We start from the raw sequence: 112,252 nt of genomic DNA on the forward strand, positions 1-112,252 counted from the left end.
ACTGGCCATCGCGCAGGCAAGACGGGAGGTTGTGCTGAGCGCCGGCTCCATCGCTTCTCCACAACTGCTCCAGCTCTCCGGCATCGGACCCGGCGAGTTGCTGAGGGGATTGGGTGTTCCCGTCGTCGCGGACAACCGGCACGTCGGTGCCAATCTCCAGGACCATCAAAGCGTCAACTACGCCTGGCGGGCAAACGTGCCGACCCTCAACCGCCTGCTCCGCTCCTGGTGGGGCAAGGCCTTCATCGGCGGCCGCTACGTTCTGACCCGCACCGGGCCGCTGGCGATGAGCGTCAACCAGGGCGGCGGATTTCTGCGCAGCGATCCGGCCCTTTCGCGGCCGAACCTGCAGATCTATTTCCAGGCAAATTCGGCGGTTCCGCCGCGTCCGGGCGGCAGTGCGATACGCGAGATCGATCCCTGGCCCGGCTTCGCAATGGGTGTCTCCAACTGCCGGCCGAGAAGCACCGGGGAGATCGTCATCGCTTCGCCTGACCCAGGCCAACCACCGCGCATCACCGTCAATGCGCTGTCGGATCCGCATGATCAGATGGAGCTGGTGGCCGGCGTGCGCTTCCTGCGCCGCATGGCCGCGACGCAGGCACTGTCGCCTTTTATCGTCGAGGAGATGCGCCCCGGCGCTTCCGTCCAGACAGACGAGCAGCTACTGGCCGACATCCGCGCCCGCGCCGGTACGGTCTTCCATCCGGTCTCGACCTGCCGCATGTCGCCCGACCAGGACAATGGTGTGGTCTCGCCGCGCCTTGCCGTCCACGGCATAGCGGGGCTGCGTGTCGCCGACGCCTCGGTCTTTCCGTCGATCATCTCGGGCAATACCAACGCTGCGACGATGATGATCGGCTGGAAGGCGGCCGAGATGATCGTCGAAGACAATCGCTGACGGCGCAGCGGCGGTGCCGCTTTCCGCGCGGCGCTACCGTGCGTCCGGTTCGCAATAGATGCCGTATAGCGTTTCGAGGACCTTGCTCACCTCCGGCGAAGCGAGGCGGTAATAGATCTGCCTTGCATCACGGCGTGTGTCGACCAGCCTCAATGCACGCAGCTTGCCGAGCTGCTGCGACAGCGCCGACTGGTTCATTCCCACCTGCTCGGCGAGCTCGTTCACGCTCACCTCGCCTTCCAGCAGTCGGCACAGAATGCGCAGCCGGTTCTCGTTCGCCATCGCCGTGAGCAGGCCGGCGGCCTCGCGCGCGTTCGCATCCAGTTTCTCGGCGTTTATCGTCATCGTCTGCGCCAACATCATCTGACAGCCTTTCTTTGAAGTCGGCCGTACCGCCGATTTCGTCAATATGCGATGGCGTATCCGGCGGCCTGTTTTGATCCAGGGCAACGCCAGCCAGCCTTCACCGCAATATCAAAACCCAATGGCCTTCATTGGCCCTTGCGTTCTGCCGGATATGTTTATACATGCACACATCATCATATGAAAGGATGTTGTGATGAGCCTCGACAGGACTGTTCTCGCATTCGCCGGCGTCATGGTGCTGCTCTCCGTCGTGTTGACGGTTTGGGTGTCGCCGCTCTTCGTCTGGTTCACCGTCTTCATCGGCCTGAACCTGCTCCAGTCGGCCTTCACCGGCCTCTGTCCGGCCGCCTTCGTGTTCAGAAAGCTCGGCATCAAGCCGGGCTGCGCCTTCTGAAAAGGAATCGCCATGCGCGCCCCGCTTGCTCTCGTCGCAGTCCTTGCCGCCACGTCCGCCTTCGCCGGCACTTTCGAAGTGCAGCCCGTTCCGACAACGGAATGGAAAGCCGTCTATGGCCGCATAGAGGCACGGGATCTCGCCGCGGCGCGGGCGCGCATCGGCGGCACCGTGGTCGAAATGCTTGTGACCGAGGGCGACCCGGTGGTTCAGGGCCAGAAGATCGCGGTGATCCGCGACGACAAGCTCGCCTTCCAGGTCGCAGCGGTCGACGCCCAGCTCGCTGCCCTGACTGCCCAGCTCGAGCGCGCCCAGGCCGAACTGACCCGGGGGCAGACCCTGATCGACAAGGGCGTCGTCACCGCCCAGCGTCTCGACCAGTTGAGGACGGATGTCGACGTCGCGCGCAACCAGATTGTGGCGGCTGAGGCGCAGAAGTCCGTCATCGTCCAGCAGGAGGCCGAAGGCACGGTGCTCGCGCCGCTCGACGGGCGGGTGCTGACAACGCCGGTGACGCGCAACGGCGTCGTGATGGCGGGCGAGGCCGTCGCCACGGTGGGCGGCGGCGGCTTCTACCTGCGGCTTGCCGTGCCCGAACGGCATGCCGCCGGTCTCGAACAGGGCGCCGAAATCCGCGTCACCACCGAACATGGCGAGATGTCGGGACGGCTGGCGAAGATCTATCCGCAGATCGAGAACGGCCGCGTGGTCGCCGATGTCGACGCTGCCGGTCTCGACACCGCCTTCGTCGACGCCCGCGTTCTCGTCGAGCTCCCGGTCGGCAGGCGCGAGGCGCTTCTTGTCCCGGCCAGCGCCGTCAGCAACCGCTTCGGCATCGACTTCATCCGTGTCGACACCAGCCAGGGCCCGGTCGAGCGGGCGGTCGTCACGGGCGGGCAGGTCGAAAGGGACGGGGCCGCGATGGTCGAGGTCGTGACCGGCCTCACCGCGGGAGAACAGGTGGTCGTACCATGAGCAACCCCAACCTGGGTGATGCGCCTTCTTCCGACGGCATCGCGGGTGCGCTGACGCGCGCCTTCATCGCCTCGCCGCTCACGCCGCTCTTCCTCATCGCAGCCTTCGCGTTCGGCCTCGTGGCCCTCATGTCGCTGCCCCGCGAGGAAGAGCCGCAGATTTCCGTGCCGATGGTCGACATCCGCGTGAATGCCGAAGGCCTGCGCGCCGAGGACGCCGTCAAGCTCATCGCCGAACCGCTCGAGACGATCGTCAAAGGCATCGACAGCGTCGAACACGTCTATTCGCAGACGCAGGATGACGGCGTTCTGGTCACGGCGCGTTTCCTGGTCGGCACATCGGCTGACGCCGCGGTGCTGCGCATTCACGACAAGGTCCGCGCCAATCTCGACCGTATCCCTGTCGGGATAGCCGAGCCGCTCATCGTTGGCCGCGGCATCGACGACGTGGCGATCGTCTCGCTGACCCTCACGCCGAAGCCCGACGCACCGCAGGACATGGACGCGAATGCGCTTACCCGGATCGCGCGCGAGCTCAGGACCGAGCTTTCCAAGGTCGATGATGTCGGCCTCACCTATCTCGTCGGCGACGCCAGCGAGCGTATCCGCATCGCGCCGGACCCGAGCAGGCTCGCGCTTTACGGCGTGACGCTGCAGCAGCTCGCCGGCAAAGTGCAGGGCGCGAACAGGGCCTTTCCGACGGGTCGCGTCCGTGACGGCGGGGAACAGGTCATGCTCGTCGCCGGCGAGACGCTGAAGACACCCACGGAGATCGGCAATCTGCTGCTCACGACGCGCGACGGCCGGCCGGTCTATGTCCGGGACGTCGCAACCGTCGGCTTCGTCACGGATCAGGAAAACATGCTCGTGTCGACCGTGACACGCGGAACGGACGGCACGGTCCGCCTACCTGCCGTCACGCTCGCCATCGCCAAGCGCGCGGGCTCGAACGCCGTGACCGTCGCCGAGGCGGTCCTCCATCGCGTGCACGAACTCGAAGGCTCGCTGATCCCCGAGCAGGTGTCGGTCGAGATCACTCGCGACTATGGCGAGACGGCCAACGAAAAGGCCAACGAGCTGCTCTATCATCTGGGTCTGGCGACCGTTTCGATCATCGCACTGGTCTGGCTGGCGATCGGCCGCCGCGAGGCGCTCGTCGTCGCCGTCGTCATTCCGGTGACGATCCTGCTCACCCTCTTCGCTTCCTGGATCATGGGCTACACGCTCAACCGCGTCTCGCTGTTCGCGCTGATCTTCTCGATCGGCATCCTCGTGGACGACGCGATCGTCGTCATCGAGAACATCGCGCGGCATTGGGGCATGGCCGATGGCCGCAGCCGCAAGGAGGCTGCGATCGCCGCCGTCGCCGAGGTCGGCAATCCGACCATCGTCGCGACGCTGACCGTGGTTGCCGCACTGCTGCCGATGCTTTTCGTGTCCGGCATGATGGGCCCCTATATGAGCCCGATCCCGGCCAACGCCTCGGCGGCGATGATCTTCTCCTTCTTCGTCGCCGTCACCGTGACGCCCTGGCTGATGCTGAAGGCTGCCGGCAAGGCGCCGGTCGCGCATCACGACAGCCACAGCCATGGCGGCGTTCTTGGCCGCGCCTATGCCGCCGTCGCCCGCCCGATCCTGGCCTCGAAGGCGACGAGCTGGACCTTTCTGCTCGCCATCGGCGTGCTGACGCTCGGCTCCCTGGCGCTGTTCTACACCAAGGACGTGACGGTGAAGCTGCTGCCCTTCGACAACAAGTCGGAGCTGTCGGTGACGATCGACCTGCCGGAAGGCTCGTCCGTCGAAGCGACCGACGCCGTGGCGCAGGCGGTCGCAAGGAACGTCCTGGACCTGGACGAGGTTCGCTCGGTCCAGACCCATGCCGGCACGGCGGCGCCATTCAACTTCAACGGCCTCGTCCGGCACTCCTACTACCGCGCCGACCCGAACATGGGCGATGTCGCCCTGAACCTCCTGCCGAAGGGCGAGCGCCAGCGGTCCAGCCATGAGATCGCGCTCGACATTCGCCAGCGGATCAAGGCCGTCCCCGTTCCCGAAGGCACCAGCCTGAAGGTGGTCGAGCCGCCGCCGGGACCGCCGGTGATGGCGACGCTCCTTGCCGAGATCTACGGTCCCGACGCCGCGACCCGGCGCGCCGTCGCGGCGAAGGTCGAGGCTGCCTTCCGCTCAGTGCCGTATATCGTCGATGTCGACAATTCCTACGGCGTCGCCGCCCGGCGGCTGCGGGCGAGGATTTCCCCTGACGATCTCGACTTCTTCAAGGTGAGCGAGAGCGACGTCTTCGACACGCTGGCGATCCTCAACGGCGGCCAGATCGTCGGCTACTCGCATCGCGGGGAAGGCCGGCAGCCGACGCCGATCCGGCTGGAGCGGCCGGTCAGCGAGCGTCGCGTCACCGAGGATTTCCTCACCACGCCGATCCCGGCCGACCTGCTGCCGGGCGACCGGGGCGTCGTCGAGCTGGGCGACGTGGTGCGGATAGAGGACGAGAAGGCCTCCTATCCGGTCTTCCGGCACAATGGCAGGCCGGCGGAGATGGTGACCGCCGAACTCGCCGGCGACTTCGAGGCGCCGCTCTACGGCATGCTGGCCGTGCAGCAGGCGCTCGACGCGCAGGACTGGACAGGCCTGCCGCGCCCCGAAATCTCCTTGCATGGCCAGCCGCAGAACGACCGGGCCTCGACCCTGCTGTGGGACGGGGAATGGGAAGTCACCTGGGTGACCTTCCGCGACATGGGTGCTGCCTTCATGGTGGCGCTGCTCGGCGTCTACATCCTTGTCGTCGCGCAGTTCGGCTCGTTCAAGGTGCCGCTGGTCATCCTGACGCCGATCCCGCTGACCTTCATCGGCATTCTCGGCGGCCACTGGCTGTTCGGCGCCCCCTTCTCGGCGACTTCTATGATCGGCTTCATCGCACTTGCGGGCATCATCGTGCGCAACTCGATCCTGCTGGTGGATTTCATCCGGCACGCCCCGCGCGAAGTGCCTTTCGAAGGCGAAGACGACCTCGTCGAGACCCAGATGTCGATCGTCGCGCCCGAGACAGGAATGCACGAGGCAGCACCGGGAGCGCGCATGCGCACGCGGGGCTTGACCGAGATCCTGATCGAGGCCGGTGCGATCCGCTTCAAGCCCATCCTGCTCACCGCGCTGGCGGCGATGATCGGCGCTGCGGTGATCCTGACGGATCCGATCTTCCAGGGCCTCGCGATCTCGCTGCTCTTCGGCCTGGCCTCGTCGACCTTGCTGACAGTGCTCGTCATCCCGGCGATCTACCGGGTGCTGCGGACCTGATTCGGAACGATAGATCCCAAAGACTAGACGCGTCGCGAGGACTTCCCTCGCGACGCGCCGGCGGCGCGCACCTTGCCCAGGTTGATGGGCCGGTTGTCGATGATCGTCTCCATCGCGAAGAAGCCGGTCACCGTGGCGAGATCCTGGCCGTCGACCAGCTTCTGGTAGAAGTCGTCATATCCGCCTATGCCGCGCGTGACGACCTTGATGAGATAGTCCCAATCGCCGCCGATGCGGTAGAAGTCGACGACTTCGGGAATTCGCTCGACATGACGGCGGAACGCTTCGAGCCATTCCTTCGAGTGATGCCGGGTGCGCACCATCACGAATACGGTGAGGTCCAGGCCGATTGCCGCGAGGTCGACCCGCGTCTGCGTGCCCTTGATCAGCCCCTCCGACGTCAATCGCTGCAGCCGTCGCCAGCAGGCATTCTGCGACAGGCCGACACGCTCGGCGAGCTCGCGCTGGGACAGATCGGATGACGACTGAAGAAGAGTGAGGATCTTCAGATCAAACTCATCGATTTCAGTCATTTTTGTTGTCATGTGATCGGAAAATTGCGGCAACGGCGAGAAATTAGGTGAAACCGATCCGACTGTAAATCGATAGGCTCGACGCGTTCCCTCAAAGACGGATCGCCACCGATGTCGACGCATACCCCGGCAGAACTGTTCGAGAAATTCCGTGTCAGCCTTGGCGGGCCTGAGGGCATCGCTGCACAGCTCGTCGGCGAAGGCGCCACGATCGACGGGCCTTTCGGCCCGAAGCCGCTGGTCTATGCCGACTACGTCGCCTCGGGCCGCGCTTTGTTTCCGGTCGAGCGCTTCATTCTCGAAGACGTGCTGCCCTATTACGCCAACAGCCACACCGAGGCATCGTACTGCGGCGGGTTCATGACCAGGCTGCGCAACGCCGCCCGCGCCGTCGTCGCCGGATCCTGCGGCGCGGATGAACGGCACGCGGTCGTCTTTTCGGGCTCGGGCGCGACATCCGGACTCAATCGCCTCATCAATCTCTTCGGCCTGGCCGCGCGGGCGGCGAGCGGACGACGGCCTTGTGTCATCCTCGGCCCTTACGAGCACCATTCCAACATCCTGCCCTGGCGGGAGAGTGGCGCCGAGGTCATCGAGATCGGCGAAGGGCCAGAGGGTGGCCCGGATGTCGAGGCCCTGCGGCACGCTCTGCGGCGCTATGCCGGCCGGCCGACCGTCTGTGCGTTCTCGGCGGCGTCCAACATCACCGGCATCGTCGCGGACGTCGCCGGCATAACAGGCCTCGTCAAACAGGCCGGCGCGCTGATGGTCTGGGATTATGCCGGCGGTGGCCCCTACCTTCCGGTCTCGATGTGCCCCGGGAAGGGCGTCGAGATCGATGCCATTGTCCTGTCGCCGCACAAGTTCATTGGCGGTCCCGGCGCGTCGGGCATCCTGATCGTCCGGCGCGATGCCGTCTCGACCGGCCGGCCGACATGGCCCGGTGGCGGCACGGTGCGGTTCGTCTCGCCGGAATCGCACGATTACTCCGAAAGTCTGGTGGCGCGCGAGGAAGCCGGCACGCCGAACGTGATCGGCGACATCCGCGCCGCGCTCGCCTTCATCGTCAAGGAGACGATCGGCATGGAGCTGATGGCCGCACGCAATTCCGCGCTCACAAGCCGGGCGCTCGCGGCCTTGTGCAATATCGAGAACCTCGAACTTCTCGGCAAGCTCGACGCACCGCGGCTGCCGATCTTTTCCTTCCGGATCCGCGGCGGCGACAGCCAATACGTCCACCAGCAACTGGTGACGCGGCTGCTCAGCGATCGCTACGGCATCCAGGCACGTGGCGGCTGCGCCTGCGCCGGCCCCTATGCGCTGCGGCTTCTCGACATCGAAGCGGATGAATGGCGGCGATTGCGGCGGGACATCCTCGACGGCAACGAAATGGCGAAGCCCGGCTTCACGCGGCTGAACCTCAGCGTGCTGCTTCCGGAGGAGAAGATCCGCTACATCCTCGACTCGGTGGCCGAACTTGCCGGCGACGCCGGGCGGCATGTGGCGCGTTACCAAGCCGACACGGGCCGCGCCATCTTCAGCCCGCTTTCGCTGGTTGCATAGCCTCGCGCGGAACGACGGTCGCCTTTTCGGTTGCGTCGCCCGAAGGCGCTCGCTAACCCGGAGCCATGTCGCAGAAAAAGGCACACGAGGTCGAAGGCTGGATCGCGCGTCCGGATCCGTCGGTCCGCGTCGTGCTGATCTATGGGCCAGACCGCGGGCTCGTCTCGGAACGCGCCTCGGCCTTCGCGAAGAAGACCGGCCTGCCGCTCGACGACGCCTTTTCCGTGATCCGCTACGATGCCTCGGACCTCGAGCAGGATCCCGGCCGCCTGATCGACGAGGCGCGGATGGTGTCGATGTTCGGCGGAGAGCGGCTGATCTGGATACGTAACGCCGGCGCGCACAAAGGCTTTTCCGATGCGCTGAAGGACCTGCTGGAAAAGCCGTCCCGCGACGCGATCACGCTGATCGAGGCCGGAGACCTGAAGAAGGCCGCGCCGCTGCGCGACATGGTCGAACGGGCGGACGCGGGCATGGCGCTGCCCTGCTATGTCGACGAAGAGCGCGCGATCGACGCTGTCATCGACGCCGAACTGGCGCGCGCCGGCAAGACGATCGCCGGCGATGCGCGCCAGGCTCTGCGCCGGCGTCTCGGCGGCGACCGTCTGGCGACCCGGGGCGAGATCGAGAAGCTGATCCTCTATTGCGGCGAGAAGCCGGTGATCGACATCGAGGATGTCGCCGCTTCGTCCGGCGACGTGTCCGCCTCGTCCGTCGACCAGGCGATCGACGCGGCACTTGCCGGCGCGCTGCCGGAGCTGGACCTCGCCCTGCGCCGCTCGCAGGAAAGCGGCACGCATGCGCAGGCGATTCTCGGCGCGGCGATGCGGCAGTTCCAGAGCCTCGAAGTTCTCCGCCGCAATGTCGATATCGGTGGCGCGCAGCCGTCGGCGGCCGTCGCCGGCGCGAGACCGCCGATCTTCTTCTCCCGCCGCAAGCTGGTGGAGACCGCGCTCGGCACATGGAGCGGCGCCTCCATTGCCCGCGCCCTGACGCGGCTGCAGGACAGCATTCTCGCCACGCGCCACCGGCCGGAACTGGCCGGCGCGATCGTGCGCGAGACCATGATGGCCATCGCGGTCGAGAGCATACGCTCTCGCCGTCGTGGCAGATAATCGTTGAAGATCAGATAGTTGACAGACGTCAGCGCTGCAGCCGGCGGCAGAGATCGTCGAGCTGTTCCAGCGTCTTGTAGGAGATCCGGACTTCGCCGCCCTTCTCGCGGTGATTGACCGTGACGTTGAGCCCGATCACGTTCGACAGCAGCTGTTCGAGCGCGCGCGTGTCCGCGTCCTTCTCGTCCGGAACATGCTTCGTCGACGCAGATGCCGGCTTGTCGGCCCCTTTCTGCGCCAAGGCTTCTGCCTGGCGAACGGAAAGCCCATCCCGGATGATCTTCTGCGCCAGCGTGGTGGGGTCCTCCGCCGTCACCAGCGTGCGCGCATGGCCGGCGGACAGCGAGCCGTCGACCAGCATGTCGCGAATGTTCTGCGGCAGCTTGAGCAGGCGCAGCGTGTTTGCGACATGGCTGCGGCTCTTGCCGATGATCTGCGCCAGATCGGACTGGACGTATTCATGCTCGTCGATGAGCTGCTGATAGCCCAGCGCCTCCTCGACCGGGTTAAGGTCGGCGCGCTGCACGTTCTCGACGATGGCGAGTTCCAGCGCCATGCGGTCGTCGACGTCGCGGATGATGACCGGGATGTTCGTCAGGCCGGCGCGCTGGGCCGCCCGCCAGCGCCGCTCGCCGGCAATGATCTCATAGCGGCCCGGCGCCGCCTTCGATGGCCGCACGACGACGGGCTGCACGATTCCATGCTGCTTGAGCGAAGCGGAAAGATCCTCGAGCTCCGCATCCGCGAAGGTCCGGCGCGGATTGCGCGGATTGGGCGAGATGAACTCGACCGGAACAGTGCGGTCGGCGGTCGGGACAGGCGCCTGGGTCGGCGCGGGCCGGTCGATGTCGCCGATCAAGGCCGCGAGGCCGCGTCCGAGGCGGTTCCGCGAGGTATCTTCACTCATCGACTGTCTTCCGCTCCCTGAGATTTCGGCCGCGAACCGTCACGCAGCCCTGAGCCGCCGCTCGCGCCGGATGACCTCCGAGGCGAGCTGGAGATAGGCCTGGCTGCCGGTGCATTTGAGATCGTAGAGGATCGCCGGCTTGCCGTAGGAAGGCGCTTCGGAAACCCGCACGTTCCGCGGGATCACCGTCTCGTAGACCTTCTCGCCCATATGGGCGCGAACGTCGGCAACCACTTGATTCGCAAGGTTGTTTCGGCCGTCGTACATCGTCAGAACGATGCCCTGGATCGACAGCGCCGGGTTGATCGACCCGCGCACCTGTTCGACGGTGGCGAGCAGCTGGCTCAGGCCTTCGAGCGCAAAGAACTCGCACTGGAGCGGCACCAGCACCGAGTCGGCAGCGGCCATCGAGTTCAGCGTCAACAGGTTGAGCGACGGCGGGCAGTCGATCAGCACATAGGTGAAGCGGGCGCTTTCCGCCGCGTGCCGGCGCAGCGCATTGCGGAGCTTGAGGACGCGATCGGCCGAGGCCGCGATCTCCATCTCGATGCCGAGCAGGTCGAGCGTCGAGGGAACGATCCACAGTCCGGGAACCGCGGTCTGCATCGCCGCCTCGTCGACGGAGGCCTCGCCGGTCAGCACGTCATAGGACGAGACGCTGCGGTCGCGCCGGTCGATGCCGAGGCCGGTGCTGGCATTGCCTTGCGGATCGAGATCAACCAGCAGCACGCGCTCGCCGATCGCAGCGAGTGCGGTCGCGAGATTGATTGCCGTCGTCGTCTTGCCGACGCCGCCCTTCTGGTTTGCTACCGTGATTATGCGCATGGTGCCGACGCTTTGCTCGCTCCGACCGATCTCGGGGTCAACCGATCGCCTGGACGTTGGATATGTCGAGAACGACACTCTCCGCGTCGATGACGCTTCGATGTTCTACCAGATCGATGCGCCAATCGTGAGCGGAATTAACGATTTCGGCCTTGTAGCCCCGCCCTTTGTGGAAAAGTGCTCGCGCGCCGCGCGAAAGCCACGGATAGCTGAGGCCAAGCAAGGCCGGCAAAGGGGCGAGCGCCCGTGCCGTGACGATCTCGGCCTCAAGTTTCTTGTCCCAGGCGTCTTCGATCCTTACCGCGAGAACCTCGGCAGGCGCCTTCAGGCGGCCCAGGATGGTGCTGAGGAACGCTGCCTTCTTCCTGTTGCTCTCGACAAGCGTCACCCGTGCCCCCGGACGATCCTTCATCATGATCGCTATCACCGCGCCAGGAAATCCGCCGCCGGAACCAAGGTCGAGCCAGCGCAGAGCGCCGTTTGAAAGCGGAATGAGCTGGGCGCTGTCGAGGATATGACGGTTCCACAGCTCCGGAAGCGTCGATGGCGCCGAAAGATTTATCTTCGACGACCAGCGGCGAAACTCGGATTCAAAGGCTTGCAGGTCGCCGAATGTTTCACGTGAAACGGGTCCGGCTATGCTGCACAACTCACGATATGCCGCTTCGGTCATGCCGCCCCGCGCAGCGACTCGCCCGCACGCAGGCGGGAAATGATGATCGCCATCGCCGCAGGCGTCATCCCTTCGATGCGCTGCGCTTCTGCCACGCTGCGCGGTCGGCGCACGGCAAGCTTTTGCTTCAGTTCGTTGGAAAGTCCCGGAACGTCCGCAAACTCCAGGTCAGCCGGAATCGCTCGACCCTCCTCGAATCGTATCGCCTCCGACTCGATTCTCTGCCGCTCCAGATACACCGAATATCGCGCCTCGGTCTCGATGGCCTCGCCCGCCGGCCGATCGATCTCCCTAAGCTCCGGCCAGACGGCCGTCAGGCGTTCCAGACCGATCCCTTCCATGGCGAGGAGGTCGCACGCACTTCGCCGCACGCCATCGAGATTCAGCTGCAGACCATGATGCCGCGCCTCATTCGGCGTGATCGTCCGTTCCTTGAGAAGCGCCCGAGTCCGGCTCAGCCGGCCCTCATAAGCGCCGAAGCGCTCTGCGCGTTCATTGGACGCTATACCCAGCTCAATCGCGCGCGGCGTCAGCCGTTCGTCTGCATTGTCGGCGCGCAGCGACAGGCGGAACTCGGCACGCGACGTGAACATGCGGTACGGTTCCGAAACGCCCCTGCTCGTCAAATCGTCCGCCATCACGCCAATATAGGCCTCGGTGCGGCTGAAGCTCACCGGCTCCCGGTCGCCCGCGCGTCGCGCTGCATTGATGCCGGCCAGGATCCCTTGCGCGGCCGCTTCCTCATACCCGGTGGTGCCGTTGATTTGGCCGGCGAGGAACAGACCGCGTATCCGCTGGGTCTCGAAGGTTGGATCGAGCTCCCGCGGATCGACGTGGTCATATTCGATCGCATAACCCGGCTGCGTGATGACCGCATTCTCCAACCCCGGAATGCTGTGCACCACGAGATGCTGCACATCCTCCGGCAGCGAGGTGGAGATTCCGTTCGGGTAGACCGTGTCGTCGTCCAGTCCCTCAGGCTCGAGAAAGATCTGGTGCCCTTCGCGATCGCCGAACTTGACGATCTTGTCCTCGATGGACGGGCAATAGCGCGGACCGACCCCCTCGATCGAGCCGGAATACATCGCCGACCGATGAAGATTGTCCCGGATGATCCGGTGGGTCTCCAGGGTCGTGCGCGTGATCCCGCATTCGATCTGCGGCGTCGTGATCCTGTCGGTCATCAGCGAAAACGGCGTCGGATCCTCGTCTGCAGCCTGCATTTCCAGCGACGCCCAGTCGATCGACTTGCCGTCGAGTCGCGGCGGGGTGCCCGTCTTCAGCCGGCCGAGCCCGAATCCGGCCCTGAGCAGCGCGCCCGAGAGTCGCTCCGCAGCCTTTTCGTTCATCCGCCCAGCCGGAAAGCGCCGTTCTCCAATGTGAATGAGGCCACGCAGGAACGTTCCTGTCGTCAGCACCAACGCACCGCATCCAATGACCGAGCCGTCGGCCAAGGTAATGGAACTGTCTCGATCATCTGAGAAATCCAGATCGACGACCTCGCCGTCCAGGATATCAAGGTTCTGCTGCTCTTGTAGCAGCGTCTGCACGGCCTGTCGGTAGAGCTTGCGGTCCGCCTGCGTGCGCGGGCCGCGCACTGCAGGACCCTTGCGGCGGTTAAGGAGACGAAACTGAATGCCCGCCAGATCGGCCGCACGGCCCATGATGCCGTCGAGCGCATCGATTTCCCGAACAAGATGCCCCTTGCCAAGGCCGCCGATCGCCGGATTGCAGGACATCACGCCGATTTTCGATGCGTCGATCGTCAGCAGCGCCGTTCGGGCGCCCATGCGTGCGGACGCCGCGGCCGCTTCCACGCCCGCATGCCCGCCACCTATGACAATGACATCATACAACTTCATCTGTCGGAACCTCGGAGCGTGCATCTGTTCCGAGTACGGCCGCTTGTCAAGCCAGCGTCGGTTGTTTCACGTGAAACACATCCGAAACGATTCTCCCGACAGGTGTTTCACGTGAATCACTTGCCGATGCAGAACCGCGAAAAGATCTCTCCCAGAAGATCCTCCGTATCGCCGATACCGACGATCCGCCCGACCTCGACAGCCGCGATGCGCAGCTCCTCGGCTACAAGCTCGGGCAGATCCGCTCTCGACGCCTGCTGCAGCGCAGTGCGAGCCCGGCTCAGATGCCCAACATGCCGCTCACGCAAGGCCAGCAACCCGTCGCCGTCCGAGACTGCAAGTCTGACCTGTGCGGCGACTCTCGACAGAAGTTCTGCGATACCCTCACCCGTCAATGACGAGACCAACATGTCATAGCTTCCGGGCCCCGATCCCGCGAGATCGCTCTTGGCGCCCACACGCAACAGCGCCCCGGAGGGCTTCACCGTGATCGGGACCGGATTGGTCACGTCCTCGAGAAGGATAACCAAATCGGCAAGCCGCGCCGCCCCTAGAGCCCGCTCTATCCCGATCGCTTCAACGACGCCTTCCGTCTCTCGGATCCCGGCGGTATCCGTCAGGATCACCTTGAACCCGTCGACCTCCAGAACAACTTCAACCAGATCGCGTGTCGTGCCAGCCTCGTCGCTGACGATCGCCACGTCGCGCATGGCCAAGGCATTGAGCAGGCTCGACTTTCCGGCGTTCGGCGCGCCAAGGATCGCGACGCGATACCCATCCCGCACCAGCTCCGCCTGGCCCAGGCGCCCGACGAACTGATTAATGCGCATGGTTAACGAGTTGATCTCCCTGCCGATCGCCGCATTGAGATCCGGTGAGACGTCATCCTGGTCGGAAAAATCCAGCTCGGCCTCGATCCGCGCGCGCAACGATTGCAGTTCGGCTCGCCATTCGAGGAATGTGTCGCGTAGTTTGCCGCCCATGCCGGCCAAGGCCAGCTTGCGCTGCTGGTCGGTCTCGGCTGCGATCAAATCGGACAGGGATTCGACCGCGGTCAGGTCCATCCGTCCGTTCAGGAAGCCGCGGCGCGAAAACTCGCCAGGTTCGGCCAGCCGAAAGCCGTCGAGGCTGGACAGGGCGGCGATCAGCCCCTTCACCACCGCCACGCTGCCATGCACATGGAATTCGCCGCAATCCTCGCCAGTCACCGAAGTGGGCCCCGGAAAGAACAGGCTCAAACCATGGTCGAGCAGCTCGCCTCGGAACGAAAGCGGTCCGTATCGTGCCACACGCGGCCTCGGAACGGCGCCGGCGAGCACCTCCAGGGCAGTTCGCACGCCCGGGCCGGACATGCGGACAATTGCGATTCCCGAGGGAAGCCGCCCGGTGGACAGGGCGAAAATCGTGTCGGTCGATCTCATCGGGATCTTCCGAATTGATCCGTTCCGGCGTTCCGGAACCGAATCGATCTCAGGTGTTCATCGAATCGAAGAAGTCGGAATTCGTCTTGGTCTGCTTCAGCTTGTCGATGAGGAACTCGATCGCGTCGGTCGTGCCCATCGGTGCCAGAATGCGGCGCAGCACGAAGATCTTCTGCAGGTCGGCCCGTGGCACCAGCAGGTCTTCCTTACGCGTTCCGGACTTCAGGATGTCCATGGCCGGATAGATACGCTTGTCGGCGACCTTGCGGTCGAGCACGATTTCCGAATTGCCGGTGCCCTTGAACTCCTCGAAGATCACTTCGTCCATGCGGCTGCCGGTATCGATCAGCGCCGTCGCGATGATGGTCAGCGATCCGCCCTCCTCGATGTTGCGGGCCGCACCGAAGAAGCGCTTCGGCCGCTGCAGGGCATTGGCGTCGACACCACCGGTCAGAACCTTACCGGACGACGGCACGACTGTGTTGTAGGCACGGCCGAGGCGGGTGATCGAATCGAGCAGGATGACCACGTCGCGGCCGTGTTCGACCAGGCGCTTCGCCTTTTCGATCACCATCTCGGCCACCTGCACGTGCCGCACCGCCGGTTCGTCGAAGGTGGAGGACACTACCTCGCCCTTCACCGAACGCTGCATGTCGGTGACTTCCTCGGGCCGCTCGTCGATGAGCAGCACGATCAGGTAGCACTCGGGATGATTCGCCGTGATCGAATGTGCGATGTTCTGCAGGAGGACCGTCTTACCCGTGCGCGGCTGTGCGACGATGAGCGCGCGCTGGCCCTTGCCCAGCGGTGCAACGAGATCGATCACCCGCGGCGAGATATCCTTCGACGTCGGATTCTCCAGCTCCATCTTCAGGCGCGAGGTCGGATAGAGCGGCGTGAGGTTGTCGAAGTGAATCTTATGCCGGATCTTCTCCGGATCGTCGAAATTGATCGTGTTGACCTTCAGCAGCGCAAAGTAGCGCTCCCCTTCCTTCGGGCTGCGGATCGGCCCTTCGACTGTGTCGCCGGTCTTCAGCGAGAAACGGCGGATCTGCGAGGGCGAGATGTAGATGTCGTCCGGGCCGGGCAGATAGTTCGCATTTGCCGAACGCAGGAAGCCGAATCCGTCCTGCAGAACTTCGACCACGCCGTCGCCGATGATCTCGATATCCTGCGCCGCAAGCTTCTTGAGGATCGCGAACATCAGCTCCTGCTTGCGCATGACGCTGGCGTTCTCGACCTCGAGCGATTCGGCGTAAGCGATCAGCTCCGGCGGCTTCTTGTTCTTGAAGTCTGCGAGTTTCATTTCCTGCATGGGGCGGCTCTGGATGGAGTCTGGGTCCGGATTGAAGACGCGGACCGAAGATAAAATGCCTGGGAACGCCGTTCGTGCGTCCGAATGCTTGAGACGGCACGAATACTAGGCGAGAAGGGAAGGACCTTTTCATACAATCCGGGCGGCGAAAGCGCAAGCGATCAATTCGAAGCCTGGTCAGAACGGCTTCACGATCACCAGGATCACGATGCCGATCATGAGCAGGGTCGGCACCTCGTTGACGATCCGCCAATGCCGCGCAGGCTTCTCGTTCCTGTCCTCGGCGAAGCGGCGCACTGCACCCCCCAGATAGCCATGCATGCCGGACATCGCAACCACGAGCGCGATCTTGGCGTGCAGCCATCCGCCCTGGAACGCGAAGCCTTTCCAGGCAAGCCACAGCCCGGCCGCCCAGGCGATCACCATCGCCGGGTTGATGATCGCCCTGTAGAGCCGCCGCTCCATCACCTTGAAGGTCTCGGACTGCACCGAGCCACGCTCCGCGTCGGCGTGATAGACGAAGAGCCGCGGCAGATAGAGCATGCCCGCCATCCAGGCGATCACCGCGATGACGTGCACCGCCTTGATCCAAAGGTAGAGATCGTCCGGCGCGAGATAGACAAGCGAAAGCGTCAGCGCGACGAATACGACGAGTGCAATGATGGCCCGCCGCGTCGCGACCGCCCCCGAGGATGCAGCACTGTCCGCCATCAACGCGCTCCCCTGATCCGCCGCAGCATCGCCTCGACATGGGCGATCGGAGCCTCGGGCGTGATTCCATGGCCGAGATTGAAGATCAGCGGGCCATCGCCCAGCCCCTCTAGGATCGCATCGACGCCTTCGTCCAAGGCGCGTCCGCCGGCGACGAGCCGCATCGGATCGAGATTGCCCTGCACGGCGCCCGCCGCCTGCAACCGCTTCGCCTGCGACAGCGGCACGGACCAGTCGAGCCCCAGCCCGTTCACCCCGGTCAGCTGGCGATAATCGTCGTAGAGACTGCCGGCGCCTTTCGGAAAGCCGATGATCAGTGCATCGGGCCTCGCTGAGCGCACCTTCGAAACGATCCGTTGCACGGGCTCGACGCAGAAGGCCGAGAACGAAGGCTCGTCGAGCACGCCCGACCAGGAATCGAAGATCTGCACCGCATCCGCGCCGGCATCCAACTGCCGGATCAGATATTCGGCGGAAACATCGGCAATCGTGCCCGAGCAGCTTCCGGAAGGCCTCCGGATGCCGATAGGAAAACAGCCGGGCAGGCGCCTGGTCCGGCGTGCCGTGCCCGGCGATCATGTAGGTCGCGATCGTCCAGGGCGCGCCGCAGAAGCCGAGCAGCGTCGTCTCCGCCGGCAGTTCGGCGCGCAGCCGGCGCACCGTTTCGTAGACGGGCGCGAGCGTCTCGTGAAACCGGCTCCTGTCGAGCCGCTCGATGTCGTCGACACCCATCGGGGTCATCAGCGGCCCGCGTCCCTCCTCGAAGCGCAGATCCCGGCCCAACGCATGCGGCACCACAAGAATGTCCGAGAACAGGATCGATGCGTCGAAACCGAAACGCCTGATGGGCTGAAGCGTCACCTCGACCGCGAAATCGGGATTGTAGCAGAGATCGAGAAAGCTCCCGGCTCTCTTTCGCGTCTCGCGATACTCGGGAAGATACCTGCCAGCCTGGCGCATCAACCAGACCGGAGGCGGGAAGACGCTCTCTCCTCTCAGCACATCGGCGACGACGCGTTTCGGAGTGCTCGGCGCAGCCATCCTGCCTCCTTCCCAATAAAGAAATGAATCTTTGAATCTTCTTATGATTCTAAGAGTCTGTCAGTCGTGGGGATTATCACCTGTCCCCAATCCGTCCACGGATAGGATGTCACACCGGCGAATGTCCAGCCTTGTCCAACTGTGGAAGATAGTGGGAGTGGCCGGATAATTGGAAAGATATCAGCTATTTAAGCGGAAATCGGATTCTCGCGACCTGTGGATCTTTCCTCGGTAACCGTTCCGGATCCGATTCATCCACAGGGCCGGGACTGCCGATCCGCAGTCGCTCGGATTGTGGACAAGAGGGCTTCTGATACAGTCCTCGCCGCCATGGAGGGTCGCTTGTCCGACTTGTCCACACTCCTCAACAAGGGCCGACCCGGGCTGTGAGCAAACCCCAAAGCTTCTTCCACCTGCATCTGATTTCGGACGCGACCGGCGAAACGCTGCTCGCCGCGGGCCGCGCGGCGTCGGCCCAGTACAAGGACACCCGCGCGATCGAGCACATCTATCCGCTGATCCGCACCGAAAAGCAGCTGGCCAAGGTGCTCGAGGAGATCGATGCCGAACCTGGCATCGTCCTCTACACGGTCGTCGACAAGGATCTGGCGGCGAGCATCGATCAGCGCTGCGCAGCAATGGGTCTGCCCTGCGTGTCCGTATTGGAGCCGGTGCTGACCGTCTTCCAGTCCTATCTCGGTGCACCGGCCGGCCGCCGTGTCGGCGCACAGCATGTTCTCGACGCCGAATACTTCCGGCGGATCGATGCGCTCAACTTCACGATGGATCATGACGACGGCCAGTTGCCGGCCGACATCGAAGAGGCGGATGTCGTGCTGATCGGGATTTCGCGCACCTCGAAGACACCGACCAGCATCTATCTCGCCAATCGTGGCATCAAGACCGCCAACATCCCGATCGTCCTCGGCGTGCCGGTGCCCGACAGTCTGCTCACCGCCAAGCGGCCGCTGATCGTGGGCCTCGTCGCGACGGCCGAGCGCATTTCCCATGTCCGGCAGAACCGCCTGCTGGGCACGACCACCACCTTCGACGCGCAGAACTACATCGACCGGGCAGCGATTTCGGACGAGCTGTCCTATGCGCGCCAGATCTGCACCCGGCACAACTGGCCGATGATCGACGTCAGCCGCAGATCGATCGAAGAGACCGCCGCCGCGATCGTTGCGCTGCGGGGCCGGACGCGCTAACCGGTGCGCCCATGACGACCCGGATCATCCTCGCCTCGGCAAGCCCGTTCCGTCTTGCGATGTTACGCAATGCCGGCATCGAAACGGAAGCGAATCCATCGCGGATCGATGAACGCGCTGTGGAGGAGGCGATCGGTGACGCCGCGATTTCACCCGAGAACCTGGCGTGGATCCTCGCCGAGGCCAAGGCGGAGGAGGTAAGCGAACGCTTCCCGGGCGCGCTGGTGATCGGTTCCGACCAGACGCTGTCGCTCGGCGACGAGGTGCTCCACAAGGCATCCGATATGGAGGAGGCGAGGCGACGCCTTCTCAAGCTCTCCGGCAAGACCCATCACCTGAACAGCGCCGTCGTCCTCGCGCGCGACGGCAAGGCACTGTGGGGCCATGTCTCGGTGGCGCGGATGACGATGCGCAAGCTCGATCCGGCCTACGTCGGGCGCTATCTGTCGCGCGTCGGCGACCAGGTGCTGCGCAGCGTCGGCGTCTACCAGATCGAAGGCGAGGGAATTCAGCTCTTCGATGCGATCGAAGGCGATCATTTCACCATCGTCGGCATGCCCTTGCTTCAGCTGGTCGCGGAACTGCGCCGGCTTGGAGCGATCGATGGCTGAAATCCGCACCTTCGTCTGCGGCCATCCGGTCGCACATTCCCGCTCGCCCCTGATCCACGGACACTGGCTGAAAGAGCTCGGCATTGACGGCAGCTACGAGCGGATCGACATCGCGCCCGCCGACATCCGGGCCTTCATCGCGGGCCTTCCCGGCAGCGGCTTTGCCGGCGGCAACGTTACGATTCCGCACAAGGAGGCCGCTTTCGAGACGGTTTCGCACCGCGACGGTGAGGCCGAGGCGATCGGCGCGGTCAACACGCTTTGGATCGAGAACGGCAAGGTGTGTGGCGGCAACACCGACGCGATCGGCTTCGCGGCCAACCTGGATGACCGCGCTCCGGGCTGGCGCGGGCGAGACAGGGCGCTGGTGCTTGGCGCGGGTGGCGCTGCGCGGGCGGTGGTGCACGCGATCCTCAGCGCTGGCTATGCGCGGGTCGACATCACCAATCGCACGCCCGCCCGCGCGCTGGAACTCGCCGATCTCTTCGGAGACAGGGTTCGCGGGCACGGCAACGATGCCATCGATGCTCTGCTTCCGGCCGCGGATCTCGTGGTCAATACGACATCGCTCGGGATGGACGGCGACTCGTCACTTCCCGCCGATGTCGCGGCACTGCCGGACCATGCCCTCGTCACCGACATCGTCTATGTGCCGCTCGAGACGCCGTTTCTCAGGGCAGCGTCTGCGCGGGGTCTGAAAACCGTCGATGGTCTCGGCATGCTGCTCCACCAGGCCGCCCCCGGTTTCGAACGCTGGTTCGGCACGCGCCCGGCCGTCACGCAGCAGCTGCGCGATCTGGTGATCGCCGACCTGGAGGCCCATTGATGATCGTCATCGGCCTCACCGGATCCATCGGCATGGGCAAGTCGACCACGGCGAAGATGTTCGCCGAGGAAGGCGTGCCGGTCCATGATTCCGACGAGGCGGTGCATCGCCTCTATTCCGGCGCCGCCGTGCCGCTGGTCGAGGCGGCGTTTCCGGGCGTGACAGTCGACGGCAGGATCGACCGGACGTTGCTTGGCCAGCGCGTCATCGGCAATACCGAGGCGATCCGGAAGCTCGAGCAGATCGTGCACCCGTTGGTGCGGGCGGATGCCGATGCCTTCCTCGCGCGCAGCCGGGCAGCGGGCGCGAAGCTCGCTGTCCTCGACATTCCCCTTCTGTTCGAGACCGGCGGGCGCGATCGCGTCGACAAGGTGGTCGTGGTCTCCGCGCCCGCCGCGGTTCAGCGTGAGCGGGTTCTCGCTCGCCCGGGCATGACCGCCGAGAAGTTCGAGGCGATCCTTGCCCGGCAGGTGCCCGATGCCGAGAAACGGCGTCTTGCCGATTTCGTCGTCGATACCGGCGCGGGCATGGAGGCCGCGCGCGAGGCGGTACGCAGGATCGTCGCGGACCTGTCAGCATGATGTGTTGACGCCGCGCTGCCGGACTTGCGGGGTGGTGCTGCGTCCAGCATCGTCGGGCCAGGAGTGATTCGATGCGTGAGATCGTCTTCGATACGGAAACCACCGGCCTCGACCATCGTGTCGAGCGCGTGATCGAGATCGGCGCGATCGAACTGGTCAACCGGTTCCCGACAGGTCGCACCTTCCACGTCTATATCAATCCGGACGGTCGTGCGATCGATCCGGAGGCGCAGGCGGTCCATGGCATCACGATGGAACAGCTTGCCGACAAGCCGACCTTCGCTGGCGTCATCGACGACTTCCAAGCCTTCATCGACGGCGCGACGCTGGTCGCCCACAATGCCGGCTTCGACATGAACTTCATCAACGCGGAGTTTGCCCGTTTCGCCCGTCCGCCCGTCGATCCGGCGCGCGTCGTCGATACGCTCGCCATCGCGCGGCGCAAGCACCCGATGGGGCCGAATTCGCTCGATGCGCTGTGCAAACGCTACGGCATCGACAACAGCCACCGAACCCGCCACGGCGCGCTGCTCGACTCGGGGCTGTTGGCGGAGGTCTATATCGAGCTGCTCGGCGGCAAACAGGCCACCTTTGGCCTCTCGGTGGCCGAGCAGGCCACAAGCCGGGCCGAGACCGTCGAGGTCAGCATCACGCTTACGGCGCGCGCCGAACCCTTGCCGACGCGTCTGACCGAGATGGAGCGCCAAGCGCATGCGAAGCTCGTGGCGTCGCTTGGCGAAAAGGCGATCTGGCTGAAGCCCGAACTTCAGGCCCAGCCAGCCGCGGAAGCCTGATCAGCTCGACATCTGCACCTTGGCGCGGGCCTGCTCCTCGGCCATGCGGGCCTGGAACATCTGCGCGAAGTCGATCGGGTCGATCATCAGCGGCGGGAAGCCGCCGTTGCGGGTCGCCTCGGCGATGATCTGGCGGGCGAAGGGGAACAGCAGCCGCGGGCACTCGATGAAGAGGATCGGCAGCGTGTGCTCCTTCGGGAAGCCGCTGACGCGGAAGACGCCGCCATAGACGAGCTCGACGTTGAAGAGCACGTCCTTGTCCGCGCCCGCCTTGGCCGAGATGGTCAGGTTCACGTCGAACTCGGTATCCGAGATCGGATTCGCGTTGACGTTGACATTGATGTTGATGCCGGGAGCGTTCTCGCGGGCACGCAGCGAGTTCGGGGCGTTCGGGCTTTCGAAGGACAGATCCTTGACGTATTGCGCAAGCACATTGAGCGAAGGCTGCGCGCCGTTGCCGGCCGTTGCGCCGCCGTTTTCGTTCTCTGCCATTGATCCCGTTCCTTGGTCGGTGGCCCTGTTTCGGCCCGTTTCAAATCGGCGCGTTCGCTAGCATGCCCGACCCTTCATAGCAAGTTTGGCGGCCGGACTCCCGAGACTTACTCGGAATCCGGACGTTTCCAGGGTGAGGAGCCGCCGCCCTCGACCTCCCGGTAATCACGCTCGTCGAGATCAATCACCTTTGCCTCCCGTCGCGCCTGCCCGCCGCGGGCGCCGAAGCCGCTGCCCATGACCACGATCCGCGAGCGAAGCGCGTTCCAGGCGAGGTCCCGCACCGGCGGCAGGAAAAGCAGCAGGCCGATGATGTCGGTGATGAAGCCCGGAATGATCAGCAGCAGCCCCGCCAGCACGATCATCGCGCCGTGCACGATCTCGCGGTCCGGCGCGCCGCCGGCCTGCGCCTGGATCTGGGCGCGCTGCAGCGCCCCCATGCCCTGGACCTTGAGAAGCACGGCGCCGAGGATCGCGGAGGCGATGACCAGCCCGACGGTTGCCAGCGCACCGATCCGGCTGCCGACGACCACGAATCCGGCAATCTCCAGCAGCGGCAGGAGAAGCACGAAAAGGCCAAGGATCGATCTGCTCATGGAGGTCCAAACAACAAAGGGGCGAAATGCGGCTTTTCCCAGAGATAGGAACGCAGCCATAGGATTTGAATGATCGCCCGCACCACTCTATATGCAATCGTCGAGCATTGTATCAGCGGCGCAAGCGGTCGATAATGTTCGTCGTGATCGTGGCCACGGTTCAGGCGTCTGGCGGAAGCACATGGAATTTTTCGATTTGGGTGCGATCATCTTCCTGGTCGCGGCAGTGGTGATCTTCATCCAGCTCCGCAACGTTCTCGGACGCCGGACCGGAAACGAACGTCCGCCATTCGACCCTTACACGGCCGGACGCGCCAAGCGTGAGCCTGCCCCAGCGTCGCAGGACAACGTCGTCTCGCTGCCGCGCCGGAAATCGTCCGAAACCGCTGAGGAAAGCTATGCCGCGATCGACAAGGTCGCCGCACCCGGCACCGACGTGAACAAGGGCCTGCGTGCGATCAGGGACGCCGACCCGTCCTTTGAGCCCGTCGGCTTCGTCGACGGCGCCAAGATGGCCTACGAGATGATCGTCATGGCCTATGCCGACGGCGACCGGAAGACGCTCAAGAACCTGCTTTCCCGCGAGGTCTATGACGGCTTCGTGCAGGCGATCTCCGAGCGCGAACAGCGCAACGAGAAAATCCAGTCCTCTTTCGTCGGCATCGACAAGGCCGAGATCGTCGGCGCCGAGATGAAGGGAAGCGAGGCGCATGTCACGCTTCGCATCGTCAGCGAGCTCATTTCCGCCACCCGCAACAATGCCGGCGAGGTGATCGACGGCGATCCGGAGACGGTCGCCGAGGTCAAGGACGTCTGGACCTTCGCCCGCGACACGAAGTCCAAGGATCCGAACTGGAAGCTGGTCGCGACGGAAGCCGAAGACTGACGGGCGTGGTGGAGTTCGCCGATGCCCCTGTCCTCGGCGTTCCGCCCGGTCTCCTTCACCGACCTGCCCGGCTGGCTTGAGGACGACTGCGGTCCGGCTTTCGAGGCATTCCGCCGGTCGGCGTTCCGCGTCCTTGAGAAATCATACCGAACCGGCAGCCTGGGAATCGATTGCGCCGCCTTCGGGTCCGCTTATGCCGAAGCACGCCTCTCGCCCCGGCTCGACAAAGCGGCCGCCCACGCCTTCTTCGAGCGCCACTTCACTCCTTGCCTCGTCGAGCCGGGAAACGGAGCCGAACGCGGCTTCGTGACCGGCTTCTACGAGCCGGAGGCCGCCGCCTCTCCCGCCCGCACCGATCGCTTCCGCTTCCCGCTCTATGCGCGCCCCGACGATCTGGTCGACATAGACGACACCAACCGGCCCGACGGCCTCGATCCCTATCTCGCCTTCGCCCGGCAGACCGTCGACGGCATCGTCGAATATTATGACCGCGGCGAGATCGAGCGCGGCGCGCTGGCGGGGTGCGGGCTCGAATTCGCCTGGCTGGAAGACCCGGTCGACGTGTTCTTCATCCATGTGCAGGGCGCGGCAAGGCTACGCATGCCGGACGGACAGATGCGCCGCGTGACCTACGCCGCCAAGAGCGGCCAGCGCTTCAGCGGACCTGGACGCATCCTGGCCGATCTCGGCGAAATCCCGCTGGCCGCCGTGACGATGCAGTCGATTCGCGCCTGGTTCCGGGCACATCCCGGGCGGGTCGACGAGATCCTCTGGCAGAACCGGTCCTTCATCTTCTTCCGCGAGGCGCCGGTGGACGATCAGTCGCTCGGGCCGGTGGCTGCCGCCAAGGTGCCGCTGACCCCCGGCAGGTCGATGGCCGTGGACAGGCTGCTGCACACGTTCGGAACACCTTTCTTCATCGACGCTCCGGAGCTGACGGGCTTCGAGGGGCGCCCGTTCCGCCGTCTGATGATCGCGCAGGACACCGGCTCCGCGATCGTCGGCGCCGCGCGCGGCGACCTCTTCGCCGGCTCCGGCGATGCTGCCGGCGAGATCGCAGGCGTGGTGAAGAGTGCAGCCGATTTCTATGCGCTCGTCCCCAACGCGCTGCTGGCCGGACGGACGCCATGAGCCGCTCCCGTGCCCGCGACCTGACCGACGAGGAGCGGGTTCTCTGGAACCTGGTCGCGCGCACCACCCAGCCGCTCAAGGGCAAGGCGGCACCGGAGCCGGCATTCGTGCCGGAGGCCGAACCGCCTTCGAAACCGCCGGCAGTCCAGGCTGCCGCCCCGCAACTACAGCCGGCGCAGCAGCATCGGCTCCAGGTGCACCACCTCGACCGGCTGACGCAGAAGAAGATCTCGAAGGGCCGGCTGCCGCTCGAAGCCCGCATCGACCTGCACGGAATGCGCCAGGACGAGGCCTACGGGTTGCTGTTGTCCTTCCTCCGGCGTGCGCATGCATCGGGCATCCGCTACGTCCTCGTCATCACCGGCAAGGGGCGCTCGCTGGCGAGCGAGGGCGTGCTGAAGCGCTCCGTTCCTGGCTGGTTCGCCACGCCGCCCTTCAGGGACCTGGTGAGCGGCTTCGAGGACGCCGCCCGCAACCATGGCGGCGAAGGCGCGCTCTATGTCAGGCTCCGCCGCCTGCCGCACGAGACGGGGCCATGACCCCCTTCGGCGCGAAGGTGCGCGATCTGAGGCGCGCTCGCGGCGTCTCGCAGAAGGACATGGCCGCGGCCATCGGCGTCAGCCCTGCCTATCTCTCCGCGCTGGAGCATGGCCGCCGCGGTCGCCCGACCTGGGCGATGCTGCAGAAGATCATCGGCTACTTCAACATCATCTGGGACGAGGCCGAGGAACTGCTCCGTCTCGCCGAGACCTCCGATCCGCGCGCGGTGATCGACACGTCCGGCCTCTCGCCCCGCGCGACGGAATTGGCCAACCTCCTGTCGGAGCGCATCGCGCAGCTCACGGATGCAGAATTGGAGCAGATGATCGCCATCGTCCACCGGCCGCGGCGCCGGTCGCGCTGATCAGAACAGCGCTTCGATGTCGGCGATGCGGTCGTTGACCAGCCAGCCGTAATAGTTCTCTTCGGGAAGCTTCGGTTCCTCCCCCGCCGCCGCCCGCCGCTGGTTCTCCGCCTTCAGCGCGTAGGCTCGCGCCTCGGGACCGCCGACATTGTAAAGCGTCGCGGTCAGGCCCGGATTCTGCGAGATGTCGAAGCCGGCGATGGTCCTGTAGGCATCGATCGCCTTGCGCAGGGTCGCGGCGACGTAGGGCAGTGTCTGGTCCGGGTCCATGATTGTGGCATAGACCGCCTGCGGGTCGCGGTAGTCGAGCGTCGGCGCGCCGGTCACCTTGGCCACGGTGTCCGTCATCTGCAGGGCGGTCAGCGGATTGAGCTGGCCGATGCCGAAGGTCTGGCCCGCATAGAAAGGCTGGAAGAACACCGCGCTGAAGCGATTGTTCGGGAATTGCCTGCCGTCGACGGATCTGCCCTTGAAGGAAGCGTTCCAGACGTCCTCCCGGCAGGTCCAGATCGCATAGCTGCCGGGCAGGCTCTCGCAGCGGGCAAACTGCGGCCGCTGAATGAACGTGCCGATGTCCTCGCCCTCATAGGAGAACGAGAAGCTGGAACTGAGATAGGAGACCGCCTTGACGTAGTAGGTCTGGAGCCGGTCGTAGGCGTCCACATTGTAGGTATGCTCGCCGACGATGGCGCCGGCGATGTGCAGCGGGCTGATGTCGAACTGGCGTGCAACGGCCGCGATCTTCTGCCGAAGCGCCTTGTCGTTGCGTAGCAGCGCGATCACCTTGCGGTATTTCGCGTCGTAGCTGGTCTTGAGCGCCTTGGTGCGGGAGGCGGATCCGCCGGGGCACCTGCGGCTGCTCGATGCTGCGGTTTCCGCTCGGAACGACGGTCGCGGCTGCGGCAGGGACGGCCGCCAGCACCGAAAGTCCCAACAGCACGACGGCCAGCTTCTTCATTCTTCGCCCGGATTTGCGACTTCGCCTAAGCCCCTGCCCCCGTCTAAGGACTGCCTTTCGGGAAGTCGAGTGCGAAGACACAAGCAATCGACTGGTCCAATCCGAAGAAGATCGGGGGTGGCCCGAAGGCCACACCCCAGCCTTTACAGGATGAAACGCGACAAATCTGTGTTCCTGGCGATATCGCCGACGTTCTTTGCCACGAATTCCGCATCCACGGTGATCGAAGACCCGGACTTGTCGGGCGCCTCGTAGGAGGCTTCATCGAGTACGCGCTCCATCACTGTCTGGAGGCGCCGCGCGCCGATGTTTTCGACTGTCGCATTCAGTTCGACAGCTATCCCGGCCAGCCGGTCGATCGCGTCGTCGGTAAAGGCGAGTTCCACGCCTTCGGTCGCCATCAGCGCGATATACTGCTTGATCAGGCTCGCCTCCGGCTCGGTCAGGATGCGCTTGAAGTCGTCCTTCTCCAGCGCCCTGAGCTCGACACGGATCGGCAGGCGACCCTGCAGCTCGGGCAACAGGTCCGACGGCTTGGCGACGTGGAACGCGCCCGAGGCGATGAAGAGAATGTGGTCCGTCTTCACTGGCCCGTATTTGGTCGCGACCGTCGTGCCCTCGACCAGCGGCAGCAGGTCGCGCTGTACGCCCTCACGGGAAACGCCGGCGCCGACACCTCCGTCACGCGCGGCGATCTTGTCGATCTCGTCGAGGAAGACGATGCCGTCGTCCTGCGCCGACTGGAGCGCAGCCGCGATCACCTGGTCCTGGTCGAGCAGCTTGTCCGACTCGTCGTCGATCAGCAGCCCGTAGGACTCCTTCACCGTCGTCTTGCGCGTCTTGGTGCGCTTCTGGCCCATCGCCTTGGACAGCATGTCGTTTATGTTCAGCACACCGATATTGGCGCCCGGCATGCCGGGGATCTCGAAGCCGGGCATGCCGCCGGTGCCGGTGTCGGCAACCTCGATCTCGATCTCCTTGTCGTCCAGCTCGCCGTTGCGCAGCTTCTTGCGGAACGAGTCGCGCGTCGCCGGGCTTGCCGTCTTGCCGACCAGCGCTTCGAGCACGCGTTCCTCGGCGTTGAGATGCGCGCGCGCCTTCACGTCCTCGCGCATCTTTTCGCGCACCAGCACGATGGCGACCTCGACCAGGTCGCGAACGATCTGTTCCACGTCGCGGCCGACATAGCCGACCTCGGTGAACTTGGTGGCCTCGACCTTGATGAAGGGCGCGCCGGCGAGCTTGGCGAGGCGGCGGGCGATCTCGGTCTTGCCGACGCCCGTCGGTCCGATCATCAGGATGTTCTTCGGCATCACCTCTTCGCGCATCTGGCCGGTGAGCTGCTGGCGCCGCCAGCGGTTGCGCAGCGCGATCGCGACCGCGCGCTTGGCGTCCTTCTGGCCGACGATGTAGCGGTCGAGCTCGGAAACGATCTCGCGGGGGGAAAAGTTGGTCATCTTCATTCTTCCTCGGCATCCCGCGCCATCATCAGGGCGGTGCCATAGATTGTCGTTCTCGTGTCGAAGGCCCTGAAACCGGCCTTCTCATAGGCGCGGATCGCCCTGGCGTTGGTCGGTTCCGGATCGATGATCAGCCGTGGCGCCCCTTCCTCGAACAGCTGTTCGGCGAACTGGGCGACGATGGCGCTGCCATGGCCCTTGCCGAGCAGATCCGCTTCGCCGATCGAGATGTCGATGCCGAGCGTTCCGAACGGCTGATCCTGATAGGGATGGTCGTCCTCCATATGCGGATCGTAGCTCTGGAGATAGGCGACCGGCCTGCCGTTCAGCTCGACGATCAGCGGCTCGACCGACACCTCCTCCATCGCCTGGCGGATTTCGGCGATGCCCTTGTCGGGATCGCCCCACCATTCGACGACGTGCGGCTGTCTCAGCCAGGTTCCGAGCAGCGGAAGATCGGCTTCCTCCACCGCCCGGAAGTCGTAGAGCGGCTCACGCGGCATCGATCGATTCGAGCGTGACGGACTGATTGGTGTAGATGCAGATGTCGGCCGCGATCTCCATCGCCTTGCGAGCGATCTCCTCGGCGTCCTTGTCCGTATCGATCAGCGCGCGCGCGGCGGCGAGCGCATAGTTGCCGCCTGAACCGATCGCCATCACGCCATGCTCGGGTTCGAGCACGTCGCCCGTGCCGGTCAGCGCCAACGTCACCGATTTGTCCGCCACCAGCATCATCGCCTCGAGGCGACGGAGATAGCGGTCGGTGCGCCAGTCCTTGGCCAGTTCCACGCAGGCGCGGGTCAGTTGGTCGGGATACTGTTCGAGCTTGGATTCGAGGCGTTCGAGAAGGGTAAAGGCATCCGCGGTGGCGCCGGCGAAGCCGGCGATGACATTGCCCTTGCCGATGCGACGCACCTTCTTGGCATTGCCCTTCATCACGGTGTTGCCGAGGCTCACCTGGCCGTCGCCGGCGATCACAACCTTCCCGCCCTTGCGCACGGTCACGATCGTGGTGCCGTGCATGATGATTTCTTCAGACATGAGATACTCCGATAGCGAAACGGCCCGGCCCGAAGCGCCTTGGTCGTTCCCGATGCCGGACTATGTATGCACGCCGACCGCGATTGCAATCTGCATGGAACCCTCGCCCTTTGGGCAGGTTCGGTGCCTCGCCTTAACTGGAAATGAAGTCGTCATGCTGTTATGAGGCGGTCACCTTCGGGACCCAGGAATACGCAAGATGTCCAGCACCACCCCGCGCCGCGCCGAAATCAGCCGGGCGACCAAGGAAACGGAGATTTCCGTCTCGGTCGATCTCGACGGTTCGGGCAAGTTCGACGTCTCCACCGGCGTCGGCTTCTTCGATCACATGCTGGAGCAATTGTCGCGGCATTCGCTGATCGACATGACGGTGCGTGCCAAGGGCGACCTGCACATCGACGACCACCACACGGTGGAGGATGTCGGCATCGCGCTTGGACAGGCGATCTCCAGGGCGCTGGGAGAACGCCGCGGCATCTGCCGCTACGCCTCGCTCGACCTTGCCATGGACGAGACGCTGACGCGCGCGGCGATCGACGTGTCGGGCCGGCCGTTCCTCGTCTGGAACGTCGCCTTCACCTCGCCGAAGATCGGCACGTTCGACACCGAACTGGTGCGCGAGTTCTTTCAGGCGCTGTCGCAGAACGCCGGCGTGACGCTGCACGTGAAGAACCACTACGGCGCCAACAGCCACCACATCGCCGAGACCTGCTTCAAGGCGGTGGCGCGGGTGCTGCGGACGGCGATCGAGGCCGATCCGCGCCAGGCCGGCGCCATTCCCTCGACCAAGGGAACGCTGAAAGGATAGTCCATGGCGAGTTTCGTGGTCATGGAGGCCCCGGAAGGCCGCGATGAGGCGGCCTATATCCGGGACGGCTTCCACTTTCTGGCTTTCCTGCTTCCGCCGATCTGGCTGGCCTGGCATCGGCTCTGGATCGAGGCGCTGGTGGCGTTCGCCGTGATGGCCGTGCTCGGATCGCTCGGCAGCGTCTCCGGCTTCAGCGAGGCTGCTCCGCTGCTTTCGCTGCTTGTCTCGCTCTATGTCGGGCTGGAAGCCCCGGCGCTGCGCATCGCAGCGCTTCGTCGCCGTGGCTGGCGCGAATGGGGCGTTGTCGACGCCTACAATCGCGACGACGCCGAGACGAAGCACCTGTTCGGCGACGGTGCCGTCCGCTGGAGGAAACGAGGGCGCCGGCGCCGATGCCCGAGCCTCAGCCTCTGGCTCCGCGCAACGGCCCGTCCGGCCCTGCGCTCGGGCTCTTCTCCTATCCGGGGGCGCGCTGATGCGGGTCGCGATCATCGACTACGGCTCGGGCAATCTTCGCTCGGCCACGAAGGCATTCGAGCGCGCCGCCCGCGAAGCCGGCATCTCGGCCGAGATCGACCTGACGGCCGACGCCGGACGTGTGCGCACGGCAGACCGCATCGTCCTGCCCGGCGTCGGCGCCTATGCCGACTGCGCCGCCGGCCTGCACGCGGTCGAAGGCATGTGGGAGGCGGTCGAGGACGTCGCCATCCGCAAGGCCCGCCCCTTTCTCGGCATCTGCGTCGGCATGCAGCTCATGTCCGACCGGGGACTGGAAAAGACGATCACCAAGGGCTTCGGCTGGATCTCCGGCGACGTGAAGGAAATCGAGCCCCGCGATCCGTCGCTGAAGATCCCGCAGATTGGCTGGAACACGATTCACGTGAAACACCCACACCCGCTGTTCGATGGAATAGCGACCGGCGAGGGTGGGCTGCACGCCTATTTCGTGCATTCCTACCATCTGGATGCGACGAATCCGGACCAGGTTCTGGCGGTCACCGACTACGGCGGCCCGGTCACGGCTGCCGTCGGCCGAGACAACCTCGCCGGCACGCAGTTCCATCCCGAGAAGAGCCAGGCGCTCGGCCTCGCCCTGATCGCCAACTTCCTGAAATGGAAACCTTAGAAACCAGGCAACATTGGCGCGTTATCTCTTATACGAGTTCGGCGATATTGTTGGCTGTGGGGTTCGAAGCGATCGGCGATCGGCGTGGAGGGGAACATCCTCTGAAAGAGCTTCATTCCCCTCTGGCGCGACCCCCTGTGTTCGACCTCCTCCCACACCTCATATAGACGACGTGGATCGACATCGAACCGATTACTAATATCGCGAACTTTCCAACCACACTCACGCAATACCCATGACTTGGCGGCTTCGACAATATTCATACGCGCATGCGACATTGCTCTTCTCCTTGGGAGGAAAAAAACGACGCCGGCCAACCTGGAAAGTTGACGGCGTCCAAAGCGTGTGCTTGATGCCGTCTTGCGTAGGAACTTTCCTATTCACCCCCGGCGTCGCTGACGTTGAGGGCCAAAAGGCCGGGCCGTGAACCCGGCCTTTTGCGTTGGTGATTCGAGTCCTAGTGATTCAACCTCGGCGAGTCCATAGGGCTGGGGTATCGCTTCACGGGATTCTGTTCGGCATCTGTTCTTCAGATCCGTTTGCAAACAAGGAGATCGACGCCGTGACGACCAAGAAGGGTTACTGGATGGCGATGGTCGACATCACCGACCCGGAGAACTATCCGCGCTACATGGCGGCGAACAAGGCAGCGTTCGACAAATACGGCGCGAAATTCCTCGTCCGCGGCGGCCAGCACCAGATGTTCGAGGGGTCGGCTGCGACGCGCATGGTCGTCATCGAGTTCAAGGACTACCAGACCGCGCTCGACTGCCACAATTCGCCCGAATACCAGGCCGCGCTGAAGCTGCGGCAGCAATATGCGGTGTCGCACATGGCAGTGGTCGAGGGCGTCTGACGGATGATCCTGTTTCCCGCGATCGACCTCAAGGACGGCAAGTGCGTCCGCCTCAAGCTCGGCGACATGGCGACGGCGACCGTCTACAACGAGGACCCCGGCGCGCAGGCGAAAGCCTTTGAAGACCAGGGTTTCTCCTGGCTGCACGTGGTCGACCTCAACGGCGCCTTCAAGGGCCAGAGCGTCAACAGCGCGGCCGTCGGCGCCATCCTCAAGGCGACGAAGAACCCGGTGCAGCTCGGCGGCGGCATCCGCGCCATTCCCCAGATCGAGGATTGGCTCGACCGGGGCCTCGCGCGCGTGATCCTGGGCACCGTTGCCGTGCGCGATCCGGATCTGGTGAAGGAGGCCTGCCGTCTGTTTCCGGGCCGGATCGCCGTCGGTATCGACGCCAAGGGCGGCAAGGTTGCGGTCGAGGGCTGGGCTGAGGCGTCGGAACTCGGTGTCATCGAGCTCGCCCGCAAGTTCGAGGGCGCCGGCGTCGCCGCGATCATCTACACCGACATCGACCGCGACGGCGTGCTGACCGGCATCAACTGGGAATCGACCATCGAGCTGGCGAACGCGGTTTCCATTCCAGTCATCGCCTCAGGAGGCCTCGCCTCGGTCGCCGACATCGTGCGCATGACGATGCCGGACGCACGCAAGCTCGAAGGCGCCATCTCCGGCCGCGCGCTCTATGATGGCCGCATCGACCCGGCCATGGCGCTGGCGATCCTGCGAGGGGATCACAAGCCGGGCCGGGGTATGCTAGACTGATCTTATGAACATTCAGTCGAGACTGCCGACCACACCGGATGAATTCCTGCGCTGGAACGAGGGGCGCGAGGGAAAGTGGGATTTTGTTGAGGGAAAGATCGTCGACATGATGGTCAAGGTGTCACGAAACCATGCCATCATCGCCGCTCGGTTGACGACGATCCTGGGACAGTCCCTGCCCTATCCTCCGTTCACTGTTTCGACAGCCGATTTTGGGGTCAAGACGGAGAAGAGTGTCCGATATCCGGACGTCATGGTGGACCAGGAGCGCGGCTCCAGTGAAGATTTGGCCGCAGCGTCGCCGATATTCATAGCTGAGGTGCTGTCGCGTTCGACGATGGCGATCGATTTCCATCAAAAGGCTCAAGAATATCAGACCTTGGCCTCGCTCAGAAACTATCTGGTCCTCGCGCAGGACGAGCCTCGGGTATGGCTGTGGACGCAAGACAGCGGGTGGTCTGGACCATCCATGACGGAAGGTCTGGAAGGTGAAATCTCTCTTCCCGCCCTCGGCCTGACCATTCGACTGATGTCGATCTATTCTGGACTGTTCGACTGAACGCATGACCCTCAAATCCCGCGTCATCCCCTGCCTGGACGTCAAGGACGGCCGTGTCGTCAAAGGCGTCAACTTCGTCGACCTGATCGACGCCGGCGATCCGGTCGAGGCCGCGCGCGCCTATGATGCCGCCGGTGCCGACGAGCTGTGCTTCCTCGACATCACCGCCTCGTCGGACAACCGCGAGACGATCTTCGACGTCGTCGCCCGCACCGCCGAACAGTGCTTCATGCCGCTCACCGTCGGCGGCGGGGTGCGGCAGGTTGCCGATATCCGCAGGCTGCTGCTCGCCGGCGCCGACAAGGTGTCGATCAATACGGCCGCGGTGAAGAACCCGGATTTCGTCGCCGAGGCCGCCGACAAGTTCGGCAACCAGTGCATCGTGGTCGCGATCGACGCCAAGAAGGTGTCGGGGGTCGGGGAACCCCTTCGCTGGGAGATCTTCACCCATGGCGGCCGCCAGCCGACCGGCATCGACGCGATCGAGTTCGCCCGCAAGGTCGTGGATCTCGGCGCCGGCGAGATCCTGCTCACCTCGATGGACCGCGACGGCACCAAGGCGGGTTACGACATTCCGCTTACCCGCGCGGTCGCGGACGCGGTGCGCGCACCGGTCATCGCCTCCGGCGGCGTCGGAAATCTCGAGCACATGGTGGAAGGAATCCGCGATGGCCATGCCACCGCGGTTCTCGCCGCCTCCATCTTCCACTTCGGCACCTATTCGATCGCCGAGGCGAAGGAATATATGGCAAAGGCAGGCCTCGCGATGAGACTCGACTCCGCGCCGCTCGCGGCGTAAACGCGCCTGCGATGGCCGGCTTTTCCCTGTCCGATCTCGAACGCATCATTGGCGAGCGCGCGCTTTCCGAGGACGGCAGCTCGTGGACCGCGAAACTCTACCGCTCCGGCATGGAGCGCGCCGCCAAGAAGATGGGCGAAGAAGCGGTGGAAACCGTGATCGCCGCCGTGAAGGGCGACGACGCGGCGCTGGTTTCGGAGAGTGCGGACCTTCTCTATCATTGGCTGGTGGTCATGAAGGTTGCCGGACTGCCGCTCGCGGATGTCATGGCGGAACTCGAGCGGCGCACGGCACAGTCGGGCATCGCCGAAAAGGCGTCGCGCAAGCAGGACTGACGGCAAAGGATCGGCCGATGGATCAACTTGCTCCCACCGAGAAATACTCGCCCTACCGCGTCTTCACGGCGCAGCAATGGGCCGGTTTCCGGGCCGACACCCCGCTGACGCTTAGGGCCGACGAAGTGCAGCGGCTTCGCTCCATGAACGACCCGATCGATCTGGAGGAAGTGCGGCGCATCTATCTGTCGATGTCGCGTCTTCTGTCGGCCCATGTCGAGGCGAGCCAGCTTCTCTTCCGCCAGCGCCAGGTCTTCTTCAACACTGACGATGCGGTGAAGACGCCGTTCATCATCGGCATCGCCGGCTCGGTCGCGGTCGGCAAGTCGACCACCGCGCGCGTCCTGAAGGAGCTGCTGCAGCGCTGGCCGTCGAGCCCGAAGGTCGACCTAGTCACGACAGACGGCTTCCTCTTGCCGAACGAAGTGCTGCGCCGCGAGAGCCTGATGGAGCGCAAGGGCTTTCCTGAAAGCTATGATGTCGGCGCCCTGCTCCGCTTCCTGTCCGCGATCAAGTCGGGCCAGCGCAATGTCCACGCGCCGCTCTATTCGCACCTGACCTACGACGTGCTGACTGGCCAGTTCGTCACCATCGACCGGCCGGACATCCTCATCTTCGAGGGCATCAACGTGCTCCAGACGCGCGACTTGCCGAAGGACGGCAAGGTTGTCCCGTTCGTGTCCGATTTCTTCGACTTCTCGATCTATATCGACGCCGAGGAGCATCTGATCCACAAGTGGTATATCGACCGCTTCATGCGGCTGCGCGAGACCGCGTTCCGCGATCCGAATTCGTTCTTCCACCGCTATGCCAGCCTGTCGAAGGATGCGGCACTCGCCATCGCCGAAGGCCTGTGGGCGAACATCAACCTCAAGAACCTGCACGAGAACATCCTGCCGACGCGCCCCCGCGCCGACCTGATCCTCAAGAAGGGCGCCGACCACCTCATCCAGGAAGTGGCGCTCAGGAAGCTCTGAGAAAGACCTTCTTTACCGCGACATACACGACGACCGTGACGGCGATGGCGACATAGCCGTCGATCGCGTAGTGCCAGGCGAGGTAGACCGAACTTGCCAGCACCAGCGCGACATAGGCGAAGGCCAGCAACCCCCACCGCCGGCTGAACTCCGCGATGAAGAGCGCGTTGAGCGTCACGAGGCCGACATGCATGCTCGGAAAGGCCGAGATGCCCGAACCCAGGCCGGATTGCCCGCTGGAATAGAAGTGCCAGAGATAGTCCTGCACCTTGGTGGCCGAATGCGCGCCGTCGCCGGAAGCGGCGAGGAAGGCAAGCTGCTCGCCGAAGCGCGCGGCGTCTCCCGTGACGAAGCCGTAGAAGGCCGGCCCGGCCGACAGGAACAGGCCGGCGAGCAGATTGCCGACGATGGCCCAGGTGATCATGTAGCTAACGAGATAGCGCGTGCGCACCGCGCCTGTGCTTGCCGACACCGCCATGAAGAAGAGCGTCGCGTAGCAGACGATGAACCAGCCCTGGTTGTAGTTCCACTCCGCGAAGGCGCGCACCCATGGGTCGGCGCCGATCGCATAGAGATAGCGCCAGGGATCGACGCCGAAATGCAGCGCGCGGTCGATATCGGCCTGCGCGACATCGTAGGGGAATCCGCCCTGCCAGAGCGGCAGCGCTGTCTTCAGCGAGGTGAACGCGCCCTGGAAGACCATCATCGCCAGGAGCAGGCCGACGCCCGTCGCGAATTGCTGCACATGCCTCGCGGCGAGCGCCTTGCGCAGCGCCAGCCGCCGGCCGCGCCGGGTCTCCAGCCGGTGGACGATCCGCAGGGCGAGCAGCAGCGCATAAATGGCCGGGAAGACCACGAAGAAGGCGGCCGGCCAGACGACGAGATAGGAGCCGAAGGCGAAGGCCTGCGTCGCGCCCGTCGAAAGGATCGCGACGCAGGCGCCGATCGTGTAGACGGCGACAAGCAGATAGACCGGCAGCCCGATCGCGGACGCCGACAGTCCCAATGGCCGCGGATGGCTCGTGGAAAGCGCCACCGAGCTCATCGGATCGCCTTTTCCGGTCGGCTTCGGCTGGCGAGACCGGCGATGTGCCACACGGCGACGGCCGCGATGGCGCCCACTATGCCGTCGACGGCATAGTGCCAGGCGAGATGGATCGAGCCGAGGAAGATCAGCATCGCATAGAGGCTCAGCACCACTCCAAGACGCCGGCTTACCCGGAAGCCCGCGAGGGCGAACAGAACCGCCTGGGCGTTGTGCATGCTCGGCATCGCCGAGATGCCGCCCGGTTCGGCGACCACGTCGGTATAGGAGTTCCAGAGGAACGCCTTCGACATCGTCGAACTGAGAGGGAAGCTCTCGGTGACCCCGGCGAGATAGGCGTTGAGCCCGGAATAGGGGGCCGCGAGATCGGGAAACAGCTCCGGGAGGAAGCACGGCCCCGCCGAGGAGAAAACCACGGCCATGCCGATCCCGATACCCGTCCAGGCAAGGAGGACGGCGAGCCAGCATTGCCGGCGCAGGTCCGGCGCGACGGCGGGGCTTACCGCCACCCAGGCCCAGACGATGAAGACCAGCGGCACCCACGCCGAATAGAGGTAGTCGAGCACGATCGTGACGGCTGGATAGCCGAGGATCGGGTGCAGCCATTCCCAGGGCTGATATCCGCCGAACAGCGCCCTGTCCCAGGCGACGAAGGTCTCGTCCCAATCGAACGGCCTGATCACCGGAATGAGCGTCTTGTTATAGAGGAACGAGCCCATGAACAGGGCGAGGACGAGAAACGAGAACATGAGACGGGTCAGGCGGCCGTTGGACGCGATCTCCAGCAAAGTCCTGCCGATCTCGTAGGTCGGTCGATTCGAGCCGCGGATGAGCACGCGAATGCCAACGAACGCAATGACCGCGCTGCAGACGACAGCGAAGGCGCGCAGTGTTCGTTCCAGGTAGACGACGATCACCGGAAGGAACTCGTCGCCGCGCAGCGCGGAGACGAGAAGCGACGAAGCCAGGAACACGCAGAGGAAAATGTAGATGACGCGGTTTTCCCGCATCTCCGCAAGGAGCCAGCCCGAAAAGACCTGCGGCTGCTCCGCCGCGGCGGAGCGTTCGAACGCTGCTTCGCTCATGCCCTGTCGGACCTGCCAAACCCTTGGCGGACTCCTATCCCAGTGCGCTTAAGGAAGCGTTTCGGCCTCTGCCGGTCGGCTCACTCGCCGCAGCGTGAGATTGATGCGGCCGCCATTCTTCAGCAGCGGCGAGATTCCGGGGAAGATCCGGTCCACGCCATGGAAACCGAGACGTGAGCGTCCGCCGAGCACCACCACGTCGCCGCTGTGCAGGCGAAACGACTGCGTCGGATCGTTCCGTGCCGTCCCGCCGATCCTGAACAGGCAGGTGTCGCCGAGCGAGACGGACACGACCGGCGCTGAGAGATCCTGCTCGTCCTTGTCCTGATGCAGTCCCATGCGGGCGGTGTCGTTGTAGAAATTGACCAGGCAGGCCTCGGGCTCGACGTCGGCATCTGTCACCGCGCGCCAGACTGCCATCAGCCGTTGCGGGATCGGCGGCCACGGCCTGCCCGTCACCGGGTGTGTGGGCTGGTAGCGATATCCCCGCTCGCGGTCGGTCACCCAGCCGAGCGTGCCGCAATTCGTCATGCGCACGCTCATCGGCTTCCCGGTCCGGGGCATTTCCGGGATGTAGAGCGGTGCGGCCTGCACCACCGCCCTGACATCCTCCACGAGGGCGCGCTGCTCCTCCATGTCGAGATAGGCGGGCAGGTGCCTGAAACCGTCGGGAAACGCCTTCATGGTTCGTCGCGCTCGTCCGGCCGGGATCATCCGGCCGGACAGGCTGTCAGGCCGCTCAGGCGGTCTCGAGGTCCGGAATCCGGAGCACCTGGCCCGGATAGATCTTGTCCGGATGGCTCAGCATCGGGCGGTTCGCCTCGAAGATCACCGTATACTTGGAAGCCTTGCCCTTGCCGTAGTGCTTCTCGGCGATCTTGGAGAGGTTGTCGCCCTTCTTTACCGTATAGAACACCGGCTCCTTTGCCGGGGTCGCCGCCTTCACGATCGAGGTCATGTCGACGTTTCCGTCGAGCTTGAGACCGGAATCGGGGGCCACGACCTTGAGCTCGCCGGCCTCGACCTTGGAGATACCCAGCGTGTTGCCGACGGCGATCACGGCCTTCTCGAAGATCGACTGGTCGGCGACGACGCCCTTGAGCACCGCCTTGTCGCCCTGCACTTCGACTTCGACCTTGTCGGTTCCGATATTGTAGGAATCGAGGTCCTTCTTGAGCTTGTCGGCCGCCGGCGGCTCGTCGTCGCCGATGCCGAGCTTCTTGCCGACGGATTTGACGAAATCGAAAATACCCATTGGTTCATGGTCTCCAGATGTTGAACCCGCGCGGACCTTGCCACCGCAGGACGAAGATGGAAAGGCATTAAAGGCTTCAGTCGAGTCCGACCCGCCCACGCATCTTCTTCACGCCGGCGCGGCCCGACTTCTCCTTCAGCCGCCGTTCGACTGCGCCTTTGCTCGGCTTGGTCTTCTTCCGCGGCTTCGGCGGAGGCTCCGACGCCTTGGCGACCAGGTCGGCGAGCCGCTGGCGTGCATCCTCGCGGTTGCGCTCCTGCAGGCGATAGCGGCTGGCCTCGATGACGATGACGCCGTCCTTGGTCGCGCGCTGGCCGGCGATCCTGATCAGCGTGTCGCGGACATGCTCGGGCAGATCGCGTGCATTGGCGGCGTCGAAGCGCAGCTGCACCGCGGTCGCCACCTTGTTGACGTTCTGCCCGCCCGGTCCGGACGCGCGGATGAACGTCTCCTCGATCTCGTCGTCATGGACGACGATGCCGGGACGGATGATGATGTCCTCGCCGATGGGCATGGCCCCTTGTCGCCTGCGGCGGGACAAAGAAAAGGCCCGGCGCGAGGCCGGGCCTATTTCGCAAGAAGCCGTCGGAATTATTCGGCTGCTTCCTGGACGCGAGGCGCAGCACCCCGCACGGCCTGGTCGACATGGCTTTCGAACTTGCCGAAATTGTCGATGAACATGCCAACGAGTTTCCTCGCCTGGCGGTCATATGCCGCCTTGTCCGCCCAGGTCGAACGCGGATCGAGGATCGAGCCGTCGACCTCGGGAACCGACACCGGAACCTCGAAGCCGAAGTTCGGATCGGTGCGGAACTCGGCGCTCTTCAGCGAAGCGTTGAGCGCGGCGGTCAGCAGTGCGCGCGTCGCCTTGATCGGCATGCGCCGGCCCGTGCCGTAGGCGCCGCCGGTCCAGCCGGTGTTCACCAGCCAGCAGTCCACCTTGTGCTCGGCGATCAGCTCGCGCAGCAGGTTGCCGTATTCGGATGGATGCCGCGGCATGAAGGGTGCGCCGAAGCAGGTCGAGAATGTCGCTTCCGGCTCCGTCACGCCCCGTTCGGTGCCCGCGACCTTGGCGGTGTAGCCGGACAGGAAGTGGTACATCGCCTGCGCCGGCGTTAGCTTGGCGATCGGCGGCATCACGCCGAAAGCATCCGCCGTCAGCATGATGATGTTCTTCGGATGGCCGGCGCGGCCGGTCTCGCTGGCGTTCGGAATGAAATCGAGCGGATAGGCGCAGCGGGTGTTCTCGGTCAGCGAGCCGTCGTCGAAGTCGGGGACGCGCTTCTCGTCGAGCACCACGTTCTCGAGCACGGTGCCGAACCGGCGCGTGGTCGCGAAGATCTCGGGCTCTGCCTCCGCCGAGAGGCGGATCGTCTTGGCATAGCAGCCGCCTTCGAAGTTGAAGATGCCGTCCTTGCCCCAGCCGTGCTCGTCGTCGCCGATCAGCGTGCGGGTCGGGTCGGCGGACAGCGTGGTCTTGCCGGTGCCGGACAGGCCGAAGAACACGGCCGCATCGCCCTTCGGCCCGACATTGGCCGAGCAGTGCATCGGCATCACGCCGCGCTCCGGCAGCAGGTAGTTGAGCATGGTGAAGACGGACTTCTTCATCTCGCCCGCATAGGCGGAGCCGCCGATCAGCACGATCATGCGGGTGAGGTCGACCGCGATGACCGTCTCGGAACGCGTGCCGTGGCGCGCGGGATCGGCGCGGAAGGAGGGCAGGTCGATGATCGTCATCTTCGGGACGAAGGTCGCGAGCTTGGCGCGGTCCGGACGGATGAGCAGGTTGCGGATGAACAGCGAGTGCCAGGCGAATTCGGTGATGACGCGCACCGGCAGGACGTTGGCCGGATCGGCGCCGCCTTCGAGGTCCTGCACGTAGAGGTCCTTGCCCTTTGCCAGCGCCTTGAAATCGGCGAACAGCGTCTCGAACTGCTCAGGCGAGATCGCCTTGTTGTTGTCCCACCAGACCTTGCCTTCCGTATTGCCGTCCCGGACGACGAACTTGTCCTTCGGCGAGCGGCCGGTGTGCTGCCCCGTATAGACGACCAGCGCGCCTTCGGCGCTCAAATGCGCTTCGCCGAGACGAATCGCCGCCTCGTAGAGTTCGGCCGCGCCGAGATTGTAGCGGACCTCTCCGAGCCCCTCCAATCCGATCGTTCCGATTGCCTGATCCGGATTGAAGACGCCGGACTCTTTCTTCGGCATACCTGCTCTCCCTAAATTCACGATTGGGTGTGTCACGGCACGGCAATATCGGGCGGTCGAGGGCGGCTCACCGCACCACCGCCTCGCTGGAATCGGTCAGAAACAGAAAAGGCGAACGATATCAAATCATTAATCGATTTAAAGATTTTGAAGAATTTCTAAATCGTTTATATCGGACTAACATGTCGTCGTTCCACAAGCGTCGCCGGGTTGGACCGTGGAACGATCCGGCCGCCATCGCACGGAAACCCGCGGGTGGCAGCCTGTCGTGCACTGGCGATCCGTGCCACATTTTGTGCCTAGTTTGTCCGCAACAAGCCCTTCCAATAAGAGAAGGGACATCAGCTCATGAGGGAGCCGTTCGATATGGCAACAATTGCGCTCGTCGATGACGACCGAAACATCCTGACGTCGGTCTCGATCGCGCTGGAATCCGAGGGCTATCGGGTCGAGACATATACCGACGGCGCATCCGCGCTGGAGGGACTGACCGCCCGTCCGCCGAACCTCGCGATTTTCGACATCAAGATGCCGCGTATGGACGGAATGGAGCTCCTGCGCCGGTTGCGGCAGAAATCCGACCTGCCGGTGATCTTCCTGACATCGAAGGACGACGAGATCGACGAGCTGTTCGGCCTCAAGATGGGCGCCGACGATTTCATCCGCAAACCCTTCTCGCAGCGCCTGCTCGTGGAGCGCGTCAAGGCCGTGCTGCGGCGCGGCGCGGCCAAGGACGCCGCCGTCAAGACGCCCAGCCAGCAGGCCCGCTCGCTCGAACGCGGCCAGCTCGTCATGGACCAGGAGCGCCACACCTGCACCTGGAAGGGCGAGCCGGTGACGCTCACCGTGACCGAGTTCCTGATCCTGCATTCGCTCGCCCAGCGGCCCGGCGTCGTGAAGAGCCGTGACGCGCTGATGGATTCGGCCTATGATGAGCAAGTCTATGTCGACGACCGCACGATCGACAGCCACATCAAGCGCCTGCGCAAGAAGTTCAAGGCTGTCGACGACGACTTCGACATGATCGAGACGCTTTACGGCGTCGGCTACCGGTTTCGCGAGGCGTGAGCCGGCAGGGCCGGACGCCGTCCGGCAGGGTAATGCCGGAACATGGGTTGCGGACCGCGGGCTGAATGACGGCGGATACGGAGATCGACAGGGCCGCGGCGCCGCCGCGGAGTACCACGCGGGCCAGGTCCTGGCTGCTCGCGCGGGCTGCCACGTCGCTGCGCCGCTTTCTCGGCCACTACGTCTTCTCGAGCCTGACGCGTCGCATCCTCGTCCTCAACCTCGCCGGTCTGGCGGTGCTGGTCTCGGGCATCCTCTACATGAACCAGTTCCGCGAGGGGCTGATCGAGGCGCGCGTCGAGAGCCTGATGACGCAGGGCGAGATCATCGCGGCCGCGATCGCGGCCTCGGCGACGGTCGACACCGATGCGATCACGCTCGATCCGGAGAAGCTGCTCGAGCTCCAGGCGGGCGAGAGCGTGAACCCGACGAATGATCAGCTCGACAGCCTCGACTTCCCGATCAACCCGGAACTGGTCGCACCTGTCCTGCGGCGGCTGATCTCGCCCACCCGCACCCGCGCGCGCATCTTCGACCGCGACGCCAACCTGCTGCTTGATTCCAAGCACATTTATTCGCGCGGCCAGATCCTGCGCTACCAGCTGCCCCCGGTCGACCAGGAACAGCAGGGCATGTTCGACCGTATCGGCAAGTTCGTCGGCAACCTCTTCCGCAGGACCGACCTGCCCGTCTACCGCGAGCAGCCCGGCGGCAGCGGCGCGATCTATCCCGAGGTGATCAAGGCGCTGACGGGCAACCGGGCGACCGTGGTGCGCGTCAACGAGCAGGGCGAGCAGATGGTGTCCGTCGCCGTGCCGGTGCAGCGCTTCCGGGCGGTGCTCGGCGTCCTGATGCTCTCCACCGAGGGCGGCGACATCGACAACATCATCGCCGCCGAGCGCCAGGCCATTCTCAGCGTCTTCGGGGTGGCCGCGTTCGTGATGGCGCTTCTGTCGCTGCTCACGGCGTCGACCATCGCCAATCCGCTGCGGCGGTTGGCTGCGGCGGCGGTCAGGGTGCGGCGCGGCACCAAGCACCGCGAGGAAATTCCCGATTTCTCCGACCGCGAGGACGAGATCGGCAATCTGTCGACGGCCCTGCGCGACATGACCAACGCGCTCTACGCCCGCATCGAGGCGATCGAGAGCTTCGCGGCCGATGTGAGCCACGAGCTCAAGAACCCGCTCACGTCGCTGCGCAGCGCGGTCGAAACGCTGCCGCTGGCCAGGAACGAGGATTCGCGCCAGCGGCTGATGGACGTGATCCAGCACGATGTGCGCCGCCTCGACCGGCTGATCACAGATATCTCCGACGCTTCCCGCCTCGACGCCGAGCTTGCGCGCCAGGACGCGTCGACCGTCGATCTCAAGAAGCTGGTGTCCGACCTCGTCTCCTTCTCGCGCGAGGGCGGCCGGCATAAGAAGGCGGTCGACATCGATCTCAAGGTCGGCAAGCTGCCGCAGGGGGTCAAGGGCTGGACGGTGGTCGGACACGACCTGCGGCTGGGCCAGGTACTTACCAACCTCATCGAGAACGCCCGCTCCTTCGTGCCGGACGAAGGCGGGCGCATCGTCATCTCCATGACCCGGTCCGGACGCCGCGTCGTCGTGTCGGTGGACGACAATGGCCCGGGCATCCGCGCCGAGAACATCGACCGCATCTTCGAGCGGTTCTACACCGACCGCCCGGGCAGCGAGTCCTTCGGCCAGAACTCGGGCCTCGGCCTGTCGATCAGCCGCCAGATCGTCGAGGCGCATGGCGGCACGCTGACGGCCGAGAACATCCCCGGCATCAAGCCGGGCGACATCCGCGGCGCCCGCTTCGTCATCTCGCTGCCGGCCGAATGATCCGGTCCGCCCGCGAAGGCATTCCCGACGACGCCGTGAACCTCCATGCCTCGGTGGTCGTGTTGGACGCCGGCGCGGTGATGGTCAGGGGTGCGGCAGGGGCCGGCAAGACGCATCTGGCGCTTGCGCTGATCGAGAAATGGCAAGAGCAGGGCCGCTTCGCGCGGCTTCTGGCCGACGACCAGGTCTTCGTCATGTGTCGCGACGGCCGGCTGGTGGCGCGCACGCCGCTTGCGACCGCCGGGCTGGCGGAGATCCGCGGCGTCGGCATCGTCGAGATGCCCTATGAGCCGGCGGCGCGGGTTGATCTCGTCGTCGATCTGGCCGAAGAAGAGGGCCCGGACGCGCCGCTGTCGACGGTGCGGATCGAGGCCGTCGACCTGCCGCTTTTGACCCTGCGCCATCGCGACACGGCAGCATCCTGTGTCTCCGTTGCATGGGCGCTCGCGACAATTCGCGCCGTCCCGGACGGTCAAAACGGTGAAATTATGCTTGCCTTGGATAACGATTTGGGCTTGCCAAGCAGGCGCGGGCGGACAACATAGCCCACTCCGCCGACCGGCACGGCCGGGTCGCGTCCATCAGAGTATGCACCTGAGCGGTGTGTCGGGAGTCTGCACAGTATGATCGGTCTCGTGCTCGTCACGCACGGTCGTTTGGCTGAAGAGTTCCGCAATGCAGTGGAACATGTCGTCGGGCCCCAGAAGAATCTCGAAACCGTCTGCATCGGACCCGACGACGACATGGAGCAGCGCCGGCTCGACATCATCGCGGCCGTGCGCAAGGCCGACAGCGGCTCGGGCGTGATCATGCTCACCGACATGTTCGGCGGCACGCCCTCCAACCTCGCGATCTCGGTGATGAACCCGGGTCGGGTCGAGGTGATCGCCGGCATGAACCTGCCGATGCTGATCAAGCTGTCGAGCGTGCGCGCGGGCGACAACATGCAGGCGGCGATCGACGAGGCTCAGGCCGCCGGACGCAAATACATCAACGTCGCGAGCCAGGTGTTGACCGGGAAATGAAGGCCGACGTCGAGAAGATCACCCGCGAACTGCCGATCATCAACCAGCGAGGCCTGCATGCGCGCGCCTCCGCGAAGTTCGTCCAGACGGTGAACCGGTTCAACGCCGCGGTCACCGTCGAGAAGGACGGTGTCTCCGTCGGCGGCAATTCGATCATGGGCCTGATGATGCTTGCTGCGAGCCCCGGATGCTGCATCCGGGTCTCGGCGAGCGGGCCGGACGCCCCCGACGTCATCGCAGCGCTCGAGGTCTTGATCGCCGATCGCTTCGGCGAGGAGATGTGATCGGCGCGACGCGGTCACATGCAGGGATAAAGATTTCTTTATGTCCCATTGAGATCGGGGCGTCTGTCTGCTAGGGAAACCGCCGAAACGGGCCGCCCCGCGACTGGCGGCGTGCCTGGTCCAAAGCCTTTCATACGGAGCAGACCATGGCCAACGACTATGTGATTGCCGACATCAAGCTTGCGGACTGGGGCCGCAAGGAGATCGAGATCGCCGAGACTGAGATGCCCGGCCTCATGGCGGCGCGCAAGGAATTCGGATCGTCCAAGCCGCTCAAGGGCGCGCGCATCTCCGGCTCGCTTCACATGACCATCCAGACGGCGGTGCTGATCGAGACGCTGAAGGCGCTCGGCGCCGACGTGCGCTGGGCTTCCTGCAACATCTTCTCGACGCAGGACCATGCCGCTGCGGCGATCGCCGCAGCTGGCACGCCGGTCTTCGCGGTCAAGGGCGAGAACCTGACCGAATACTGGGAATACACCGACAAGATCTTCCAGTGGGCCGACGGCGGCACCACCAACATGATCCTGGACGACGGCGGCGACGCCACCATGGCCATCCTGATCGGCGCCCGCGCCGAAGCCGGCGAGGACGTGCTCTCCAAGCCGGGCAACGAGGAGGAGGAGATCCTCTTCGCGCAGATCAAGAAACGCATGGCCGCCACCCCTGGCTTCTTCACCAAGAACCGTGACGCCATCCGCGGCGTCACCGAGGAAACGACCACCGGCGTCAACCGCCTTTACCAGCTGCAGAAGAAGGGCCTGCTGCCCTTCCCGGCGATCAACGTCAACGACTCGGTCACCAAGTCGAAGTTCGACAACAAATACGGCTGCAAGGAATCGCTGGTGGACGGCATCCGCCGCGGCACCGACGTGATGATGGCCGGCAAGGTCGCGGTCGTCTGCGGCTACGGCGACGTCGGCAAGGGCTCGGCCGCCTCGCTGAAGGGCGCCGGCGCTCGCGTCAAGGTCACCGAGGTCGACCCGATCTGCGCGCTGCAGGCTGCAATGGACGGGTTCGAGGTCGTGACGCTTGAGGACGCGGCCCCGACGGCCGACATCGTCATCACGACGACCGGCAACAAGGACGTCATCACCATCGAGCATATGCGCCAGTTCAAGGACATGGCGATCGTCGGAAACATCGGCCACTTCGACAACGAGATCCAGGTCGCCGCGCTGCGCAACCTGAAGTGGACCAACGTCAAGCCGCAGGTCGACATGATCGAGTTCCCGGGCGGCAAGCGCATTATCCTTCTGTCGGAAGGCCGCCTGCTCAATCTCGGCAATGCCACCGGCCATCCGAGCTTTGTCATGTCGGCATCGTTCACCAACCAGGTGCTGGCCCAGATTGAGCTCTGGACCAAGCCCGGCGTCTATAAGAACGAGGTCTATGTGCTCCCCAAGCATCTGGATGAAAAGGTCGCCCGCCTGCACCTCGAGAAGCTTGGCGCCAAGCTCACCGAGCTTTCGGGAGAACAGGCTGCCTATATCGGTGTGCCGCAGAGTGGTCCGTTCAAGGCCGAACACTACCGCTATTGATCTGACAGTCTGCAAATACAGTATCTAGATGCCGGTTGCGCATATGCGCGGCCGGCATCATTTTTTGCCTCGACGCTGCTTCCCGCAGATTCCCCTTGAGGCTATGTTGAGCTGATTCGCGGCGTTTTCCGCCCGCAAGATTGCCTTCCGGCGATTTGTTTCTGGTTCTCCGGCAAAGATCGGTCTCGTGTCCAGTGCGCGGGAACGAAAGGGGATTCCGGTGTTGCGGCCACCGGGGGCGGAGCGACGGCGCGGCAGACGGCATGAAAAGGCCGGAGAGGACGAGGCATGCCCGGGGACATCCGGACGGACGCGGCGCGCGGGGGCAGCCGTGACACGACCGATTCAATCGGTAGCGCCGCACGGCGCGACAGGAAGGCCATCTTTGGCCTGCGCAATCCTTTGAAAGCGGGGGTGAGCCTCGCCGCCGTCTCGCTTTTTGCCGGTGCGGCGCCCGTCGCGGCGCTCGACCTGACGACGATGCAGGCGGAAATGAGCGTCGCCACCTCCGACGTCATCCAGGTCGCGGTCTTCGCCGGCATAATGGGAGCCGCGCTCCTTTCGGCCATCTGGCTCATCCGCGAGCGCGGACGCATCGCGGCGGACAATCTCGAGCTGCGAGGGCGGCTCGCGGAACAGAACACGGCGCTGCAGCGAGCGGAATCGCTGCTGAACTTGAATGACCAGCGGCTGGTCGTGTGGATGAAGGACAGAGCAAAGCCCGACGTGGTGGGCTCGCTCGGACTCGCGGCGGGCGTGCCGGAAGAGCGCGCGACCTTCCTCGCCTTCGGCCGCTGGCTGATGGCGCGTTCGGCCTCGCAGCTCGAACGTGCGATCGCAGACCTCCGCGAGAAGGGCCGGACCTTCGAACTGGTTGTCGAGACGCAGCGCGGCTCGCTGCTTGAGGCGCACGGGCGCAACTCGGCGTCCAACGCCATCGTCCGCTTCGTATCGCTCTCCGACGCGCAGACCGAGCATGCCAGGCTCCGCGCCGAGCATATGTCGCTGCAATCGGAATACGAGACCATTCGCGGCCTGATCGACGCCCTGCCGATGCCGTTCTGGCTGCGCGAGCTGGAGGGACGCCTGCGCTGGGTAAACCCGGCCTACGCCGCCGCGGTCGAGACCAATGAGACGGCGGACGTCGTCCGCGACGGCAAGGAGCTATTGCCGACATCGGTGCGCGACGCCATCGCCGCGCGCCATCGTGACGGAAAGCTGTTCGAGCAGACCGTCTCGACCGTGATCCGTGGCGACCGCCGGCTGTTCTCCGTCGTCGACTATGCCGGCCACGAAGGCATCGCCGGCATCGCGACGGACCGCACGGAGATCGAGACGGTGCGCGAGGAACTCCGCAAGGTCCAGCGTAGCCATTCCGAGACGCTGGACCAGCTCACCACCGCCGTCGCCATCTTCGACGCGCAAGAGAAGCTGCGCTTCTACAACCAGGCCTTCCAGAAACTGTGGGATCTCGACGTGGCCTTCCTCGACAGCGCGCCGGCCAATGCGCTGCTGCTCGACCGGCTGCGCACCGACGGCCGCATCCCCGAGCAGCCGGAATGGCGGCGCTGGAAGGAAGGCGTGCTGTCCGCCTACCGCGCCGTGCAGTCGCAGGAAGACTGGTGGCACCTGCCCGACGGCCGCGTACCATCCGCGTCGTCGCCAATCCGCATCCGGCCGGCGGCGTCACCTGGGTGTTCGAGAACCTCACGGAACGGATGGATCTCGAAAGCCGCTACAATGCCGCCGTGCGCGTGCAGGGTGAGACGCTGGACAATCTGGCGGAAGGTGTCGCCGTGTTCGGCCCAGACGGCCGGCTGCGCCTGTCCAACCCGTCCTTCGCCAAGCTCTGGGGCCTGCCGGAAGAACTCGCGCGCCCCGACACGCACATCAAGGCGATCCGCGCGGCCTGCGAGCTCACCGCCAAGGACAGCCCTTGGGCCGGCTTCGCGGCCGACGTGACCGGCTTCGCCGACGAACGCCGCGACCGCCGCGGCCAGGTCGAGATGAACGACGGCGCGGTGCTGCGCTACGCCCTGATCAATCTGCCCAACGGCCAGGTGATGATCACCTTCGTCGACGTGACCGACACGGTGAACGTCGAGCGCGCGCTGAAGGACAAGAACGAAGCGCTTCAGATGGCCGACCAGCTGAAGAACGACTTCGTCCAGCACGTCTCCTACGAGCTGCGCTCGCCACTTACCAACATCATCGGATTCACCGAACTTCTGGCGCTGCCCGACACCGGCCCGCTGCTGCAGCGGCAGCGCGAGTATCTCGACCATATCGGCTCGTCCTCGTCGGTGCTTCTCACCATCGTCAACGACATCCTCGACCTCGCGACCGTGGATGCCGGCATCATGGAGCTCGACATCGGCGAGGTGGACGTCGACCGCATCGTCAAGCAGTCGGCCGAGCTGATCGCCGAACGGCTGCGCGAGCACGGCATCGAGCTCGACGTCGACCTGTCGGCCGCGCCGCAGCGCTTCCGCGCCGACGAGAACCGTGTGCGGCAGGTCCTGTTCAACCTGCTCTCCAACGCCGTCAATTACGCGCCGGACGGCAGCCGCATCACGCTCGCCTGCCGCGGCAAGGGCGGCCTGATCGAGTTCTCGGTGACGGACGAAGGACCCGGCATCCCGGCCGAGGTGCTCGACACGGTCTACCGCCGCTTCGAATCCCGCGCCAATGGCGGCCGCCGCCGCGGCGCCGGGCTCGGGCTGTCGATCGTCAAGAGCTTCGTCGAGCTGCATGGCGGCCAGGTCGAGATCTCGACCGGAAAGGGCCGCGGCACCACCGTGACCTGCCGCTTCCCCAGCGAACCGGACGCGATGCGCCCCGCGGCGGAATGACATGCCTCCTGAAACGCTGACGATCGAGCTCGCAGACGAAGCCGCAACGACACGCCTCGGCGCGGACATCGCCGCCGTGGCGCGCATCGGCGACGTCTTCGCCCTGTCCGGCGATCTCGGCGCCGGCAAGACGACGCTTGCGCGCGGCTTCGTGCGGGCGCTTGCCGGCGATCCGGCGATGGATGTGCCGAGCCCCACCTTCACGCTCGTCCAGTCCTATGCGGGGCGTCTCCCCGTCCATCATTTCGACCTCTACCGCCTCGCATCGGGCTCCGATCTCGACGAGCTCGGCTTCGACGAGGCGGTAAGCGACGGCGTCGCGCTGGTCGAATGGCCCGAGCGTGCCGACGACCTGCTGCCGGCGAGCCGCATCCGCATCGTGCTCGCGCATCTCGGCAGCGGCCGCCTCGCGACCATCGAAGGTCCGGAAGAGGCGCTCCGCCGCCTGCGCCGCACGCTCGCGATCCGCCGGTTCCTCGCCGGGGCCGGCGCGCCGGAGGCGACGCGCACCTTCCTGCTCGGCGATGCCTCGACGCGCACCTACGAAACGGTGACGGAGCCCACCCGGCCGAAGCGTATCCTGATGAATGCGGCGCGCCAGCCCGACGGCCCTCCGATCCGCGACGGCAAGCCCTACAGCCAGATCGCCCATCTCGCCGAATCCGTGACGCCCTTCGTCGCCATCGCCAAAGCGCTCGCCGCTCGCGGCTTCTGCGCCCCGAAGATCTTCGCGCAGGATCTGGACCAGGGCCTGCTGCTGATCGAGCATCTCGGCGATGCCGGCTTCCTCGACGCCTCCGGCGCCCCGGTGCGCGAGCGGTATCTCGCCGCCGCCACCCTGCTTGCCGAGCTGCACCGCCAGAGCTGGCCGCAGGAGATTGAGGCCGCGCCCGGCGTGGTCCATCGCCTTCCGGTCTATGATCGCGAGGCGATGATGATCGAGGTGGAGCTTCTCACCGACTGGTATGTGCCGGCCGAGACCGGCCGTGCCGTCGAGGACGCGGAGCGGGCCGACTACCGTGCTGCCTGGGATGCCGCGATCGCGCGCCTTGCCTTGGCCGAGAAGAGCATCGTGCTGCGCGACTATCATTCGCCCAACCTCATCTGGCGCGAGGACCGGAAAGGCAACGACCGGCTCGGCGTCATCGACTTCCAGGACGCGCTCTGGGGCCCTGCCGCCTATGACGTCGCCTCGCTGGCACTCGACGCGCGCGTCACGATCCCGCCGGAGCTGGAGCGGGCGACGGTGGACGCCTACAAGGCGGCGCGGCATGCGCATGGCGGCTTCGACGAGGCTGCCTTCGACCAGGCCTATGCCATCATGGCCGCACAGCGGAACTCGAAGATCCTCGGCATCTTCGTCCGGCTCAACAAGCGCGACGGCAAACCGCAATATCTGAAGCACCTGCCGCGCATCCGCGACTATGTCGCGCGCGTCCTGCCGCATCCGGCTCTTGCCGAGGTGCGCGAATTCTACCTGTCGCGCGGGCTGGCCGGATGAGTTCCGTTCCGTCGAAGGCAATGGTCCTCGCCGCCGGCCTCGGCAAGCGCATGCGGCCGATCACCGACACGATTCCGAAGCCGCTGGTGAAGATAGCCGGCAAACCAATGATCGACTGGGGCCTGGACGCGCTCGCGGATGCGGGCGTCGAGACCGCGGTCGTGAACGTGCACTACCTCCCCGACCAGATCGTCGCCCACCTCGCCGGGAGAACGAAACCAGCCATCGAGATCTCCGACGAGCGCGACGCGCTGCTAGAATCCGGCGGCGGCATCATTCGGGCGCTGCCTAGGCTCGGCCCGGCCCCCTTCTTCGTCCTCAACGCCGACACGTTCTGGATCGACCGGGCGGACAACAATCTGGTCCGCCTCGGGCTTGCCTGGAACGACGCGGAGATGGATATTCTCCTCATGCTGGCCAGGCTCGATCAGGCGACGGGGCATTCGGGAGGGACGGACTTCCTGCTGGCGTCCGACGGACGGCTTTCGCGCGCGAAAGGCGATCCGAAAGGGTTGATCTACGCCGGCGCCGCGATCGTCCATCCGCGCATCTTCAACCACGCTCCGGCCGGCGCGCATTCGCTCAATGCCGAGTTCGACGCGGCGCTCGCCGCCGGCCGCCTGCACGGCATGGTCATGGACGGCGACTGGATCACTGTCGGCACGCCCGATGCCATAGCTCCCGCCGAGGCGGCAGTCGCACGGGCTGTCGCGAAGCCGCGATGAGCGAGCCCCAGCCGCGGGTTTTCTCGATCCCGCCGGGTGCGCCCTTCCTGCCGTCGCTCGCCGACGCGCTGCTGTCCGGCGCGCTGATCCCCGGCTTTCGTCCGGGCGACGATCCGCTCGCGCTCGCCGGCGCCACCGTCTTCGTGCCAACCCGCCGCGCGGCGCGTGCGTTGCGTGCGATTTTCGCCGAGCGCCTTGGCGGCAAGGCGGCGATCCTGCCGGTCATCCGGCCGCTCGGCGACGTCGACGAGGATCTCGCCTGGTTCGACACCACCCTGCCTCCGCCACCGGCGCTCGATCCGCCCATCGACGCGCTGGAGCGCCTGCTCCTGCTCGCCCCGCTGGTGCGTGCCTGGAAACGTCGGCTGCCCGCGCATGTGGCGAGCCTCTTCGCCGAGGAGATCGTCGTGCCGACCTCGTCGGCCGAGGCGATCTGGCTAGCGCGGGATCTGGCGGACCTGATCGACGAGATCGAGACGGCCGAGGCCGACTGGACGCGGCTCTCCGGCATCGTGCGCGACGAGCTCGCCGCCTGGTGGCAGGTGACGCTCGATTTCCTGCAGATCGTCACCTCGCTCTGGCCCGCGGCGCTGGAGGAGCGCCGGCGCTCCAATCCCGCCGGACATCGCAGCCGGCTGATCGACGCCGAATCCGAACGCCTGCTCCGCAGCCCGCCGGCCGGCCCGGTCATCGCCGCCGGTTCCACCGGCTCGATCCCCGCGACTGCCCGCCTGCTGCGCGTCATCTCGCGTCTGCCGAACGGCGCCGTCGTGCTGCCCGGGCTAGACCTCACCCTCGACGAGGCCGCCTGGGCGATGCTGTCGAAAGCCGACGCTGCGCCCTCTGTCTTCGGTCATCCGCAGTTTGGCCTCAACCGCCTGATCGGCGAACTTGGCGTACAACGGGCCGACATCGCCGAGATCGGCACGCCGGCGCCTGAACTTGCCGCGCGCGCGGCGATCGTCTCGGATGCGCTGCGACCCGCAGAAGCGACCGAGACATGGCCGCAGAGCCGTGGCGTCGTCCTTTCTGCAATCGAGACGGGTGCGCTCGATGGCGTCACCCTGGTCGAGGCGGCCAACGAACGCGACGAGGCGCTGGCAATCGCGCTCGCGCTGCGCAAGGCCGCGGCGGTGCCCGGCCGCCGCGCCGCGCTCGTCACCGCCGACCGTGCACTGGCGCGTCGCGTGAGCGCCGAGCTGCTGCGCTTCGGCATCGTGGCGGACGATTCTGCCGGCACGCCGCTCGCCGACACGCCGCCGGCGATGCTGCTGCGGCTGCTGGTCGAATGTGTCATGCGCCCGGGCGATCCTGTGGCGATCCTCTCCTTCCTCAAGCAGCCGCTGTTGCGCGCCGGGCTGGAGCGCGGCCGCGTGCGCCGCGCCGCCGAGGCGATCGAGCTGGTCGCGCTGCGCGGCGGCGTCGGCCGCCCCGACATCTGCGCGCTCGCGGATGATTTTAGGGGGAGGCTGCTGACCGAGGGATACGACGCCGAGAAGAAGAGGCGCGAACCGTTCTGGAGCCGCCGCCTGCGCGCCGCCGAGCTGGAAGATGCCCTGCATATCGCGCATGTGCTCCACGAAGCGGTGGCGGAACTCGGGCGGCTGCGCGGCCAGCGCGCCGACATCACGGCGTTGGCGCGCGCCACCGTCATCGCCTTCGAGAATGCCGGCCGTTCCGAGAGCGGCGGCGTCGAGGAGCTCTATCGCGGCGAGGCGGGCGAAAAGCTGGCCGGCCTGCTGCGCGGCCTGGTGGCGGCCGAGCCGAGCTTCGAGATCGACGCATCCGAGTGGCCGGATGTGCTGGCCGCACTGATTGCCGGCGACATGGTCAAGCCGCGCCACGGCGCCGACCATGCGGTTTCGATCTGGGGTGCGCTGGAGGCGCGGCTCCAGGACGTCGATCTCCTGGTCTGCGGCGGGCTGAACGAAGGCTCTTGGCCCGGCCGGGCCGATCCCGGCGGCTTCATGTCGCGCGTCATGAAGGGCGGGCTGGACCTCGATCCGCCTGAGCGCCGGATCGGCCAGGCCGCGCATGATTTCCAGATGGCGATGGGCGCGCGCGAGGTCATGCTGACACGCTCCGCACGCGCTGGAGATGCGCCATCCGTGCCGTCGCGTTGGCTTCAGCGCCTCGTCGCGCTCATTGGCGATGAACCGGCTAAGGAGATCAGGACCAAAGGCGCACTTCTCCTCGCCGAAGCGCGCTTTCATGCGGCCGATACTCCACCTTCAGTCGACTTCGCCCGCCGCCCCAGCCCGGCCCCGCCTCTGGCCGCGCGGCCCCGCCACTTCTCGGTGACGCAGATCGAGACCCTGCGCCGCGACCCCTACGCGATCTATGCCCGCAAGGTCTTGCGGCTCGATCCGCTTGATCCGTTGCTCCGCGACCCCGGCGCGGCGGAACGCGGCACGCTGTTCCACGACATCCTGCACCGGTTCACACTCTCGGGCGTCGATGCCGGTTCGCAGGACGCGGTCGGCCGTCTCCTCGCCATCGCCCGTCAGCGTTTCGACGAGGAGCAGCTTCCACCCGACATCGACGCGGTGTGGTGGCCCCGCTTCGCGCTGATGGCGCCGCAACTGGTCGAATGGGAGCGCGCCGAGCGCGCCGACACCACGACTCGCCATGCCGAGGCCTCTGCCAAAGCGATTCTGGTCGGCCAGACCGAAGTGACCTTGTCCGGCCAGGCCGACCGCATCGATGTCACCCATGGCGGCCTCGCCGACATCCTCGACTACAAGACCGGCTCCTCGCCCTCGAAGGTCCAGGCCCACCGGCTCGTCTCGCCGCAGCTGCCGCTGGAAGGTGCGCTGATGATGCGCGGCGCCTTCGAAGCGTTGGGCGTGCTGACGCCCGGCGAACTCGCCTATGTGCGCCTGAGGGCAAGCGGCGAGGTGGAGGAGGAATCGATCCTGAGCATCAAGGGCTCGGACAAATCCGCCGCCGGCCTCTCCGAGGAGGCCTGGCAGCGGCTCGACCGGCTCTTGCAGCACTACAACGATCCGCGCACCGGCTATCTCTCCCGCGCGCTGCCGTTCCGCGAAGGCGACACGGACGGCGACTACGACCACCTCGCGCGGGTGCTCGAATGGTCGGCAGGCGGCGACGACGGCGCGGAGGGCGGCGAATGAGCGGCCGCCTCGTCATCCCGGCGGACACGCTCGCCGAACAGGCCCGCGCCTCCGATCCGTCCAGCTCCGCCTGGGTCTCGGCCAATGCCGGCTCGGGCAAGACGCATGTGCTGGCGCAGCGTGTCATCCGGCTGCTGCTCGACGATGTGGAGCCGTCAAAGATCCTCTGCCTGACCTACACCAAGGCGGCGGCGGCCAACATGTCGAACCGCGTCTTCCGCGATCTCGGCCGCTGGACGACGCTCGACGAAGCGACCCTGCGCGACGAGATCGCCCGCATCGACGGCCGTCCGCCGCCGGGCGCGCGCCTGCGGCGGGCGCGGCAGCTCTTTGCGCGTGCGCTGGAAACGCCGGGCGGCCTGAAAATCCAGACCATCCATGCCTTCTGCGAGGCGGTCCTGCACCAGTTCCCGCTCGAGGCGAACATCGCTGGCCATTTCGAGATGCTGGACGGCCAGATGGAGCAGGCGCTCGTCGCCGAGGCCCGCCGCGACATGCTGACCGGCATCGCCGCGCGGCAGGACGAGGCGCTGGCAGGCGCCTTCGAGCGCGTGCTGGCGATCGCCGGCGAGGCCGGGCTCGACAGGCTGCTGAGCGAGATCGTCGCGAAGCGGGAAAGCCTGCGCGCCTTCCTCGACCAGGTCGGCGGCGACATTGGAGTCCTGTCCGAGGAATTCGGTTTCGACCGGTCCGACACCGCATCCGACCTTGCCGCCGCCGTCTGGCCCTTGCCCGGCTTTCCGCCGGACTATTTTGCTGCCTTCGCAAACGCCGCCTTGAAGCACGACGCCAAAACGGTGGTGAATAACATTCTCCCGCATGCGACGCTGGCTTTCGAGGCGCGGGACCCGCTGCTCCGCTTCGAGCACCTTCGCAAGGGATTCCTCAAGGCGGATGGCGATCCGTACGGCCCTTCGACCTTCAAGAAGGCCCTGCTGGCCGACCTTCCGGATTTGCCCGAGAGATACGCCGCCGCGTCGGCAGCACTCGCCGCGGCCGCCGATCGCATCGCGCTCCACGGCATGATCGAGGCGACCGCCGCGGCGCTTATGATCGCAGACGTTCTGATCGGCCGTTACGAGCGGCTGAAGGCGGCGCGCGGCTTCCTCGACTTCAACGACCTGATCTCGCGCACGGTGCGGCTGCTCGCCCGCACCGACGTCGGTCCGTGGGTCCAGTACAAGCTCGACCGCGGCATCGACCATGTGCTGGTCGACGAGGCGCAGGACACCAGCCCCGACCAGTGGCAGGTCGTGCGCCGGCTGGCGGAAGAGTTCTTCGCCGGCCTCGGCGCGCGCGACAACGTCGCCCGCACCGTCTTCGCCGTCGGCGACGAGAAGCAGTCGATCTATTCCTTCCAGGGCGCGGACCCCGAATCCTTCTCGCTCAGCGGCGCTGCCTTCGCGGAGCGGGTGCGCGGGTCGGGCGGCCGCTTCGAGCGCGTCCGGCTCCAGCGGTCCTTCCGCTCGACCACCGACGTTCTCGGCGCGGTCGACCTGGTGTTCGCGGCCGACACCGCGCGCAAGGGCCTGACCCAGGATGAGGAGCCGATCGAGCACCCGACTATCCGCGAATTGCAGCCCGGCCACGTCGAGGTCTGGCCGCTGGTGGAGCCGCAGCAGGTGGAGGAACCGGACGACTGGACGCAGGCGATCGACCACGCCTCCGCCCCGGCCGTCCAACTCGCGGAACACATCGCCACGACGATCCGAGACTGGATCAGGAACGGCGAATGCCTCGAAGGTAAGCTGGTCGCCGGCGCCCCGCGCCGGTTGACGGCCGGCGACGTGCTGGTGCTCGTGCGCAAGCGCGACCGCTTCGTCCACGCTTTGTCGCGCGCGCTGAAGAACCGCGAGGTCAACGTCGCCGGCGCCGACCGGCTCAGCCTGTCCGGCCACATCGCAGTGAAGGACCTGATCGCGCTCGGCCGTGTGGCGCTCCAGCCGCATGACGACCTGTCGCTGGCCGCCCTGCTGCGCAGCCCGGTCTTTGGCTTGAGCGAGCAACAGCTCTTCGAACTCGCCTGGAACCGCCACGACGCGCCGCTTGGCCGTGTGCTGCGCGAACGGGCGCGGTCGGACCTCCTGCTCGTGCCCGTGGTCGAGAGTCTGGAGCGCTGGGCCAACGAAGCGGCCTTCAAGCCGGTGTTCGAGTTCTACGCCACCCTGCTCGCGCGCGACGGCATCCGCTCGAAGATGGTGGCACGGCTCGGGCCCTCGGCGGGCGAGATCCTTGACGAGTTCCTGAGCTTCGCATTGGCCGTCGAGCGCACGGGCCTGCCGGGGCTGGAATCCTTCCTCGCCTCGCTGGAATCGGCCGGCCCCGACATCAAGCGCGAGATGGACCAGACGCGTGATGAGGTCCGCATCATGACCGTCCACGCCGCCAAGGGTCTGGAGGCGCCGGTGGTGTTCCTGGTCGACGGCGCGGGGCGGCCGTCGCTCGATGCGCACCTGCCGCGCCTGATCCCGATCGAGGCGAAGAACGGCGGCTGGCGCGGCAACGGCTATCTGTGGCGCGGCGGGTCCGACCTGGCGAACTCGGTCTCGACGGCGCAGAACCGCATCCTCTCCGACAAGGCGGAGGATGAATACCGCCGCCTGCTCTATGTCGGCATGACGCGCGCCGAGGACCGGTTGATCGTCTGCGGCTATCGCGGCAAACAGAACCCTGTCCCCGGCATCTGGCACGACTTGGTGACGACCGCCCTCTCCGCCTCGCCGCACAGCCGCACCGTGCCGCATCCGGTGACCGGTGCCGACATTCTGCGCTTCCGCCGCAGCCCCGAGGCGCCGGCGCAGGCCGGTCCCCCTGCGTCTGCGCCTTTAGCGGCGGCCGGTCCCGTCTTCGCGCCGCTCGCGCCCTTGCCCGGGCACGATGCGCCCGTGCGCAGCCTGTCGCCCTCGGCCGCGGCTGCACTTCTCGACCCGCCGGACGAGAATGTCGCGCCCGCGCGTTCGCCGGTGCTGGACCCGCAGGAAGAATCCTCCTTCGCCATCGCGCGCGGCCTCGCGATCCACCGGCTGCTGCAGATGCTGCCTGCAATGCCGGAAGGCGAACGCGAATCCGCCGCGCGCCGCTATCTCGACAATGCTGAAGGCAGATGGACGCCGGCCGATCGCGATCAGGCATGGACGTCGGTGCAGAACGTGCTCTCCGACCCACTGTTCGCCCCGATCTTCGCAGCCGGCTCGCGCGCGGAGGTTGCCGTGACGGGAACGCTCCCGCTGGCCGGCCGGGAGGTCGTCGTCTCCGGGACGATCGACCGCCTGTCGGTCTCGGCCGACCGGGTGCTGATCGTCGACTACAAGACCAATCGCCCGCCGCCGGACGACCTATCGAAGGTCCCGGAGGCCTATGTCGTCCAGCTTTCGCTCTATCGGGCGCTGCTCGCGCGGATCTATCCCGACCGCGAGATCGCCGCCGCGCTGCTGTTCACGGAAGCGCCGCGGCTGATCGAACTGCCTGCGTCGCTGATGGACGCCGCGCTTGAACGACTCACGTGAGCGTGAGACAGTCCGGCTTGATTGCGCGGTCGCGCACCACCACATATCAGTTCAACATCTGGCGGCAGGCCCGCCAATTCAGCATAGATTTAGGCAAGGAGAGCCATCATGGCCACCGTCAAGGTCGACAAGAACAACTTCCAGTCGGACGTGCTGCAGTCCGCCGAGCCCGTCGTCGTGGACTTCTGGGCTGAGTGGTGCGGCCCGTGCAAGATGATCGCGCCGTCGCTGGACGAGCTGTCGACCGAACTCGCCGGCAAGGTGAAGATCGCCAAGCTCAACATCGACGAGAATCCCGAGCTCGCCGCCCAGTTCGGCGTCCGCTCCATCCCGACGCTGATGGTGTTCAAGGGCGGCGAAGTCGCCGACATCAAGGTCGGTGCCGCGCCGAAAACCGCGCTGTCGGCCTGGATCGGCGGCAACGTCTGATCCGGCGTCCGTTCGATTGATATGAAAGCCCGGCCTTGCGCCGGGCTTTTTCATTTCGGAGGCGTTCCGTTGAGGCGGAGCACCTCGCCGGCGAGATAGAGCGAGCCGCAGATCAGGATGCGCGGCGGCGTGTCCGCCTCGTCCCAGTTGTCCCGCAGCAGAAGCAGCGCATTCTCGATCGACGCCACCGGCTCCGCCGACAGGCCGGCCTCCGCCGCATGCGCGGCCAGCACCGCGTTCGGCACGCTGGCCTCGCTCATGTTCACCGGCACGGTGAAGACATGCCGCGCCATGCCCTCGAACGCCCTGAAGAAGTTCGTCTGGTCCTTAGTGTTGATCATGCCGCAGATCAGGAACAGCGGCCGCGGGAACCGCTCCTCCTGCTCGGCGATCGCCTCGGCGATGACCACGCTCGCGCCCGGATTGTGCCCGCCGTCGAGCCAAAGCTCCGCGCCGCGCGGCGCAAAATCGGTCAGGCGCCCGCTGCTCAGCTTCTGCAGCCTGCCCGGCCAGTCGACCGTCTGCATCGCCTTTTCGACATCGGCGACGCCGAGGCTGAAGCCAGCCGCCTTCACGGTGGCGATGGCGGCCGCGGCGTTGGCGAACTGGTGCCGTCCGGGAAGGCGCGGCGGCGGCAGGTCCAGCAGCCCGTCTTCGTCCTGGTAGATCAGGCGGCCGTTCTCTTCGAAGGCGATGAAGTCCTGGCCGTAGACATAGGCCGGCGCGCCGAGCCGTTCGGCCGTGCCGACGATGACGTCCCGCGCCGAGTCGCTGTCCTGCGCGCCCACAACGACGGGGCGTCCCCGCTTGATGATACCCGCCTTCTCGGCGGCGATCAGCTCGACGCGATCGCCGAGATAGGCTTCATGGTCGAGCGAGACGGGCATGATCGCGCAGGCGGCCGGGTTCTCGATCACATTGGTCGCGTCAAACCTGCCGCCCAGCCCGACCTCGACGATCGCCACATCCGCCGGATGTTCGGAAAACAGCAGGAAGCCGACGGCGGTCAGGATTTCGAACACGGTGATGGTCTGGCCGTCATTCGCCATGCCGACGCGCCGAATCGCGTCGGCGAACACCTCGTCCTCGACGAACCTGCCGCCGCCGGGCGCGCCGATCCGGTAGCGCTCGTGCCAGTTGACGAGGTGGGGCGAGGTGTGGACGTGAACCGTGCGGCCACTCGCCTCCAGCAGCGCGCGCGAGAACGCCGCCGCCGAGCCCTTGCCGTTGGTGCCGGCGATGTGGATCACCGGCGGCAGCCGGTCCTGCGGATTGCCGAGCTTTTCCAGCAGGCGGCGTATCCGGCCGAGCGACAGGTCGAATCCCTTGGGATGCAGGGTCATCAACCGATCGATCTCGCGTTCGGCGGCGCTCTTTGTCATCGGAAACATGCCATCCGGTCGCAGGACGTTCATGGTCGGGATACTCCACGCCCTGCGGCAAAGAAGATGAAAGCGTCGAGACCGACTCTATGCCCCGGCCTGGGCCGGAGCCGACGCCGCGCGCGCCATCGGCGCGTCAACCTGCGCCACCGGCGCATGCATCAGGATCTTGAGCAGCCGCGCGACGGTCTCTTTCATCTCCAGGCGCGAGACCACCATGTCGACCATGCCGTGCTCCATCAGGTATTCCGCCCGCTGGAAGCCCTCCGGCAGCTTCTCGCGGATGGTCTGTTCGATCACGCGCGGGCCGGCGAAGCCGATCAGCGCGCCGGGCTCCGCGATATGGATGTCGCCGAGCATGGCGTAGGACGCGGTGACGCCGCCGGTGGTCGGATTGGTCAGCACCACGATATAGGGCAGCCCCGCCTCGCGCAGCCGCTCGACCGCCACCGTGGTGCGCGGCAGCTGCATCAGCGACAGGATGCCTTCCTGCATGCGCGCCCCGCCCGAGGCCGCGAACAGCACCATCGGCCGCTTCTCGGCCAGTGCGATCTCGAACGCCTTGATGATGGCGTCGCCGGCCGCCATGCCGAGCGAGCCGCCCATGAAGGCGAAATCCTGCACGCAGGCGACGATCGGCAGGCCCTCGATCGTGCCGCGCACAGAAAGGATCGCGTCGTCGAGGCTGGTCTTGGCCTTGGCATCCTTCAACCGGTCGATATAGCGCTTCTCGTCGCGGAACTTCAGCGGATCAACCATCACCTTGGGGTTCTCGATGGCCGCGTATTCGCCATTATCCATGAAGAACTTCAGCCGGTCCTTGGCCTTGATCTTCATGTGGTGGCCCGACGAGGGGATGACCCACTGGTTCTCCTCGAGATCCTTGTGAAAGACCATCTCGCCGGTCTCGGGATCCTTGATCCAGAGATTCTCCGGTATCTCGCGCCGTCCGAGCATCGAGTTGATCTTCGGGCGGACGTAATTGGTGATCCAGTTCATGCCGGTCTCCCTTCGGGCGAGATGAGGCTCAAGCAGGGAATGTGGGGCGACTATTCGGCGGGAGCAAGGCGGGCCGCACGCACGCCTGCCGCGAGGCCCGACACCAGCGTCGCGACCGCGTCGGCCGGATCGGCCGTCTTCTCGCCCTTGGGACCCAGCACGTTTGCGATCGCATTGACGATCGCCGTGCCCACCACGACGCCGTCGGCGGATGCGCCGATCGTGCGCGCCTGTTCGGCCGTCTTGACACCGAAGCCGACGCAGACCGGCAGGTCGGTATGTCCCTTGATGCGCTTCACCGCCGTGGCGACCTTGGTCGTGTCGGCGAGCGCGGAGCCGGTGATGCCGGTCATCGACACGTAGTAGACGAAGCCGGACGTGTTCTCGAGCACTTTGGGCAGGCGCTTGTCGTCCGTCGTCGGCGTAGCGAGGCGGATGAAGTTGATCCCGGCCTTGAGGGCGGGAATGCATAGTTCCTCGTCCATCTCCGGCGGCAGGTCGACCACGATCAGCCCGTCTATGCCCGCGGTCTTGGCGTCGGCCAGGAACCGGTCGACGCCGTAGATGTAGATCGGGTTGTAGTAGCCCATCATCACGATCGGCGTCTCGTCGTCCGACTTGCGGAACTCGGCCGCCATGTCGAGCGTCTTGCGCAGCGTCTGGCCCGACTTGAGCGCCCTGAGGCCGGCCGCCTGGATCGCCGGCCCGTCCGCCATCGGGTCGGAGAAGGGCATGCCGAGCTCGATCACGTCGGAGCCCGAGCGCGGCAGGGCCTTCATGATCGACAGCGAAGTGGCATAGTCGGGGTCGCCGCCCATGATGTAGGTGACGAGTGCCGGTCGGCCCTCGCCCTTCAGTCGCGCCATGCGCCGGTCGATGCGGGTGGTCATTGTCAGATCTCCATGCCCATCATCTTCGCCACGGTATGCACATCTTTGTCGCCGCGGCCGGACAGGTTGACGATGATCGTCTTGTCCTTGTCCATGCCGGGCGCGATCTTGATGGCGTGCGCAATGGCGTGGGCGGATTCCAGCGCCGGGATGATGCCTTCCGTCTTGGTGCAGAGCTGGAAGGCGTCCAGCGCCTCGTCGTCGAGGATCGGCACATACTCGACGCGGCCGGTGTCGCGCAGCCAGGAGTGCTCGGGCCCGACGCCGGGATAGTCCAGGCCCGCGGAGATCGAGTGGCCGTCGAGGATCTGCCCGTCCTCGTTCTGCAGCAGATAGGTGCGGTTGCCGTGCAGCACGCCGGGCCTGCCGGCATTCATCGAGGCGCAGTGCTCGATGCCGTCGAGCCCGCGTCCGCCGGCCTCGATGCCGATGATGCGCACGTCCTTGTCGTCGAGGAAGGGGTGGAACAGGCCGATCGCGTTCGAACCGCCGCCGACCGCGGCGATGATCACGTCAGGCAGCCGGCCCTCCTGTTCCAGCATCTGTTGCCGCGCCTCGATGCCGATCACCGACTGGAACTCGCGCACCAGTTCCGGATAGGGGTGCGGGCCGGCGGCGGTACTCGATCAGGTAGTAGGTGTCCTCGACATTGGTCACCCAGTCGCGCAGCGCCTCGTTCATGGCGTCCTTCAGCGTGCCGTGGCCGGCCGTCACCGGGTTCACCGTCGCGCCCAGCAGCTTCATGCGGAACACGTTCGGCTTCTGCCGCTCGACGTCGGTCGCGCCCATGTATACGACGCATGGATAGCCGAACCTGGCGGCAACCGTCGCCGACGCCACGCCGTGCTGGCCGGCGCCCGTCTCGGCGATGATGCGCTTCTTGCCCATGCGCTTTGCGAGCAGGATCTGCCCGAGGCAGTTGTTGATCTTGTGCGAGCCGGTGTGGTTCAGGTCCTCGCGCTTGAAGAAGATGCGCGCGCCACCGAGATGCCGGGTCAAGCCCTCGGCGTAATAGAGCTTCGACGGCCGACCGGCATAATAGGTCGACAGCGACTTGAGCTCGGCCTGGAACGCGGGATCCGTCTTGGCCTCGTTCCAGTGCCGCTCCAGGTCCAGGATCAGCGGCATCAGCGTCTCGGCGACGAAACGGCCGCCAAAGATGCCGAACATGCCCTGCTCGTCGGGGCCGGTGCGGAAGGAATTGGGCTCAATCGGCTTGTTCATGCCGGACTCCTGAATGCGGGGACAGACACGTATACGCCCCGGAAACCGTGGCAATGGCTATGTCGCGTCGAGCGCGAAAAGTAAACTGTCTGCTGCGCTTCGCGACGAGTCGGGTGCGCGCCGATCGACCACGCTTAGCGTGGTGGAGGACGCGCGTGCCACTATCACTCCGTGCATCGATTTCCGCCCGCTCCCGCGCCGACGCCCTATCCTGCTCGGCATTCGCAGTTTTTCACACACGCGTTTATCCACGCCCCCTTCCGCCTCCCGCATGATCCACTCGAAAGGAGACGGCGATGGGCTGGAAGGCGAGGATTGGGAGGGAAGGGGACGTTCTGCAGCGCATCGCAGCATGGTTGTTCGCCCTGGCCGATCTCGCCGAACGCGCCGCAAGCGCACCCTATGCCACGCGTTGCCGCATGCTCTGGGCTTTGCAGCAGGCGGACGAGGTGGTGCGGGAGTTCGTCGCCGGCTCGGAATGGAACCCGGCCGGCCGGCAGTGGTCGCCAGCGACGACGGGCGTCCGCTACGGCAACGATCCTGCTGACGCGATCAGCCTCGCTCTGGCGCTGCGCGCGCTGGCGCTCGTGGTCCAGACCATGGCGATGCAGATCCGCCACCGATCATACTGCCGGACGGCCGAAGCCTACGACGACGGCGGTCACGACACCCGGACACGAACCGATGCCGACGGAATCATCCGGACGCTCTCGGCTGTGTTTGCCGATGTCGAACTCCGTGACACGTCGTAAGCGCCGTCCTCCTCCCGCCGAAAAGATGGCCCGAAGGTCCTCTGACGGGTGAGCGGCGCGAACGAAAATGGGAGAGATCGGCGCAGGAGGAGAGCTTACCCCGCGCCGACGTCGGCGCGCGCCATGCCGTCAGCTTCGGGCCTTCCGCGCTGCCTCGAAGAAATCACGGATCAACCCCACGTCCTTGACGCCCGGCGCAGATTCGACTCCGGACGAGACATCCAGACCCGGCGGGTTCGCGATCCGGATCGCGTCGCCGACATTGCCCGGATTGAGGCCTCCCGACAGCATGTAGTCGAGGCCGGGATCGAGGGCGGCGAGCAGGCGCCAGTCGAACGACACGCCGTTGCCGCCCGGCAGTTCGGAGCCTTTCGGCGCCTTGGCGTCGAGCAGCAGCCGGTCCGCGACGCCGACGAAACCCTGGATCGGCAGCAGGTCGGCGGGCTCGCTCACCGACAGCGCCTTCATCACCGGCAGGTTATAGCGTTCCCGCACCTGCGCCACGCGCGCCGGCGTTTCCTTGCCGTGAAGCTGCAGCATGTCGGGCTTCGTCTCCGACACGATCGCGTCGAGGAATTCATCGCTCGCGTCGACGGTGACGGCGACCGCCTTGGCGCGCCCGATTGCCGCCTGCCGCAACTCGGCCGCCTGCTGCGGCGTCACGTTGCGGGGGCTCTTGGGAAAGAAGATGAAGCCGACATGGCTCGCGCCGCCGTCGAGCGCCGCCGCGATCGTCTCGGGCGTGGACAGGCCGCATATCTTGATGTCGAGGGACATGATGCGGGCGAAATGCCACGAATGCGCGGCGAAGTCGAGAAAAACACGCAGCCGGTGGCATTGAGGCCTCCGCCACTCCGCCCTAAATCTACGTGGAGACGACAAGCAGAGGGGGCACCAGATGACCAAGCAGCCGGCAACCGTCGAGCAACTCGAGGAAAAGATCGCCCAGGCCTATCAGGTGATCGGCCACCTGCTCGATCTGTCGGGTTTCGACGGCGGCGAGGGCGAGCGGGCCCTGGACTATTTTTCGTCCGACGAGTTCGATCCCGATTTCCTGCCCTGGCCGCGACCCGGAGAGGAAGGGCTGCGGCCGGACGAACTGAACGCCGGCAACGACGGGTGAAGGAGATTGCTCCCTTACAAATGCATTCAGCATCCCGCCTTCAACGAAGCGCTTCGGCTTCTATAGAGCAAGGACTTTGGTCAGCTCGTTCTCAATCATTGTTATCTCATGATCTAATATCGACTGAGAAGAGTTAGTTGGACTCCAATAAGCTCTCTCTGCGAACGCATCCAATATGCCAAACTTATTAGGGCCGCTTCCCGCCTTATACGATTTCTGGATCAACAGAATTCCCGCACCAGCCTGATCACGGTTAATGCGCGGTTCGTCGCGAGGATAAACAGCCAAGATACGATTAGTACCACCCTGAGTCAGACAAATCTCCGGCTCGATATGGACGGAAAAGATCTTCTTTGGAGAGGTCCACAATGCCTTTCCAGCTTTCTTTCCGGTGCCAGTTTGTTTCTTAAGCCAATTGGAGCAATGCTCTGCAATCTTTACGTTTCGATCTATAGCGTTCTCAGGGGCCATAGCCTTAATTCTCATTTTGACAAATTCAAGCGACTTGGAGTCTCCACATAGGCTAGCGACTCCGTCGCGTGAGGTTCTGTAGTAGTCAAAACCACCAGCTTGCGAGCACTTAGACAGATCTCGAATCTTGTCTCCGGTATTTTGTGTCAGCAACTTAAGAAACGTCGAAAAATGCATTATCACGGGCATCGCAGGCTCCGATTTCCGACTCACCTGCTTCAATAATAAAACAAAATCGAAAGCTAACCAAACCTGATCGCCTGAAGCGCCGCGCCGTTCTTCTTCAGCCAGGCTCGCGCCTCGTCCGTCCTCGGGCAGAGTTCCCGGCACAGTGCCCAGAACTTCGGCCCGTGATTCATTTCCTTCAGATGCGCCACCTCGTGCGCGACGAGGTAGTCGATCACCGTCGGGCGCGCCATCATGATGCGCCACGAAAAGGACAGGCTGCCGTCCGATGTGCAGGAGCCCCAGCGGCTGGTCGTGTCCTTGAAGCGGATCGCCTTCGCCGTGCGCCCGACGGCGGCGGTGTGCTTCGCCACCAGCGCCTCGATATCCTTCTTGGCCTCGCGCTTGAGGAAGTCTGCGACGCGGCGGGCAAGATGAGCGCGCTCGCCGTGCACGATCAGCGCCGGCACGCCGTCAACCTCGGCCACCGTCACCGAACCGCGCCTGTCGGCTTCGTGGACGATGAGATGCGGCACGCCCCGCACCGGGATCTTCACGCCCGGTCGTATCTGCGGTTTGTCCGGCACCTTGGCGATGCGGGCTTCCAGCCATCCCTGGTGACGGTCGATGAACCGGTCGACTTCGCGGGCGGGAATGCCCGGCGGCACCGTCACGCGCAGGCCCTGCCCGCCGGCGTCGATGCGCAGGGTCAGTCGCCGGGCGCGCGCGTTCTCGACGATGCGCAATGGCAGCGTGCGCCCGCCGACCTCGTGCATCCGTTCGAGCGGCTTGGCGGGACGGCGCGGCTCTGGCTTTCTCAGGAGCGAGAAGATCATGCGCGTGATGATAAGCGATTCGCGCGCATGGAGCAGGAGGTCGCGGCCTCCTCGAACGGTCAGGCCGCCTCGCCCTCCGCTGGCACGGACAGGCGTGCCCGCAGGAAGGCGACGACGAAGGTTCCGGACATCAGCAGCACGATCGTCGGCGCCGGCGCGGAGTCCAGGAAGAAGGACAGATAGACGCCGAGCAGCGATGCGACGACCGCCACTGTCACCGAAATTGCGATCATCACGCCGAACCGCCGCGCGATCAGGAAGCCGATCGCGCCCGGCGCGATGAGCAGTGCGATGGCGAGGATGATGCCGACCGACTTGAGCGCGCCGACGATCGACAGCGACAGCAGCGCCAGCAGCCCGTAATGCAGCAGCCGAACCGGCAGGCCGATCGCCTTCGCGTGCTGCTGGTCGAAGGCATGAAGCATAAGGTCGCGCCACTTGATCGCCAGCGCGCCGGCGACGACCGCCGCGATGGCGCCGGCCTCGATGATGTCGCCCCAGCCGACACCCAGCATGTCGCCGAACAGGATGTGGTCGAGATGCAGTTCCGTCTCGATCATCGAGTAGAGCACCAGGCCCAGCCCGAACATGCCCGAGAAGAGGACGCCCATGACGGTGTCCTCCTTGATGCGGCTGTTTTCCTTCAGGTAGCCGGTGCCGACGGCGCAGAACATGCCTGCCGCGAAGGCGCCGAGGCCGATCGGCAGGCCGGCGACATAGGCCAGCACCACGCCGGGCAACACGGCATGGCTGACCGCGTCTCCCATCAGCGACCAGCCCTTCAGCACCAGGAACGGCGACAGGAGCCCCATCGGGATCGCCACCAGCAGCGAGACGATGAAGGCCTGCTGCATGAAGGGGAAGGAGAAGGGGAGGAGGAGCGTGTCGATCATGCCTGCGCCTCCAGCGCTTCCCGTGCCCGTCGCCGCGCGGCCAGCAGGCCGTGCTTCGGCGCGAAGACGAAGGCGGTCAGGAAGACCGCCATCTGCAGCACGACGATGACGCCGCCGGTCGCGCCGTCGAGGAAATAGGAGATGTAGGCGCCAATCAGGCTCGACAGCGCCCCGATTACCACTGCGATCGTGATCAGGCGCGGGAAGCGGTCGGTGAGCAGATAGGCGGTCGCGCCGGGCGTGACGACCATGGCGATCACCAGGAAGGCGCCGACGGTCTGCAGCGCTGCCACCGTGCAGGCGGCGAGAAGGGTGAAGAAGACGCCCTTGAGCAGGCCCGGCCGCAGGCCGATCGAACGCGCATGGTTCTCGTCGAAGAAGGCCACCATCAGGTCCTTCCACTTGGCGATCAGGATCGCGAGCGACACGCCGGCAATCAGCACCAGCTGCAGCGTGTCGGCCGGCGTGATGGCGAGGATGTTGCCGAGCACGATCGTCTGGATGTTCACCGAGGTGGGCGACAGGGACACCATGAACAGGCCGAGCCCGAAGAAGGAGGTGAAGATCATGCCGATGATCGCATCCTCGCGCAGCCTGGTCCGCTGGTTGAGGAACAGCATCGCACCGGCGGCGAGCCCGCCGGCCAGGAACGCGCCGAGGGCGAAGGGCAGGCCCAGCATGTAGGCGCCGGCGACGCCCGGCACGATCGAATGCGAGAGCGCGTCGCCGATCAGCGACCAGCCCTTGAGCATCAGGAAGGCGGACAGGAAGGCGCAGACCGCGCCGACCAGCGCCGAGACCCACATGGCGTTGACCATGTAGCCGTAGCCGAACGGTTCGAGCAAGGTCGCCATCATTCGGCCGGCTCGTCGGGCTTGCGCGAGGCGGGGGCAGCGGTCCCGGTCAGCCCCTTCTCGGAATAGACCACCAGCGGACGCTCGTCGTCGGAGATGACGGTGACCTGCCGCGCGTCCTCGTCGTCGTGCAGCTCCGCGCCGCCAAGTACGAAATGGCGCAGCACGCCGCCGAAGGCGCGCTCCAGGTTGTCACGCGTGAAGACGGTCTCGGTCGGCCCTTCCGCCAGCACGGTACGATTGATGAGGATCACGCGGTCGCAGAAGTCCGGGACGGAACCAAGGTTGTGCGTCGAGACGAGCATGATCTTGCCCTCGTCGCGCAGGCTGCGCATCAGCGCAATGATCGCGTCCTCGGTGTTGACGTCCACGCCGGTGAACGGCTCGTCGAGCAGGATCACCTCACCTTCCTGCGCGAGCGCCCGGGCCAGGAAGACACGCTTCTTCTGGCCGCCGGACAACTCGCCGATCTGCCGCTTGCGGTAGTCCGCCATGCCGACGCGCTCGAGCGCCTGCGTCACCATCTCCCGGTCGCGGCGCGAGGGGATGCGCATGAAGTTCATGTGGCCGTAGCGGCCCATCATCACCACGTCCTCGACCAGAACCGGGAAGGTCCAGTCGACCTCCTCCGCCTGCGGGACATAGGCGACGACGTTCTTCTTCAGCGCCCGGCCGGCCGGTTCGCCGAACATGGTGACGGAGCCGGCGGCGAGCGGCACAAAGCCCATGATGGCCTTGAACAGGGTCGATTTGCCCGACCCGTTCACGCCGACCAGCGCGGTGATCGATCCGCGCGGAATGGAGAAGGAGGCAGACCGGAGCGCGGTGTTGCCGCTCCGGCACGTCACGGTGAGATTCTTCGCGACGAGGCCGGCGGTTAACGCCGGCCCGTCTCGTTGCCCGTCGGGCAAAGCCTGTTTCTGCGGTGCCATATTCATTCCGCAAGGCCTTTTGCGATCGTTTCGGTCGTCACCCGCATCAGGTCGAGATAGGTCGGCACCGGACCGTCCGCTTCGCTGAGCGAGTCGACATAGAGAACGCCACCGTAGCGGGCTCCGGTCTCGCGCGCCACCTGCTGCGCCGGGTCGGGCGACACCGTGCTTTCGCTGAAGACGACCGGGATCTTGTCGGCCTTCACCGCGTCGACGACCTTGCGCACCTGCTGCGGCGTGCCCTGGCCGTCGGCATTGATCGGCCAGAGATAGAGTTCCTTCAGGCCGAAATCGCGCGCGAGATAGGAGAAGGCGCCTTCGCTGGTGACCAGCCAGCGGCGCTCCTGCGGGATCGCGTCGAGCGCGGCGCGTACAGGCGCGACGGCGGCGTCGATCTTCGCCTTGTAGGCCTCGGCGTTCGCCTTGTAGGCCTCGGCATTGGTCGGGTCATATTTGGCGAAGGCGGCCGCGATGTTGTCGACATAGATCTTCACGTCTGTCGGCGACATCCAGGCATGCGGGTTGGGCTTGCCGGTATAGGGACCTTCTGAAATGCCGATCGGCTCGACACCCTCCGACACCACCACGCCCGGGATGTCGCGCAGGTTCTGGAAGAAGCGCTGGAACCAGGTCTCGAGGTTGAGCCCGTTCCACAGGATCAGGTCGGCGTCCTGCGCCTTGACGATGTCGCGCGGTGTCGGCTGGTAGTTGTGGATCTCCGCGCCGGCGCGCGTGATGGATTCCACCTCCGCCGCATCGCCGGCGACGTTCTTCGCAATGTCCGCGATGACCGTAAAGGTCGTGACAGCCTTGAACTTGTCCGCAGCGTTTGCGGGGACGATTGCTGCGGCGGAGAGGGCCAGGCCGATCAGGGCGCTGCGTAGGATGGAAGGCATACTGCGTCTTTCTCCACATTGCCGCGTCATCGCGGCTCCATGATCGACATAAGGTGCGAACGCTTGTATGTCAATGCAAATGCAAATCGTTTGCAACTAGGAAAACTTGGCAATGCGTTCGCCCTGTCGCATATAGCGGCGATGACGGAGGAAGCGAAAAAGTTGCGCGGCTACGAGGCTCGTCTGCGGGAGGCTGGCGTGCGTATCACGCGGCCGCGCCGGGCGATCCTGCAGATCCTTTCAGAGACGGCGGATCATCCCGACGCGATGGAAATCTTCCAGCGGGCATCGTCGATCGATCCGACGATTTCGCTTTCGACCGTCTATCGCACGATGAAACTGCTCGAGGACAAGGGCGAGATCCAGCGCCACGCCTTCGCCGGCGGGCCCTCCCGCTTCGAGCAGGCGGCGGCCGAGCACCACGACCATCTGATCGACCTCGACACCGGCGACGTGATCGAGTTCCATTCCGAGCGGATCGAGCAGCTGCAGGACGAGATCGCGCGCAGGCTCGGCTACGACATCGTGCATCACCGGCTGGAGCTCTACGGCCGCAAGCGCAAGGGCAGTAAGCCTACGCCGCGCGAATGAAGTCCGCGGCCTTCTCGGCGATCATGATCGTCGGCGCGTTGGTGTTGCCGCCGATCAGCGTCGGCATGACCGAGGCGTCGACCACCCGCAGCCGCTCCAGGCCCCGCACGCGAAGCCTCGTATCGACCACGGCGTTCTCGTCCGTCCCCATCCTGCATGTTCCGACCGGATGGTAGATGGTGTCCGACCGCGCCCGGATGTGACGGATCAGCTCGGTATCGTCGGGATCTGTCCCGCCGAGATAGAGCTCCGTCTTGCGATAGGGCGCGAGTGCCGGTGCTGCCAGGATGCGCCGCATGATCCTGACGCCCTTGAGCAGGGTCTCCATATCGCGCTCGTCGGCGAGGAAATTCGGGTCGATCCGGGGCGGCGCAAGCGGGTTGGTGCTGTCGAGGCCGACAGTGCCGCGTGAATGCGGCCTGAGCACGCAGACATGGCATGAATAGCCGTGGCCGAGATGCAGCTTGCGCGCATGGTCATCGATGATGCCGACGACGAAGTGAAGCTGGAGATCCGGCTTCTCCAGCGCCGGATCCGACCGGATGAAGGCCGCGCCTTCAGCGCCCGGCGAGGCGATGAGGCCCGTGCCGTCCCGCTTCCATCGCCTTGCCTCGCGGATGACGTCGACAAGGCCGCCGAAACTCATCCCGAGCAGGTTGCGGTCGCCCGACTTCCACGATGCGACGAAGTCGAGATGGTCCTGCAGGTTCTGCCCGACGCCGGGAAGCTCGTGCTTCACGAGGATGCCATGCCGCGCGAGTTCCGCGCCGGGCCCGATACCCGACAACAGGAGAAGCTGGGGCGAGTTGAAGGCGCCGCCGCACAGGATCACCTCGCGCCGCGCTGCGACGGTCTCTTCCCTACCGCCGCGCCGGAACCGGACCCCTGTCGCCCGCTTGCCCTCGAGCACGATCCCGGTTGCGTGGGCGTCGGTCAGCACTGACAGGTTTCTCCTGTCCATCGCCGGATGCAGATAGGCCGCCGCAGCCGAACAGCGCTCGCCCACCTTTGCCCCGGACCAGAACTGCGTGACCTGGTAGTACCCCGCGCCGTCCTGCTCCGGTCCGTTGAAATCGTCGTTGAAGCGGATCTGGTTTTCGCCGCAGGCGTCGACGAAGGCCTGGACGATGGGCCGCGGCGTACAGTTGCTCGCCCACCTGCAGCGGGCCGGACGCGCCATGGAAGGCGTCTTCGCCGCGCTGGTTGCCCTCGGCCTTGCGGAAATAGGGCAGCACGTCCTGCCATCCCCAGCCGTCGCAGCCGGCTGCGGCCCAGCCGTCATAGTCCGAGCGATGGCCGCGGATGTAGAGCATTGCGTTGATGGCGCTCGAACCGCCCAGCGCCTTGCCGCGTGGTTGGTAGCCGCGGCGCCCGCCAAGGCCGGGCTGGGGAACGGTCTGGTAGGCCCAGTTCGAGATCTTCGGCCGCCCGGGCAGCATCAGGGCCTATCCGGTCGGCGCGCGGATCAGGATGTGCTTTCCGTCGCCGCCCGCCTCGAGCAGGCACACAGTCGCGTCAGGATCCTCGCTCAGCCTCGCTGCGAGCGTCGAGCCGGCGGATCCTCCGCCGACGATCACGTAGTCGAACTCCATGGATCCCTCCCCGATGCCGGCGGATGTTTCCGTCCGGACATGCGAGGAAAGCGCTGATCGGTGGGATTTGTAAAGCCCGCCTGATCAGTCCGCTGTTCGACGCCAGGAATACTTGCCCCGCGTGTCCGACGAGGTGGCGGTGGGTTGGTACTGGAACGGAATCCCGCCGACCTCGCCCCTTTCCAGCCGCGCCAACAGCACCGGATGCGAGACCTCGAACTGGTCGAAGCCGACCCGCAGCATATGCGGCAACTGGTCGACCAGAACCTGTCCTGTCGCGCGGATCGGGCCGGAGAACCCGTAGCGGCTGCGCAGCAGTTCGGCCTTCGAGAACGAACGCCCGTCGTTGAAGGCGGGGAAGGCGAGGGCCACGAGGGACAGCTGGTCGAGCACGTCGGCGATCGCCTCGACCGGATCGGCCGGCGCCAGAAGAACGCCGAGCCGGTCCTTGTCGCGCAGCCTTTCGTCGGCCGGGATTTCTAGGAATGCGCTGAGCGGCAGGATCAGCTTGCCGTTGGAGCCGGGCGCGTCGAACGCCTCGGAATGGCTCCATTCGTCGTCGCGAAAGCCGGACGGCGTCCAGAGCCGCGTCTGGGGCGCGGGGGCGGGTTCGGTCATGAACAGTTCCTAGAGCGACGATGCCGTCAGCGAGTGGTCGAGGTCCGACAGGTGAATGCCGCATTCCGTCTTGGCTTGTCCAGCCCAACGTCCCGATCGCGCATCCTCGCCCTCCTTGACCGGCTGGGTGCAGGGGAAGCAGCCAATGGACAGATAGCCGTAGGCGACGAGCGGATTCTCCCTCAGCTGGTGCTCGCGCATATAGGCGGCGAGATCGGCCGTGGTCCACTTCGCGAGCGGATTGATGCGGATGCGCGGGCCCACCGCCTCGAACACCGGCAAACCGTTGCGTGTCGCGGCCTGGAAGCGCTTGCGACCGGTAAACCAGGCCGCGAGCGGTTCGACCGCGCGCGCCATCGGTTCGACCTTGCGGATGTTGCAGCAGGCGTCGGTGCTTGACTTGTGCAGATCTCCGCCCGGGTCCCGCTGCGCGAGCGCCGCCGGCAGCGGTTCGAACACCGTGATGTTGCGCAGTCCGAAATCGGCCGCAAGCGCATCCCTGTACTGCAGCGTCTCGCCGAAATGCTTGCCGGTGTCGAGGAAGATCACCTGCAGCGCCGGGTCTATGCGCGCGATCATGTGCAGCAGCACGGCCGAATCCGCGCCGAAGGACGACACGGCGCCCAGCCCTTGCAACCCGAAGCGGCCGATCGAGAAGGTGATGATGTCCTGCGGCTCGAGCTGCCCGTAACGGGCCTCCAGCGCCGCGGCCTCGATCGCAGCCTCCTCGTCGGCGCTAAGCTGCTTTAGCTTCGCTAGCATAGAGCGCCTCCTTGAAGGGCGCGGGGCCGAGCCGGCGATAGGCATCGAGGAACTTTTCCGAGGCGTCGCGCCGATGCGCGAGATAGGTGTCGACGATCTTCTCGATCGCGTCGGTGATCTCGTCTGGGCCGAAGCCGCGTCCGATGATCTCGCCGATCGAGGCGTTCTCGTCGCCCGATCCCCCCAGCGTCACCTGGTAGAGCTCCGCGCCCTTCTTCTCCACGCCGAGAATGCCGATATGGCCGACATGGTGATGGCCGCAGGCATTGATGCAGCCGGAGATCTTCAGCTTCAGCTCGCCGATCTCCTTCTGCCGCGCCAGCGAGGCGAAGCGTTGCGAGATGTCCTGCGCAACCGAGATCGAGCGCGCATTGGCGAGTGCGCAGTAATCCAGGCCCGGGCAGGCGATGATGTCGGTGATCAGGTTCGAATTCGCGGTGGCAAGTCCTATCTCGACCAGCCGGTCGTAGATCGCCTTGAGGTCGGCCCGCGCCACATGCGGCAGGATCAGGTTCTGCTCGTGGCTGACGCGGATCTCGTCGAACGCATAGCGCTCGGCGATGTCGGCGACCGCGTCCATCTGGCCGTCGCTGGCGTCGCCGGGCGCCTCGCCGGTGCCCTTGAGCGAGATGGTCACCGCGGCGTAGTCGGGGTGCTTGTGCGTGACGACGTTCTGGTCGAGCCATTCGCCGAACGAGCGCGAGTCGAGCCGCGCGAGCTTCACCACCTCGTCGCCCTCGGGACGCGGCGCCAGCGCCGGCGGCGCGAAATAGGCGGCGATCGCGGCGATGTCCTGCTCGGGCAGCGTCAGCACCCCGTCCTTGAGCGCGTTCCACTCGGCCTCGACCTGGCGCGAGAACTCCTCCGTGCCGGTCTCGTGCACCAGGATCTTGATGCGCGCCTTGTATTTGTTGTCGCGGCGCCCGTGCAGGTTGTACACGCGCATGACCGCGGTGATGTAGGAGAGCAGGTGCTCCTCCGGCAGGAAATCCTTGATCTTCTTGGCGATGATCGGCGTGCGGCCCTGCCCGCCGCCGACCCATACGGCGAAGCCCAGCTCGCCCTTGTCGTTCTTCTTCAGGTGCAGGCCGATGTCGTGCACCTGGATCGCGGCGCGGTCGCGCTCCGCGCCTGTCACCGCGATCTTGAACTTGCGCGGCAGGTAGGAGAATTCGGGATGCACCGACGACCACTGGCGCAGGATCTCGGCATACGGCCGCGGATCGGCCACCTCGTCGGCGGCGGCGCCTGCGAAATGATCGGCGGTCACGTTGCGGATGCAGTTGCCGCTGGTCTGCAGCGCGTGCATCTCGACCGAGGCGAGATCGGCAAGGATCGCCGGGATGTCCGACAAGGCCGGCCAGTTGTACTGGATGTTCTGCCGCGTCGTGAAATGGCCGTAGCCCTTGTCGTAGGTGCGGGCGATGTGGGCGAGCATCCGCATCTGCTTCGACGACAGCGTGCCGTAGGGGATCGCGACGCGCAGCATGTAGGCGTGAAGCTGGAGGTAGACGCCGTTCATCAGCCGCAGCGGCCGGAACTGGTCCTCCGTGATCTCGCCGGCGAGCCGGCGGTCGACCTGGTCGCGGAACTCGGCGACGCGGGCCTGGACGAAGGAATGGTCGAATTCGTCGTAGCGATACATCTTCTTCTTCCTTTGGGCCGCGCTAGATGCCGGCCGCGAACCCTTCGTCGACGGGGCGCGGGCGCGCCTGCTTGCCGAGATCGGTCCGGTTCGTCGGTCCGGCCGCCCGGATGCGCTCGCGCAGCCTGAGCGGCCTGATCTCGCCCTCCAGCAGCTCGACGTCGATCAGGTCGACATCCACCACCTCGTTGCGGGCGTAGGCCTCCTTGCCGAGGCGCTCCAGCCGCTCTTCGGCCGGCGTGTCGTGCGCGACCTCGGCATAGTCGATCGTCTCGTGCCAGACCTGGTCGGAGCCGAACCAGACAGCTTCGCCATCTGTGAGCCGGTTTGCGGTGAGAACCTTCATCTCTGTCTCCGTCAGACGGCGACCGTCTCGCGGTCGTGGACCGCGAGCGCCGTGGATGTGTCGAACCGTGCGCCCGCGACCGCGTCGCCGATGATCGTCATAACCGGGCCGGTCAGGTCCTCGCGCGCTTCGAGCGCGGGCAGGTCGGCGAGCGTGCCGTGGAACAGGCGGCGCGAGGCGAGGCTGGCGTTCTCGACCACCGCGACGGCGGTGTCGGGCGAGAGCCCCGCCTCGATCAGCCGCGTCGCGACGTCGGCTGCGATCGAGCGGCCCATATAGACTGCCACCGTCGCGCCGGAGATCGCCAGCTTCGCCCAGTCGGGCAGCGTGCCGCCCTTCAGATCGTGGCCGGTGGTGAACACCATCGACGAGGCGACGCCGCGCAGCGTCAGAGGCAGCTCGAAATCAGCCGCGGCCGCAAAAGCCGCCGTCACGCCGGGCACCACCTCGTAGGACACGCCGGCCTCGCGCAGCGCCGCCATCTCCTCGCCTGCACGCCCGAAGACCAGCGGATCGCCGCACTTCAGCCGCACCACGCGCTTGCCGGCGCGGCCAAGCTCGACCAGCAGGTCGTTGATCTCAGCCTGGCTCTTGGAGTGGCAGCCCTTGCGCTTGCCGACGCCGATGCGCTCGGCGTCGCGCCGGCCCATGGCGATCACCGCCTCGGGCACCAGCGCGTCGTGGACGATCACGTCCGCTTCCATCAGCAGGCGATGCGCGCGCAACGTCAGCAGATCCTCGGCGCCCGGACCGGCGCCGACGAGCGCGACATGGCCAGCGATTTCGCCCTGGCGCGACAGCATAATGTCGGCCGCGACCTGCGCTTCCTCGAACGAGCCGATCTCCATCGCCCGCGCCGGTGCGCCGTTGAAGAATTCGTTCCAGTAGCCGCGCCGCGCCGCGCCCTTCGGCAGCAGGCGCTCGACAGCCGAGCGGTACGAAGCCGCCAGCGTTGCCAGCCGACCCAGCGACGGCGACAGCATCCGGTCGATGCGGGCGCGGATCATCTGCGCCAGCACGGGGCCAGCCCCCTCGGTGCCGATCGCGATCGCCACCGGCGCACGGTTGACCAGCGCCGGCGTGAAGAAGTCGCACAGCTCCGGCCGGTCGACGGCGTTGACGCAGATGCCGGCGGCACGCGCATCGGCGACGATCCGCGCATCGAGGGGCTCATCGCCCGTGGCCGCGAAGACGAGGGTCGCGCCCGTAAGCAGCTTCTCTTCATAAGGCGTCGTCAGCAGGCGCGTCTCATTCGCGGCAGCCCATGCAGCGAGCTCCGCTTCCGCATCGTCGGCGACGATCGTCAGCTTGGCACTCGACTGTGCCATCAGGCGTGCCTTGGCCAGCGCCTCGTCGCCATTGCCGACGATGACGACGCTGCGGCCTTCCACCTTCATGAAGACCGGAAACGCATTGAGCCTGGATTCGCGCGAGGACATCTATGGGGCCACCTTGTAGCCGCGCATTTTCCCGGATCATGCCCGCAATATGGAGGCATCGGCTGTCTTGCCATGCGCGGCGAGGCAATCGCTTTTCTGCCGCGAGAAGAGCGCGCGCAAAAATATTCCACGCAAGCGTTGTTCGCGCTTCATGCCCAGTCGATTGTCTGGCTAAGGGCCGATCGGCTCCGAGTTCTTCGCAGAGCCAGCAAAATGAATGCATTGACGGGGCATTAGATTCCGCAGCGCCGTCAATCTACACAATTTTTATAGACAAAAGCGGATTTTCAAATGACCCGGCTCACGCCCTGTCGCGCAAGTCCATTCCCATTTCTGCGATGTTTTGGAATCTGTTTCCCTTCCACGAGATCGCCGACCGGCTGGCGGCGTTACGTCCGGCTTCGGAGCTGATCGCGTGCCCAGTTGACAATCTGCTGCGAGGTCATGGCCCCGGAGACCCGTGCAACCTCCTGTCCTTCGGCAAACAGCAGCATCGTCGGAATGCTCCTGATCCCGAGACGGGCGGCCAGTTCGTTTTCCGAGTCGGAATTGAGCTTCAGCAGGCGGATGCCGGGCTCGAGCGTCGCGGCGGCAGCCTCGAAGGCGGGCGACATCATGCGGCAGGGGCCGCACCAGGGCGCCCAGACGTCCACCAGCACGGGAATGTCGCCGCGCTGCGTCTGGCGCCTGAACATGTCGGCGTCGGCATCCACCGGCTTCGAGGCGAAGAGCGGCGTTCCGCATTTGCCGCACCGCGCCGACCCTGCCGGGCGATCGTCGGGCACTCTGTTGACCCCGCCGCACTTCGGACAGACGATCTGATGGCTACCGGACATTCGTCATCGCTCCACACCTGCTCCCGTCGCCGGCTCAAGGCCGCCGTGGGAATTGACTAAATATACGTACCTAAGTAGATACGAAAGAATGAATATCAATATTCGAGTCGATTCCGTTGCGATGCGGGGCGCCGTCGACGAGGCCAGCGAGCTGTTGAAGGCGCTTTCGAACCGTCACCGGCTCCTGATCCTCTGTCATCTGGTCGAAGGAGAGAGGTCGGTCGGCGAGCTCGCATCGTTTCTCGGCATCCGGGACTCTACCGTATCCCAGCATCTCGCCTTGCTGCGTCGCGACGGCGTGATCGCAGGTCGCCGCGACGGCCAGACCATTTGGTACCGTATCGTGAACGAAGCGGCGAAGGCGGTGGTGGACGTGCTGTATCGAGCCTACTGTCCGCCGGGTACCGTGACCGCCGCCGGCGCGCATCACCCATTCTTGAATTGCACGTTGAAATCCGCTGCGGTTGTATGTACGTAAATTTCAGAAATTACTGAAATAAGTGACGCGCCCTCATGAACCTCTCCCCGACGATCCAGGCCTTCGTGCTGCATTTCGGCGAGATGGGCAGCCGCTGGGGCATCAACCGGACCGTCGGACAGATCTACGCGCTGCTCTACGTCTCGGGCGAGCCGCTCTGCGCGGACCAGATCGTCGACGCGCTCGGTATATCCCGGTCGAACGTCTCGATGAGCCTGCGCGAGCTCCAGGGTTGGAACCTCGTTCTGCTCAAGCACCTGCCGGGCGACAGGCGCGACTACTTCACCACGCCTGACGATGTCTGGCAGATCCTGCGCACGCTCGCAGAGGAGCGCAAGAAGCGCGAGGTCGACCCGACGCTCTCGGTCCTGCGCGAGCTGCTCATGCAGGCACCGACGAGCGAGGAGGACCGGCGCGCGCAGCAGCGGCTGGGCGAGATGCATGCGCTGATCGAACGGCTCACGACCTGGGTACGACGACGTGAAGCGGCTGGAGCCGGAGCGGCTTGTGACGCTGCTCGCGCTCGGCTCGAAGGTGACGAAACTTCTCGACACCAAGGACAGGATCGTCTCTCTTGGCCGCAAGCGCAAAGAGCAGAGCACGCCATGACCGCGGCCGAGCCCTATGTCACGCGCCGGGCTCCAGCTTCGGCGTCGTTCGCTTCTGCTGAGGAAGCGGGGGCTCTCGTCCGTCCCCGAGCGACATCGAGACTGTCCGCCCGCACGGGAACGTTGCTGCAGGCCGCCGCGGCGCTGCTGTGGATTCCGCAGGCGGGCCTCATCGCCATGGTCATCGGCGGTATCGCGGCGGGCGAGCCCGCGCGCGCCGCGCTGGTCCCGGCCGCGGCCGTCTTCCTGCTCGGCCTCCTCCGCGCCGGTCTGGAGTGGGCCGGCGTCCGAATGGCCTTCGATGCGGCGCGAAAGCAACTGTCGGATCTGCGTGCAGAGGCGATCGCCGCCGTGGCCGACCGGTCTCCCCTCGACATGTCTGCGCCGTCGTCCGGGCTTGTCGCCAGTGCGATTGCAGAGCAGGCCGAGGCGGTCGTGCCCTATCTCGCGCGCTTCCAGCCCCTGCGCTTCAAGGCGGTGGTTGTGCCCCTCGCGATCCTTGCCTGCGTGCTCGCCTTCTCCTGGGTGGCCGCCCTGATCCTGCTGGTGGCCGCGCCGCTGATTCCGCTGTTCATGGCGTTGATCGGCTGGGGCGCCAAGGAGGCGAGCGAAAGGCAGCTTGCGCGGATGGGCGACATGAATGCCTTCCTGCTCGACCGTCTGCGCGGCCTGGCGACGATCCGCACCTTCGACGCCGTCGACCGCACGGCGCTGCGGCTGCGCGCCGACGCCGAGGATCTCAGGACGCGGACGATGGCGGTCCTGCGCATCGCGTTCCTGTCGTCCGCCGTGCTGGAACTGTTCGCCGCGCTCGGCGTGGCGATGGTCGCGGTCTATGTCGGCTTCCATTTCCTGGGCCAGCTCGAATTCGGCGCCTGGGGCGGCAAGCTGTCGCTCGCTCAAGGCCTGTTCGTCCTGATGCTCGCCCCTGCCTTTTTCGAGCCGCTGCGCGACCTGTCGACGGTCTGGCATGATCGCGCCGCCGGCCAGGCGGGGCTGGAGGCGGTCGAGAAGATGGCCGTCCGTGGCATGCCGATCGTCGGCTCAGCCGCCGGAGAGGCCCGTCCTGCGGAGCGCGGCATAGCGCTTTCAGTCACGGCGGAAGACCTCAGCTTCCGATATCCAGGCCGTGATAGTTATGTGCTGGCGGGATTCGATCTCAACGTCAGGCCGGGCGAGCATGTCGCTCTCGTCGCGCCGAGCGGCGCGGGCAAGTCGACGATACTGGCCTTGCTCGCCGGCCTCGCGCCGGTGTCGGGCGGCGTGATCCGGATCGGCGGCGAGCCGCTCAACACGGCCAATGCGGCGCGCCTGCGCGCCTCCATGGCCTGGATCGGCCAGCCGCCGCACATCTTCCCGGGCACGGTCGCGAGCAATGTCTCGCTCGGCCGGCCGGATGTCGGAGCGCGTGAGATCGCCGTTGCGCTGAAGGTCGCCCGGCTCGACGGCGTGGCGGCCCGCCGCGGGCCGTCTCCCGTCGGCGAGAATGGCGTCGGCCTGTCGGGGGGCGAGGCCTTGCGCCTGGCGATCGCGCGCGCTGCCGCGGGCCCGGACAAGGGGCTGATCCTCGCCGACGAGCCCACCGCCCACCTCGACAGCTCCACCGCGAGCGAAGTGACCGAGAGCCTGCTCGCGGCCGCAGCTGGGCGCACGCTCGTCGTCGCCACGCATGATCCCGTCCTGGCGGGCCGCATGGACCGCATCATCGATCTGTCCCACAGGCGGGCGGAGGCGACGGCATGAGCCGGTTCCGCTCCCTGCGCGTCGTGCTCGCGCTCTTCCGGTCCGGCAACAGACGGATGCTGCTTGCCGGCGCCGTGCTCTCGCTCGCGACCGCGCTTGCCGGCATCGCGCTTCTCGGCCTGTCCGGCTGGTTCATCGCGGCCACGTCGATCGCCGGCCTCTCGGTCGCGACGGCGCTTACCTTCGACATCTTCATGCCGTCGGCTGGCATACGCCTGCTGGCGCTGGGCCGGACCGCCTCGCGCTATGGCGAAAGGCTGGCGACCCACGAGGCTACGCTCAAGGTCCTGGCGGCTCTCAGGGAGCGGGTGTTCCGCGGCTGGGCCTCGCCCGCCGCGGCGCGCACGCTCGCCATGCGCCCGTCGCGGGCCCTGTTCGGGCTGACGCTCGACATCGACGCGCTGGATACGCTCTATCTTCGGGTCATCGTCCCGGTCTTCGCCGCGACAGGCACCGCGCTGGCGGTTTCGGCTGCGCTCGGCTTCATCCATCCGCTTCTGGGCGCCGGCACGGCGCTGCTGCTGCTCGCTGCCGGCCTCGGCATCCCGGCTGTCGCTGCCCGCCGTGCCGAGGCTTTCGCGCGCCGCAGGGCGTATGCCCTCGAAGCATTGCGCTCGCGCACCATCGACCTGGTGAAAGGCAGGACCGACCTGCTGTTGGCCGGTCGCGCCGGCGCCCAGATCGAGGCAGTCGCCGCGGCGGACCGGCGTCTTGCGCAGGCCGACATCGGCCTCAACCGCATTGAGACCGGTGCGGGCTTTGCGCTCGGGGTAGCTGGCGCTGCTTTGCTGGCAGGCGTGCTGCTCGCTGTAGCCCTGCTTGCGGAGCGTGGCGACATCGGTGCACCAGCCGCAGCCTTCGCCGTCCTTCTTGCCCTGGCGAGCCTCGAGCCGTTCGCGCCGCTGCGGCGCGGCGCGGTCGAGTTCGGCCGCACTCTCCTCGCCGCGCGCCGACTGGCGCCGCAGCTGACGGACAAGGCTGGAACCACCGCGCTGCCCGAGCCGGCACAGGCGGGCGTCGCGGCACGGCTGCGGTCGGTCTCGGCGAGCTACGACGGCCAGCACCGCCCGGTCCTGTCCGATGTCTCGCTCACGGTGCGGCGTGGCGAACGCGTCGTCGTCATCGGGCAGAGCGGGGCGGGCAAGTCCACGCTCCTCTCGCTCCTCGCCGCGGAACTGGCACCGGTGCGCGGCAGCGTGGAAATCCTGCCGGCGACGCTGCTGACGCAGCACACGGAGCTGTTTGCCGATACCCTGCGCGGCAATCTGGCGTTGGCACGGCCGGAGGCAACGGAGGCCGATATGATCGCGGCTCTCGCCGCCGCAGGTCTCGACGAGATGGTGGGCCGCCTGCCGCACGGGCTCGACACGGCGCTTGGCGAGGCGGGCGCCGGCCTGTCCGGCGGGCAAACCCGCCGGCTGGCGCTCGCGCGCGTCCTGCTGCGCGATGCGCCTGTATGGTTGATGGACGAGCCGACGGAAGGACTCGACGGCCCGACCGCGCGCGATGTGGTCGCGCGCATCGACGCCGCCGCGGCCAATCGATCGCTTATCATTGCTACGCATATCCGCCGTGAAGCCGAACTCGCCGACCGCCTCGTCCTGATGCGCGACGGCCGGATCGTCGCGGAGGCGTCACGCGGAAGCGCGAAATACAAAGAAATGCTCGACGGGCTTCGCCCGGACTGAGTTGGAACGTCGAAGCCCGGGCAGCGCGCAAGGCGGCCCCGGCAAGCAAGGGAGGCGGCAGCGCCGGATCCGGTCATGGAACTCGATATCGTAGCTCTCTCGCGGCTGCAGTTCGCAATCACCGCGCTCTATCACTTCCTCTTCGTTCCGCTCACGCTCGGCCTGTCGATCCTGCTCGCCATCATGGAGACGGTCTATGTGATGACCGGCCGGGTGATCTGGCGGCAGATGACCAAGTTCTGGGGCACGCTGTTTGGTATCAACTTCGCACTCGGCGTCGCCACCGGCATCGTGATGGAGTTCCAGTTCGGCATGAACTGGAGCTACTACAGCCACTATGTCGGCGACATCTTCGGCGCGCCGCTGGCGATCGAGGGCCTGATGGCCTTCTTCCTCGAGGCGACATTCGTCGGCCTGTTCTTCTTCGGCTGGGACAAGCTGTCGAAGCTCGGCCATCTCGCCGCCACCTGGGCGGTGGCGATCGGCTCAAACTTCTCGGCGCTGTGGATTCTGATCGCCAATGGCTGGATGCAGAATCCGGTGGGCTCGGCCTTCAACCCGCAGACCATGCGCATGGAGGTCGTCGACTTCTACGAGGTCCTGTTCAACCCGGTGGCGCAGGCGAAGTTCGTCCATACCGTCTCGGCGGGATATGTCACGGCTGCCGTGTTCGTCCTCGGCGTGTCGGCCTGGTACCTGCTCAAGGGCCGCAGCGTCGCGCTGGCGAAGCGCTCGATGACGGTGGCCGCGTCCTTCGGCCTTGCTTCGGCCTTGTCGGTCGTGGTCCTCGGCGACGAGAGCGGTTATCTCTCGACCGAGCATCAGAAAATGAAGCTCGCCGCGATCGAGGCGATGTGGAAGACCGAGCCGGCGCCCGCGCCTTTCACGGCGTTCGGCTTCCCCGACCAGCAGTCGCGCACGACACATTTCGCTGTCCATATCCCCTGGGCCATGGGTCTGATCGGCACGCGCTCGCTGACCACGGAAATCCCCGGCATCGAGGAACTGGTCGAGCATGCAAAGGTTCGCATCCGCCAGGGCATCCTCGCCTATGACGCGCTGCAGAAGATCCGCGAGGCGGGCAGCACGGCGGCGATCCCCGACGACGTGCGAACCGCCTTCGAGGACAACGGCATGGACCTCGGCTACGCGCTGCTCCTGAAGCGCCATGTCGACGATCCCCGCCAGGCGAGCGAGGATCAGATCGCGCAGGCGGCCTGGGACACGGTCCCGAACGTGCCCACCCTGTTCTGGACCTTCCGTATCATGGTCGGCCTCGGCTTCGGCTTCATCCTCTTGATGGCGGTGTTCTTCTACCTCTCGGCGCGTCACCGCCTCGACCGCTATCCATGGCTTCTGCGCGTCGCGGTCTTCGCGATCCCGCTGCCGTGGATCGCGGCCGAGTGTGGCTGGATCGTCGCCGAGGTCGGACGCCAACCCTGGATCATCGAGGGCGTGCTGCCGACGGCGGCGGCCGTGTCGAGCCTTGGCGCAACCACGGTGCTGATCACCATCCTCGGCTTCGCGCTGATCTATACCGTCCTGTTCATCGTCGAGATGTCGCTGATGGTCGTCGCGATCCGCAAGGGCCCCGAGGATGATCACCAGCCGGAGCCGGCGATCGCCCCTCCCTCCCTCGTTCCCGCGGAGTGACCAGCCATGATCCTGCATGATCTCATCGATTATCCGACGCTCCGCGTCACCTGGTGGGTGTTGCTCGGCGTTCTCTTGATCGGCTTTGCCGTGATGGACGGTTTCGACCTCGGCACCGGCACGCTTCTGCCCTTCGTCGCGAAGAACGACCTCGAGCGCCGCGTGGTCATCAACGCGGTCGGCCCGGTCTGGGAAGGAAACCAGGTCTGGCTGATCCTCGGCGGCGGGGCGATCTTCGCCGCCTGGCCGCCGCTCTACGCCGTGTCCTTCTCGGGCTTCTATCTGGCGATGTTCGCAATCCTCTTCGCGCTCATCCTGCGGCCGGTCGCCTTCAAATACCGGTCGAAGCGCGAGAGTGCCGCGTGGCGTTCGCGCTGGGACTGGGCGCTGTTCATCGGCGGTTTCGTTCCGGCGCTCGTTATGGGTGTGGCGGTGGGCAATGTCCTGCAGGGCGTGCCGTTCCACTTCGGCTCGGACCTGCGCATCTTCTACGACGGCACGACGCTGTTCGAGCTACTCAATCCGTTCGGCCTGCTCTGCGGCCTGCTGTCGGTTGCCATGCTCGTCATGCACGGCGCGGCGTGGCTGGTGCTAAAGACGAAGGACGAGGTGGCCGTCAGGGCGCGCACCTATGGCAGCATCGCCGCGCTCGTGACGATCGGCCTCTTCGCAATCGGCGGGCTGTGGCTGTGGACCGGCATCGACGGCTACCGTCTCACCAGCGCGGTCGTGATGGACGGACCGTCCAACCCGCTCGCCAAGACGGTGGAGCAGGGGGCCGGCATCTGGTTCGAGAACTATGCGGCCCACCCGTGGATGATGGCCGCTCCGGCACTGGGTTTCGGCGGCGCGGCGCTTGCCCTTCTCCTGCTGCGCCTGCGACGCGAGGTGTTGACGCTTATTGCGAGCGCGCTGTCGATCCTCGGCATCATCTCGACCGTCGGCCTGTCGATGTTCCCGTTCATCCTGCCATCGTCGGTCGACCCGCGGTCGAGCCTGACGGTCTGGGACGCCTCGTCGAGCCATCTGACGCTGTTCATCATGCTCGTCGTCACCGCGATCTTCATCCCGATCATCGTCGCCTATACGAGCTGGGTCTATCGCGTCCTGTGGGGCAAGGTCGACGCGGATGGCATCCGCAACGGCACCGGCCACGCCTACTGAAGGAAAGGAGTTCGTCATGTGGTATTTCGCCTGGCTGCTCGGCCTCCCCCTCGCCGCCGCCTTCGCCGTGCTCAACGCGATGTGGTACGAGTTGATGGAGGACGAGGCGCAGAAACGCGCCGCCGACAAGCCGAACTGAGAGATTTGCACGGAGGGATCCGGCTCGGCGCGGACGGGCGTGCCGTCCGCGCTACCGTGCGGGCGCGATATGCTGGGCCAGCAGCTTTTCCAGCCAGTCGACGAAGACCTGCGTGCGCCGCGAGATGTGCTGGCGGTGGGGGTAGAGCAGGGTCATCGGCATCGGTTCCGCGCGAAAGCCTCCGCGAGGCGGCGCATTTCGTCGCCGACTATGACAAGATCGTCACGGACAAGGTGAAGTCGTCGGTTGCGAAACAGACCTATGCGACCCTGTTTGCCAACTGGCAGGGCGTATGCATCGGCGATGGCGAAGTCTGGTTTTCCGGGGTCGGCGATGCGAATGTCATCCGGATCACGGCGATCACCGATTGATCCCGCGGTCTGCCATCAGGAGGACATGACATGATACGCATCCTAACCGCCGCCGGCGCTCTTCTCGCTCTTGGTTATATGGCCTTGCCTGCGCAGGCGGAGTCCACGGTCAAATGTGTGTCGCGCAACTATCAGTACGACGAGTGCTGGGCCGGCCCGCTCAAGCGGCCGCAGTTGATCCATCAGGTCTCGAGCAGTGCCTGCATCCTGAACCGGAGCTGGGGATATAATCCGCAGTCCGGCTACATCTGGGTGGCCAACGGATGCGCCGGCGTCTTCGCCGACGTCACCGGATACCACTATGGACGCGGCGGCAAGGTCGACCCCGGTGCCCGCACCTATGACGAGCATGGTCACGACGTCGGCGCGGCGGTCGGCGCCGCCGTCATCGGCGCGATCGTCGGCGGCATCGTGGCCGGCAATCATCACGGCCATCAGCACACCACCAGCAACGTGCGCGAGGACGACGGCTACAATGGCTGTCACGGAATCGGCTGCATGGTCACCCCGCCGGACGATAACGACACCATCGACACCAGGCCTCAATTCGACAAAGAGGGAAATCCGAATTTCGACATCCACGGCAACTACCAGGGCTGCCACGGCGTCGGATGTTTCGTCGACGATCCGGACAGCACCGACGACAGCGACCAGTAGCGCCTGCGCGCAGCCAGCCGGGCGGCAAGCCTTGCCGGGGCCGCGTCGCGGCGCCCGGCGCAGCGGGGACAGGGAGCCCGGCGAAGTCTCATGCACACGCTGACGATGATCCTCGCCGGTCTCGCACTGCTCGGCGTTTTCACGCTGCTGGGCCGCCTGATCGGCAGCGCGATCTACAAGAAAGTGGTCTACGGAACCGTGCCGCTGTCCCATGTCGCGGGTGTGGTCGTGCTGGCGGCGCTGATTCCTGTCGCCTTCACGGTGGATCTCCTGACGATGGGATGGCTCACGACGATCGTCATGCTGGCCATCGGCATCTGGGATGGGCAATCGAAGCGCCGCAGACAGTCTGCCGCGGCGTGACGGGTCACGAGCCCGGTTCGATCATATCCCCCATCGCCTTGACGGCGACCTCGTAGCCGCGCGGCCCCAGTCCCGCGATCACGGCGGTCGCGACCTTCGACACCAGCGAGGTGTGATAGATCTCCTCGCGACGGTGGATATTCGAGATATGCAGCTCGATGATCGGGCCGGGAAACATCTTGAGCGCGTCGAGCAGCGGGATCGAACGGAAGCTGAGGCCCGCCGGGTTGATGACGATGCCCGCGCCCTCGTCGATCGCTTCGTGCACCCAGTCGACGAGCTGATGTTCCGCATTGGTCTGGTGGAACCGGAGGTGCCTTTCCCCCGCTGCCTTTCGGCACATGTCCTCGACTTGGGCGAGTGTCGTCGTGCCGTAGATTTCGGGTTCGCGCTTGCCGAGGCGGTTGAGGTTGGGGCCGTTGAGGACGTAGATCGGCTTCATCGGGCTATCCTTGGTATCCGAAGAGGCGCGGCAGCCACAGCACCACGTCCGGGAAGAAGGTGATGATGATGAGCGAGGCGATCATCGTGTAGAGGAAGGGCAGCACGTCCCTGACGATATCCCACAGCGGCACATTGGCGATGCGCGTCATGATGAACAGCAGCAGGCCGTAGGGCGGCGTGACGAGGCCGAGCATGATGTTGACCACGCACATGACGCCGAAGTGGACCAGGTCGATGCCGAGCGCGTTGGCGGTGGGGATGAACACCGGCAGGATGACGAGGATGATCGTCGTTCCCTCGAGCACGCAGCCGAGGACCAGCAGGATGAGATTGACCATGATCAGGAAGCCGGTCGGCGACAGGTCCCAGCTGGTCAGAAGCACGCTCAGCGACTGCGGAATGTTCTCGACCGTGACGACGTAGTTGAGCACCAGCGCGCCGGCGATCAGCATGCCGATCGAGGAGGTGGTGCGCGCGCTCGCCAGCACCGAGCGGTAGAAGTCGCCGAAGGACACGCTGCGATAGAGGACCACCGAGATGAACAGCGCGTAGGCGGCCGCGACCGCTGCGGCCTCCGTCGGCGTCGTGATGCCCGAATAGATACCGCCGAGGAGAACGACCGGCATCAGCAGCGCCGGCAGCGCCTGCCAGGTGATGCGCGGTATCTCGCGCAGCGGCGTCGGCGCCTCGACGGGGAAATTGCGCGAGCGCGCCTGCACGGCGACGAGCACCATCTGGAGCCCGGCCATGAGAAGGCCCGGGACGACGCCGGCCAGGAAGAGGTAGCCGATCGAGGCGTCGGAGACGAGCGCATAGATGATCATCGGGATCGACGGCGGGATGATCGGCCCGATCACCGAGGTCGCGGCCGTCAGCGCCGCGGCATAGCTCGCCGGATACTTGCCGTCGGCGGTCATCATGTTCTGCATGATCTTGCCGGAGCCCGCAGCGTCGGCGATGGCCGAGCCCGACATGCCGGCGAAGATGATCGACTGCAGGATGTTGACCTGGGCGAGCCCGCCGCGGAAGCGGCCGACGATAGCGTTGCAGAAGCTCATCAGCCGGTCGGTCATCGAGCCGATGTTCATCAGCTCGGCCGCCAGGATGAACAGCGGCACGGCGAGGATGATGTAGTTCGAATACATCCCGTTGAGGAACTGCTCGGCGGCCGTGCCCATGTCGAGCCCGGCCATCCAGAGATAGAGGATGGAGCCTGCGATCATCGCGTGGCCCACCGGAAGACCGAGCAGCGCCAGCGCCGTGATGGCGACGATACAGATCGAGAAGGGACTGGCGAGGCTCATACGCCGGATCCTGCCTTGGTGGGGTCGAATTCTTCGGGCGCCGAGCCGCGCAGCACCTGCCAGGACAGCCAGAGGTAGCGGACGATGATGGCGACGACGAAGACGATGTAGATGCAGAACACCCAGTCGAAGCGCAGCTTCAGATAGGCCGTCTTCTCGACCTTCATGAAGGTGACGTAGTCGACCACTGCCGGGAACGAGAAGCCGTAGAGGAAGATGAGCGAGGCAGCGCAGATCAGGAACATCGCGCCGCGCGTGCGCGGGCCGACCGATGCGTAGATCAGGTCGAACCGCATCTCCTCCTGCTCGGTCAGCACGAAGGCCGCGCCCCACAGCACGATCCAGATCCAGAGCACCGCGCTCAGCTCGTTGGTCCAGCCGGTCGGCCAGTTCAGCACGTAGCGGAACAGGATCTGCAGCAGGAAGGCGGCGAACATCACCGCCAGCATCCCCGCCAGCACGTTCTCCGCACGGGCATAGAGCCACCCGCCCGCCGCTCTCAGTCTCGGATTCATCTCGCTTCCCCTTGAAGGATCGGTAGGCCGTCGGCTCGAATCGGCGGCGAGGCCGGACGGCGGACCGCCCGGCCCCAGCGCGTCACAGGGCGTTGATCTTGTCCACCATCCCGGCCGGCCATTCCTTCGCTTGCTCGGACGCCAGATACTGGTCCTGGACGTGCTTGCGGAAGGCGGCGACGTCGGGTTCGTAGATCTTCAGTCCTTTCGCCTTGAAGCTCTCGGCGAGCTCCTTCTCGCGGGTCAGATGCTTCTCGGTCGAGAAGTCGATCGCCTTGTCGGCCGCCTCCTGGAACTTCGCCTGCTTCTCGGCGCCCATCTCGTCCCATACCTTCTTCGAGACCGTGAGCAGGTCGTATCCGACGAGGTGCGAGGTCAGAACGATCTGGCTCATCACCTCGTAGAACTTCATATTCTCGACGTTCGGCAAGGGGTTGTCCTGACCGTCGATCGCACCGGTCTGGAGCCCGGTATAGACCTCGGCATAGGCCATCGGCGTCGGGTTGGCGCCGAGCGCGGTGCCGAGGAACTGCCAGGCATCGCCGCCGGGCATGCGCAGCTTGATGCCGGCCATGTCGGCGGGCGTCTTGATCTCCTTGTCGACCTTGAGCCCCACCTGGCGCACGCCGAAATAGGTCGGGCCCAGCACCTTCACGCCAAGCTGGTCCTCGGTCATCTTCTTCATCTCGGCACCGGCCTCGCTCGCGAAGAATGCCTTGAGGTGGGCAGCGTCGCGGAACAGGTAGCCGGCCGTGAGGATCGACCAGGCCGGAATCTGCTTCGAGATGTCCTGCGGCGCGAGGTTGCCCATCTCGAGATTGCCGCGCTGGAGCGCGACGAGCTCGGTGCCCTGCTTGAAGAGGTTGCCGCCGTAATAGCCCTCGAAGGTGAAGTCCTCCGCGATCGCTTCAGCGAACATCTTCATCATCTCGGCGCGGATGTCCTGCTCCGAGAAGACGGCCGAGAAGCGCAGCTTCGGCTTGTCCTGTGCCCAGGCCGGCAATGCCGTGGCGGTGGCCGCCAGGCCGGCGCCAATCATGAACCGGCGGCGCGTCGTGTGGAACGTCATGTCTTTCCTCCCTTTCTGCTGGTTGATCTAAAGTGCGTTGATGCGGTCGAGCATTCCTTCCGGCCAGTCCTTGGACAGCGGCGATTCGAGATACTTCTTGTTCGAGTAGGCGCGGAAGGCGTCGACGTCGGGCGTGTAGACGTCCAGCCCGGCGCCCTTGAAGAAGTCGATCAGCTCGGCTTCCTGCTTGACGTATTCCTGGTCGCTCCACGCGAAGGCTTCGTCCGCGGCGGCCTGCATCGCCTTCTGCTGCTCCGGCGTCAGCGAATCGAACAGCTTGGCGTTGATCATCAGCAAGCCGAAGCCGACATTGTGCCCGGTCAGCACGATCTGGTTCGTCACCTCGTAGAACTTCATCAGCTTGTCGTTCGGCAGCGGATTGTCCTGTGCGTCGATCGCACCGGTCTGGAGGCCGGTGTAGACCTCGGCATAGTCCATCGCGACCGGGTTGGCGCCGATCGACTCGCCGAGGAACTGCCAGGCTTCGCCACCCGGCATGCGCAGCTTCACGCCGGCGAGGTCCTCGGGCTTCATGATCTTCTTGTCGCCCTTGAGGTTGAGATGGCGCGTTCCATAATAGGCCGGCGCCAGCACGACCACGCCCATCTCCTCGCGCGCCAGCTTCTTGAACTCGTCGCCGATCTCGCTGTCGAAGATCGCCTTGAGATGCTTGGCGTCGCGCACGAGATACGCTGCCGTCAGGATGGAAAAGGCGGGAACCTGCTTGGCGAAGTCCGACGGCGGCATCAGCGCCATTTCGAGATTGCCGCGCTGCACCGCCACGATCTCGGTGCCCTGCTTGTAGAGAGACGAGCCGAAATACGGCTCGAAGGCGAAGTCGCCCTCGAGTTTCTTTGCGAAGATTTCCACCAGAGCCTTCGAACGCGGCGCTTCCGCGGTGGTCGAGTCAGCGAAGCGCAGCTTGATCGGCTCGGCCATCGCGGCCCCTGCCGCGGCAAGCATTCCGATTGCCGTTGCCGCTGCCAGAAGAGCGCGGCGCGTGAATGTGGATGCCATCAAGATCCTCCCTCGAATATCTCAGCCGAAGCGGTGCTCCGGAATGCCTTGTCCAACACCCTCGATCGCGAACAGGCCGCCGGCCATCGGCTCGGAGGCAAGCTGCGCCGCGTCGAGGAATTTCCATGCGCTCGTCACATAGAGCGTCTTCAGGTCCCGCCCGCCGAAGCAGAGGCAGGTCGGGTTCGTAAACGGCACCGGGATGACGCGGTCGATCGTCCCGTCCGGCCGGTAGCGCACCACGCGACCGCCGGCGAAGAAGGCGGCCCACAGGCAGCCGTCCGCGTCGACGCAGGCGCCGTCCGGTCGATCGCCGGTCGCCGTGTAGTCGGCAAAGATACGCCGGTTGGTCACGACGCCGTCGTCCAGGTCGAGATCGTAGGCGTAGCTCGTGTAGCGGCGGGTGTCGGTGAAGTAGAGCGTGCGGCCGTCCGGCGAAAAGGCGATGCCGTTCGCGACGATCACGTCGCCGGCCATCCTGGTCGCCGCGCCGTCGGGATCGACGCGATAGAGCGAGCCGTTCGGACGGTGCAGCTGGTTGTCCATCGTGCCGACCCAGAAACGGCCGCGCGCATCCACCCGCCCGTCATTGAGCCGATTGTCCAGGCCAGGTTCCACGCTCGCCAGCGTGCTGCGCCGGCCCGTGGCGTCTTCCCTGAGATAGAGGGTCAGGTCCTCGGCAAGGAGCCTGTCGCCCGATTTGGCGAGCGCCTGCGTGCCTGCGAATGTGCCGGGCAGTTCCGTCACCTGATGGTCCCCGGTCGCGGGATCATAGGACTGGAGCCGCGGCTGCTCGATGTCGATCCACCACAGCCTGTTCGTGCGATCGCACCACAACGGCGTCTCGCCGAGCCGGTCGCGGCTTTCGACGACGCATTCGACCTTGGGCTGGCGGACGACAACCGTCATGCGGCGGCTCCGAAATGCTCCGCCATCGCCGACCGGTCCGCCGCGCGGCCGGTGAACAGCTCGAAGGCGCGGACCGCCTGATAGACGGCCATCCCGGCTCCCGGGAGAACACGGCAGCCGAGCGCGCGCGCCGCCCTGAGCAATTCGGTCTCCGCCGGGAAGTAGATGATATCTGCGACCCACTGGCGCGGTGCGAGCAGGTTGGCGGCGAAGGGCGTGCCCGGATATTTCGCCATGCCCACCGGCGTGCAGTTCACGATCCCCTCGGCGGACTGTACGGCCGCCGCGTGATCCGTCTCGGTCCGTATGCGCGTGCTTCCGTTGGCGTTCATCCGCTCGGCAAGCGCGTTTGCGCGCGCGCGATCGTTGTCGACCACGATCAACTCTCCGACGCCGAGGTCGATCAGTGCGCGGGCGACCGCGACACCGGCTCCGCCTGCACCGAACTGCGCGACGCGGCCGACCAGTGCGCCGGGCAGGCCATCACGGAAGCTTTCGGCGAATCCCCAGCAATCCGTGTTGTGGCCGTTCACGCGCCCGGCGCGGAAAACCAGCGTGTTCACCGCACCGATCGACGCAGCATTGATCGAGAGCTCGTCGACGAAGGGCAGCACCGCCTGCTTGAACGGATGGGTCACGTTCACCCCTGCGAACCCGGCTGTTGCCGCGGCCTGGACGACCTCGCCCAGCGCGCTGTCGGGCAGGCCGAACCGGTCGAAGTCGAGCAGATGATAGACGCAGTCGAGGCCCAGCCGCCTCGCCTCGAGTTCATGCATGATCGGCGAGCGGGAGAGCTGAATGCCCCTGCCGATAAGGCCGATGGTGATGGACCCGTCCCGACGAACGCCGCGCGGCCCGGCAAGGGCCTTCAGCATCCCGGCGATGGCGTCGGTGACTGTCGTCACATCTCTCTCCCTGGGCGGATGATGAATCCGCCGGCGGCGCGGCGCCGCTCTTGTCTTTGCCGGATGCGGGCCGGTAAATGGCCCGCGTCGGATATTGGCGACAATGTACGAACTGGTTAGTTTAGTCAACAACGTCCAGGGAAAGGCGTTCGCACGCATGGAGGGCAAGGCCGCGGGCAGCCGGCGCAGGACCGAAAACGGTCCGACGCGTACGCAGGATCCGGAGGGGACCCGGCGCAACATCCTCGAGATCGCCTCCGAGGAGTTCGCGCTGAACGGGCTGTCGGGCGCGCGGATCGACGAGATCGCGGCACGGACGCGATCCTCCAAGCGCATGATCTACTACTACTTCGGCGACAAGGAAGGGCTCTATCTCGCAGCACTTGAGAACGCCTACCGCCGCGTGCGCGAGGGCGAGTCCAAGCTCGATACCGAGGGTCTTCCGCCCGTCGAGGCGCTGCGCAAGCTGGTGGAGTTCACTTTCGACCATCATCACGCGCATGAGGATTTCATCCGGATGGTGATGATCGAGAACATCCATCACGGAGAATATCTCGCCGGCTCGGAGGTCATCCGCGGCCTCAACGTCACCGCGATCGACCACATCGCCCGTATCTACGAGCGCGGTCTGGCGGAGGGCGTCTTCCGCGCGGGCATCGACGCGATCGAGCTGCATTGGCAGGTCAGTGCGCTGTGCTTCTTCAACGTGTCGAACCGCGCGACATTCTCGAAGATCTTCGGGCGCGACACCGGCGCCCCGGAGGAGCAGGCGCGGCTCCGCGAGAACACCGTCCAGATGATCCTCCGCTTCGTCGCAGCCTGAATCGTTTCTGCCGGATCGTCCGGCCGCGCGAACGGCGCGCGCAGACGTCCGCGGTCCGCCGTCTTCGCGCTGCGCGCCTGCCTCCCACGGCAGCCGCCGCCGGCACGGTCTTCGAGCAGAACTATACCATCCGGACAGAAAGCGCGGAACTTCGGACATCTCGGGACGTCAGGTGGTGAGGAAATTGGTGGAGCCAATCGGAATCGAACCGACGACCTCTTGAATGCCATTCAAGCGCTCTCCCAACTGAGCTATGGCCCCACGCTCCGGCCTTTCGGACCGCGCCGTCTCCGGCGGAGAGCTCGGCAGGATGGGATCCCTGCCGAAGATCGAGGCGGCTTCTAACCCCGCCGCCTCGCAAGATCAAGGCCTCTGCGACACGAATGCCGACTTTGTCGGAATCCGGCCTCCAGGCCTGGAAAATCAGATCTCGTCGTCGTCCTCGCCGCCGACGCCGATGATGTCGGCGACATCGTCGTCCTCTTCCTCCTCGTCCGGCAGGAAGGTGTCGTCGTCCTCGTCGTCGATTTCGACGTCGTCGTCATCGCCGAGATCGGGCAGGTCGTCCGCGCCGCCCTTGGCCTCGTCGTCGGCCTCCTCGAGCGACACCATGTCGGGGGCGTCCTCTTCGGCGTCCAGTTCCTTGTCGGCGACCTCCTCTTCCTCCTCGATCGTGCTCAGCACGGTGGATTCGAAATAGGACCGCGGATAGCTCTTGCCGGTGTAGGGCGAGACGATCGGATCGCGGTTCAGGTCATAGAATTTCTTGCCCGTTTCCGGGTCGATGCGCTTGGTACCCAAGTTCAGGTTTCGCCACTGTGTCCGCCTCGTGGAAACAGGCCCGGGATTACCCGGACCGCGCCGTGCGGAACTTCGCCCGCAGGATACGCGCCGTAAAAATGAGTTCGGTCCCATATCCACAAGTCGCGCCCCTGTCAAAGCTTATTGAAGGCCGGAATTGCCGCAACCCACGCCGGAGGCAAGCCGGCCCGCGCTGCGGGGATGACCGTCTCGTCGCCCCGTGCTAGACAGCCGCCGCGCGGGCCCGTGCCTGCGAAGGGGGACAGGAACCGCCCATGACCGACCAACCGTCGCCGCAGCCCGCGACCGCGCGGCTTTCCCCGGCGCTGAAGGGCGCTGTGCGGGTGCCGGGCGACAAGTCGATCTCGCACCGCGCGCTGCTGCTCGGCGGGCTCGCCGCCGGCACGACCCGCATCACCGGCCTGCTCGAAGGCGACGACGTGCTGCGCACCGCCGCTGCGATGCGCGCATTCGGCGCAAGCGTGGAAGGGGGGAATGGCGAATGGATTCTGCGCGGGGTCGGCAATGGCTGTCTGCTCGAACCGCAGGAACCGCTCGATTTCGGCAATTCGGGCACCGGGGCCCGGCTCGCCATGGGGCTGGCGGGCGTCTACGACATGCCGACCGCCTTCAAGGGCGACGCCTCGCTGTCGAGACGACCGATGGGCCGCGTGCTTGATCCGCTGCGGCTGATGGGTGTCCAGGTCGAGGCGACGCCGGGCGACCGGCTGCCGCTCAACCTGCGCGGGCCGAAGACGGCCGCTCCGATCACCTATCGCGTGCCCGTGCCGTCGGCACAGGTGAAGTCCGGCGTGCTGCTGGCCGGCCTCAACGCGCCGGGTGTCACGACCGTCATCGAGGCGGTGCCGACCCGCGACCATACGGAAAAGATGCTGCGTGCCTTTGGCGCGAACCTCGAGGTCGAGACGGATGCCGGGGGCCTGCGCCACATCCGCGTCGGCGGGCAGGGACGGCTGACAGGCCAGGCGATCGCGGTGCCGGGCGATCCGTCCTCTGCCGCCTTCGTCCTGGTCGCAGCCCTTGTCGTGCCCGGGTCCGACGTCCTGATCGAGAATGTGCTGATGAACCCGACGCGAACCGGTCTCATGGATACGCTGCGGGAGATGGGCGCCTCGATCGAGGTTCTCAACGGCCGTGCGGCCGGCGGCGAGGACGTGGCGGACCTGCGCGTCCGTTCTTCCGAGCTGACAGGCGTCACGGTGCCGCCCGAGCGCGCGCCCTCGATGATCGACGAATATCCGGTGCTCGCCGTCGCGGCCGCCTTCGCCGAAGGCGAGACCTTGATGCATGGGCTGGACGAGCTGCGCATCAAGGAATCCGACCGGCTCGCCGCCGTCGCGGCGGGGCTGAAGGCCAACGGCGTGGACTGCGAGGAAGGCAAGGACTGGCTGCTCGTGCGCGGTTCCCCCGAGGGACGCGGCCTGGGCGGCGGCACCGTCGAGACCAGCCTCGACCACCGTATCGCCATGAGCTTCCTCGTGATGGGGCTGGCGGCGGAGCAAGCGGTCACCGTCGACGACACAGGCATGATCGCGACCAGTTTTCCGCATTTTCTGGATGTGATGCGGAGCGTCGGGGCGCAGATCGAGTAGGTTCGGACAATTTCCCGTTCCGGAATCGAAGGAGCAGGTCACGTGAGCGCGCAAAAGGTTGCACTGGTGGTCGGTGGCGGATCGGGCATGGGGGCTGCGGCGGCCCGCAGGCTCGCGGCCGACGGATTCGCGGTCGGCATTCTGTCCTCCTCCGGCAAGGGCGAGGCGCTGGCGAAGGAGCTCGGCGGGCTCGGCGTCACCGGTTCGAACCAGTCGAATGACGATCTGAGGCGCTTCGTCGACCTCGCGGTCGGGCGCTGGGGCCGCGTCGACGCGCTGGTCAACAGCGCCGGACACGGACCCCGCGCACCGCTGCTCGAGATCACGGACGAGCAGTGGCACACGGGCTTCGACGTCTATTTCATGAATGTGGTGCGTTCCGTGCGGCTCGTCGCGCCGGTCATGGCGGGGCAGGGCGGCGGCGCGATCGTCAACATCTCGACTGCCTGGGTGGCAGAGCCGAGCCCGATGTTCCCGACCTCGGCCGTGGCGCGGGCGGGGCTTGCCGCCTACACCAAGCTGTTCGCGGACGAATACGCGGCGAAGAAGGTGCGCATGAACAATGTCCTGCCGGGCTGGATCGACAGCCTGCCGGCCACCGAGGAGCGCCGCTCCGGCGTGCCGATGCAGCGCTACGGCACCAGCGAGGAAATCGCCGCCACCATCTCCTTCCTCGTCTCGGACGGTGCGGCATATATCACCGGCCAGAATCTGAGAGTCGACGGCGGCCTGATGCGATCGGTAGGATGACCGGGCAGGGAGACCGGGGGTGGTCTCCTCCGCCAGCCCGATCAAGAATGCTGAGATGCGGGAAATAGAGCTCAAGTTCCTGCTCAAAGAGCCGCCGGCCGCCATCTGGGCGCGCGCAAGGCGGATCGATCCGACCTTCACCCGGCCGCGCACGCGCACGCTGGTCTCGGTCTACTACGACACGCCGGACCGGCGGCTTCGCGAAGCCGGGATCGTGCTGCGGATACGCCGGGACGGCAGGCGGTGGTTCCAGACGGTCAAGGCAGGGCGCAGCACGGTCGGCGGCTTCACCGATGTCCAGGAAGCCGAGACGGCCGCGAAGAGCGAGCGGCCCGACCTCCAGTCCGTCCCCGACCAAAAGCTCAGGGAAAAGATGGTCGCACTCTGCGAGGGACGCGAGCTTGTGCCGGTCAGCGCCATGCAGTTCAGGCGTTCGAGCGGCGTCATCGTCGTTCCGGACGCCGCGAAGGTGGAAATATCGACCGATGTCGGCACGATTTCTGCCTCGGATCTCACGGCGCCGTGGCGCGAGCTGGAGATCGAGCGGATCGAAGGCAGCCCGCGCGCCCTGTTCGACGTCGCAGCCGCGCTTCACCCGGATGGCGGCCTGCGCTTTTCCCGGCTGAGCAAGTCCGCGCGCGCGAACCTGCTGGCCGAGGAAGGCAGGGTTGAGCCGCTTCCCGTCCCGCGTTGCGCGGCAACGGTCCCGCTGGCTCCGGCAATGTCCGCCGAACAGGCGGCGCGCGACGTGCTTCGCGAATGCGCTGGCCAGATCGTCGCCAATATCGATGTCGTCCGCGAGGCGGACGATCCCGAGGGCCCGCACCAGCTGCGGATCGGGCTGCGACGGCTGCGCAGCTGGCTGTCGATCTTCCAGCCGCTCGCGCTGAGCGCCGAGCTGACGAGGCTGAGCGAGGAGGCGCGCTGGCTCGCCGGCGAGGTCGGGAGCCTGCGCGACCTCGACGTGACGGGGTCGGATATCGTGGGTCCCGAGGCTGAACGCCATCCCGACGAGCCGGCGCTCGCCGCACTGGTGCAACTGACGGCGTCGCGCGCGACGTCCCGGCGCGAGATATTGAGACGGACGTTGCGGGACGGCCGCGTCCAGGCCTTCGAGCTCGACCTCATCCGCTTCGTCGAGCTGCGCGGCTGGATCGAGGAAGGCGACCTCGACCAGTCCGGACGGCTGTCGACGCCCGTCGAGGCCTTCGCGTCCGAGGCGCTTGCCCGACGCTGGAAGAAGGTCCTGAAATGCGGCCGCGGGCTGAAAAAGCTCGACACCGCGCATCGTCACGAACTGCGCAAGCAGTTGAAGAAACTGCGCTACGCGATCGAGTTCTTCGCGCCGCTCCACGAGACGAAGCGCTGCGCGAAGATGACGGAACGGCTCAAGGCGCTGCAGGACGTCTTTGGAGAACTGAACGATGCCGCTGTGGCTCATGGCATCCTCGATGCCCCGGACTTCGCGGCCGCGGCCGACACGCAGATGCAGCGCGCGATCGGCTGGACGCTTGGGGCAAGTGCCGCGCGCGCCGACCAGGCCTGGACGAGGGCATCGAAGCTTTGGCGAAGGCTGAAGGAGTCCAGGCCGTTCTGGGATTGAGCGCCGATCCGCTCTTGCGCCCGGCTGCGAGACAGGCTTGATGCCGCTCATGACCAGTCTCCTCATCGCCATCGACGGGCCCGCCGCTTCCGGCAAGGGCACGCTCGCCCGCCGCCTGGCGGATTACTATCACCTGCCGCATCTCGACACGGGCCTGACCTACCGGGCCGTGGCCTGGCATCTTCTCCGCAACGGCCAGTCGCTCGACGACGAGGCGTCCGCGATCGAGGCGGGCCGGCACGTCGATCTCTCCAACCTCGACAAGCATGCGCTGTCGGCGCACGGCGTCGGCGAGGCGGCGTCGCGCGTGGCGGTGATCCCGGAGCTGCGGCGCATCCTGGTCGACAAGCAGCGCGACTTCGCCCGCCAGCCGGGCGGCGCCGTACTGGACGGCCGCGACATCGGCACCGTCGTCGCGCCGGAGGCCGACGTGAAGCTCTACATCACCGCCAGCCCCGAGGTGCGCGCGCAGCGGCGCCTGCGCGACATCGAAGGCCGCGGCGGATCGGCGGACGTATCGGAAATCCTCGCTGACATCCGCCGTCGCGACGAGCGCGACATGGGCCGCGCCGACTCGCCGCTGAAGCCCGCGGCCGACGCGCACTTGCTCGACACGTCCGATATGTCTATAGAGGCCGCGTTCCGCGCGGCCCGCGCCATCGTCGATGGTGTGCTGGTCAAGCGGGGCGAGGCCTGATCCGGCGGCGAGCCTTCCAAAACGGAAGCCCGACACCCATATCAGGCCCCTGAACCAGCCTGCCAGCATTCTCATGCGCCGGAACTTGCCGCTCGATGCGGCACAAGGGCTTTGATGCCCGGAACGCCGGCAGGCCATCGCAACACGAACCACGGCGCCTGTCCCGCCTCGTCGGGACATCCAGGAGATCATATGTCAGCTGCAAACCCCTCTCGCGATGATTTCGCGAGCATGCTCGATGAGAGCTTTTCAGAGAGCAATTCCGCCGAAGGATCCGTCGTCCGCGGCATCATCACGTCCATCGAAAAGGACATGGCCATCATCGACGTCGGCCTGAAGGTCGAAGGTCGCGTGCCCCTCAAGGAATTCGGTTCCAAGGCCAAGGAACTCAAGGCCGGTGACACGGTCGAGGTCATGGTCGACCGCATCGAGAACGCGCTTGGCGAAGCCGTCCTGTCGCGCGAGAAGGCTCGCCGCGAGGAGAGCTGGGTCAAGCTCGAAGAGAAGTTCAACCGCAACGAGCGTGTCGAAGGCGTCATCTTCAACCAGGTCAAGGGCGGCTTCACGGTCGACCTCGACGGCGCGGTTGCCTTCCTGCCGCGTTCGCAGGTCGACATCCGTCCGATCCGCGACGTTACCCCGCTCATGCACACGCCGCAGCCCTTCGAGATCCTCAAGATGGATCGCCGTCGCGGCAACATCGTCGTGTCGCGCCGCACCGTGCTCGAAGAGTCGCGTGCCGAGCAGCGCTCCGAGATCGTCCAGAACCTCGAAGAGGGTCAGGTGGTCGAGGGCGTGGTCAAGAACATCACCGACTACGGTGCGTTCGTCGACCTCGGCGGCATCGACGGCCTGCTGCACGTCACCGACATGGCCTGGCGCCGCGTCAACCATCCGACCGAGATCCTCAACATCGGTCAGACGGTCAAGGTGCAGATCATCCGCATCAACCAGGAAACCCACCGCATCTCGCTCGGCATGAAGCAGCTCGAGAGCGATCCGTGGGGCGACATCGGCACCAAGTTCCCGATCGGCAAGAAGATCAAGGGAACGGTCACGAACATCACCGACTACGGTGCGTTCGTCGAGCTGGAGCCGGGCATCGAAGGCCTCATCCACGTTTCCGAAATGTCGTGGACCAAGAAGAACGTCCATCCCGGCAAGATCCTGTCGACCAGCCAGGACGTCGACGTCGTGGTGCTCGAGGTCGATCCGGCCAAGCGCCGCATCTCTCTCGGTCTCAAGCAGACGCTTGAGAATCCGTGGGAAGCCTTCGTGCGCAACCATCCGGTCGGCTCGACCGTGGAGGGCGAGGTCAAGAACAAGACCGAGTTCGGCCTGTTCATCGGCCTCGACGGCGACGTGGATGGCATGGTGCACCTCTCCGACCTCGACTGGACCCGTCCGGGCGAGCAGGTCATCGAGGAATACCAGCGCGGCCAGATGGTCCAGGCACAGGTGCTCGACATTGATGTCGACAAGGAGCGCATCTCGCTCGGCATCAAGCAGCTGGGCCGCGACACCGTCGCGGACTCGGGCGACATCCGCAAGAATGCGGTCGTCACCTGCGAGGTCATCGGCGTGAAGGACGGTGGCATCGAGGTCCGGCTCGTCGAGAGCGGTCTCGAGAGCTTCATCAAGCGTTCGGACCTGTCGCGCGATCGCGACGAGCAGCGCCCCGAGCGCTTCTCGATCGGCCAGAAGCTCGACGCCCGCGTCATCGCCTACGACAAGAAGACCCGCAAGCTGCAGGTCTCGATCAAGGCGCTGGAGATCGCCGAGGAGAAGGAAGCCGTGGCTCAGTACGGCTCGACCGACTCCGGCGCGTCGCTCGGCGACATCCTGGGTGCAGCACTCAAGGGCCGCAACAACTGATCGACCGCTAAGGCTCGAAACAAGAACCCCGCCGGAGCGATCCGGCGGGGTTTTTCTTTGGCGATGGAAATTTCGTCAGAACGTCTTCGCCAGCCGCGCGTCGACCGAATGCGCGCCGCCGCCGCGCACGGCCAGGAAGGCGAAGATCGCAGCCCAGATGATCGACTTTTCGGCGCCCTGGTAGCCCTCGCCAAGCGTCGCCCAGTGAAACCAGACCGTCACCAGAAGCACGACCATCGCCGCGAAGGCTGCCGCGCGCGTGAACAGGCCGAGCACGATCATGATGCCGCCGAAGAACTCCGTGGCCGCGAGCAGTGGCGACCAGAACATGCCCGGAAAGAAGCCCAGGCTCTCGACCATGCCGACCGTTCCAAACGGATCGACAATCTTGCCGGCGCCGTGGGTGATCAGGGTTCCGCCCGCCACGACCCGCAGCAATGTGAAGGCGAGATCGTGCAGCGAGGAATAGACCGGCGCGAGGAAGGGGAGGATGAGGCGGTTGCGTTGCGGGCTCGCGACATCGGTTGTGTCTGTCATGCGGTTCTCCTTGTGTTGCGGTGCACAAATCACCGCGCGTCTCCGTCGGGTCAAATCAACCGGCCTCAACAGCGCGTGAAGGATCCGTGTGCATCGGACATGGAACCCGGACGTTGGGCGTTGCGTTCCCAAGCAGACCGGCGTTGCGCCGGGACATAGCAAGATCAAGGAGATGCGACATGAATTGGAATCAGGTCGAAGGCAATTGGGAACAGTTCAAGGGCAAGGTCCAGCAGCAGTGGGGCAAGCTGACGAACGACGATCTCGACGTCATCAAGGGCAAGCGCAAGGAGCTCGCCGGCCGCATCCAGGAGCGCTACGGCAAGGCGCAGGACCAGGCGGAGCAGGACATTGATTCCTGGCTCTCGCGCCACTGATCGATTGCCTCAAGTGCTTCGGAGCCCCGTCACCGACGGGGCTCTTTTGCGTCAGGGGAGCCTGGAGCGGATGCGGCGAAGCGTGTCCGCAGAGACCTCCAGCCCCCGTTTCTCAGCCTTCAGCCGCGACTTGGCCTTGGTCCTGCCCGGCACGTAGAGACCGAAATCGGCCGATAAACGGTCGAGATGGCGGCCGGTCCGTCTTGCAAATCCGTCCGTGAAGAGTTTCGGATCGATCGCAGCCACGAACAGTCCGCTTCCCGGCGAGCGCGCGCCTTGCGTGAAGGACGGCGCGTCGAGCGACCAGTTCGCGCCAGACAATCCGGCCGCCAGCACCTCGACCATCAGTGCGATATTGGCGCCCCGCTCGCCGCCAAATGCGAGCAGCGCGCCTTTCATGGCTTGCGCCGGGTCGGAGGTCGGCGCCCCGTCGGGCCCGAGCGCCCACCCCTCCGGAATTTTCTCCCCGCGTTCCGCCGCTGCCCGAACGTTGACGAAGGCGGTCGCGCTCGACGCCTGGTCGATCACCAGCGCGCCGGCGCCGTCCAAGGGCGCGGCAAAGGCGATTGGATTGGTGCAGAACACCGGTTTCGTCGTGCCGGAACCGGCCAGCAGCGCAGGCCCGCTGGTCGCGGCAAGTCCCACCAGTCCGCGTTCCGCCAGGCGTCCGACGAAATAGCCGAGCGCGCCCGCCGTGTAGGCGTTCCTCTGGCTGAAGATCGCGACGCCGAAACTCTCCGCCGCTGCCACCAGGTCGTCGAATGCCATGTCGAAGCCGAGATGCGCGGTGCCGCCGCCGGCGTCGGACAGGATCACGGCCGGCGCCGGCCGCGAGATCAGCGGCGCCGCCGTTCCGTCGATGCGGCCTGCTTCCAGCGCGTCGAGATAGTCGAGGAAATGCGCGAGCCCGACCGACGGCTGGCCTTCCGCTTCCGCCGCCACCGCGGCGCGCGCAATCGACTCGGCCGCAGGGGCCGATGCGCCTGCTGCGATCGCCGCGTCGATGCAGAGCTGCTCGGCCTCGGGGAGCGTGATGCGTTCCGTGGCTGGCGTGCTCATCCGAGCCGGACCGGAATGCGCGCCTCCAGCCTTCTGAACAGGAAGATGACGATGCCGGAGATCGCCAGATAGACCAGCGCCAGAAGGAGCAGCGGCTCGTAGACGATGAATGTGTCCTGCCGTACCCGCGAGGCGACGGCGTAAATGTCGACGACGGTGATGGTCGCGACCAGCGGCGTCGCCTTGAGCTGCAGCACCGTCTCGCCGGCGAGCGTCGGCAGCGCGCGATGCATTGCCTGCGGCAGCCAGATGCGGCGGAAGATCGTGAATGGCCGCATGCCATAGGCGCGCGCAGCTTCAAGCTGGCCCTTGGGCACCCCGGCGAAGGCGCCGCGCATCACCTCGCCCTCATAGGCGGCGTAGGAAATGGTGAGTGCCAGCACAGCATAAGGCCACGCCTGCCTGAGATACGGCCACAGCTCCGATTGCCTGATCCATGGAAACTGCGGAAACAGCGAACCCAGCCCGTAATAGAGCAGCCACAGCTGCAAAAGCAGTGGCGTGCCGCGGATCACCGTGCAGAAGGCATTTGCCGGCATCGCCAGCCACCACGGCCCGGCTGCCTGGGCGAGGCCCAGCGGAATGGCCAGCATTATGCCGAGCACACAGGTGACGACGAGGATCCAGACGGTGCGCCAGATGCCCTGGACGGCGAGGTCGAAATAGTTCGGTAGCCAGTCCCAGCGCATGAACACCGCAGCTGCCACCGCCAGGGCCGCCGCAATGGCGATCAGCAGGATCCGGTGCGGCTGCAGCCAGGGGCTGCGCGCCGCGAACTCGGCAAGGCTGGCCGCGCGGTCCGTCATCGGGTGCTCCCCGAGACGGACGGCATGCCGCGCCGCGACCAGCGCTCGACGCGGGCGATGATCCGGTTCGAGAACAAGGTCAGCAGCAGGTAGAGGATGCCCGCGGCGACGAAGAAGGTGAAATAGGCCTTGGTCTGTCCCGCCGCGGTGCGCGTCTCCTGCGTCAGCTCGTTGAAGCCGACGATGGCCAGCAGCGCGGTATCCTTCGTCGCGATCAGCCAAAGATTGGCAAGGCCGGGGATGGCGAAGGGCAGCATCGCCGGCAGCGTGATCCGCCGCAGCATCAGCAGCGGCGACATGCCGTAGGCGCGCGCCGCTTCGATCTGGCCCTGCGGGATTGACAGGATCGCACCGCGCAGCACTTCGGTCGAATAGGCGCCCTGCACGACCGCCAGCACCCAGATGCCGGCCACCAGCCCGTTGATGTCGATGCGCTCGTGGCCGAACGCCACGAGAACGCGGTTGATGAGGTCCGTGCCGGCGAAATAGAGGATCAGGATCAGCACCAGTTCCGGCACGGCGCGCACCACGGTGGTGTAGACCTCCAGCAGGTCGCGCAGGATCGGCCCGCCATAAAGCTTGCCATAGGCGCCGCCGATGCCGATCGCGAGGCCGAAGCCGAAGGCGCCGATGGCGATGACGATCGAGTTCGCCAGCCCGCGCAGCAGGTTCCCGCCCCAGCCCGGCGGGCTGAGTGCAAGCAGGTCCAGCGTCGAGACCTGGAGCAGGGGCGCGAAGAGCGTTTCGATCACGGCAGGCCGAACGGCGGCTGGATCACTCCCTCACGATCCGGTCACCCGCCATACACGTCGAAATCGAAGTATTTCTTCGTGATCTCGGCATATTTGCCGTTGTCCCGGATCGCCTTGATCGCGGCGTTCAGCTTGTCCTTGAGCTCGGTGTCCTCTTTGCGCAGGCCGGCCCCGACGCCGGGTCCGAGGATTTCGAGATCTTCCGCGACATTGCCCTTGAGGTCGCAGCAGGCCTGGCCCTGCTCGGACTTCAGAAAGGCGTCGAGCGCGATGGCGTCGGCCTGCGTCGCGTCGATGCGGCCGGCGGCGAGATCCTGGTTGGCCTCGTCCTGGGTCTGGTATTCCTTGATCTCCGCGGCTTCGGTGAAGTGCTTCTTCACATAGGCCGAATGGGTGGTCGACACCTGCACGCCGATGATCTTGCCCTTGAGCCCGGCGGGATCGGCCGTGAAACTCTCTCCCTTCGGCCCGATCACCGCCGTCGGCGTGTTGTAGTATTTGTCGGAGAAGTCGATCGTCTTCTTGCGCTCGTCGGTGATCGACATCGAGTTCATGATCGCGTCGATCTTCTTGGTGGTGAGCGCCGGGATCAGGCCGTCCCACGGGATCGGCGTCAGCTCGCAGGTCAGCTTTGCCTCGGTGCAGATGGCGTCGATGATCTCGACCTCCCATCCGCCCCACTTTCCGGAAGCGTCGGCGGACCAGAAGGGCGGATAGGCCTCTGGCGAAAAGCCGACCTTCACCGTCTGCGCCGAGGCGAAGCCGCCCGAGGCTGCGAGCAGGGCCGCTGCGGCGGCCAGTCTGGCGATCATCTTCATGTCATTCTCCCATTCTTTCTGGTTCCCGAAGAGACATCCGCCGGTCCTTCTCAGCCGACCGTCCGGATGAATTGCTTGAGCCGCTCGGATCTCGGCGCGCCGAACACCTGGTCCGGCGGACCTTCCTCCTCGACGACGCCGTTGTGGAGGAACACCACATGGGTCGCCACGTCGCGGGCGAATTTCATTTCGTGCGTGACGAGGATCATGGTTCGTCCTTCGCGCGCGAGGTCGGCGATCACCTTGAGCACCTCGCCGACCAGTTCCGGGTCGAGCGCCGACGTCGGCTCGTCGAACAGCATCACGCGTGGCTGGATGGCAAGCGCGCGGGCGATCGCGCCGCGCTGCTGCTGGCCGCCGGAGAGGAAGGCGGGATAGACGTCGCGCTTCTCGGCGAGGCCGACGCGCGCGAGCAGCCGTTCCGCCGTGGCGATCGCCTCCGCGCGCGGCACGCCGAGCACGTGGACGGGCACCTCGACGACGTTCTCCAGCAACGTCATGTGGCTCCAGAGGTTGAAGTTCTGGAACACCATGCCGAGCTTCGAGCGGATGCGCTCGATCTGCCGCCGGTCCGCGGGCACCGTGTTGCCGTAGCTGTCGGCCTTCAGGCGGATCTCCTCGGCATTGACACGGATCGTGCCGCTGGTCGGGTTCTCGAGGCAGTTGATGCAGCGCAGCAGCGTCGACTTGCCGGAGCCGCTGCCGCCGATGATCGCCACCACGTCGCCGTCGCGCGCCGACAGCGACACGCCCTTGAGCACGTGCAGTTCCCCGAATTTCTTGTGCAGGTTCTCGACGTGAATCGCCTCGGCGGCCGTCTGGCCGGCATCTGCGTGCTCGGCCGAGGCGAGGTTCATCCGCGACGCCCCTTCCCGGGCATCGGGCGTTGCTTGCGTGGGTTTTGCCGTCCCGTCACGCCGACCAACTCTCCGTCCGCAATGCAGCATGGACCGCCGGTCGCGGCTCCGTCAACCGGGGATTGCCCGCCCTTGCGGCATGCATGAGGGCCTGTGTAGAGATTAGGCAAAACAGGCGGGAGGTGTTTCCGGTGCAGGAATACGGATCTCAGTCGATGGCGGCCCCGCTGAAACGGGTGCTGATGCGCCGTGCATCGAGCGCGATGCGCCGCGCAGACCCGGCCGAATGGCACTACGGTCCGAAGTTCGACCCAACCCGCGCCGCCGCCGAGCATGACGGACTGGTCGGCCTCGTGGCGAAGTCGGGCGCGGCGATCGAGTTCCTGCCCGACGACGACGACGGTCTCGCCGATTCTGTCTTCACGCACGACCCCTCGCTGATGACCGACCATGGTGCGTTGATCCTCTCCATGGGCAAGGCGTTGCGAGGCCCGGAGCCCGCGCTTCACGAAGCCGCCTACCGCCGGCTCGGCATCCCGATCCTCGGCATGGTCGAGGCGCCCGGCACGGTCGAGGGCGGCGACTGCGTCTGGATCGACAGGACGACACTCGCCATCGGGCGCGGCGTGCGGACCAACCAGGAGGGCATTCAGCAGGTCGCGAACCTGCTTGGGCCAAGAGGCATCAGGGTCTACGGCTTCGATCTGCCGTTCTGGCAGGGCAAGGAGGCGTGCCTGCACCTGATGTCTGTGATCAGCCCGCTCGCCGACGACCTTGCGCTGGTCCATTCGCCGCTCCTGCCCGCGCCGTTCTGGCAAATGCTCAAGGCAAGCGGGATCAGGTTGGTCGAGGGCGATCCGGACGAGTTCCGCGACAGCTTCGGCCTCAGCCTCAACGTGCTGCCGACGGCGCCGTGCGAGGTAATCGCCGTCGCGGGCTTCCCGAAGACCAAGGCTGCGATGGAGTCGGCGGGCTGCACCGTCGCCACCTTCGAGGCCACTGCCCTGTGCATCTCCTGCGAGGGAGGGCCGACCTGCCTGACGAGGCCGATATGGCGAGGATGACCGTCGGTCAGGTCCTCATCCACCTGCTGGAAGCTCACGGTGTCGACACCGTCTTTGGCATTCCAGGTGTCCACACGATCGAACTCTATCGCGGCCTTGCCGCCTCGCGCATCCGCCACGTCACCCCGCGCCACGAGCAGGGCGCGGCCTTCATGGCAGACGGCTATGCCCGCGCATCGGGCCGGCCCGGCGTAGCCTTCGTCATCACCGGGCCGGGTCTCACCAACGCGCTGACGCCGATGGCGCAGGCGCGGGCGGATTCGATCCCTATGCTCGTCGTCTCCGGCGTCAACCGGCTGGATACGCTGGGCAAGGGTCTCGGCCACCTGCACGAACTGCCCGACCAGCGCGGGCTTGCCGAGAAGGTTGCACTGCTGTCCTTCCGCGTCGAGGACGGGGCGGAGTTGCCGGGCGTGCTTGCGGCCGCCTTCGAGCTTTTCGCGACCGCCCGGCCCGGCCCGGTCCACATCGAAATCCCGCTGGACGTGATGGGCCTGCCGGCGCCGGACCTGCCCGCGCTTCCGGTCGCTGCGCGGCCGGCGCCCGCCGATCCGGCCGCCGTGGCGCGGATCGCGGCCGGGCTCGCTGGCGCAAAGCACCCGCTGATCCTGGCTGGCGGTGGCGCGAAGGCGGCCGACGCGGAGCTCCGGCTGCTCGCCGAGCGGCTGGATGCGCCGGTCGTCACCACGGTCAACGCCCGCGGCCTTCTGCACCGCCATCCGCTGGCCGTCCACGCCAGCCCCAGCCTCAAGTCGATCCGCGCCCTGCTCGCCACGGCCGATGTGGTGCTGGCGGTCGGCACCGAGTTCGGCCCGACCGACTACGACATGTATGCCGACGGCGGCTTCGTCATGCCCGAGATGCTGTTTCGCATCGACATCGACACCGCACAGCTGTCGCGCCGGCGGGCCGCGATCGTCGCGTTGGGCGATTCGGCCGAGGTCCTGTCGCGCCTCGTGCTGGAACTCGGCAACGGACGCGCCTCTGGCGTCGGTTCCGCGCGGGCAGCCGTAGCCCGCGATGCCGCCTGGAACGAGATCGAACCGAAGATGCAGGCGCAGGTCCGCGCGGTCGAGGCGATCCGCGACGCGCTGCCGGGCGCCCTGATCGTCGGCGATTCCACCCAACCCGTCTATGCGGCGAACCTGTACTACGACCACGACCGGCCAGGCGGCTGGTTCAATGCGGCCACCGGCTATGGCGCGCTGGGATACGGTCCCGCCGCCGCGATCGGCGCGGCGATTGCACGGCCCGATCTCCCGGTCGTCTGTCTCACAGGCGACGGCGGCTTCCAGTTCACCCTGCCGGAAATCGCGGTCGCCGCGGAAACGGCGGCGGCGGTCGTCTTCGTCGTCTGGAACAATCGCGGCTACCGCGAGATCGAGACCTCGATGCGGGACGCCGGTGTCGAGCCCATCGGCGTTTCGCCTGCCCCGCCCGATTTCCTCAGGCTCGCCGCCGCCTACGGCATTCCGGCCGAACGGATCGTGTCCGTCGATGAGCTTGGGCCCGCGCTGCGCCGGGCGCGGGAGGCCGGCGGGCCGAGACTGGTGGAGATCGTGGTGGAATAAGGCCGGGATCGGCCGGCCGGTTGGCATTGATGCGCCGCAGGCACCACGGCATTCCGCCGCGCCTTCCTTGTCTTGGCGAGGCCGGCAAAACGGACTAAGACGGCAGCGAATTCGATCCGCTCGCCGCTGCCCGGAGCCTGACATGACCCTGATCACGGAAACGTCGAAACTCGTCACCGTTTTCGGCGGTTCTGGCTTCATCGGCCGGCATACGGTCCGCGCGCTTGCCCGCCGCGGCTATCGCGTCCGCGTGGCCGTGCGGCGGCCCGATCTCGCAGGTCATCTCCAGCCGCTCGGCAATGTCGGCCAGATCCAGGCCGTCCAGGCCAATCTGCGCGTGCGCTGGTCGGTCGACCGGGCGGTCGAGGGCGCCGATCACGTCATCAACCTCGTCGGCATCCTGCATGAGTCCGGCCGCCAGTCGTTCAACGCGGTTCAGGCGTTCGGCGCCCGCGCCGTGGCGGAGGCCGCCCGCGCGGTCGGCGCCAAGATGACGCAGATGTCGGCGATCGGTGCCGACGGCGCGTCCGAATCGGACTATGCGCGGACCAAGGCGCTCGGCGAGGAAGCGGTCCTGTCGACGCTGCCCGATGCCAACGTCATCCGCTCCTCCATCGTCTTCGGGCCGGAAGACGCGTTCTTCAACCGCTTCGCCGCCATGGCCCGCTTTTCGCCCGTCCTGCCGCTGATCGGCGGCGGCACGACCCGCTACCAGCCGGTCTATGTGGTCGACGTCGCCGAGGCGTTGGCGCTGACGGTCGACGGGAAGGCCAGGCCGGGCGCGACCTATGAGCTCGGCGGTCCGGAAGTCCTTACCTTCCGCGAGTGCATGGAGCACATGCTCAAGGTGGTCGAACGCAAGCGCATGCTGGTGTCCGTGCCGTGGCCGGTCGCGAGGCTTCAGGGCGCTATCCTCGGCATGCTGCCCAATCCGCTGCTGACGTCGGATCAGGTGAGGCTGCTCCGCAACGACAATGTTGTCTCCGATGCTGCCAATGCCGAGGGCCGCACGCTCTCCGGTCTCGGCGTGACCCCGGAATCGGTCGATGCGATCCTGCCTTCCTACCTCTGGCGCTACCGCGTGGCAGGCCAGTACCAAGACGAATTTGGCTTGATCGGCGCCGGAGATCGGCAGCACGCCGGCTGTCACCCCTGGATGTCGCCGCATGTGACGGAATTGATCACGGTCGCGTGAAAAACGCTGCATCTGCGCGCTTGCGACTCGAAACACCGTTCTTATATACACCCCAACCCGAGAAGCCGGCGCAGCGATGCGGCGGATCGAGGGAAATCCAGAACTGAGAAGGGGTTGCCTCCTGGAACGCCTCAATGGGTCCTGGCAGCCTGCTAAGCGGAGAAGACACAATGGCTAAAGTCATCGGTATCGACCTCGGCACCACCAATTCCTGTGTGGCCGTCATGGACGGCAAGGAGCCGAAGGTCATTGAAAACGCGGAAGGCGCGCGCACCACGCCTTCGATCGTCGCCTTCACTGGCGACGGCGAACGTCTCGTCGGCCAGCCGGCCAAGCGCCAGGCGGTCACGAACCCCGAAAACACCATCTTTGCGGTCAAGCGCCTGATCGGCCGTCGCTTCGACGACCCGGTCACCGAGAAGGACAAGGGCCTCGTCCCCTACAAGATCGTCAAGGGCGACAATGGCGACGCCTGGGTGGAGGCAGACGGCAAGAAGCAGTCGCCCTCGCAGATTTCCGCCATGACGCTGCAGAAGATGAAGGAGACGGCGGAAGCCTATCTCGGCGAGAAGGTCGAGAAGGCGGTCATCACCGTTCCGGCCTACTTCAACGACGCCCAGCGCCAGGCCACCAAGGACGCCGGCCGGATCGCCGGTCTCGAAGTCCTGCGCATCATCAACGAGCCGACGGCGGCTGCACTTGCCTATGGCCTCGACAAGAAGAAGTCCGGCACGATCGCGGTCTACGACCTCGGCGGCGGCACCTTCGACATCTCGATCCTCGAGATCGGCGACGGCGTCTTCGAGGTGAAGTCGACCAATGGCGACACCTTCCTCGGCGGCGAGGACTTCGACATGCGCCTGGTCGAATACCTGGCGGCGGAGTTCAAGAAGGAGCAGGGCATCGACCTGAAGAACGACAAGCTCGCTCTGCAGCGCCTCAAGGAGGCCGCGGAGAAGGCGAAGATCGAGCTCTCCTCATCGGCCCAGACCGAGATCAACCTGCCGTTCATCACGGCGGACGCCTCCGGTCCCAAGCACCTGACGATGAAGCTGACCCGCGCCAAGTTCGAGCAGCTCGTCGACGATCTCGTTCAGCGCACGATCGAGCCTTGCAAGGCGGCGCTCAAGGATGCCGGCATCCGTGCAGGGGAGGTCGACGAGGTCGTCCTGGTCGGCGGCATGACCCGCATGCCCAAGATCCAGGAGATCGTGAAGCAGTTCTTCGGCAAGGACCCGCACAAGGGCGTCAACCCTGATGAGGTGGTGGCACTCGGCGCGGCCATTCAGGCGGGCGTGCTGCAGGGCGACGTCAAGGACGTGCTGCTGCTCGACGTGACCCCGCTGTCGCTGGGCATCGAGACGCTGGGTGGCGTGTTCACCCGCCTGATCGACCGCAACACGACGATCCCGACCAAGAAGAGCCAGGTGTTCTCCACGGCCGAGGATTCGCAGTCGGCGGTGACGATCCGCGTCTTCCAGGGCGAGCGCGAGATGGCGGCGGACAACAAGCTGCTTGGCCAGTTCGATCTGGTCGGCATCCCGCCGGCACCGCGCGGCGTGCCGCAGATCGAGGTCACGTTCGACATCGACGCCAACGGCATCGTCAACGTCTCGGCCAAGGACAAGGGCACCGGCAAGGAGCACCAGATCCGCA

General features: G+C 65.9%; 107 protein-coding genes, 1 tRNA gene and 7 pseudogenes (2 of these 115 running past the window's edge). 60 read left to right on the forward strand and 55 right to left on the reverse strand.

The window, feature by feature from the left end; genetic code table 11:
• A protein-coding gene (locus tag LRS09_RS10950; protein WP_257806395.1) for a GMC family oxidoreductase crosses the window boundary here: on the forward strand, positions 1-901 show its 3' portion. 32 nt of this gene lie to the left of the window's left edge; the window shows 901 of its 933 coding nt (coding positions 33-933); the start codon falls outside the window, past its left edge; its stop codon occupies positions 899-901.
• 33 nt (positions 902-934) lie between these two features.
• On the opposite strand, the gene LRS09_RS10955 is transcribed toward LRS09_RS10950, so the two are convergent.
• A complete protein-coding gene (locus tag LRS09_RS10955) occupies positions 935-1,246 on the reverse strand; it encodes a helix-turn-helix transcriptional regulator (protein WP_257806397.1) in 312 nt (103 codons plus the stop codon).
• 214 nt (positions 1,247-1,460) lie between these two features.
• On the opposite strand from LRS09_RS10955, the gene LRS09_RS10960 reads away from it, so the two are divergent.
• Genes LRS09_RS10960 through LRS09_RS10970 form a run of 3 tightly spaced genes read left to right on the forward strand, consistent with a single transcriptional unit; the run spans position 1,461 to position 5,947 of the window.
• Entirely contained in the window at positions 1,461-1,661 is a 201-nt protein-coding gene (locus tag LRS09_RS10960; RefSeq protein ID WP_085462913.1) for a DUF2892 domain-containing protein, read from the forward strand.
• Positions 1,662-1,673: 12 nt separating this feature from the next.
• A complete protein-coding gene (locus LRS09_RS10965) occupies positions 1,674-2,636 on the forward strand; it encodes an efflux RND transporter periplasmic adaptor subunit (RefSeq protein ID WP_257806399.1) in 963 nt (320 codons plus the stop codon).
• Positions 2,633-5,947, forward strand: coding sequence for an efflux RND transporter permease subunit (locus tag LRS09_RS10970; RefSeq protein WP_257806412.1), 3,315 nt, complete (start codon positions 2,633-2,635; stop codon positions 5,945-5,947). Before LRS09_RS10965 ends, LRS09_RS10970 begins: the two co-directional genes overlap by 4 nt.
• A 23-nt stretch (positions 5,948-5,970) precedes the next feature.
• Here LRS09_RS10970 and LRS09_RS10975 read toward each other — a convergent pair whose 3' ends face one another.
• Positions 5,971-6,480, reverse strand: a complete 510-nt coding sequence (locus tag LRS09_RS10975; RefSeq protein WP_257806414.1) for an Lrp/AsnC family transcriptional regulator — start codon at positions 6,478-6,480, stop codon at positions 5,971-5,973.
• A gap of 111 nt (positions 6,481-6,591) precedes the next feature.
• On the opposite strand from LRS09_RS10975, the gene LRS09_RS10980 reads away from it, so the two are divergent.
• Both LRS09_RS10980 and holA read left to right on the forward strand, forming a co-directional pair.
• Positions 6,592-8,043 carry an aminotransferase class V-fold PLP-dependent enzyme gene (locus LRS09_RS10980; protein WP_257806416.1) on the forward strand — a complete coding sequence of 484 codons (1,452 nt, stop codon included), beginning with the start codon at positions 6,592-6,594 and terminating at the stop codon, positions 8,041-8,043.
• A 65-nt stretch (positions 8,044-8,108) separates the two neighbouring features.
• Positions 8,109-9,158, forward strand: a complete 1,050-nt coding sequence (gene holA / locus LRS09_RS10985) for a DNA polymerase III subunit delta (RefSeq protein WP_257806418.1) — start codon at positions 8,109-8,111, stop codon at positions 9,156-9,158.
• 28 nt (positions 9,159-9,186) lie between these two features.
• Here the strand turns inward: holA and LRS09_RS10990 are convergent, their stop codons facing one another.
• The 8 genes and pseudogenes from LRS09_RS10990 to hemE all read right to left on the reverse strand — a co-directional run bounded on the left by LRS09_RS10990 (position 9,187) and on the right by hemE (position 17,913).
• The gene (locus tag LRS09_RS10990) at positions 9,187-10,065 is read right to left on the reverse strand and encodes a ParB/RepB/Spo0J family partition protein (protein WP_257806421.1); all 879 of its coding nucleotides are present in this window, start codon (positions 10,063-10,065) and stop codon (positions 9,187-9,189) included.
• A gap of 39 nt (positions 10,066-10,104) precedes the next feature.
• Complete coding sequence (locus LRS09_RS10995) at positions 10,105-10,890, reverse strand: ParA family protein (RefSeq protein WP_257806424.1); 786 nt, start codon at positions 10,888-10,890, stop codon at positions 10,105-10,107.
• Between the two features lie 37 nt (positions 10,891-10,927).
• Positions 10,928-11,563 (reverse strand): 16S rRNA (guanine(527)-N(7))-methyltransferase RsmG, encoded by a 636-nt coding sequence (rsmG, locus tag LRS09_RS11000; RefSeq protein WP_257806427.1) that lies wholly within the window; start codon positions 11,561-11,563, stop codon positions 10,928-10,930.
• Positions 11,560-13,425: a tRNA uridine-5-carboxymethylaminomethyl(34) synthesis enzyme MnmG gene (mnmG, locus tag LRS09_RS11005; RefSeq protein WP_257806429.1), complete on the reverse strand. Its 1,866-nt coding sequence runs from the start codon at positions 13,423-13,425 to the stop codon at positions 11,560-11,562. The genes rsmG and mnmG overlap by 4 nt, the downstream gene beginning before the upstream one ends.
• A 116-nt stretch (positions 13,426-13,541) precedes the next feature.
• Positions 13,542-14,846 (reverse strand): tRNA uridine-5-carboxymethylaminomethyl(34) synthesis GTPase MnmE, encoded by a 1,305-nt coding sequence (mnmE, locus tag LRS09_RS11010; protein WP_257806432.1) that lies wholly within the window; start codon positions 14,844-14,846, stop codon positions 13,542-13,544.
• 49 nt (positions 14,847-14,895) lie between these two features.
• A complete protein-coding gene (rho, locus tag LRS09_RS11015) occupies positions 14,896-16,161 on the reverse strand; it encodes a transcription termination factor Rho (RefSeq protein ID WP_139832152.1) in 1,266 nt (421 codons plus the stop codon).
• A gap of 177 nt (positions 16,162-16,338) precedes the next feature.
• A complete protein-coding gene (gene hemJ, locus LRS09_RS11020) occupies positions 16,339-16,872 on the reverse strand; it encodes a protoporphyrinogen oxidase HemJ (RefSeq protein WP_257806437.1) in 534 nt (177 codons plus the stop codon).
• A pseudogene (gene hemE / locus LRS09_RS11025) lies at positions 16,872-17,913 on the reverse strand (uroporphyrinogen decarboxylase). Before hemE ends, hemJ begins: the two are co-directional and overlap by 1 nt.
• Positions 17,914-18,299: 386 nt before the next feature.
• On the opposite strand from hemE, the gene LRS09_RS11030 reads away from it, so the two are divergent.
• The 5 genes from LRS09_RS11030 (at position 18,300) to dnaQ (ending at position 21,933) form a co-directional block, all read left to right on the forward strand.
• Entirely contained in the window at positions 18,300-19,121 is an 822-nt protein-coding gene (locus LRS09_RS11030; RefSeq protein WP_257806450.1) for a pyruvate, water dikinase regulatory protein, read from the forward strand.
• A gap of 11 nt (positions 19,122-19,132) precedes the next feature.
• Positions 19,133-19,732, forward strand: a complete 600-nt coding sequence (locus LRS09_RS11035; protein WP_257806452.1) for a Maf-like protein — start codon at positions 19,133-19,135, stop codon at positions 19,730-19,732.
• The gene (locus tag LRS09_RS11040; protein ID WP_257806455.1) at positions 19,725-20,558 is read left to right on the forward strand and encodes a shikimate dehydrogenase; all 834 of its coding nucleotides are present in this window, start codon (positions 19,725-19,727) and stop codon (positions 20,556-20,558) included. Before LRS09_RS11035 ends, LRS09_RS11040 begins: the two co-directional genes overlap by 8 nt.
• Positions 20,558-21,139 carry a dephospho-CoA kinase gene (gene coaE / locus LRS09_RS11045; protein ID WP_257806456.1) on the forward strand — a complete coding sequence of 194 codons (582 nt, stop codon included), beginning with the start codon at positions 20,558-20,560 and terminating at the stop codon, positions 21,137-21,139. The genes LRS09_RS11040 and coaE overlap by 1 nt, the downstream gene beginning before the upstream one ends.
• A 71-nt stretch (positions 21,140-21,210) precedes the next feature.
• Positions 21,211-21,933: a DNA polymerase III subunit epsilon gene (gene dnaQ, locus LRS09_RS11050; protein ID WP_257806458.1), complete on the forward strand. Its 723-nt coding sequence runs from the start codon at positions 21,211-21,213 to the stop codon at positions 21,931-21,933.
• On the opposite strand, the gene secB is transcribed toward dnaQ, so the two are convergent.
• Complete coding sequence (gene secB / locus LRS09_RS11055) at positions 21,934-22,425, reverse strand: protein-export chaperone SecB (protein ID WP_085462930.1); 492 nt, start codon at positions 22,423-22,425, stop codon at positions 21,934-21,936.
• 107 nt (positions 22,426-22,532) lie between these two features.
• Positions 22,533-23,021 (reverse strand): FxsA family protein, encoded by a 489-nt coding sequence (locus LRS09_RS11060; protein WP_257806466.1) that lies wholly within the window; start codon positions 23,019-23,021, stop codon positions 22,533-22,535.
• 181 nt (positions 23,022-23,202) lie between these two features.
• Here LRS09_RS11060 and LRS09_RS11065 point away from each other — a divergent pair, with 181 nt between their 5' ends.
• The 4 genes from LRS09_RS11065 to LRS09_RS11080 are packed head-to-tail and all read left to right on the forward strand — an operon-like array spanning position 23,203 to position 25,942.
• Complete coding sequence (locus tag LRS09_RS11065) at positions 23,203-23,907, forward strand: Tim44/TimA family putative adaptor protein (RefSeq protein WP_257806467.1); 705 nt, start codon at positions 23,203-23,205, stop codon at positions 23,905-23,907.
• A gap of 21 nt (positions 23,908-23,928) precedes the next feature.
• The gene (locus LRS09_RS11070; RefSeq protein WP_257806470.1) at positions 23,929-25,038 is read left to right on the forward strand and encodes a murein transglycosylase A; all 1,110 of its coding nucleotides are present in this window, start codon (positions 23,929-23,931) and stop codon (positions 25,036-25,038) included.
• Entirely contained in the window at positions 25,035-25,577 is a 543-nt protein-coding gene (locus LRS09_RS11075) for a Smr/MutS family protein (RefSeq protein WP_257806472.1), read from the forward strand. Before LRS09_RS11070 ends, LRS09_RS11075 begins: the two co-directional genes overlap by 4 nt.
• Positions 25,574-25,942 (forward strand): helix-turn-helix domain-containing protein, encoded by a 369-nt coding sequence (locus LRS09_RS11080; protein WP_085462935.1) that lies wholly within the window; start codon positions 25,574-25,576, stop codon positions 25,940-25,942. The genes LRS09_RS11075 and LRS09_RS11080 overlap by 4 nt, the downstream gene beginning before the upstream one ends.
• On the opposite strand, the pseudogene LRS09_RS11085 reads toward LRS09_RS11080, so the two are convergent.
• From LRS09_RS11085 to hslV, 4 genes and pseudogenes are all read right to left on the reverse strand, one after another.
• Positions 25,943-26,900, reverse strand: a pseudogene (locus tag LRS09_RS11085) (DUF1402 family protein).
• Positions 26,901-27,043: 143 nt separating this feature from the next.
• Positions 27,044-28,357: an ATP-dependent protease ATPase subunit HslU gene (gene hslU, locus LRS09_RS11090; RefSeq protein ID WP_257806492.1), complete on the reverse strand. Its 1,314-nt coding sequence runs from the start codon at positions 28,355-28,357 to the stop codon at positions 27,044-27,046.
• Positions 28,358-28,359: 2 nt separating this feature from the next.
• Positions 28,360-28,863, reverse strand: coding sequence for a GNAT family N-acetyltransferase (locus tag LRS09_RS11095; RefSeq protein WP_257806494.1), 504 nt, complete (start codon positions 28,861-28,863; stop codon positions 28,360-28,362).
• Positions 28,853-29,401, reverse strand: a complete 549-nt coding sequence (gene hslV / locus LRS09_RS11100; protein ID WP_085462939.1) for an ATP-dependent protease subunit HslV — start codon at positions 29,399-29,401, stop codon at positions 28,853-28,855. Before hslV ends, LRS09_RS11095 begins: the two co-directional genes overlap by 11 nt.
• A gap of 199 nt (positions 29,402-29,600) precedes the next feature.
• Here hslV and hisB point away from each other — a divergent pair, with 199 nt between their 5' ends.
• From hisB to coaA, 9 genes and pseudogenes are all read left to right on the forward strand, one after another.
• Complete coding sequence (gene hisB / locus LRS09_RS11105) at positions 29,601-30,209, forward strand: imidazoleglycerol-phosphate dehydratase HisB (RefSeq protein WP_257806496.1); 609 nt, start codon at positions 29,601-29,603, stop codon at positions 30,207-30,209.
• Between the two features lie 21 nt (positions 30,210-30,230).
• Positions 30,231-30,428 (forward strand): annotated as a pseudogene (locus tag LRS09_RS11110) (DUF2628 domain-containing protein); the annotation flags it as partial.
• 256 nt (positions 30,429-30,684) lie between these two features.
• Positions 30,685-31,335: an imidazole glycerol phosphate synthase subunit HisH gene (gene hisH / locus LRS09_RS11115; RefSeq protein WP_257806497.1), complete on the forward strand. Its 651-nt coding sequence runs from the start codon at positions 30,685-30,687 to the stop codon at positions 31,333-31,335.
• Positions 31,336-31,897: 562 nt separating this feature from the next.
• The gene (locus LRS09_RS11120; RefSeq protein WP_374684832.1) at positions 31,898-32,191 is read left to right on the forward strand and encodes a DUF1330 domain-containing protein; all 294 of its coding nucleotides are present in this window, start codon (positions 31,898-31,900) and stop codon (positions 32,189-32,191) included.
• Positions 32,192-32,194: 3 nt separating this feature from the next.
• Positions 32,195-32,950 carry a 1-(5-phosphoribosyl)-5-[(5-phosphoribosylamino)methylideneamino]imidazole-4-carboxamide isomerase gene (gene hisA, locus LRS09_RS11125; RefSeq protein ID WP_257806503.1) on the forward strand — a complete coding sequence of 252 codons (756 nt, stop codon included), beginning with the start codon at positions 32,195-32,197 and terminating at the stop codon, positions 32,948-32,950.
• Between the two features lie 4 nt (positions 32,951-32,954).
• Positions 32,955-33,509, forward strand: a complete 555-nt coding sequence (locus LRS09_RS11130) for a Uma2 family endonuclease (RefSeq protein ID WP_257806505.1) — start codon at positions 32,955-32,957, stop codon at positions 33,507-33,509.
• A 4-nt stretch (positions 33,510-33,513) separates the two neighbouring features.
• Positions 33,514-34,308 (forward strand): imidazole glycerol phosphate synthase subunit HisF, encoded by a 795-nt coding sequence (hisF, locus tag LRS09_RS11135; protein ID WP_257806507.1) that lies wholly within the window; start codon positions 33,514-33,516, stop codon positions 34,306-34,308.
• An 11-nt stretch (positions 34,309-34,319) separates the two neighbouring features.
• Positions 34,320-34,643 (forward strand): phosphoribosyl-ATP diphosphatase, encoded by a 324-nt coding sequence (locus tag LRS09_RS11140; RefSeq protein ID WP_257806508.1) that lies wholly within the window; start codon positions 34,320-34,322, stop codon positions 34,641-34,643.
• A gap of 17 nt (positions 34,644-34,660) precedes the next feature.
• Entirely contained in the window at positions 34,661-35,620 is a 960-nt protein-coding gene (gene coaA / locus LRS09_RS11145) for a type I pantothenate kinase (protein WP_257806510.1), read from the forward strand.
• Here coaA and LRS09_RS11150 read toward each other — a convergent pair.
• The 6 genes from LRS09_RS11150 to LRS09_RS11175 all read right to left on the reverse strand — a co-directional run bounded on the left by LRS09_RS11150 (position 35,607) and on the right by LRS09_RS11175 (position 41,213).
• Positions 35,607-36,665, reverse strand: a complete 1,059-nt coding sequence (locus LRS09_RS11150; protein WP_257806513.1) for a phosphatase PAP2 family protein — start codon at positions 36,663-36,665, stop codon at positions 35,607-35,609. The genes coaA and LRS09_RS11150 overlap by 14 nt on opposite strands.
• Positions 36,662-37,750 (reverse strand): phosphatase PAP2 family protein, encoded by a 1,089-nt coding sequence (locus LRS09_RS11155; protein ID WP_257806516.1) that lies wholly within the window; start codon positions 37,748-37,750, stop codon positions 36,662-36,664. Before LRS09_RS11155 ends, LRS09_RS11150 begins: the two co-directional genes overlap by 4 nt.
• Before the next feature lie 48 nt (positions 37,751-37,798).
• Positions 37,799-38,434, reverse strand: a complete 636-nt coding sequence (locus LRS09_RS11160) for an alpha-ketoglutarate-dependent dioxygenase AlkB (protein WP_257806518.1) — start codon at positions 38,432-38,434, stop codon at positions 37,799-37,801.
• A 55-nt stretch (positions 38,435-38,489) separates the two neighbouring features.
• Positions 38,490-39,005 carry a peptidoglycan-binding protein LysM gene (gene lysM, locus LRS09_RS11165; protein WP_257806520.1) on the reverse strand — a complete coding sequence of 172 codons (516 nt, stop codon included), beginning with the start codon at positions 39,003-39,005 and terminating at the stop codon, positions 38,490-38,492.
• Positions 39,006-39,081: 76 nt separating this feature from the next.
• Positions 39,082-39,519: an alternative ribosome rescue aminoacyl-tRNA hydrolase ArfB gene (gene arfB / locus LRS09_RS11170; RefSeq protein WP_257806521.1), complete on the reverse strand. Its 438-nt coding sequence runs from the start codon at positions 39,517-39,519 to the stop codon at positions 39,082-39,084.
• Positions 39,520-39,596: 77 nt separating this feature from the next.
• The gene (locus tag LRS09_RS11175) at positions 39,597-41,213 is read right to left on the reverse strand and encodes a phosphoenolpyruvate carboxykinase (protein WP_257806522.1); all 1,617 of its coding nucleotides are present in this window, start codon (positions 41,211-41,213) and stop codon (positions 39,597-39,599) included.
• Positions 41,214-41,579: 366 nt separating this feature from the next.
• On the opposite strand from LRS09_RS11175, the gene LRS09_RS11180 reads away from it, so the two are divergent.
• The 12 genes and pseudogenes from LRS09_RS11180 to trxA all read left to right on the forward strand — a co-directional run bounded on the left by LRS09_RS11180 (position 41,580) and on the right by trxA (position 59,125).
• Positions 41,580-42,281, forward strand: coding sequence for a response regulator transcription factor (locus LRS09_RS11180; protein WP_139832153.1), 702 nt, complete (start codon positions 41,580-41,582; stop codon positions 42,279-42,281).
• A gap of 65 nt (positions 42,282-42,346) precedes the next feature.
• A complete protein-coding gene (locus LRS09_RS11185; protein WP_257806525.1) occupies positions 42,347-44,128 on the forward strand; it encodes a sensor histidine kinase in 1,782 nt (593 codons plus the stop codon).
• Positions 44,125-44,673, forward strand: coding sequence for an HPr kinase/phosphorylase (locus LRS09_RS11190; RefSeq protein ID WP_257806526.1), 549 nt, complete (start codon positions 44,125-44,127; stop codon positions 44,671-44,673). The genes LRS09_RS11185 and LRS09_RS11190 overlap by 4 nt, the downstream gene beginning before the upstream one ends.
• A gap of 78 nt (positions 44,674-44,751) precedes the next feature.
• The gene (locus LRS09_RS11195; RefSeq protein WP_257806527.1) at positions 44,752-45,153 is read left to right on the forward strand and encodes a PTS sugar transporter subunit IIA; all 402 of its coding nucleotides are present in this window, start codon (positions 44,752-44,754) and stop codon (positions 45,151-45,153) included.
• Positions 45,150-45,437, forward strand: coding sequence for an HPr family phosphocarrier protein (locus LRS09_RS11200; RefSeq protein WP_257806529.1), 288 nt, complete (start codon positions 45,150-45,152; stop codon positions 45,435-45,437). The genes LRS09_RS11195 and LRS09_RS11200 overlap by 4 nt, the downstream gene beginning before the upstream one ends.
• 146 nt (positions 45,438-45,583) lie before the next feature.
• A complete protein-coding gene (gene ahcY, locus LRS09_RS11205; RefSeq protein WP_257806530.1) occupies positions 45,584-46,978 on the forward strand; it encodes an adenosylhomocysteinase in 1,395 nt (464 codons plus the stop codon).
• Between the two features lie 288 nt (positions 46,979-47,266).
• A pseudogene (locus tag LRS09_RS11210) lies at positions 47,267-49,830 on the forward strand (ATP-binding protein).
• 1 nt (position 49,831) lies between these two features.
• Positions 49,832-51,331 carry a tRNA (adenosine(37)-N6)-threonylcarbamoyltransferase complex ATPase subunit type 1 TsaE gene (gene tsaE / locus LRS09_RS11215; protein WP_257806538.1) on the forward strand — a complete coding sequence of 500 codons (1,500 nt, stop codon included), beginning with the start codon at positions 49,832-49,834 and terminating at the stop codon, positions 51,329-51,331.
• A complete protein-coding gene (locus tag LRS09_RS11220; protein ID WP_257806541.1) occupies positions 51,328-52,056 on the forward strand; it encodes a nucleotidyltransferase family protein in 729 nt (242 codons plus the stop codon). The genes tsaE and LRS09_RS11220 overlap by 4 nt, the downstream gene beginning before the upstream one ends.
• Positions 52,053-55,190 carry a double-strand break repair protein AddB gene (gene addB, locus LRS09_RS11225; RefSeq protein ID WP_257806542.1) on the forward strand — a complete coding sequence of 1,046 codons (3,138 nt, stop codon included), beginning with the start codon at positions 52,053-52,055 and terminating at the stop codon, positions 55,188-55,190. Before LRS09_RS11220 ends, addB begins: the two co-directional genes overlap by 4 nt.
• Positions 55,187-58,696, forward strand: a complete 3,510-nt coding sequence (addA, locus tag LRS09_RS11230) for a double-strand break repair helicase AddA (protein WP_257806543.1) — start codon at positions 55,187-55,189, stop codon at positions 58,694-58,696. The genes addB and addA overlap by 4 nt, the downstream gene beginning before the upstream one ends.
• A 108-nt stretch (positions 58,697-58,804) precedes the next feature.
• A complete protein-coding gene (gene trxA / locus LRS09_RS11235; RefSeq protein WP_257806544.1) occupies positions 58,805-59,125 on the forward strand; it encodes a thioredoxin in 321 nt (106 codons plus the stop codon).
• 50 nt (positions 59,126-59,175) lie between these two features.
• Here trxA and LRS09_RS11240 read toward each other — a convergent pair whose 3' ends face one another.
• From LRS09_RS11240 to trpB, 4 genes and pseudogenes are all read right to left on the reverse strand, one after another.
• Positions 59,176-60,507 (reverse strand): folylpolyglutamate synthase/dihydrofolate synthase family protein, encoded by a 1,332-nt coding sequence (locus LRS09_RS11240; protein ID WP_257806545.1) that lies wholly within the window; start codon positions 60,505-60,507, stop codon positions 59,176-59,178.
• Positions 60,508-60,594: 87 nt separating this feature from the next.
• Positions 60,595-61,506 (reverse strand): acetyl-CoA carboxylase, carboxyltransferase subunit beta, encoded by a 912-nt coding sequence (gene accD, locus LRS09_RS11245; protein ID WP_257806547.1) that lies wholly within the window; start codon positions 61,504-61,506, stop codon positions 60,595-60,597.
• A gap of 50 nt (positions 61,507-61,556) precedes the next feature.
• Positions 61,557-62,396 (reverse strand): tryptophan synthase subunit alpha, encoded by an 840-nt coding sequence (gene trpA / locus LRS09_RS11250; protein ID WP_257806548.1) that lies wholly within the window; start codon positions 62,394-62,396, stop codon positions 61,557-61,559.
• Between the two features lie 2 nt (positions 62,397-62,398).
• Positions 62,399-63,620: pseudogene (gene trpB / locus LRS09_RS11255) on the reverse strand (tryptophan synthase subunit beta).
• A gap of 296 nt (positions 63,621-63,916) precedes the next feature.
• On the opposite strand from trpB, the gene LRS09_RS11260 reads away from it, so the two are divergent.
• Entirely contained in the window at positions 63,917-64,372 is a 456-nt protein-coding gene (locus tag LRS09_RS11260; RefSeq protein ID WP_257806549.1) for a hypothetical protein, read from the forward strand.
• Positions 64,373-64,501: 129 nt separating this feature from the next.
• Here LRS09_RS11260 and LRS09_RS11265 read toward each other — a convergent pair whose 3' ends face one another.
• Positions 64,502-65,149 (reverse strand): phosphoribosylanthranilate isomerase, encoded by a 648-nt coding sequence (locus LRS09_RS11265; protein ID WP_257806550.1) that lies wholly within the window; start codon positions 65,147-65,149, stop codon positions 64,502-64,504.
• A gap of 121 nt (positions 65,150-65,270) precedes the next feature.
• Here LRS09_RS11265 and LRS09_RS11270 point away from each other — a divergent pair, with 121 nt between their 5' ends.
• A complete protein-coding gene (locus LRS09_RS11270) occupies positions 65,271-65,495 on the forward strand; it encodes a hypothetical protein (RefSeq protein WP_257806551.1) in 225 nt (74 codons plus the stop codon).
• A gap of 60 nt (positions 65,496-65,555) precedes the next feature.
• Here LRS09_RS11270 and LRS09_RS11275 read toward each other — a convergent pair whose 3' ends face one another.
• From LRS09_RS11275 to LRS09_RS11300, 6 genes are read right to left on the reverse strand one after another with little or no spacing between them, the layout of a single operon-like run.
• The gene (locus tag LRS09_RS11275; RefSeq protein ID WP_257806552.1) at positions 65,556-66,155 is read right to left on the reverse strand and encodes a hypothetical protein; all 600 of its coding nucleotides are present in this window, start codon (positions 66,153-66,155) and stop codon (positions 65,556-65,558) included.
• Positions 66,156-66,208: 53 nt separating this feature from the next.
• Entirely contained in the window at positions 66,209-66,967 is a 759-nt protein-coding gene (locus tag LRS09_RS11280) for a M48 family metallopeptidase (RefSeq protein ID WP_257806553.1), read from the reverse strand.
• A 59-nt stretch (positions 66,968-67,026) separates the two neighbouring features.
• On the reverse strand, positions 67,027-67,860 hold the full coding sequence (locus LRS09_RS11285; RefSeq protein WP_257806554.1) for a metal ABC transporter permease: 834 nt from the start codon (positions 67,858-67,860) through the stop codon (positions 67,027-67,029).
• On the reverse strand, positions 67,857-68,717 hold the full coding sequence (locus LRS09_RS11290; RefSeq protein WP_308240294.1) for a metal ABC transporter permease: 861 nt from the start codon (positions 68,715-68,717) through the stop codon (positions 67,857-67,859). Before LRS09_RS11290 ends, LRS09_RS11285 begins: the two co-directional genes overlap by 4 nt.
• Positions 68,714-69,652: a manganese/iron ABC transporter ATP-binding protein gene (locus LRS09_RS11295; RefSeq protein ID WP_257806555.1), complete on the reverse strand. Its 939-nt coding sequence runs from the start codon at positions 69,650-69,652 to the stop codon at positions 68,714-68,716. Before LRS09_RS11295 ends, LRS09_RS11290 begins: the two co-directional genes overlap by 4 nt.
• Positions 69,649-70,542 carry a metal ABC transporter substrate-binding protein gene (locus tag LRS09_RS11300; RefSeq protein WP_257806557.1) on the reverse strand — a complete coding sequence of 298 codons (894 nt, stop codon included), beginning with the start codon at positions 70,540-70,542 and terminating at the stop codon, positions 69,649-69,651. The genes LRS09_RS11295 and LRS09_RS11300 overlap by 4 nt, the downstream gene beginning before the upstream one ends.
• A gap of 141 nt (positions 70,543-70,683) precedes the next feature.
• On the opposite strand from LRS09_RS11300, the gene LRS09_RS11305 reads away from it, so the two are divergent.
• A complete protein-coding gene (locus LRS09_RS11305) occupies positions 70,684-71,133 on the forward strand; it encodes a Fur family transcriptional regulator (RefSeq protein WP_257806559.1) in 450 nt (149 codons plus the stop codon).
• Here LRS09_RS11305 and LRS09_RS11310 read toward each other — a convergent pair.
• The 7 genes and pseudogenes from LRS09_RS11310 to trxC all read right to left on the reverse strand — a co-directional run bounded on the left by LRS09_RS11310 (position 71,117) and on the right by trxC (position 78,371).
• Positions 71,117-72,725 (reverse strand): annotated as a pseudogene (locus tag LRS09_RS11310) (GMC family oxidoreductase). The gene LRS09_RS11305 and the pseudogene LRS09_RS11310 overlap by 17 nt on opposite strands.
• A gap of 84 nt (positions 72,726-72,809) precedes the next feature.
• Positions 72,810-73,343, reverse strand: a complete 534-nt coding sequence (locus tag LRS09_RS11315) for a DUF934 domain-containing protein (RefSeq protein ID WP_257806560.1) — start codon at positions 73,341-73,343, stop codon at positions 72,810-72,812.
• A 9-nt stretch (positions 73,344-73,352) separates the two neighbouring features.
• Positions 73,353-74,105, reverse strand: coding sequence for a phosphoadenylyl-sulfate reductase (locus LRS09_RS11320; RefSeq protein ID WP_257806572.1), 753 nt, complete (start codon positions 74,103-74,105; stop codon positions 73,353-73,355).
• Positions 74,080-75,750 carry a nitrite/sulfite reductase gene (locus LRS09_RS11325; protein ID WP_257806574.1) on the reverse strand — a complete coding sequence of 557 codons (1,671 nt, stop codon included), beginning with the start codon at positions 75,748-75,750 and terminating at the stop codon, positions 74,080-74,082. Before LRS09_RS11325 ends, LRS09_RS11320 begins: the two co-directional genes overlap by 26 nt.
• A 22-nt stretch (positions 75,751-75,772) precedes the next feature.
• Positions 75,773-76,096: a DUF2849 domain-containing protein gene (locus LRS09_RS11330; RefSeq protein WP_257806576.1), complete on the reverse strand. Its 324-nt coding sequence runs from the start codon at positions 76,094-76,096 to the stop codon at positions 75,773-75,775.
• An 11-nt stretch (positions 76,097-76,107) separates the two neighbouring features.
• On the reverse strand, positions 76,108-77,535 hold the full coding sequence (cysG, locus tag LRS09_RS11335) for a siroheme synthase CysG (RefSeq protein ID WP_257806578.1): 1,428 nt from the start codon (positions 77,533-77,535) through the stop codon (positions 76,108-76,110).
• Between the two features lie 389 nt (positions 77,536-77,924).
• Positions 77,925-78,371, reverse strand: a complete 447-nt coding sequence (gene trxC / locus LRS09_RS11340; RefSeq protein ID WP_257806580.1) for a thioredoxin TrxC — start codon at positions 78,369-78,371, stop codon at positions 77,925-77,927.
• Positions 78,372-78,459: 88 nt separating this feature from the next.
• Between trxC and LRS09_RS11345 the strand changes: the two genes are divergently transcribed.
• The 10 genes and pseudogenes from LRS09_RS11345 (at position 78,460) to LRS09_RS11395 (ending at position 87,235) form a co-directional block, all read left to right on the forward strand.
• Complete coding sequence (locus LRS09_RS11345) at positions 78,460-78,849, forward strand: helix-turn-helix transcriptional regulator (protein WP_257806582.1); 390 nt, start codon at positions 78,460-78,462, stop codon at positions 78,847-78,849.
• 35 nt (positions 78,850-78,884) lie between these two features.
• Positions 78,885-79,458 (forward strand): annotated as a pseudogene (locus LRS09_RS11350) (GbsR/MarR family transcriptional regulator).
• Positions 79,455-81,200, forward strand: a complete 1,746-nt coding sequence (gene cydD / locus LRS09_RS11355; protein WP_257806583.1) for a thiol reductant ABC exporter subunit CydD — start codon at positions 79,455-79,457, stop codon at positions 81,198-81,200. The pseudogene LRS09_RS11350 and the gene cydD overlap by 4 nt, the downstream one beginning before the upstream one ends.
• A complete protein-coding gene (locus tag LRS09_RS11360) occupies positions 81,197-82,888 on the forward strand; it encodes an amino acid ABC transporter ATP-binding/permease protein (RefSeq protein ID WP_257806585.1) in 1,692 nt (563 codons plus the stop codon). The genes cydD and LRS09_RS11360 overlap by 4 nt, the downstream gene beginning before the upstream one ends.
• A 75-nt stretch (positions 82,889-82,963) precedes the next feature.
• Positions 82,964-84,541 carry a cytochrome ubiquinol oxidase subunit I gene (locus tag LRS09_RS11365; RefSeq protein WP_257806593.1) on the forward strand — a complete coding sequence of 526 codons (1,578 nt, stop codon included), beginning with the start codon at positions 82,964-82,966 and terminating at the stop codon, positions 84,539-84,541.
• A gap of 6 nt (positions 84,542-84,547) precedes the next feature.
• Positions 84,548-85,705 (forward strand): cytochrome d ubiquinol oxidase subunit II, encoded by a 1,158-nt coding sequence (cydB, locus tag LRS09_RS11370; protein WP_257806595.1) that lies wholly within the window; start codon positions 84,548-84,550, stop codon positions 85,703-85,705.
• A 16-nt stretch (positions 85,706-85,721) separates the two neighbouring features.
• On the forward strand, positions 85,722-85,844 hold the full coding sequence (cydX, locus tag LRS09_RS11375; protein WP_257806597.1) for a cytochrome bd-I oxidase subunit CydX: 123 nt from the start codon (positions 85,722-85,724) through the stop codon (positions 85,842-85,844).
• 233 nt (positions 85,845-86,077) lie between these two features.
• Positions 86,078-86,215 carry a hypothetical protein gene (locus LRS09_RS11385; RefSeq protein WP_257806599.1) on the forward strand — a complete coding sequence of 46 codons (138 nt, stop codon included), beginning with the start codon at positions 86,078-86,080 and terminating at the stop codon, positions 86,213-86,215.
• A gap of 30 nt (positions 86,216-86,245) precedes the next feature.
• On the forward strand, positions 86,246-86,872 hold the full coding sequence (locus LRS09_RS11390; protein WP_257806601.1) for a DUF3011 domain-containing protein: 627 nt from the start codon (positions 86,246-86,248) through the stop codon (positions 86,870-86,872).
• A gap of 90 nt (positions 86,873-86,962) precedes the next feature.
• Positions 86,963-87,235: a hypothetical protein gene (locus LRS09_RS11395; RefSeq protein ID WP_257806603.1), complete on the forward strand. Its 273-nt coding sequence runs from the start codon at positions 86,963-86,965 to the stop codon at positions 87,233-87,235.
• A 4-nt stretch (positions 87,236-87,239) separates the two neighbouring features.
• Here the strand turns inward: LRS09_RS11395 and LRS09_RS11400 are convergent, their stop codons facing one another.
• The 7 genes from LRS09_RS11400 to LRS09_RS11430 all read right to left on the reverse strand — a co-directional run bounded on the left by LRS09_RS11400 (position 87,240) and on the right by LRS09_RS11430 (position 93,398).
• Positions 87,240-87,677 (reverse strand): type II 3-dehydroquinate dehydratase, encoded by a 438-nt coding sequence (locus tag LRS09_RS11400; protein WP_257806606.1) that lies wholly within the window; start codon positions 87,675-87,677, stop codon positions 87,240-87,242.
• A 4-nt stretch (positions 87,678-87,681) separates the two neighbouring features.
• Positions 87,682-88,983, reverse strand: coding sequence for a TRAP transporter large permease (locus LRS09_RS11405; RefSeq protein ID WP_257806608.1), 1,302 nt, complete (start codon positions 88,981-88,983; stop codon positions 87,682-87,684).
• Positions 88,980-89,498 (reverse strand): TRAP transporter small permease, encoded by a 519-nt coding sequence (locus LRS09_RS11410; RefSeq protein WP_257806610.1) that lies wholly within the window; start codon positions 89,496-89,498, stop codon positions 88,980-88,982. Before LRS09_RS11410 ends, LRS09_RS11405 begins: the two co-directional genes overlap by 4 nt.
• A gap of 82 nt (positions 89,499-89,580) precedes the next feature.
• The gene (gene dctP / locus LRS09_RS11415; protein WP_257806613.1) at positions 89,581-90,567 is read right to left on the reverse strand and encodes a TRAP transporter substrate-binding protein DctP; all 987 of its coding nucleotides are present in this window, start codon (positions 90,565-90,567) and stop codon (positions 89,581-89,583) included.
• Between the two features lie 27 nt (positions 90,568-90,594).
• Positions 90,595-91,584: a TRAP transporter substrate-binding protein DctP gene (gene dctP, locus LRS09_RS11420; RefSeq protein WP_257806614.1), complete on the reverse strand. Its 990-nt coding sequence runs from the start codon at positions 91,582-91,584 to the stop codon at positions 90,595-90,597.
• 21 nt (positions 91,585-91,605) lie between these two features.
• Complete coding sequence (locus tag LRS09_RS11425; RefSeq protein ID WP_257806616.1) at positions 91,606-92,493, reverse strand: SMP-30/gluconolactonase/LRE family protein; 888 nt, start codon at positions 92,491-92,493, stop codon at positions 91,606-91,608.
• Positions 92,490-93,398 carry a shikimate dehydrogenase gene (locus tag LRS09_RS11430; RefSeq protein ID WP_257806618.1) on the reverse strand — a complete coding sequence of 303 codons (909 nt, stop codon included), beginning with the start codon at positions 93,396-93,398 and terminating at the stop codon, positions 92,490-92,492. The genes LRS09_RS11425 and LRS09_RS11430 overlap by 4 nt, the downstream gene beginning before the upstream one ends.
• Before the next feature lie 157 nt (positions 93,399-93,555).
• Between LRS09_RS11430 and LRS09_RS11435 the strand changes: the two genes are divergently transcribed.
• A complete protein-coding gene (locus tag LRS09_RS11435; RefSeq protein WP_257810176.1) occupies positions 93,556-94,221 on the forward strand; it encodes a TetR/AcrR family transcriptional regulator in 666 nt (221 codons plus the stop codon).
• A gap of 185 nt (positions 94,222-94,406) precedes the next feature.
• On the opposite strand, the gene LRS09_RS11440 is transcribed toward LRS09_RS11435, so the two are convergent.
• Together LRS09_RS11440 and LRS09_RS11445 are read right to left on the reverse strand one after the other, a co-directional pair.
• Positions 94,407-94,482: transfer RNA gene (locus tag LRS09_RS11440), tRNA-Ala, on the reverse strand.
• A 162-nt stretch (positions 94,483-94,644) separates the two neighbouring features.
• Positions 94,645-95,028: a TIGR02300 family protein gene (locus LRS09_RS11445; protein ID WP_374684907.1), complete on the reverse strand. Its 384-nt coding sequence runs from the start codon at positions 95,026-95,028 to the stop codon at positions 94,645-94,647.
• Positions 95,029-95,297: 269 nt separating this feature from the next.
• Between LRS09_RS11445 and aroA the strand changes: the two genes are divergently transcribed.
• The 5 genes from aroA to rpsA all read left to right on the forward strand — a co-directional run bounded on the left by aroA (position 95,298) and on the right by rpsA (position 101,560).
• Positions 95,298-96,635 (forward strand): 3-phosphoshikimate 1-carboxyvinyltransferase, encoded by a 1,338-nt coding sequence (aroA, locus tag LRS09_RS11450; RefSeq protein WP_257806622.1) that lies wholly within the window; start codon positions 95,298-95,300, stop codon positions 96,633-96,635.
• A gap of 42 nt (positions 96,636-96,677) precedes the next feature.
• Entirely contained in the window at positions 96,678-97,385 is a 708-nt protein-coding gene (locus LRS09_RS11455) for an SDR family oxidoreductase (RefSeq protein ID WP_257806625.1), read from the forward strand.
• A 19-nt stretch (positions 97,386-97,404) separates the two neighbouring features.
• Complete coding sequence (locus tag LRS09_RS11460; RefSeq protein WP_257806627.1) at positions 97,405-98,988, forward strand: CHAD domain-containing protein; 1,584 nt, start codon at positions 97,405-97,407, stop codon at positions 98,986-98,988.
• A gap of 49 nt (positions 98,989-99,037) precedes the next feature.
• Positions 99,038-99,685 (forward strand): (d)CMP kinase, encoded by a 648-nt coding sequence (gene cmk, locus LRS09_RS11465; RefSeq protein WP_257810177.1) that lies wholly within the window; start codon positions 99,038-99,040, stop codon positions 99,683-99,685.
• Positions 99,686-99,877: 192 nt separating this feature from the next.
• Positions 99,878-101,560 carry a 30S ribosomal protein S1 gene (rpsA, locus tag LRS09_RS11470; RefSeq protein WP_257806629.1) on the forward strand — a complete coding sequence of 561 codons (1,683 nt, stop codon included), beginning with the start codon at positions 99,878-99,880 and terminating at the stop codon, positions 101,558-101,560.
• A gap of 75 nt (positions 101,561-101,635) precedes the next feature.
• Here rpsA and LRS09_RS11475 read toward each other — a convergent pair whose 3' ends face one another.
• Positions 101,636-102,097: a DoxX family protein gene (locus LRS09_RS11475; RefSeq protein WP_257806631.1), complete on the reverse strand. Its 462-nt coding sequence runs from the start codon at positions 102,095-102,097 to the stop codon at positions 101,636-101,638.
• A 179-nt stretch (positions 102,098-102,276) separates the two neighbouring features.
• Between LRS09_RS11475 and LRS09_RS11480 the strand changes: the two genes are divergently transcribed.
• Positions 102,277-102,474, forward strand: a complete 198-nt coding sequence (locus LRS09_RS11480; RefSeq protein ID WP_257806633.1) for a CsbD family protein — start codon at positions 102,277-102,279, stop codon at positions 102,472-102,474.
• Positions 102,475-102,525: 51 nt separating this feature from the next.
• Here LRS09_RS11480 and LRS09_RS11485 read toward each other — a convergent pair whose 3' ends face one another.
• From LRS09_RS11485 to LRS09_RS11505, 5 genes are read right to left on the reverse strand one after another with little or no spacing between them, the layout of a single operon-like run.
• Positions 102,526-103,533 (reverse strand): Ldh family oxidoreductase, encoded by a 1,008-nt coding sequence (locus LRS09_RS11485; RefSeq protein ID WP_257806635.1) that lies wholly within the window; start codon positions 103,531-103,533, stop codon positions 102,526-102,528.
• A complete protein-coding gene (locus tag LRS09_RS11490) occupies positions 103,530-104,339 on the reverse strand; it encodes an ABC transporter permease (RefSeq protein WP_257806636.1) in 810 nt (269 codons plus the stop codon). The genes LRS09_RS11485 and LRS09_RS11490 overlap by 4 nt, the downstream gene beginning before the upstream one ends.
• Positions 104,336-105,091, reverse strand: coding sequence for an ABC transporter permease (locus LRS09_RS11495; RefSeq protein ID WP_374684833.1), 756 nt, complete (start codon positions 105,089-105,091; stop codon positions 104,336-104,338). The genes LRS09_RS11490 and LRS09_RS11495 overlap by 4 nt, the downstream gene beginning before the upstream one ends.
• 41 nt (positions 105,092-105,132) lie before the next feature.
• Positions 105,133-105,909 (reverse strand): transporter substrate-binding domain-containing protein, encoded by a 777-nt coding sequence (locus tag LRS09_RS11500; RefSeq protein WP_257806638.1) that lies wholly within the window; start codon positions 105,907-105,909, stop codon positions 105,133-105,135.
• A 50-nt stretch (positions 105,910-105,959) separates the two neighbouring features.
• Positions 105,960-106,766: an ABC transporter ATP-binding protein gene (locus LRS09_RS11505; protein ID WP_257806640.1), complete on the reverse strand. Its 807-nt coding sequence runs from the start codon at positions 106,764-106,766 to the stop codon at positions 105,960-105,962.
• A gap of 215 nt (positions 106,767-106,981) precedes the next feature.
• Here LRS09_RS11505 and LRS09_RS11510 point away from each other — a divergent pair, with 215 nt between their 5' ends.
• The 4 genes from LRS09_RS11510 to dnaK all read left to right on the forward strand — a co-directional run.
• Positions 106,982-107,830, forward strand: a complete 849-nt coding sequence (locus tag LRS09_RS11510; protein WP_257806642.1) for a dimethylarginine dimethylaminohydrolase family protein — start codon at positions 106,982-106,984, stop codon at positions 107,828-107,830.
• Positions 107,818-109,401 (forward strand): 5-guanidino-2-oxopentanoate decarboxylase, encoded by a 1,584-nt coding sequence (locus LRS09_RS11515; protein ID WP_257806644.1) that lies wholly within the window; start codon positions 107,818-107,820, stop codon positions 109,399-109,401. The genes LRS09_RS11510 and LRS09_RS11515 overlap by 13 nt, the downstream gene beginning before the upstream one ends.
• A 142-nt stretch (positions 109,402-109,543) precedes the next feature.
• A complete protein-coding gene (locus tag LRS09_RS11520) occupies positions 109,544-110,596 on the forward strand; it encodes a complex I NDUFA9 subunit family protein (RefSeq protein ID WP_257806646.1) in 1,053 nt (350 codons plus the stop codon).
• Between the two features lie 170 nt (positions 110,597-110,766).
• Positions 110,767-112,252 carry the 5' portion of a molecular chaperone DnaK gene (gene dnaK / locus LRS09_RS11525; RefSeq protein ID WP_257806663.1) on the forward strand. It continues 428 nt past the right edge of the window, so 1,486 of the gene's 1,914 nt are visible here — the first part of the coding sequence; the start codon lies at positions 110,767-110,769; its stop codon lies off the right edge, out of view.

The organism is Mesorhizobium sp. J428 (genome assembly GCF_024699925.1).
Lineage (GTDB): Bacteria > Pseudomonadota > Alphaproteobacteria > Rhizobiales > Rhizobiaceae > Mesorhizobium_A.

Coding starts and splice junctions, on each gene's coding strand:
- LRS09_RS11260 (WP_257806549.1), top strand. CDS start 63,917: ATGGGCTGGAAGGCGAGGATTGGGAGGGAAGGGGACGTTCTGCAGCGC.
- LRS09_RS11270 (WP_257806551.1), top strand. CDS start 65,271: ATGACCAAGCAGCCGGCAACCGTCGAGCAACTCGAGGAAAAGATCGCC.
- tsaE (WP_257806538.1), top strand. CDS start 49,832: ATGCCTCCTGAAACGCTGACGATCGAGCTCGCAGACGAAGCCGCAACG.
- LRS09_RS11220 (WP_257806541.1), top strand. CDS start 51,328: ATGAGTTCCGTTCCGTCGAAGGCAATGGTCCTCGCCGCCGGCCTCGGC.
- mnmE (WP_257806432.1), bottom strand. CDS start 14,846: ATGAGATCGACCGACACGATTTTCGCCCTGTCCACCGGGCGGCTTCCC.
- LRS09_RS11150 (WP_257806513.1), bottom strand. CDS start 36,665: ATGAGCTCGGTGGCGCTTTCCACGAGCCATCCGCGGCCATTGGGACTG.
- rsmG (WP_257806427.1), bottom strand. CDS start 11,563: ATGACCGAAGCGGCATATCGTGAGTTGTGCAGCATAGCCGGACCCGTT.
- rpsA (WP_257806629.1), top strand. CDS start 99,878: ATGTCAGCTGCAAACCCCTCTCGCGATGATTTCGCGAGCATGCTCGAT.
- LRS09_RS11400 (WP_257806606.1), bottom strand. CDS start 87,677: ATGAAGCCGATCTACGTCCTCAACGGCCCCAACCTCAACCGCCTCGGC.
- cmk (WP_257810177.1), top strand. CDS start 99,038: ATGACCAGTCTCCTCATCGCCATCGACGGGCCCGCCGCTTCCGGCAAG.
- hslU (WP_257806492.1), bottom strand. CDS start 28,357: ATGACCAACTTTTCCCCCCGCGAGATCGTTTCCGAGCTCGACCGCTAC.
- coaE (WP_257806456.1), top strand. CDS start 20,558: ATGATCGTCATCGGCCTCACCGGATCCATCGGCATGGGCAAGTCGACC.
- LRS09_RS10990 (WP_257806421.1), bottom strand. CDS start 10,065: ATGAGTGAAGATACCTCGCGGAACCGCCTCGGACGCGGCCTCGCGGCC.
- LRS09_RS11425 (WP_257806616.1), bottom strand. CDS start 92,493: ATGACGGTTGTCGTCCGCCAGCCCAAGGTCGAATGCGTCGTCGAAAGC.
- LRS09_RS11280 (WP_257806553.1), bottom strand. CDS start 66,967: ATGATCTTCTCGCTCCTGAGAAAGCCAGAGCCGCGCCGTCCCGCCAAG.
- LRS09_RS10980 (WP_257806416.1), top strand. CDS start 6,592: ATGTCGACGCATACCCCGGCAGAACTGTTCGAGAAATTCCGTGTCAGC.
- LRS09_RS11305 (WP_257806559.1), top strand. CDS start 70,684: ATGACGGAGGAAGCGAAAAAGTTGCGCGGCTACGAGGCTCGTCTGCGG.
- hisF (WP_257806507.1), top strand. CDS start 33,514: ATGACCCTCAAATCCCGCGTCATCCCCTGCCTGGACGTCAAGGACGGC.
- hisB (WP_257806496.1), top strand. CDS start 29,601: ATGTCCAGCACCACCCCGCGCCGCGCCGAAATCAGCCGGGCGACCAAG.
- LRS09_RS11500 (WP_257806638.1), bottom strand. CDS start 105,909: ATGAAGATGATCGCCAGACTGGCCGCCGCAGCGGCCCTGCTCGCAGCC.
- LRS09_RS11285 (WP_257806554.1), bottom strand. CDS start 67,860: ATGATCGACACGCTCCTCCTCCCCTTCTCCTTCCCCTTCATGCAGCAG.
- lysM (WP_257806520.1), bottom strand. CDS start 39,005: ATGGGTATTTTCGATTTCGTCAAATCCGTCGGCAAGAAGCTCGGCATC.
- LRS09_RS11070 (WP_257806470.1), top strand. CDS start 23,929: ATGCCCCTGTCCTCGGCGTTCCGCCCGGTCTCCTTCACCGACCTGCCC.
- LRS09_RS11130 (WP_257806505.1), top strand. CDS start 32,955: ATGAACATTCAGTCGAGACTGCCGACCACACCGGATGAATTCCTGCGC.
- LRS09_RS11325 (WP_257806574.1), bottom strand. CDS start 75,750: ATGTATCGCTACGACGAATTCGACCATTCCTTCGTCCAGGCCCGCGTC.
- LRS09_RS11520 (WP_257806646.1), top strand. CDS start 109,544: ATGACCCTGATCACGGAAACGTCGAAACTCGTCACCGTTTTCGGCGGT.
- accD (WP_257806547.1), bottom strand. CDS start 61,506: ATGAACTGGATCACCAATTACGTCCGCCCGAAGATCAACTCGATGCTC.
- LRS09_RS11265 (WP_257806550.1), bottom strand. CDS start 65,149: ATGTCCCTCGACATCAAGATATGCGGCCTGTCCACGCCCGAGACGATC.
- LRS09_RS11290 (WP_308240294.1), bottom strand. CDS start 68,717: ATGATGGCGACCTTGCTCGAACCGTTCGGCTACGGCTACATGGTCAAC.
- cydD (WP_257806583.1), top strand. CDS start 79,455: ATGACCGCGGCCGAGCCCTATGTCACGCGCCGGGCTCCAGCTTCGGCG.
- LRS09_RS11075 (WP_257806472.1), top strand. CDS start 25,035: ATGAGCCGCTCCCGTGCCCGCGACCTGACCGACGAGGAGCGGGTTCTC.
- LRS09_RS11390 (WP_257806601.1), top strand. CDS start 86,246: ATGATACGCATCCTAACCGCCGCCGGCGCTCTTCTCGCTCTTGGTTAT.
- LRS09_RS10960 (WP_085462913.1), top strand. CDS start 1,461: ATGAGCCTCGACAGGACTGTTCTCGCATTCGCCGGCGTCATGGTGCTG.
- LRS09_RS11490 (WP_257806636.1), bottom strand. CDS start 104,339: ATGACGGACCGCGCGGCCAGCCTTGCCGAGTTCGCGGCGCGCAGCCCC.
- LRS09_RS11330 (WP_257806576.1), bottom strand. CDS start 76,096: ATGAAGGTTCTCACCGCAAACCGGCTCACAGATGGCGAAGCTGTCTGG.
- LRS09_RS11475 (WP_257806631.1), bottom strand. CDS start 102,097: ATGACAGACACAACCGATGTCGCGAGCCCGCAACGCAACCGCCTCATC.
- hslV (WP_085462939.1), bottom strand. CDS start 29,401: ATGTCTGAAGAAATCATCATGCACGGCACCACGATCGTGACCGTGCGC.
- LRS09_RS11315 (WP_257806560.1), bottom strand. CDS start 73,343: ATGACCGAACCCGCCCCCGCGCCCCAGACGCGGCTCTGGACGCCGTCC.
- LRS09_RS11345 (WP_257806582.1), top strand. CDS start 78,460: ATGAATATCAATATTCGAGTCGATTCCGTTGCGATGCGGGGCGCCGTC.
- LRS09_RS10995 (WP_257806424.1), bottom strand. CDS start 10,890: ATGCGCATAATCACGGTAGCAAACCAGAAGGGCGGCGTCGGCAAGACG.
- hemJ (WP_257806437.1), bottom strand. CDS start 16,872: ATGGCGGACAGTGCTGCATCCTCGGGGGCGGTCGCGACGCGGCGGGCC.
- LRS09_RS11515 (WP_257806644.1), top strand. CDS start 107,818: ATGGCGAGGATGACCGTCGGTCAGGTCCTCATCCACCTGCTGGAAGCT.
- dnaQ (WP_257806458.1), top strand. CDS start 21,211: ATGCGTGAGATCGTCTTCGATACGGAAACCACCGGCCTCGACCATCGT.
- LRS09_RS11035 (WP_257806452.1), top strand. CDS start 19,133: ATGACGACCCGGATCATCCTCGCCTCGGCAAGCCCGTTCCGTCTTGCG.
- cysG (WP_257806578.1), bottom strand. CDS start 77,535: ATGTCCTCGCGCGAATCCAGGCTCAATGCGTTTCCGGTCTTCATGAAG.
- LRS09_RS11095 (WP_257806494.1), bottom strand. CDS start 28,863: ATGCCGCGTGAGCCGCTCTACGACTTCCGGGCGGTGGAGGAAGCCGAT.
- dctP (WP_257806614.1), bottom strand. CDS start 91,584: ATGGCATCCACATTCACGCGCCGCGCTCTTCTGGCAGCGGCAACGGCA.
- LRS09_RS11505 (WP_257806640.1), bottom strand. CDS start 106,766: ATGAACCTCGCCTCGGCCGAGCACGCAGATGCCGGCCAGACGGCCGCC.
- LRS09_RS10955 (WP_257806397.1), bottom strand. CDS start 1,246: ATGACGATAAACGCCGAGAAACTGGATGCGAACGCGCGCGAGGCCGCC.
- LRS09_RS11405 (WP_257806608.1), bottom strand. CDS start 88,983: ATGAGCCTCGCCAGTCCCTTCTCGATCTGTATCGTCGCCATCACGGCG.
- mnmG (WP_257806429.1), bottom strand. CDS start 13,425: ATGAAGTTGTATGATGTCATTGTCATAGGTGGCGGGCATGCGGGCGTG.
- secB (WP_085462930.1), bottom strand. CDS start 22,425: ATGGCAGAGAACGAAAACGGCGGCGCAACGGCCGGCAACGGCGCGCAG.
- LRS09_RS11060 (WP_257806466.1), bottom strand. CDS start 23,021: ATGAGCAGATCGATCCTTGGCCTTTTCGTGCTTCTCCTGCCGCTGCTG.
- coaA (WP_257806510.1), top strand. CDS start 34,661: ATGGATCAACTTGCTCCCACCGAGAAATACTCGCCCTACCGCGTCTTC.
- LRS09_RS11065 (WP_257806467.1), top strand. CDS start 23,203: ATGGAATTTTTCGATTTGGGTGCGATCATCTTCCTGGTCGCGGCAGTG.
- LRS09_RS11410 (WP_257806610.1), bottom strand. CDS start 89,498: ATGAATCCGAGACTGAGAGCGGCGGGCGGGTGGCTCTATGCCCGTGCG.
- LRS09_RS11320 (WP_257806572.1), bottom strand. CDS start 74,105: ATGCTAGCGAAGCTAAAGCAGCTTAGCGCCGACGAGGAGGCTGCGATC.
- LRS09_RS11360 (WP_257806585.1), top strand. CDS start 81,197: ATGAGCCGGTTCCGCTCCCTGCGCGTCGTGCTCGCGCTCTTCCGGTCC.
- LRS09_RS11185 (WP_257806525.1), top strand. CDS start 42,347: ATGACGGCGGATACGGAGATCGACAGGGCCGCGGCGCCGCCGCGGAGT.
- LRS09_RS11485 (WP_257806635.1), bottom strand. CDS start 103,533: ATGAGCACGCCAGCCACGGAACGCATCACGCTCCCCGAGGCCGAGCAG.
- trpA (WP_257806548.1), bottom strand. CDS start 62,396: ATGACCACCCGCATCGACCGGCGCATGGCGCGACTGAAGGGCGAGGGC.
- hisH (WP_257806497.1), top strand. CDS start 30,685: ATGCGGGTCGCGATCATCGACTACGGCTCGGGCAATCTTCGCTCGGCC.
- LRS09_RS11395 (WP_257806603.1), top strand. CDS start 86,963: ATGCACACGCTGACGATGATCCTCGCCGGTCTCGCACTGCTCGGCGTT.
- cydB (WP_257806595.1), top strand. CDS start 84,548: ATGATCCTGCATGATCTCATCGATTATCCGACGCTCCGCGTCACCTGG.
- LRS09_RS10970 (WP_257806412.1), top strand. CDS start 2,633: ATGAGCAACCCCAACCTGGGTGATGCGCCTTCTTCCGACGGCATCGCG.
- addA (WP_257806543.1), top strand. CDS start 55,187: ATGAGCGGCCGCCTCGTCATCCCGGCGGACACGCTCGCCGAACAGGCC.
- aroA (WP_257806622.1), top strand. CDS start 95,298: ATGACCGACCAACCGTCGCCGCAGCCCGCGACCGCGCGGCTTTCCCCG.
- LRS09_RS11435 (WP_257810176.1), top strand. CDS start 93,556: ATGGAGGGCAAGGCCGCGGGCAGCCGGCGCAGGACCGAAAACGGTCCG.
- LRS09_RS11140 (WP_257806508.1), top strand. CDS start 34,320: ATGGCCGGCTTTTCCCTGTCCGATCTCGAACGCATCATTGGCGAGCGC.
- LRS09_RS11160 (WP_257806518.1), bottom strand. CDS start 38,434: ATGAAGGCGTTTCCCGACGGTTTCAGGCACCTGCCCGCCTATCTCGAC.
- LRS09_RS10965 (WP_257806399.1), top strand. CDS start 1,674: ATGCGCGCCCCGCTTGCTCTCGTCGCAGTCCTTGCCGCCACGTCCGCC.
- arfB (WP_257806521.1), bottom strand. CDS start 39,519: ATGCCCATCGGCGAGGACATCATCATCCGTCCCGGCATCGTCGTCCAT.
- LRS09_RS11190 (WP_257806526.1), top strand. CDS start 44,125: ATGATCCGGTCCGCCCGCGAAGGCATTCCCGACGACGCCGTGAACCTC.
- LRS09_RS11200 (WP_257806529.1), top strand. CDS start 45,150: ATGAAGGCCGACGTCGAGAAGATCACCCGCGAACTGCCGATCATCAAC.
- rho (WP_139832152.1), bottom strand. CDS start 16,161: ATGCAGGAAATGAAACTCGCAGACTTCAAGAACAAGAAGCCGCCGGAG.
- LRS09_RS11365 (WP_257806593.1), top strand. CDS start 82,964: ATGGAACTCGATATCGTAGCTCTCTCGCGGCTGCAGTTCGCAATCACC.
- LRS09_RS11510 (WP_257806642.1), top strand. CDS start 106,982: ATGGCGGCCCCGCTGAAACGGGTGCTGATGCGCCGTGCATCGAGCGCG.
- ahcY (WP_257806530.1), top strand. CDS start 45,584: ATGGCCAACGACTATGTGATTGCCGACATCAAGCTTGCGGACTGGGGC.
- trxC (WP_257806580.1), bottom strand. CDS start 78,371: ATGTCCGGTAGCCATCAGATCGTCTGTCCGAAGTGCGGCGGGGTCAAC.
- trxA (WP_257806544.1), top strand. CDS start 58,805: ATGGCCACCGTCAAGGTCGACAAGAACAACTTCCAGTCGGACGTGCTG.
- LRS09_RS11300 (WP_257806557.1), bottom strand. CDS start 70,542: ATGCCTTCCATCCTACGCAGCGCCCTGATCGGCCTGGCCCTCTCCGCC.
- LRS09_RS11155 (WP_257806516.1), bottom strand. CDS start 37,750: ATGAGCGAAGCAGCGTTCGAACGCTCCGCCGCGGCGGAGCAGCCGCAG.
- LRS09_RS10975 (WP_257806414.1), bottom strand. CDS start 6,480: ATGACTGAAATCGATGAGTTTGATCTGAAGATCCTCACTCTTCTTCAG.
- LRS09_RS11180 (WP_139832153.1), top strand. CDS start 41,580: ATGGCAACAATTGCGCTCGTCGATGACGACCGAAACATCCTGACGTCG.
- addB (WP_257806542.1), top strand. CDS start 52,053: ATGAGCGAGCCCCAGCCGCGGGTTTTCTCGATCCCGCCGGGTGCGCCC.
- hisA (WP_257806503.1), top strand. CDS start 32,195: ATGATCCTGTTTCCCGCGATCGACCTCAAGGACGGCAAGTGCGTCCGC.
- LRS09_RS11080 (WP_085462935.1), top strand. CDS start 25,574: ATGACCCCCTTCGGCGCGAAGGTGCGCGATCTGAGGCGCGCTCGCGGC.
- LRS09_RS11480 (WP_257806633.1), top strand. CDS start 102,277: ATGAATTGGAATCAGGTCGAAGGCAATTGGGAACAGTTCAAGGGCAAG.
- holA (WP_257806418.1), top strand. CDS start 8,109: ATGTCGCAGAAAAAGGCACACGAGGTCGAAGGCTGGATCGCGCGTCCG.
- LRS09_RS11275 (WP_257806552.1), bottom strand. CDS start 66,155: ATGCCCGTGATAATGCATTTTTCGACGTTTCTTAAGTTGCTGACACAA.
- LRS09_RS11175 (WP_257806522.1), bottom strand. CDS start 41,213: ATGCCGAAGAAAGAGTCCGGCGTCTTCAATCCGGATCAGGCAATCGGA.
- LRS09_RS11040 (WP_257806455.1), top strand. CDS start 19,725: ATGGCTGAAATCCGCACCTTCGTCTGCGGCCATCCGGTCGCACATTCC.
- cydX (WP_257806597.1), top strand. CDS start 85,722: ATGTGGTATTTCGCCTGGCTGCTCGGCCTCCCCCTCGCCGCCGCCTTC.
- dctP (WP_257806613.1), bottom strand. CDS start 90,567: ATGACGTTCCACACGACGCGCCGCCGGTTCATGATTGGCGCCGGCCTG.
- LRS09_RS11240 (WP_257806545.1), bottom strand. CDS start 60,507: ATGACAAAGAGCGCCGCCGAACGCGAGATCGATCGGTTGATGACCCTG.
- LRS09_RS11295 (WP_257806555.1), bottom strand. CDS start 69,652: ATGAATATGGCACCGCAGAAACAGGCTTTGCCCGACGGGCAACGAGAC.
- LRS09_RS11195 (WP_257806527.1), top strand. CDS start 44,752: ATGATCGGTCTCGTGCTCGTCACGCACGGTCGTTTGGCTGAAGAGTTC.